Origin of the sequence: Achromobacter marplatensis (genome assembly GCF_002209535.1) — a bacterium.
GTDB lineage: Bacteria > Pseudomonadota > Gammaproteobacteria > Burkholderiales > Burkholderiaceae_B > Achromobacter > Achromobacter marplatensis.
In genome coordinates this window covers 1-111,596 of record NZ_NJIG01000018.1, presented here as the reverse complement: position 1 = coordinate 111,596, position 111,596 = coordinate 1, and the positions used below count along the sequence as shown (strand labels likewise).

Genomic DNA, 111,596 nt, shown 5'->3' with positions numbered 1-111,596 from the left:
ACTACCCCGGCTTTCACTGGAGCAGCGACGAACGCCTGATGCGCGTCCACAAGCGGCTGACGCGGCTCATCCTTCGAGCCTTGCGCCGCGCCACCACCGACAACAAGGAGCAGTAATGGAAGCCGAAACGTTCCTGAGCCCGGCGGAAGTGGCCGACATGACCGGCATCCGCCGCGGCACGAAGGACAAGCCCTACCCCGTCCTGCAGGTCGAATGGCTGCTGGACCACGGCTACCCGGCGCACGTCAACCGGGCGGGCCGGGCTATAGTCGCGCGCAGCGCGGTGGAGGGCCGCCCCGCTCGCGCCGCCGAGCCGGCAAACACCGAATGGACGCCTGACGCCTGGAGAGCATGACCATGGGGCGCAAGCCTAGCCGTAACCGCCTGCCGCCCGGCATGCGCGCGCGCCACCGCGGCGCCAAGACCTACTACTACTTCGACTTGGGCGGGAAGCCGCGCAAGGAAGAATCTCTCGGATCCGACTTTGTCGAGGCGATGCGCCGCTGGGCCCAGCTCACGCAGCAGTCCGTAGGGACGGCGGCGCAGGTCACGTTCCGCCAGGCCGCCAACCGGTACTTCGCCGACATCGTCCCGACCAAGGCACCACGCACGCAGGAAGGCAACCAGATCGAGCTGGACTTTCTGTGCGAAATCTTCGACAAGCCGCCCGTGCATATGGAGCAGATCAAGCCCGTGCACGTGACGCGCTACATTCGCTGGCGCATGGCGAAGTCAGCGGACTGGTTCCGCGAGAAGGGCCGCCCGGTACCGCCCGACGCCGGCCACGTGCGCGCCAACCGCGAAATCGCCTTGTTCAGCGCCATTTTCAACTACGCCCGAGAGATCGGCCTGACCGACGCGCCGAACCCGGCGCAGGGCGTGCGCAAGAACAAGGAACGCGGCCGCGACACCTACGTCGAGGACGACACCTATGGGCGCGTGCATGCGGCCGCTGACGAGCCGCTGCAGGACGCCATGGACCTCGCCTACCTGGCGGGCCAACGGCCGGCAGACACGCTGCGCTTTCTAGAAACGGACATGCGCGACGGGTTCCTACACGTCCGCCAGGGCAAGACGGCGCAAAAGCTGCGCATCGAAATCACCGGGGAACTGGCCCAGGTGATCGACCGGATCAAGGCCAGGAAGGCGCGCTACCGGGCTGAGAACAAGGTGGTCAGCATCTACTTGGTGGTGAACGAATCCGGTCTGCCGTTGACCGCTGGCGCCCTGCGCGACCGGTTCGACAAGGCCAGGGAGACGGCGGGCGTGCCCAAAGCCGCCTTCCAATTCCGGGACCTACGCGCCAAAGCGGGTACCGACAAGACCGAGTCGGCCGGGGATATTCGGCAGGCCCAAAAGCAGCTCGGGCATGGCTCGGTTACGACCACCGAGAAGTACGTCAGGCGACGCAAGGGCGACAAAGCCGCGCCCACTCGGTAATCGGAATTGCGGAAAAGCGTACCGATTGCGGAAAAGAAAGCGGGCCTTGGATTGCTCCAAGACCCGCATATCTATTGGTAGGCCCCCCGAGAGTCGAACTCGGCACCAACGGATTATGAGTCCGCTGCTCTAACCAGGCATGAGCTAGAGGCCCAGGAAACGATTACTGCCCTTCCAGGAAGCTCTTCAGCTTATCGGCCCGGCTGGGGTGACGCAGCTTGCGCAGCGCTTTAGCCTCTATTTGGCGAATGCGCTCACGCGTGACGTCGAATTGCTTGCCCACTTCTTCCAGGGTCTGGTCGGTGCTCATTTCGATGCCGAAACGCATACGCAGAACCTTGGCTTCACGCGGGGTGAGAGAGTCTAGCACTTCCTTGACCACATCACGCATGGAGCCGTGCAATGCCGCATCGGAAGGCGCCAAGGTGGACGTGTCTTCGATGAAATCGCCCAGGTGCGAGTCATCGTCGTCACCAATCGGCGTTTCCATGGAGATCGGTTCCTTCGCGATCTTCAGGATCTTGCGGATCTTGTCTTCCGGCATGTCCATCTTCTGCGCCAGGGTCGCGGGATCCGGCTCGGCGCCGGTTTCCTGCAGGATCTGACGGCTGATCCGGTTCATCTTGTTGATCGTTTCGATCATGTGAACCGGGATACGGATGGTGCGCGCTTGGTCGGCGATCGAACGCGTGATGGCCTGACGGATCCACCACGTGGCGTACGTCGAGAACTTGTAGCCGCGGCGGTATTCGAACTTGTCCACGGCCTTCATCAAGCCGATGTTGCCTTCCTGGATCAGATCCAGGAACTGCAGGCCACGGTTCGTGTACTTCTTGGCAATCGAGATCACCAGACGCAGGTTGGCCTCCGTCATTTCGCGCTTGGCCTTGCGGGCCTTGGCTTCGCCGGTGGCCATGCGCTTGTTGACGTCTTTCAGGTCCTTCAGCGGCAGCACGACGCGCGTTTGCAGGTCGATCAACTTTTGCTGCAGTTCCTGCACAGCGGGAATCTGGCGCTCCAGCGTCTCGGCGTACGGATGGCCGGCGGCGACTTCTTCCACCACCCACTGCAGGTTGGTTTCGTTGCCCGGGAAGACCTTGATGAAGTGCGTGCGCGGCATGCCGGCACGGTCCACACACGTGTGCAGGACGGCGCGCTCAAGCTGACGCACTTCTTCAACCTGGTTGCGCAGGGTGTCAGCCAGCTTTTCGACCATCTTGGCCGTGAAGCGGATGCCCATCAGTTCGTTCTGGATGGACTCCTGGGCACGCACGTAGACGTCCGACTTATAGCCGTCCTTCTCGTACGACAGGCGCATCTTGTCGAACTGCTTATTGACCTCGTCGAACTTGGCCAATGCCTTCACGCGCAGGTCTTCCAGCTGCTTGCTGGACATGCCGCCCGCGGGGCCGTCATCGCTTTCGTCTTCGTCAGCGGTGACGCCGGCGCCGGCGTATTCTTCGCCGTCTTCCGGATCAACCAGGCCGTCAACGACTTCGTCGATCTGCGCCTGGCCTTCGCGAACGCGCAGGATGTGGGCAAGGATCTCGTTGATCGTGGTCGGGCAGGCCGAAATGGCCATGACCATGTGCTTCAGGCCGTCTTCGATACGCTTGGCGATCTCGATTTCGCCTTCGCGGGTCAGCAGCTCGACCGAACCCATTTCGCGCATGTACATACGCACGGGGTCGGTGGTGCGGCCGAAATCGGAGTCCACCGTGGTCAGCGCGGCTTCGGCTTCGTCTTCGACGTCATCGTCGTTGGACGCAACCGGCGCGTTTTCGCTCATCAGCAGCGTTTCGGCGTCCGGGGCCTGGTCATAGACCGCGATACCCATGTCGCTGAACGTGCTGATGATGCCGTCGATGGCTTCGGCGTCGACCAGGTCGTCAGGCAGATGGTCGTTGATTTCACCGTACGTCAGGTAGCCGCGGTCCTTGCCCAGCTTGATCAGCTGCTTCAGGCGGTTGCGGCGCGCTTCGTATTCTTCCGGGGTCACGGGGCCGCGGGCGATCAGATCCTTGGGATCCGCCTTGCCGCGCTTGCCACCACGCTTGGGCGGCTTCAGATCGGGCAGGACTTCGCCTTCGCCGTCCATCGTGTCGTCGAAACCGTCGGAATCGTTGTTCGCATTCTTCGCGGGGCGGCCCGGGCGGCGACCGCTGGGCACTGCCGGACGTGCGCTGCCCCCCACCAAGTCGGCGAGCTTGTCTTCAGCCTTCTTAGCGCGAGCCTTCGTCACTTTTTCGGGCTTGTCAGCCGCAGCCGTCTTAGTTGCCTTCTTGGCAGCCGTTTTGGCAGCGGGCTTGGCGACCTTCACCGCCGTTTTGGCGGGCGCTTTTTCCGCCGCCATGCTTACGGCGCGCTTGGCCGCAGGGGCCTTGAATTCAGCCGCATCAATTGCAGAGGAGGATTTGCCGGTGGATTTGGTCATAGTCGCTTCCGTGGTCGTCGCAACCCGTTTGGGCATGTTGCACCGCATAGAGCCGCCCTGGACGGTGGCCCAGCGCGGCGCAAATACGGGTAAAACTGGTGAATCGGCAGAAGTCACGCGGCTGCGTTGTTCGCAGCGCCAGCTCTTGCGAGCCCGCTTGTCGCCATCGCGGTGCAATACCGTTGGGCGCTTGACGTGCATGACCTCATTCCGCGGCGGATTTCGGGCGTTGGGGGGGCTGTCTGCCTATAAATAGGCTTTGCTTGCTTATGGGGACGTTGCCCCTAGCAGCTTATGTAGACACAGCACCCAGACCACTAACGCTACGCGAAACGACTCGCCGCTGAACTGCCTGATTCACCGCTCAGCTATCAGCTATATTAATTAACTATGTAACAAATTTGACGCGCCAGCCTGATAATTTCTGCGGGTCAAATCACACTACTCATCTTCAAACTGCACTACTGGGTTAGATTCGGCCAGCGGCAATAGATTCCGCGATCCATCGTCTACCCACTGCCTACCCCACTTCCGCGCTAGGACTAGCAGCACATTCAGCAAGAATTAAGCTGCAATCAACTGAAAACGCATCAATGGGACATCTGCTTCGGCCTGACTATCTGTCCGCCACCATCTGTCCGCCGCGTAGCAGCCAAGATAAAAGGCCCTCGGCAAACGGACAACCTTTGATTTTAGCGCATTTAGCGTATCCCGGCACCTTTCAGCGTCGCCATGCGGCTTGAGAGCTCCAGATAGCGTTTGCGCGCGTCATCCGTGGACAAGCCTGCAGCCGCCAACTTGGCCATTTCCAGCTTGGCTGAGTCGAATTCGATACGCCGCAGAGCATCATCCCACTCGGTCTGGGGGTCAGGCAGGTCTTCCTGGGACAGGATATCCGCCCGCAAGCCCTTCAATACCGTGGCCAGGTCGGAATCAGGCTCGGCAGCTTCCAGCAATGCGCCCACATGGCGCGCGCCGCTGGATTGCGCCAGCATGATCAAGTCCCTTACCAATCCTAGATGGGGGCCATGGTCGATGACTTCAAGCTGCTGGTCTCCCATGGAGTCCACCAATTCAGGATGCGCGAGCAGCAACCCAAGCAAGCGCTTGGCCAACGACGGCATGGTCCGGCGGCCTTCGAAGCCTCCGACGTCGTTATCGCGACGCCCTTTCCAGTTGCCTTTGCCCGGTTTCCAGTCACCCTTGCTTTTCCAGTCGCCCTTGCCCTTCCATTCTTGCTTGCCGCCGGCGCGCTGACCACCACCGCCGCCGCCCGTGTATTCGCCACCGCCTTGCGACGGAAAATGACCGTAGTCGGCGTAATCCGGCTCTTCGGCGGGAATATCGTGAAAATCATGCCCGGCGAAGTCATAGCCCATATCGGGGTGACCGCCGTCATGATCCGGCCCGGCTGCCCCCGACGACTCGCCTGCCGCCGGCTTGGGTGCCGCGGCCGGCGCGAACGGCTTGGCTGGCTGTTGCGCCAGGATCTGCGCCATTTCTTCAGGGGTCAGCTGCACCAGCTTGGCCATTTCCCGCTCGATCTGCACGCGCAGCGCACACTCGGGAATCGACGCCAACAGCGGCTTGGCTTCATGCAGGCAACTGGCGCGCCCTTCGGCCTCGTTCATGTTATGCCGCGACGCCAGCTCGTCCAGTAGGAAGCGCGACAGCGCCACCGCATCGGCCAGACAGGCGCGGAACGCTTCGGCGCCCAACTCGCGCACATACGAGTCCGGATCATGCTCGGACGGCAGGAACAGGAATCGAATGGCGATATCGTCGCGCAGCACGGGCAGGCAAGCCTGCAACGCCCGCCAGGCGGCACGCCGGCCGGCGCCGTCGCCGTCGAAACTGAAGATCACCTTGTCGCTCGTGCGCAGCAGCTTCTTCACGTGGTCGGGCGTCGTGGCCGTACCCAGCGTGGCGACCGCGTTGGCGATGCCTTGCTGCGCCAGGCCGACGACGTCCATGTAGCCTTCGACCACAATCACCTGCCCTTCCTGGCGGATGGACTGGCGCGCCTCCCACAACCCGTAGAGCTCATGGCCCTTCGAGAACAGGGGCGTTTCGGGGGAATTCAGGTACTTGGGCTCGCCTTTGCCGATGATGCGTCCGCCGAAGCCAATGAGACTGCCCCGCACATTGCGGATCGGAAACATGACGCGCTCACGGAAACGGTCGTAGCGACGGCCGTCTTCGGATTCGATGACCAGCCCGGACTCCACTAGCGTGGGGTCGTCGTAATTGGGAAAAACTTGCGACAGGCCGTGGCGGTCAGTACCCGACCACCCCAAACCGAAATGTGCCGCGATTTCACCAGTCAGGCCGCGCTGCTTCAGATAGCGGATCGCCGCGGGCGACGCGCGCAACTGCTTCAGATAATGCGCCTGAGCGGCATCCAGCACCTGCGTATGACGGGATTCCTCGGCTTTGCGGCGCGCGGATTCCTGCTGCTGGCGTGGACTGCGATTTTCTTCGGGGACCGTCATTCCCGCCGAAGCCGCGAGCGTGCGCACGGCTTCGGGGAAACTGGTACCCGTATGTTCCATCAGGAAAGTGATGGCGCTGCCATGTGCTCCACAGCCGAAGCAGTGGTAGAACTGCTTGGTGGGGCTGACAGTGAACGACGGACTTTTTTCGTTATGAAAGGGGCACAGGCCAAGCAAGTTGGCCCCACCCTTTCGCAACTGCACGTATCGCCCGACTACGTCGACAACGTCGACTCGGGCGAGTAGATCCTGGATGAATGATTCTGGAATCAATAGATTCGGGAATCAAAAATCAATACAGGCGCGGGGGCAGTTGTTGGCTACGGATGCGCTTGTAGTGGCGCTTCACAGCGGCGGCGTGCTTGCGCTTGCGCTCTGCCGTGGGCTTCTCATAGAACTCGCGCGAACGCAGCTCGGTGAGCAAACCGGTCTTTTCGATGGTGCGCTTGAAGCGGCGCAGAGCGGCTTCAAACGGTTCGTTTTCCTTCAGTCGAACGATAGGCATAAAGTGATTGGCCTGCTTGTAGGGTAACAAAAGTTGATGACAAACCTGGCTTGCTTACCAGCAACGCTGCCTAGGATCCAGGTCCGCGAAAACATCCCCTCGCGCTATAGGCATGCACTGGTACACCAGGCACGCAACCACAACACAAAGGAAAGTACCGCGGAAACGAGGAACCTTGGAGCGCAACCCGGGACTAGGACACATGCGCTGCGCGCTGCAGATGCTGCACGCGGCCTTGCCTTCCATTTCCCGGATTTCCGCTGGCTGTTTCCGTTACCCAAAGACTACCCAAAGAGTAACAAGCCAAGTTCGGTTTAGCGATAACCAGCGATTCTAGCATGGTCACGACCATTTTGACTACTAGGAGGGACACTTGGCACCCAGAGAGCGCCAGGCACCCCTCCCCTAACCCCATCCGGGCTCAGCTCTTGGAACCCTTGCGGATCCAGGCTTCGAGCTGGTGCGGACGCAGGCTGTCGTAATCTTCGAACGGCTGGTGAATCCAGGGGTTCGTCGGCAGCTTCTCGACATAATAGTCGGGCGTTGCCTGGGAATGCCCCTTCCACCACAGCACGGCACTGCGCAGTTCGGTGATGTCCGCGAACTGGCTCTTCAGATGGTCATAGACCTTGCTGAAGGTTTTGCCGGTATCAACCATGTCGTCCACCAACAACACACGCCCGGACAACGTGCCGCGCGTAATGGTGATGAACTGGGCGATATCCATGTCGCCTTGCTTCGTGCCGGCGGCTTCGCGGTAGCTGCTCGTGGCCAGGATACCCAGCGGCACATCGAAAATACGGGACATTACGTCACCGACGCGCATACCGCCGCGCGCCAGACAAAGAATCTTGTCGAACTTCCATCCCGATTGATGCACCTGCAAGGTAAGGCGTTCGATCAAGCGGTTGTAATCGTCCCACGTCACCCACAGATGGCTGTCATCATTGGTCGGCGTGCTCATAGGCAAGCATCTCCTGCTTAAAGATACGAAAAGGCCGCCGCCGGTATGAGACCGGCGGCGGCCTTTGGAATATTAACCCGATGTCAGCCCTTCAGGGGGTGACGCAGGACAATGGTTTCATTGCGGTCAGGACCGGTCGACACGAGGTCGATCGGCACGCCGCAGACTTCGGCAACGCGCTCGAGGTAGCGACGGGCGGCTTCGGGCAGCTTGTCGTACTCGGTGATGCCGACGGTCGATTCCGACCAGCCCGGCAACTCTTCCAGCACCGGCTGCGCCTGAGCGACCGCGTGGGCGCCGTAAGGCAGAACGTCGCGGAATTCACCGTTGACACGGTAGCCGACGCCCAACTGGATAGTTTCCAGGCCGTCCAGCACATCCAGCTTGGTGATGCACAGACCGGAAATGCCGTTCAGACGGACCGAGCGCTTCAGCGCGGCGCCGTCGAACCAGCCGCAACGACGCGGACGGCCGGTGACCGAACCAAATTCCTTGCCGATGGTGGCCAGGCGGGTACCGATCTCGTCGACCAGTTCGGTCGGGAACGGGCCCGAACCGACGCGGGTCGTGTAAGCCTTGGTGATGCCCAGGACGTAATCCAACTGCTGCGGGCCCACACCGGCGCCAGCCGACGCCGCGCCAGCCACGCAATTGCTGCTGGTGACGAAGGGATAGGTGCCGTGGTCCACATCCAGCAACGCGCCTTGCGCGCCTTCGAACAGAATGCGCTTGCCTTCCTGCTGCATGGCATACAGGTTGCTGGACACATCCTTGACCATCGGCGCGATGGCGGGAGCCAGTGCCATGGCCTGATCACGCACTTCGTCGGCGGAAACCGCTTCGGCGCCCAGATACTTGGTCAGCACGAAGTTGTGGTAATCCAGCACTTCGGCGAGCTTCTCGTCGAACAGCGAAGGATTGAACAGGTCTTGCACGCGCAATGCGCGGCGGGCAACCTTGTCCTCGTATGCCGGGCCGATGCCACGACCGGTCGTGCCGATCTTGCCTTCGCCCTTGCGCGCTTCGCGCGCCTTGTCGATGGCCACGTGGTACGGCAGGATCAGCGGGCAGATTTCGGAAATCTGCAGGCGCGAGCGCACATCCAGGCCAGCAGCCTCCAGCTCTTCGATTTCCTTGAGCAGGGCTTCCGGGGACAGCACGACGCCGTTGCCGATAAAGCAGGTGACGCCGGGATGCATGATGCCGGACGGGATCAGGCGAAGAATCGTCTTCTTGCCATTGATCCACAGCGTATGGCCGGCATTGTGACCGCCCTGGAAGCGGACCACGCCTTGGACGGATTCCGCCAGCCAATCGACGATCTTGCCTTTGCCCTCGTCACCCCATTGGGTGCCGATTACGACTACGTTCTTGCTCATGTTACGAATCAATATCGAGTTTCTCGGGAAATCCGGAAATCTCCCCGCGGCCCTCTTGTTTCCAAGAGGGAGTTAGTCACAGCGTTCTGACCGTCCAGGCGCCATCTTGCAGCGCCAGCTCGCGATCGCAAACGAATTCGTCCTGATCCTGCTCGTGACCGGGCAATACCTGAACGACAATCTCCCCTGACCGGCGCAGACGGCGAACCGCCTCGGTCAGAGCGGGGGCCTGCCCCCAAGGCGCGCGAACTGCACGCGCCCGTTCCGCTGGCGGCAGACCTGCCGCCAGTTTGCGTAAATCCAGACTGAAACCGGTAGCCGGACGCGCGCGGCCGAATGCCCGGCTGACGTCGTCATAGCGGCCACCGCTGACCAGTGCGTCATGCCAGCCTTCCGCATACAGCGCGAACTTCACGCCGGAGTGGTAGCCATAGCCCCCCACATCGGCCAAGTCGACGCTGAATGCGACGTTCGGCATCGCATCCACCACCACCTGCAAGGCATCCAGCGCCACGGCGACACCCGGCAGCAGCGGCAGATCGCGACGCGCCGCCTTCAGTACTTCCGGGCCGCCGTACAGATTCGGCAGCAACTGCAACGCCTTCAGCGTTTCATCCCGCATGCCCGGCGCGCGCTGGGCCAATTCACCCAGGCCCGGCACGTCTTTCTCGCGCAGCAAGCGGATGATTTCCTGCGATACCGCCACGGCCGCCGGGTCCGATTCCAGGATGGCGCGAACCACGCCCGAATGGCACAAGTCCAGACGGGGGTTGCGCACCCCGGCGATCGCTACCGTTTCCAGCACGAGCTGGATGATTTCCAGATCGGCTTCAAAACCGGCATGGCCGTAGATCTCGGCACCGATCTGCAACAGCTCGCGGCTGGACAGCAGGTCCGCCGGACGGGCGTGCAACACGCTGCCGCAATAGCACAGGCGGGTCACGCCGGCGCGGTTCAACAAGTGCGCATCAATGCGCGTGACCTGAGGAGTCATGTCCGCCCGCACGCCCAGCGTGCGGCCGGTCAGCTGGTCGACCAGCTTGCACGTGCGCAGATCCAGATCGCTACCGGTGCCGGACAGCAATGAATCAATGTATTCGACCAGGGGCGGCGCGACCAGCTCGAAGCCGTAAGTACGGTACAAATCGAGAAGTTCGCGGCGCAGTTCCTCGATGCGCCGGGCCTCTGCCGGAAGTACGTCGGCAAGGCTCTCGGGCAGCAACCAGTTACCCATGAATGTTTACCTGATGAACGCCAAGTGATGCGTGGGCGTCGCCCAAACGAAAAAGCGGCTGAGGGGGCGTAAGCCCGCTCAGCCGCTGCGGAATGTTTTCTAGCTTACGCGGTATTGTACATGAGTCAGCGGGCAGCGCCAGCCGGGATTACGGGTGGACAGAGCTGTCCCCCAATTGCCGGCGCACCTGGAACCGCTGCACTTCGCACCAGTAAAAAGCCCCTTGGATTTCCAAGGGGCTTTTCGTTCCGCGATGCGCGCCGCCTTACTTGGCCGGCACGGTAACCGGCGCCAGAGCTGCGCCGGCCGGGTCCTTCATGAACTGGAAGAAGCTGGAACTGGGGTCGACCACCAGCACGTCGCCCGGCTTCGAGAACGAAGCGCGGTAGGCTTCCAGGCTCTTGTAGTACGTGTAGAACTGCGGGTTCTTGCCGTAGGCCTGCGCGTAGATCGATGCCGCGGCGGCATCGCCCTCACCCATGATGCCCTGGGCCTTGGCATACGCCTGAGCCACAATGACTTCACGTTGGCGGTCGGCCTCGGCGCGGATCTTCTCGCCTTCGGCGGCGCCGATGGAACGCAGCTCGTTGGCGACGCGCGTACGCTCCGCTTCCATGCGGCGGTACACCGATTCCGAAATTTCCGGCGCGAATTCGATACGGCGCAGACGCACGTCGACGATCTGCACGCCCAGGGGCTCGGCGCGCTTGGCCACGTTGGTCAGGATCTCGGCCATGATCTTGTCGCGTTCGGTCGAGACCACGTCGCGCACCGTGCGCACGTTGACCGATGCGTTCAGCGCGTCGCGGATGAGCGCTTGCAGGCGCTCTTGCGCCACGCGCTCGTTGCCGCCCGTCGAGACGTAGTATTGGCGGGGATCCGCAATACGCCACTTGACGTAGGAATCGATCAGCAGGTTCTTCTTTTCGGAAGTCTGGATGCGTTCGGCTTCGTTGGTTTCGATGGTCAGGATGCGCTTGTCGAGCGTGACGACGTTCTGGAACGGCGGCGGGGCCTTGAAATACAGGCCGGGTTCACTGATGGTCTTGCGCACTTCACCCAGCGAGAACACCAGGGCGTAGTCGCGCTCGCGCACGACGAAGACGCAGGAAGACAGGGCGGCCAGCACGATGAGCAGGCCGACCAGGATGGGCATAAAACGTTGCATGATCAGGACTCCTCCGGGTTAGCGCGACGTACGGTCGCGGGGCAGCGTGTTGCTATTGCTGCTGCCGGAAGACTGGGGCACCGGGACCGCGCCGCTACGCAACGGCGGCTGGACCGGCGGACTGATCAACGCAGGCGAACCCGGGTTGCCGACACTGGACTTGCTGCCATCCTGGGCGGCCAGATGCATGATCTTGTCCAAGGGCAGGTACAACATGTTGTTGTTGCTCTTGGTGTCGACCATGACCTTGCTGGCGCGAGTGAAGATGTCCTGCATGCTTTCCAGGTACATACGCTGGCGCATGACCTGCGGCGACTTTTCGTATTCACCCAGGATGCTGGTGAAGCGCGAGGTATTACCCTGGGCGTCGCCAACGACCTTGGCCTTGTAGCCTTCGGCCTGCTCGGTCATGCGCGAAGCCTGGCCACTGGCCAGCGGCACGACCTGGTTGGCGTAAGCCTGGCCTTCGTTGATCTGGCGCTCGCGGTCCTGACCAGCCTTGACGGCGTCGTCGAAGGCGGCTTGCACCTGCTCGGGCGGCTGCACGTTCTGGATGGCGACCGTGCTGACCTGGACGCCGCTTTGGTAGCGGTCCAGGATCTGCTGCATCAGCGCCTGCACTTGCGTGGCAACCATCGTACGACCTTCGTACAGCACGAAGTCCATCGACTGCTTGCCCACGACTTCGCGCATGGCCGTTTCAGAGGCCTGGCGGACGGATTCGTCCGGGTCGCGCGTCATGAAGAGGTAGTCCGGCGCACCATCGGCGCGCAGGCGATACTGGACGACGAACTGCATATCGACGATGTTCTCGTCCGTCGTGAGCATCAGCGATTCAGGCAGCACCTTGTTGCGCGAACCGCCGCGGAAACCGACTTCGAACGTGCGCAATTGCGACACGTTGACGATTTCCTGGCTTTGAATGGGATACGGCAGGCGCCACTGGAAACCGGCCTGCGACGTGCTCTTGTATTTGCCGAACTGGGTCACAACCGCGACTTGGCCTTCTTGCACGATGTAGAAGCCGCTAGCCGCCCAGATGCCCACGGCCACCAGGGCAATGACGCCCAGGCCGATGCGCGCACCACGCGGTGAAGGCGGCGTCATGCCGCCACGGTTGCCGGGGCGGTTGTTGCCACCGCCACCGCCCTTGCGACCGAACAGGGATCCGATGCGATTATTGAAATCGCGCCAGACCTCGTCCAGGTCGGGAGGGCCGTCTCCATTGCCTTGAGGCCGCTTCGGCGGCGGCTCGGAGCCATTGTTGTTCCCACGACCCCAACCGGGGTCATTCAGATTGAAGAGTTTGATAATTCGCGGCATTGTTTCCCACAATCTGTCCGGTCTCCGCAATTGCCCCGCGCAACGCATCCAGACCGGCGCGCTCGGTGGCGCTTACAAATACTCGCGCAATCGTACCATGTGCATCGCGCTCCACCCGGGGTTCCAATCCAGCCCGGTCAATCTTGTTGTATACCAGAATGGTCGGAACGGCGGAGGCGCCGATTTCAGCGAGGACCTTGTTGACTTCGAAAATCTGCTCGTCGCGCTGCGGACTGGCCGCGTCGACTACGTGCAGCAATAGATCCGCGTGCACCGTCTCTTCCAGCGTCGCGCGAAATGCGGCGATCAGGTCATGAGGCAGGTCGCGGATGAATCCGACCGTATCCGATATCACAACGTTCCCGGCGCCCTCGATCCAGATGCGCCGTGTGGTCGTGTCCAGGGTGGCGAACAGCTGGTCCGCCGCATAAGTGTCCGCGCGCGTCAGCGCATTGAACAATGTCGACTTGCCCGCGTTGGTGTAACCCACGAGTGACACGGAGAGCGCGCCGCCTCGGGCCCGCGCGCGGCGCTGGGTCACCCGCTGGCGTTCAACGCGATCCAGCCGCTCGCGCAGCGTCTTGACCTTGGCGCCGATCATGCGGCGATCCATTTCAAGCTGGGATTCGCCGGGGCCGCGCATCCCGATACCGCCGCGCTGACGTTCCAAGTGGCTCCACATGCGCGTCAGGCGAGTGGACAGATGCTGCAACTGCGCCAGCTCGACCTGCAGCTTGCCTTCGTGGCTCTTTGCGCGCAACGCGAAGATGTCCAGGATGAGGGCGACGCGGTCCACCACGCGCAAGTTGAAGACGCGTTCAAGGTTGCGTTGCTGGGCGGGCGACAAGGGCTGATCGAACAGAACGATGTCGGCGAGAAGCGCCTGCGACATCGCGACGCCCTCGTCCGCCTTGCCGGAGCCGATGAAGAATTTGGCGTCGGGCCGGTCGCGCCGGGCAGTCAAGGTGCCGACGACTTCCGCGCCCGCGCCCTTGGCCAGCATCGCAAATTCCTCGGCATGGGCCGTGAAATCCGGGTCACCCAGATCCACGCTGATAATCAGAGCGCGCATACATGCACCATATTGGAGCCAAAGCGAAAATGCCCGCCGACGTCATCCGTCTGGCGGGCAAAAAAAGGTACAGCTGGAGCGAGATTACTCAGCAGGGACTTCCACCTGGAAATTCACGGCGCGGGCGGGAACAACGGTGGAAATGGCATGCTTGTAGACCATTTGCGTAACCGTATTGCGCAACAGCACCACGTACTGGTCAAAAGATTCGATTTGCCCTTGAAGCTTGATACCGTTCACCAAGTAAATCGACACGGGCACATGATCCTTGCGCAGCGTGTTCAGGAACGGATCTTGCAGAGTTTGCCCTTTATTGCTCATTGGCCAGGCTCCATTTGTTTGTTATTGAGTGATGATGTGCTTTTTTGTACTGGTGGAGCACACCGAAATACGTACTCTACAGGGTTTTCCCGGCCCGTGCTACTTGGCCAGGAGGCAAAAGTGACACCAGAGTTTTCAAGCTGAAAAGCCCCTGACGATCACGCTTGCAGGACCTCCGCGAGCCCCTTCAGAAGCAGGTCTACCTGCTCGTCCGTGCCCACGGTAATGCGGAGAAACTGATCGATGCGCGCATGACGGAAATGGCGCACGATGATGCTGCGCTCGCGCAAGGCGGCGGCCAGACCCGAAGCGTCTTTGGAGGGGTGCCGCGCGAACACGAAATTCGCAGCCGACGGCAGCACTTCAAAACCCAGCGACTCCAGGCCCGCCGTCATCCGCGACCGGGTTTCGATCACGGCTTGGCGAGTCTTCTCAAAGTACTCTGTATCTTCCAATGCCGCCACTGCGCCGGCCGATGCCAGGCGATCAATGGGGTAGGAGTTGAAACTGTTCTTTACGCGATCGAGCCCGTCGATGAGCTCGGCGCTGCCCACGGCGAAGCCTACGCGCAGCCCGGCCAGCGAACGCGACTTGGACAAGGTCTGCACGACCAGCAAGTTGTCATAGCGCGCGACCAGGCCCACGGCCGATTCGCCGCCGAAATCCACATAGGCCTCGTCGACTACGACGACGGCGTCGGGGTTGCCCGCGACGATGCGCTCGACCTCGGCCAGGCTGAGTGCGCGGCCCGTGGGGGCATTGGGGTTCGGGAAAATGATGGCGCCGGCCTGCCCGCGGGCACCCGGCAGGTAGTCTTCCACGTCAATGCGGAAATCCGCCGTCAGCGGCACGGTTTCGTATTCGATACCGTACAGGCCGCAGTAGACCGGGTAGAAACTGTAGGTGATGTCCGGAAAGCGCAGCGGACGCTCGTGCTGGAGCAACGCCAGGAACACGTGCGCAAGCACCTCGTCGGAGCCGTTGCCCACGAACACCTGGCCCGGCAGCACGCCCACCGTCGACGCGATCGCCTGGCGAAGGCGGTCTGACGACGGGTCCGGGTACAGCTTGAGCGTGTCGTCGCAGGCTGCGCGAATGGCATCGAGCACCTTGGGCGACGGCCCGTAAGGATGCTCGTTGGTATTCAGCTTGATCAGGTTCTGAAGCTTGGGCTGCTCGCCCGGGACATACGGACTGAGCGTCCCGACCACGGGACTCCAGAAACGGCTCATGGATCAGCTTTCCTGCGCGTAGGGGTTGTGCGAAGACTTGAATTCGATGCGCAAAGGCGTACCGGCCAGATCGAACGCATTGCGGAAACGCGTTTCCAGATAGCGGCGATACGAATCCGGGATGGCGTCCAGCGCATTGCCGTGGATGACGACCAGCGGCGGGTTCTGACCGCCCTGGTGCGCATAGCGCATCTTGGGACGGAAGATGCCCTTGCGGGGCGGCTGCTGCTGCTCGATGGCGGCCTGCAGTTCACGCGTCAGCTTGGGTGTGGACAGCTTGGCGAACGCGGCGGCATGCGCGGAATTGATGGACTTCAAGAGCGGCTTGATGCCCTGCCCGCGCAACGCGGAAATGGTGTGCATGCGCGCGAACGACAGGAAACGCAGCTTGCGCTGGAATTCGCGTTCGATGCGTTCCTTTTCCTCGCCGTCCAGGCCATCCCACTTGTTGATGGCCACCACGACGGCGCGGCCGGTTTCCAGCACGAAGCCCGCGATGTGGGCATCCTGCTCGGAAATCTCGGTGTGCGCATCCAGCATCAGCAGCACGACGTTGCTGGCCTCGATGGCCTGCAGCGTCTTGATGACTGAGAATTTTTCAACGGCCTCGAACACCTTGCCGCGCTTGCGCAGGCCAGCCGTGTCGATCAGCGTGTAGCGGCGGCCGTCACGGTCGAAATCGATCTCGATGGCGTCGCGCGTGGTGCCCGGCAAGTCGAACGCGATCACGCGCTCTTCGCCCATCAAGGTATTGATGAGGGTCGATTTGCCGACGTTCGGACGGCCCACGATCGCCAGCTTGATGCGGTGATCGTGATCGCCTTCTTCGAAGACTTCTTCTTCGACAGGCGGCTCGGCCAGGTCTTTCAGCGCCAGTTCGATCAGGTCGACGATACCGTCGCCGTGCGCCGCCGAAATCGGATAGGGCTGGCCCAATCCAAGCTCGTGGAACTCGGAGATGGCCGGGCCCAGGCCCATGCCTTCCGCCTTGTTCACCGCCAACAGCACGCGCTGCTGGCCGGACTTGCGCAGCAACTGCGCGATTTCGTGGTCGTGCGCATTGATGCCGGCGCGGGCATCGACCAGGAACACCACCACGTCCGCCTCGGCGATGGCCTGCCGGGTCTGGCGCGCCATCTCCAGCAGGATGCCGTCTTTGGCGACCGGCTCGAAACCGCCGGTATCGATAGCGATGAACGGGATCTCGCCTACCCTGCCCTCACCGTAGTGGCGATCGCGGGTCAGGCCGGAAAAATCGGCCACCAACGCGGCGCGCGATCGCGTCAGGCGGTTGAAAAGGGTCGACTTCCCCACATTGGGGCGACCGACCAGGGCAACGACAGGCTTGAAAGACACGGTGTAAGGCTTTGTTCTATAGGTTTTAGTTGGCGCCGATCATGACGAGATTGCCATTGCCCGTCTGGACCAGCACACCTTGGGGGGTGGTTTGCGGCGGCGAAACGACGGCGCCACCACCCACGGACAGCCGCGCCATCAGGCTGCCATCACTACGCGACAGGAAGTGCAGATAGCCTTCCAGGTCGCCAACTGCAAGCGCACCACCCAGCATAGCCGGTGCAGTCACCTGGCGGTTCTTCAGCGCTGCCTGCTTCCAGACATTGCCGCCATTATCCAGCGCAAACGCGCTGACGACGCTGTTCTGGTCCGCCGCGTAAGCGAAGCGCTCGTCCAGCGAGACGCCGCTGACGCTGGAGAAGTCCTTGGCCCACAACGGACGGCCGCCTGCCGTGACGTCAAAGCAGACGATACGCCCTTGATAGGCGACCGCGCAAAGGAGATTACCCGCGATGCGCGGGGCGCCGACGACGTCGGTCAGGCGCTCGAGGTCGCTGGCGCCCTTGGGCGTCGCCACGGTGCCTTCCCATTGCACGTTGCCGCTGTCGGAGGCGATTGCCATCAGCTTGCCGCCGGGCAGGCCGGTGATGACGAGACCTTCGGCCAGCACCATCTGCGACACGCTGCGCAATGCCAGCGAGGGACCCGGGCGCTGCACGTTCCAGACGCGCTCGCCGCTGTTGGCGTCGAACGCCTGGATGCGGTAGTCGCCGCTGCGGACCACCACGATGCCATAACCCACCACCGGCGGAATCGTGACATCGCTGGTGGCGCGGACCTTCCACTTCACCTTGCCGCTGTCGTCGAAGGCAATCACATCGCCGTCGGGCGACGCAACCGCGGTGGTGGTGCCGTCGCTGCCGGCGCCGGCCGACAGTTTGCCGTCGGTCTTGGCCTTCCACAGGGGACGGCCGCTTTGAAGGTCGAACTTGCCCACCGAGCCATCCGGCGTGGCGGCGTAGACGGCGCTGCCCAGGACCGTGGGCGCGAAGCCCAGGCCGGAACCGCTGCCGATCGACGTCGACCAGACCTGGTGCACGGACATGCCGGCCTTGTACTCGGTCAGCGGTGCGGGATCGTAACGGCCGTCATCGTGCGAAAACAAGCCGCATCCGCCCAGCGCAAGCAAGCTTGCCAGGCAAACGGCGCCACGCCACGTACGACCAGGTGCAAATTTACGCATTACAGTCACGCTCCGCTCAAGGCATCCAATTTCAGTTGCACAACCTGGGTCATCGGATTCGCCGTGCCCAGGCCATCAATGGCGCTTTGCCATGCCGCACGCGCTTCATCGCGCTTGCCTTGCGCAGCGAGGATATCGCCACGGCGGTCTGCGAACAAGGCGGCAAAGGCGGCCGGCGGATTGTTCAGTTGTGCAAGCGCCGGGTCGTATTGCTTCTGATCCAGCAGCATGCCGGCCAGGCGCAGGCGCGCCACGGCTTGCATGGCCGGGTTCTTGCCTTGCGCGGCCAGCCATTCCAGCTGTTCACGGGCACCGGCCTCGTCCTTCTGAGCCTGCAGGGCCTGCGCCGCAACCAGCGCGCCGCGGGCGGCGTAGCCGGTGGCCGGGTATTGGTCGCGCAGCGTGGCGGCAGCGGTCTTGATGCGCACGGCGGAATCGGCGCCACCCAGGCGGGCCGCGTCTTCCAGCGCTTCGAAGTAGCCCATGGCCTGATTGGCACGGTGCGATTCGTAGGCCTTCCAGCCCCACCAACCGCCCCAGGACAGCGCAACGACGGCAAACAGCGTGACAACCAGCGTCCCGTAACGGGCCCACCACGCCTTGATTGCGTCCAGTTTTTCCTGTTCTTCGAGATCGTATGCCATGCCTTAACCCTTGTTGTTCAGTACCGCAGCCAGATCCTTCAGCGGGACCTGCTGCTGAGCCGCGTCGCCCTGGGCGTCCGCACGCAAATATTTGACGCTGGCGGTCTGCGACGCAACTTCATCGGCGCCAAGAATAACCGCAACCTTGGCGCCGCTGGCATCCGCGCGCTTGAATTGCGACTTGAAACCGGCCGAACCGGCATGCACGACGACTGACAGACCGGCGTCGCGCAGGTCTTCACCGACCCGGGCTGCCAGGCGCTGGGCTTCTTCGCCCTGATGCACGACGTACACTTCGCATTCCGCCGGCGCCTCCAGCTGCACGCTCTGCTCCCAGAGGTCCAGCAGACGTTCCATGCCGATTGCGAAGCCAACCGCGGGCGCGTGCTTGCCGCCCAGCAGTTCAACCAGGCCGTCGTAGCGGCCGCCGCCGCAGACCGTGCCCTGGGAGCCCAGGCGGTCGGTGACCCACTCGAAAACCGTCAGGTTGTAGTAGTCAAGACCGCGCACCAGGCGCGGGTTCAGGCTGTATTCGATGCCCGCGTCGGTCAGGCGCTGGCACACGCCATCGAAGTGTGCGCGGGACTCTTCGCCCAGGAAGTCGAACAGGCGCGGCGCGCTGTTGGCCATTTCCTGCATGGCGGGATTCTTGGTGTCCAACACGCGCAGTGGGTTGGTGTACAGGCGGCGTTGGCCGTCTTCGTCCAGGATGTCGCGGTGCTTTTCCAGGTGCTCGATCAAGGCGGCGCGGTGCGCGGCGCGCTCGGCGGGCTGACCCAGGGAGTTCAGCTCCAGGCGCACATCCTTCAGGCCCAGCAGCTTCCACAGACGGGCCAGCATGACGATCAGTTCGGCGTCCACGTCAGGGCCGGCAAAGCCCAGGGCCTCGACGTCGATCTGATGGAACTGGCGGTAGCGGCCGCGCTGCGGGCGCTCGTGGCGGAAGACGGGGCCGATCGAGTAGACGCGTTGCGGGCGGTCGTAGAGCATGTTGTGCTCGATCGAGGCGCGCACGATGCCGGCCGTCATCTCGGGACGCATCGTCAGCGATTCGCCGTTCAATGCGTCGGTGAACGTGTACATCTCTTTTTCGACGATGTCGGTGACTTCGCCGATGCCGCGCGTGAACAGGCGCGTATGCTCAAGCACGGGCGTACGCACGTTGCGATAGCCATAGCCGCGCAGCCAGCCGCGCACGATTTCCTCGAACTGTTCCCAGCGGGCGCTCGGCCCGGGCAACACGTCATTCATGCCGCGTATGGCGGCCACTTTCTGGAAAGCTTGAGTCATCTTGATCATGCCGCATCACGCGCCTGCCGGCGCGTCCGCGGCAACACCCTTTCTTTTAATGAGAGGCGAGCGCGCCGTAACGACGCGCCACGTAGTCTTCGACGATGGCCTGGAACTCTTCGGCGATATGGTCGCCTTTGAGCGTGACCGTGCGTTCCCCGTCCACGAATACCGGCGCCGCGGGCACTTCACCCGTCCCCGGCAGACTGATTCCGATATCGGCATGACGGCTTTCGCCCGGCCCATTGACCACACAGCCCATGACCGCGACGTTCATGCTTTCGACGCCCGGATACTGCGCCTTCCAGACCGGCATCTGACGGCGCAGATAGGACTGGATGCTATCAGCCAATTCCTGGAAGAACGTGCTGCTGGTGCGGCCGCAGCCGGGGCATGCCACGACCATCGGCGTGAATGCGCGCAGGCCCATCGTCTGCAGGATTTCCTGCGCCACGACGGCTTCGCGGCTGCGATCGCCGCCAGGTTCCGGCGTGAGCGAAATGCGGATGGTGTCGCCGATGCCCTGCTGCAGCAGCACGGCCAGCGCGGCGGTGGACGCCACGATGCCCTTGCTACCCATGCCGGCCTCGGTCAGCCCCAGGTGCAGGGGGTAGTCGCAACGGGCGGACAGGTCGCGGTAAACGGCGATCAGGTCCTGGACATGGCTGACCTTGCACGACAGGATGATGGCGTCGCGCCGCAGGCCGAGCTCTTCGGCGCGTTGCGCGTTGGTGATAGCAGACACGACCAGCGCATCGCGCATCACAGCCTGGGCCTCCCAGGGCTGCGCGCGGCGGCTGTTTTCGTCCATCTTGCGCGCCATCAGTTCGTGGTCCAGGCTGCCCCAGTTCACGCCGATGCGCACGGGCTTGTCGTAGCGGCAGGCCACTTCGATCATCTGCGCGAAATTGTCGTCGCGCCGCTTGCCGCCGCCCATGTTGCCGGGGTTGATCCGGTATTTGGACAGCGCCTGCGCGCACTCGGGAAACTGCGTCAGCAGCTTGTGGCCGTTGTAGTGAAAGTCACCCACCAGCGGCACATTCACGCCCATGCGGTCGAGCTGTTCGCGGATGGCGACCACTTCGCGGGCCGCCTCGGGCGTATTCACCGTGATCCGCACCAGTTCAGAGCCGGCCAGCGCCAGCTCTTTGACCTGGATCGCCGTGGCGATGGCGTCGGCGGTGTCGGTGTTGGTCATGGACTGCACCACGACCGGGGCGTCGCCGCCCACCATCACAACGCGATCGCCCCACTTCACTGCCACCGAACGCGTGGCGCGGCGCATCGCGGCCCCCACGGCGGGAGGCGGCGCATCCTGGCAAGGCAAAGAGGAATCTTGCATCGGTGGAACCGGGTTACTTGGTCGGCTTCTGCAGCCAGTCGAACGGCAGCCATTGCTGCGGCAACCAGCCTTGCCAGAAGGCATACGCCACGCCGGCGGCCAGCACCAGCACGATGGCGATGAGCCATCCCCAGGAGGTCGAAGACGAACGGTCGTCATCGGCGCTGGACTGGGGGATGGAATGCGCCGAATGCAGGGCGCCCGGGCTCAGCTTCACCGGACCGGTGACGCGGGCCTTGGGGTCCAGCGAATCGACGATGGCTTGCGAATCGGCGCCCAGCAGGCGCGCGTAGTTGCGGACCAGGCCGCGCAGGGAAACGCCCGTGGGCAGGTCCGCCCACGCTTCGTTTTCAAGGGCTTCGATCTGCTTCGTGGAAAACTTGATGCGGCTGGACACTTCGTCGAGCGACCAGCCTTTGGACTGGCGCAGCGTGCGCAATGCCGAGCCCACGTTGCCCGCAGCGCTTGCGGGCGTTTCAGAAACTGCAGAAGCGAAATCCTGCGTCATGCATGCACCTGTTTAATTGGTATGGTCTGGCGCTGTGCGGCATTGCGCTCGGTAATCCGAGTGCGATCCCGCACTTCTCCGGCCAGTTGACCACAAGCTGCATCGATGTCGTCGCCCCGGGTCTTGCGCACGGTCGTGATGATGCCTGCGTCCATCAGGCGCTGCGCGAACACCTTGACGCGCGCCGAGTTGGAACGTTTCAGGCCCGACTCGGGGAAGGGGTTGAACGGAATCAGATTGAGCTTGCAGCGCAGCTGGCGTGCAATTTGGATCAGTTCCTTGGCGTGCTGGTCGGTATCGTTGATGCCGTCCAGCATGCAATATTCAAACGTGATGAAGTCGCGCGGGGCAAACGCCAGATAGCGTTCGCAGGCCGCCAGCAACTCTTTCAGCGGGTACTTCTTGTTCAGCGGCACCAGCTCATCGCGCAGCGCATCGTTGGGCGCATGCAGCGAGACGGCGAGTGCCACCGGACAGTCCTGCGACAGGCGGTCCATCATGGGGACGACGCCCGAGGTGGATACCGTGACGCGGCGGCGCGACAAGCCATAGGCGTTGTCGTCCAGCATCAGGCGCAGCGCCGGCAGGACCTGGTCGTAGTTGAGCAGGGGTTCGCCCATGCCCATCATGACCACATTGCTGATGACGCGCGTATCTTCGGTGGCCTTGGCGCTTTCAAGGCGGGCGGTGCCGATGTCGGCTTCCAGCACGCGCTTGGCCCACCACAGCTGGCCGATGATTTCGCTGGTTTTCAGGTTGCGGTTGAAGCCCTGATGCCCGGTCGAGCAGAAGCGGCAGTTCACCACACAGCCGGCTTGGCTGGAAATGCAGAGGGTGCCGCGATCGTCTTCGGGGATGAAGACGGTTTCGATGGCATTGCCCTGGCCCACATCGAACAGCCACTTGCGCGTGCCGTCGGTCGAGCGTTGCTCGATATTGACGGGCAAGGCCTCGATGCGGCAATGCGATGCGAGCTGGCCGCGGAATTCGCGGGCCAGATCGGTCATGGCGTCGAACGAATCGGCGCCACGCTGGTGCATCCAGCGTTGCAGCTGACGGGCGCGAAAAGGCTTGCCGCCCCACTGCCCGACAAGTTCGGACAGGGCGGAGCCATCCAGCCCCAGCAAATTGATTCGTTCGACGGATTCCATGACCTGGGTAACGCTAAAAATCTAAAACAGTGCTTTCGCGAAAATCAACGGCTGTGGATGTTGATTTCGGGGAAGAAGAAAGCGATTTCGACAGCAGCCGTTTCCGGAGCGTCGGAGCCGTGGACGGCGTTGGCGTCGATGCTGTCGGCGAAGTCGGCGCGGATGGTGCCGGGAGCAGCCTTCTTCGGGTCCGTGGCGCCCATCAGGTCGCGGTTCTTCAGGATGGCGTCTTCACCTTCCAGCACTTGCACGAAGACGGGGCCCGAGATCATGAAATCGACCAGGTCCTTGAAGAAGGGGCGTTCCGAGTGCACAGCGTAGAAACGCTCGGCGTCGGCGCGCGACAGTTGAGCCAGGCGGGCGGCGATGACCTTCAGGCCGGCTTGCTCGAAGCGGCCGACGATCTGGCCGATGACGTTCTTGGCGACGGCGTCGGGCTTGATGATCGAGAGGGTGCGTTGGATGGACATAAGAACTCCGAAAGCTGATTTCTGACTGGTTTCTGATGAATTGCCTGGCGTGGCTCTGCACTTGTCGGTGTCACCCTTGAAGTGTCATCGCGCGTTGGCGCACAGGCGGTCCGGGTTGTTTGAACAGTTCTGTTGAACGCTCCGGGCCGTCCTGAACCACATGGCCAAGGCAGGGATTCGACACTGCCTACCGATCGGACGCGCCCTCAATTCTGCTTCGGATTTCTGAAACGTGCACTTTTCCGTGCGCATTTCCGAAGGAATCCTTAATGAATTCAGGGACTTCTAAAAGGTTTACAGTAACCCGGTATTCTAACACGCTGAGAAGACCGCATTACATCTTAAAATGAGCGGTTTGCTGCCCGTATCCCTACCCCGGGCGCCCTGTTTGCCGGAACCCTGTAATGACTCAAGCCGCTCCCCCGAACGCCGCGAATCCCGCGAGCGACACCCCGGAACTCTCCAAGAGCTTCGAACCTTCCGAACTGGAATCCCGCTGGTACGCCGAGTGGGACAAGCGCGGCTACTTCACGGCGGGCCAGCACGTAAAAACGGGGACGGAAAGTCAGCCCTATGTGATCCAGTTCCCGCCGCCCAACGTGACGGGCACGCTCCACATGGGCCACGCGTTCAACCAGACCATCATGGACGGGCTGGTGCGCTACCGCCGCATGGCGGGCGACGACACCGTATTCATCCCCGGCACCGACCACGCCGGCATCGCCACCCAGATCGTTGTTGAAAGACAGCTGGATGCCCAGAAGGTTTCCCGCCACGACCTCGGCCGCGAAAAATTCGTGGAAAAAGTCTGGGAATGGAAGGAAAAGTCGGGCAACGCCATCACCGAGCAGGTGCGCCGCCTGGGCGCCTCGGCCGACTGGCCCCGCGAATACTTCACCATGGACGACCGCATGTCACGCGGCGTGGTGGAAACCTTCGTGCGCCTGCATAAACAGGGACTGATCTACCGCGGCAAGCGCCTGGTCAACTGGGATCCCAAGCTGCTGACCGCCGTGTCCGACCTGGAAGTCCAGTCCGAAGAGACCGATGGCCACATGTGGCACATCCTCTACCCCTTCGTCGACGGGCCGCAGACCATCGTCGACAAGGACGGCCAGACCGTCACGCTGCGCGGCATGACTATCGCCACGACCCGACCGGAAACGATGCTGGCCGACGGCGCCCTGTGCGTGCACCCCGACGATCCGCGCTACCAGCACCTGATCGGCAAGGAAGTCGAACTGCCGCTGTGCGACCGCAACATCCCGATCATCGCGGACGATTTCGTCGACCCCGAATTCGGCACGGGTTGCGTCAAGATCACCGGCGCACACGATTTCAACGACTACGCCTGCGCGATGCGCCATGATCTGCCGCTGATCGTGATCTTCACGCTGGATGCGCACATCAACGAAAACGGCCCCAAGCAGTTCCAGGGCCTGGAGCGCTACGAAGCCCGCAAGGCGGTCGTCGCCCAACTGGATGCCGAAGGCTATCTGGTCAAGATCGAACCGCACAAGATGATGCAGCCCAAGGGCGACCGCACCGGCGTCGTGCTGGAGCCCATGCTGACGGACCAGTGGTTCGTGGCCATGAGCAAGCCGGCCCCGGAAGGCACGCTGAATCCGGGCAAGAGCATCACCGAAGTGGCGCTGGACGTAGTGGCCGACGGCCGCATTAAGTTCTACCCGGACAACTGGACCACCATCTACAACCAGTGGCTGAACAACATCCAGGACTGGTGCATCTCGCGTCAGCTGTGGTGGGGCCATCAGATCCCGGCCTGGTATTCGGAAGACGGCCAGGTCTTCGTGGCGCACGACGAAGCCGGCGCCATCGACCAGGCGCGCGCCGCCGGGGTCACGGGCGACCTCAAGCGCGACCCCGACGTGCTGGACACCTGGTTCTCGTCGGGCCTCGTGCCCTTCACGACGCTGGGCTGGCCGGAAAACACGCCGGACCTGCAACGCTACCTGCCCTCCAGCGTGCTGGTCACGGGCTTTGACATCATCTTCTTCTGGGTGGCCCGCATGGTCATGCTGACCACGCACCTGACCGGCCAGATCCCGTTCAAGCACGTCTACGTGCACGGTCTCATCCGCGATGCGGATGGCCAGAAGATGAGCAAGTCCAAGGGCAACACGCTGGACCCGGTCGACCTGATCGACGGCATCGACCTGGACGGCCTGGTCGCCAAGCGCACCTACGGCCTGATGAATCCCAAGCAGGCCGGCGCCATCGAAAAAGCGACGCGCCGCCAGTATCCGGACGGCATCCCCGCCTTTGGCACCGACGCGCTGCGTTTCACGATGGCCGCCTACGCCACGCTGGGCCGCAACATCAACTTCGATCTGAAGCGTTGCGAGGGCTACCGCAACTTCTGCAACAAGCTGTGGAACGCCACGCGCTTCGTGCTGATGAATACCGAAGGCCATGACCTGACGGGCACGGACGCAGGCGAAACCTCGTTCGTCGACCGCTGGATCGTGAGCCAGATGCAGACGCTGGAAGCCGAAGTTGCGCGCGGCTTTGCCGACTACCGCTTCGACAACATCGCCAATGCGCTGTACCGCTTTGTCTGGGACGAGTATTGCGACTGGTACCTGGAACTGGCCAAGGTGCAGATCCAGACCGGCACGCCCGCCCAGCAGCTGGGCACGCGCCGTACGCTGATCCGCGTGCTGGAATGCGTGCTGCGCCTGGCTCACCCGATCATTCCGTTCATCACGGAAGAACTCTGGCAGAAGGTGTCGGTGGTGGCCGGCAAGCGCAAGGAAGGCGTGGCCGACAGCGTCAGCGTGCAACCTTACCCGCAAGCCAACCCGGCCGCGGTGGATGCCGCCGCCGAGGCCGACGTGGCCGAGCTCAAGGCCCAGGTCGAAGCCGTGCGCGCCCTGCGCGGCGAAATGAACCTGTCGCCCGCCCAGAAGGTGCCGCTGTGCGCCCAGGGCGACGCGCCCACGCTCACGCGCAACGCGCCCTACCTGGCCGCGCTGGCCAAGCTGAGCCAGGTCGACGTGCTGGACGTCCTGCCGGACGCCGGCGCGCCGGTCCAGGTCGTGGGCGCCAGCCGTTTGATGCTGCACGTCGAGATCGACGTGGCAGCCGAGCGCATTCGCCTGGACAAGGAGATCGCGCGCCTGGAAGGCGAAATCGCCAAGGCCAACGGCAAGCTGTCGAACGCCAGCTTCGTCGAACGCGCCCCGGCGGCGGTCGTCGAACAGGAGAAGGCGCGCATGGCGCAGTTCGGCGAAACCCTGCAGAAGGTGCGTGAACAGCGCGCCAAGCTGGGCGACTGAACGGCCGCCCCAACCGGCCGAAATGAAAAACCCCGGACTGGTGCCGGGGTTTTTTCATTCACCACGATGCCAGCGCCGCATTACACCGGACAGCGCCCAAGCGCGATGGCCGTCCGGCGACGCGGGCAAAGTGCAACGCTTGCGCAACAGCAAGGAAGCAGCGCGCGTGTCGCAATTGCATAGCCTCACCGCGGCAATTCATCGTGGACGCAAGTGTGCCATCCAGATCGCCAGGAGGACGGCAACCATTGCGATGCCAGCGGCGACATGGCCTATGGTCTCCAAGCCCCACTGCGGAATCACCAGCCCGCCGATGATCGCGCCCAGGCCGGTGCCCGCATTGGCGGCCGACACGTTCAAGGTACCTGCCAGCGCCTGCGCATGAGAGGCCGACTTCATCACTCGCACCTGGCAGATGGGGAACAGCGCGGTATAGGCGATGCCCCACACCGCCAGCGCCAGCACCAGCCACGCCGGCGATCCGGCAAGCGACACGCTAGCCGCCATGCCCAGACCCAGCAACAGCGAGAACCCGGCGGTCGCGCCCAGGGGGCTGCGATCAATGAACCGGCCACCCAGCCAGTTGCCCACAAGGCCAATCGCACCGAAGCCCATGAGCCACCAGCCGACGTGAGCCGGCGCCACGCCCGCAATACGCTCGAGCATGTCGGCCAGGTAAGTGTAGGCGGTGAACATCGCGGTGAACACCACCACGGACAGCGCGACATTGGCGACGAAACGCCCATCCTGGAGGATGCGGGTCTGTTCGCCCAAGCGCAACCGCAGCGGTTGCGCCATGGTCGGCATGAAGGCCCACAGCGCCAGGGCCATCGCCAACGACAGCCCAGCGAGCATCCAGAATGTGCCGCGCCAGCCGAAGGCATCCGCCGCCAGGGTCCCCAGCGGAATGCCGAACAACAAGGCTGCGGAAATGCCAAAGTACACCTGCGATACCGCGCGGCCAGCGCTTTGCGGGCCGGCCAGTCGCCCGGCCGTCTCGCTGGCCGTGCCCCAGAACACCGGCAGCGCCAACGCAGGAATGAACCGGGCCACCGCCAGCACCCAGACATTGGGCGCAAGCGCTGCCAGCGCATTGGACGCGGCGAAGATCAGCAGGATGGCCACGAACAGCCGTTTGCGCTCGAAGTGCGACAGCAGCGCCGTCAGCACCGGGCCAAACAGCATCACCGTGAAGGCAAATAAGGTGACGAGCTGCCCGGCAGCGGAAATGGAAATCCCCAAATCGCGGGCCAGCGCCGGCAACAGCCCGACAATCAGGTACTCGGTCGTGACGATGACGAACGCCGCCACCGCCAGAATGGCGATAGACAGGCCGCTACGGGACGCTGGCGCGTCGCCAGGCACAGCAAGGCAAGACATGGGAAAACTCCGGCATATATAGGTTTGCCGCCAGTCTATTAGTGAACAAATTTCCTATCTCAGATATATTTTCCATCCATTTAAGATTCTATTTCCATAATAAGGAAGGTGACATGATTCCTTCGGAACGCCTCAAGGGTATCGACACCTTCGTGGCAACCGCCGATGAAGGCAGCTTCACGGCGGCGGCGGAACGGCTGCACGTGACGGGTTCCGCCGTCAGCAAGAGCGTCGCTCGACTGGAAGAACGGTTAGGCACGCGCCTGTTCGAACGCACCACGCGCCGGCTGGCCCTGACCGATGCAGGGACTGCGTTCTACCGCAGCTGCGTGCGCGTCCTGGCCGATTTGGAAGAGGCCGAAACCGTGTTGGCCGCGCAGCGCAGCGAGCCGGTGGGCCGCTTACGCGTGGACATGCCCGCCACCTTCGGCCGCCTGCGGGTCTGGCCGCTGATGCTGCAGTTGATGCGGCAGCATCAGCACCTGCGTCCGCACGTTTCCTTCACCGACCGCTTCACCGACCTGGTGGATGAAGGCATCGACGTGGCCGTGCGCATCGGCGGGCCGGATCAATGGCCTGCCGCCATCGGGCATCGTTACCTAGGCTGCGAGCGCCTGATTTTCTGCGCTTCGCCGGACTATCTGGCCCGCAACGGCACTCCGACGTCGGCCACTGAACTGTCCCGGCACGATGCCGTGCTGTACGGCAAGGCCGATGGCAGCTCAAGCCCCTGGCTGATCGCACATGATGCCCGAGCCGTCGAGCGGCGCACGATGGAAGGCCGTGTCATCGTCGGCAACGCCGAGGCACAGGTAGCCGCCGTCAAGGCCGGATACGGCATCGCGCAACTGGCGACCTGGCTAGTGAGCGAGGACATCGCACGCGGCAAACTGGTGCAGGTGCTGCCGACGTTGGAAACCGATGGGCTGCCGCTCCATCTGGTGTGGCTCGTGGGGCGGCAATTACTGCCCAAGGTGGATGCCGTGCTGGAGCTGCTGGCTACCGCATTGCGTGTTGATTAGCGCCGACACGCCACAACCGTCAGACGCCACCGTCGGTCATGCGGTACCAGGTCACGACCGCATTGACGTAGAGCCGCCGCAGACCGTACATCGGAAACGGCACGACCGGCGACAAAGGCAAGGGCAACGCGCTGGCGTCGCCCGTCGCCACGTACTGGGCCATGGCGCGGCCCATGCTGGTCTGCAGCCCCACCCCGCGACCCTGGCAGCCGATGTCCACCAGCAGGCCCGGTTGCGGTTCGTGCAGATGCGGGAGGTAGTCGCGGGTAACGGCGACGCGCCCGCACCAGCGATACTCGAACGGCGTACCCGCCACCTGCGGGAACAGCTTCAGCATCACCCGCTCCAGGTGCGCCCAGTCCGCCTGCCCCTTGGGTTCACGGAACGGGCCGCGCCCGCCCATCAGCAACCGGCCCTGATGGTCCAGCCGGAAATACAGCAACAGGTTGCGGGTATCGGAGCTGACGTGCCCTTCAGGAAGGATGCCCGCGCGCACCGTCTCCGGCAACGGCGCCGTGGCCACCTGGAAGGTATTGGCATCGATGATGGACGCCTTCAACCCTGGCAGCAGGTCCCCGCCATAGGCGTTGGTGCACATCACGACCCGGTCGGCGGTGACCGTCGCGCCACCGGCGGTCGTCGCCACCCATTTGCCGCCGTTGCGGGTCAGGCCGATGACGGGCGTATCTGTGTAAATCGTGGCGCCGGCATTCAGCGCGGCGCGCGCCAGCCCGCGCGCATAGCTCAGCGGCTGCACCGCGCCGGCACGGTTATCCACCCATCCGCCCAGATAGCGGTCCGTGCCCAGCAAGCGGCCCACCTGCGCGCGATCCAGAGGCTGCGCATCCACGCCATGGCGCGCCCATTGCGCCGCGCGGTCGTGCGCGACACGCAACGCGTCGGCATTGTGAGCACCCTGGATCCAGCCTTTGCGGACGTGCGGCACGTCCATGGCGTGGCGGTCGATCAGATTGAATACCGCGTCCGCGGTCGCGCCCGCAAACCGCAGCAGCCGTTCGCCACGTTCTTGGCCAAACATCGAGATCAAGGCATCCGGGTCGTACTTCAGCCCCGGAATCACCTGGCCGCCATTGCGGCCCGAGCCGCCGAAACCGATCTCGCGCGCTTCCAGCACCACGGCATTGACGCCGCGCTCGGCCAGATGCAGCGCCGTGCTCAGGCCGGCGTAACCGCCGCCGATGACCAGCACATCCGCCTGCAAGGAAGCGGCAAGCGGCTGGGTAGCCGGAGGCGCCGCGGCGGTCGCTGCCCATAACGACGGGGAAAGAGGAAACGGCACTTGCTGCATGATGGTTCCTTCCTACATGGGATGCAGCACACGGCGCAGGAAATCCTGCGTGCGGGGGTGCTGCGGATGATTCAGGAGCTCTCGGGCGGCGCCCTGCTCGACCATGACGCCGCCGTCGAAGAACATGACGCGGTCGGCGACCTCGCGCGCGAAGCTCATTTCATGGGTCACGACGACCATGGTCATGCCGGCCTCGGCAAGCTTGCGCATCACGCCCAGCACGTCGCCCACCAGCTCGGGATCCAGTGCGGACGTCGGCTCGTCGAACAGGATGGCCTTGGGCTGCATCGCCAGCGCGCGCGCGATGGCCACGCGTTGCTGCTGCCCACCCGACAACTGGTTCGGGTGCGCGTCCGCCTTGTCGGCCAGACCGACGCTGGCCAGCAGCTCGCGGCCGCGCTCCAGCACCTGCGCACGAGGCTCTTTCTTCACGAAGATCGGCCCTTCGATCACATTTTCGAGCGCGGTGCGATGCGGGAACAGGTTGAAGCGCTGGAACACCATCGCCACCTGCGTGCGGATGGACACGATGGACGGGGCGTCGGCGTCGACCAGCTCGCCATCGACCGTGATGCGCCCGGCGTTGTAGCGCTCGAGCCCGTTGATGCAGCGCAGGATGGTGGACTTGCCGGAACCGGACGGGCCGATGACGCACACGACTTCGCCCTTGGTGACTTCGGCGTCAATGCCCTTGAGCACCTCAAGCGGGCCGAAGCTCTTGCGGACCCCTTTGAGCTCGATCATTTCGTGGCGCTCCTTTTTTCCAGATGCCGGACCAGCAGGATCAGCGGCACGCACATCACCAGGTACATCAGCGCGACCAGCGAGAACACGGTGGCGTTCTTGAACGTCGAGACGGCGATCAGCTTGCCCTGCAGGGCTAGTTCGGCCACCGTGATGGTGGAGGCCTGAGACGAATCCTTCAGCATCATGATCATGATGTTGCCGTAGGGCGGCAGCACGATCTTCACGGCTTGCGGCAACACCACGCGCCGCATCGTCATGCTCCAGCTCATGCCCATCGCCATGGCGGCTTCGATCTGGCCTCGGTCGATGGCCTGGATGCCGGCGCGGAAGTTTTCGGCCTGATAGGCGGAATACGCCACGCCCAGGCCGATGATGGCCGCCTGCACGGCCGTCAGCGACACCCCCATGTCGGGCATCACGAAGTAGATATAGAACAGCAGCACGATGATCGGGATGCCGCGCAGCAAGTTGATGATCCCGCCGCTGAGCTTGGACAGGAACGAATTCCCGGAGACCCGCATCAGCGCCCACACCAGGCCCAGCACGGTCGACAACGCGAGCGAACCCAGCGTCACCAGGATCGTCAGCTTCGCCCCTTGCAGCAATATCGGCAGATACTCCGCCGAATCCTTGAAAAATTCCGTCATGACTCCACCCATCCCGACAAGGCAGCCCGCTGGCACGCGGGATGCGCTCGGCCTGCCAGCGCAGACGCGCGCCGGCCAGGCCGATGCAAAAACGCTTGGTTGCTTGAGATCAGGCAGGCATCAGCCGCCGGACAAGCCCCACTTCTTCAGGATGGCGTCGATCGCGCCGTCTGCCTTCAGCTTGACCAGCGCCTTGTTGATGCGGTCGAGCAAGGCCGAGTCTTCCTTGCGCGTCGCGAGACCCAGGCTGCCCATGATGGTCGGCTGGTAGGACGACGCCATCTTCAAGTTGGGGTAGTTGCCCTGCGTCAGGATGTAGGCCGCAATGGGGAAGTCCATGAAACCGCCCTGGATGCGGCCGGCGTTGGCGTCGCGCATCATGTCGGGCGGATTGTCGTAGAGCTTCACTTCCTTGAACATGCCGCTTTTCTGGATCGGCTCGACAAACGCGGTGCCGACCTGCACGCCGACCGTCATGCCCTTCATGTCGGCGAAGGACTTGTATTCCTTGTTATCGGTCTTCAGCACCATCAACCCCTCGCCATAGCGGTAGACGGGGTCCGAAAAGCTGACGACCTGCTGCCGCTGCGGCGTGATGAACATGGCCGCCGACACGATGTCGATGCGCTTGGAAGTCAGCGAGCCGATCAGCGCCGAGAACGCCATGGGCTCGATCTGCACTTCGAATCCCGCTTCTTTGCCGACGGCCTTCACGATGTCGACCATCACCCCTTCGATGCTGTTGGTTTTTGTATCGAGAAAGGTGAAGGGACTGCCGGTGGGTGTGGACCCCACTTTCAACACCGTCTGGGCGTGCGCGCCCGCGGCCATGGACAATGCTGCGAATACCGAGACAACCAGAGTCTTGAATTTCATGACATATCCTCATCGTGGCAAAGAAGGCCGGACAGCGCGCGGCGTGCCCGGTGGCGCGGCGATCCCCTGAGTCATCGCGCCGTGATGGAAGCAATGCGCTTAGGGCGCCTGTTGCGTGTCGTCCCCCGCAGGTTGAGTAATGTTGGAGATGGCCCAGATGACCTCGGTCGTCTGCGACCCGGGATTGCGCCAGCGACGCGGCGTGCTGCTGGCATAGCAAAAACTGTCGCCTTCATTGAGCAGCATGACTCGGTCGCCCACCCACAACTCCAGCGAGCCCTTGAGCACCACGCCGATCTGCTCGCCCTGCCCCGTCACGAATAGCTCCTGACCGGTCGAGCCGCCGGGCTCGATGGTGGCGCGGCACAGGTCCATGCTGCGGCACGCTGGCGGCGTGTACATCTCTTTGCTGATGCCCTTTTCGCTCAGATCGATATAGCGGTGCGTGCCCGCGCGGGCGACGCGGCCGCCGTCCTCGCTTTGCGTGTGCTCGGCGTTGCGCAGCAGCGAATTCACGGAAACGTTGAATTCGCGGGCCAGCAGGTGCAGAACCTTTACCGACGCGGAACTCAGGCCACGTTCGATCTGGCTCAACAAGCCCAGCGACATGCCGCAAGCGCGGGCCACTTCGGCCAGCGAACGCCCCTGTTGCTTGCGCAGCTGGCGCAGTTGCTGGCCCAGCCACAGGTCCACGGCGGATTCCGGCCTGCCCGCCAGCGCGCTTGCCGGTGGCGGCAAGGCAGCGCGGCGCTCAGGGCTGGAACGGCCAGTAGGGGATTGACTCATATGAAAATTTCATTTGCATGTAATTTTCAATACTAAGGAGCAGCCAGAACGCCCACAACCTAGGAACATCCCTAGCGGTTGCGGACCGGATCAGGCAGGGAAACCGCTGCTCAGGACGCCTCGGGCGTCTTGGGCGGCTGAGGGGGCTTGGCCGACGGTTTGCGCCGGCGTTTGGGCGCGTCGGCAGCGGGGTCGTACGTGCCGGCCAATTCGGCCAGGTAGCGTTCGTCTGCCTTGTTCAGCCAGCCCTTGGCGCGGGCAGATTCGATCAGCTCGGGACGCCGGGCGGCCGTCAGCGCAAGCGAGCGCTCGCGTCGCCAGCGGGCGATGTTGGCGTGGTGACCGCTTAGCAGCGGCGCGGGCACGGATTCGCCCTCATAGACTTCGGGTCGCGTGTAATGCGGGCTGTCCAGCAAGCCGGACAAGGTGTCGTTGAACGAATCCTGCAAGGCGGAATCGCCATCGTTCAACACGCCGGGCAAGAGGCGCACGGCGGCGTCGATTACCGCGAGGGCGGCGATCTCTCCGCCGGACAGCACGAAGTCGCCCAACGAGATCTCATGCGTGACGCAGCGTTCAATGAAACGCTGGTCCACGCCTTCGTAGCGGCCGCAAATCAGGATGATCCCGTCGCTTGCAGCCAATGTTTCGGCACTCGCTTGATCGTAGCGCTGACCAACAGGCGCCAGCAGCGCCACGGGCGCAGGGCCCAGGCCAAGCGCCGCGCGCGCTTGCTGGGCGGCATTGACAGCGGCTTCCAAAGGCGCCGCCATCATTACCATTCCGGGGCCGCCGCCATAAGGGCGGTCGTCCACGGTGCGATGGACGCCCTGCGTGAAATCACGGGGATTCCAGGCGTGCAAGGACCACCGGCCCTGGGCATGCGCCCGGCCGGTGACACCCAGATCGCGCACCACCCCGAACATTTCGGGAAAGAGCGTAATGACGTCAAATCGCATCAAAGATCCGCCGGCCAGTCGCTGTCTATGCGGCGAGCAGCCAAATCGACGGCGTGTATGTGCGCGCGTACGAACGGAACAAGCATTTCGGCGGGTCGGCCTTTGGCGTTCAGGATAGGCTCGGGCCCTTCGGCCCCCACCTTCTGGCACAAGACCTTCAAAACGGCGTGAGCGCCGTTATCAAGGACTTCGTCCACCACGCCAATCAGCGCGGGTTCACCGGCGGCGCTGGTATACAGCGAACATCCGATGAGGTCGACCCAGTAGTATTCGTCTTCCTTGGGCGCGGGAAAAGAACCGCGCGGCGCTTGCACGGAGTATCCGCGCAAGGCTTCCGCCTGATCGCGATCCGCAATGCCTGCCAGCTGGGCCACCACGGTGGCGCCCTGCGAACGGACTTGCAGAACCTTGATTGCGACAGGCGCAGACGCGACAGCGCCCCGCGCCAATTCAGGCACAGGGCGAGTCAACCACCATTGAGACGCTGAGAGCAGCACTTCGGCATTGGCCGAATGTGGCTGCACCTTAACCCAGCCTTTCACACCGTAGGCTGCACTGATGCGGCCCAGCTCGATCAAATCCGTAGGCGCCGCGTTAGAGGTTGCGGCATCAGACATGTATCGCGCTCTTCGTAATGATGAAACAGCTAAGAATGGTAGCTTTACAGCTGAACTAACGGCTTGGCTGTACGACGCAGGCAATTAAGCTGCGGCGGAAACCTTGGCCGAGTAGTCCTTGACCAGACGCTCGACAGCGGGCGACAGTTGCGCGCCAGTGCCGGTCCAGTACTGCACGCGATCCAGCGCAATGCGCAGGTTTTCCGTGCCTTCGCTAGCTACGGGGTTGTAGAAACCCACGCGCTCGATGAAGCGGCCGTCGCGACGGTTACGCGAATCGGTGGCCACCAGGTTGTAAAACGGACGCTTCTTGGACCCACCGCGGGCCAGGCGAATCACCACCATAGGTAATCCCTTGAATTAGTTGTGAAAAACGGGAAATTCTAGCACTTAAACAAGCCGGCTGGCAAATGCAGGTGCTGAATCAGTCGTGGCGGCGCAATTTGTATCCTAAAACACCACATCCGGGTATTCTACAAATACGGGCCGGAGCCCGCCGCAGGTGAAAGTGTAGCCCCCAGCCGCGCTTCGCGCCTGCATTTGTGCGGTTGAACCTGAGTGCGTGTGAAGAATAACCCGATTGGAGAGATCGGTTTTATGTCGACCTGCGCAAGACCTGGCGCTTTGCTCCCCCTGGCTACGCCGCTACGGCGCCGCCTTTCTGCTGCTTTCAAGCCCTCGTCCTGAGGGTGGACCATCCCCCCTTTTTCCTTCCCCGGTTTTCCCCGCGTTTTTTCCGTGTTTTTTCCCAACACTTCCTCTATTGGAGAGGTGCCACACCATGAAGAACCAGAAATCCGTCTTCGCCCCCGTCGCGCGCCTTGCTCTGACCGGCCTGCTGCTGGGCACGCTGGCAATGCCGCTTGCGGCCTCCGCCCGTGTCGTAGGCGCGGCATTGACCACCGCTTCGGGCAAGGTCACGGCCGTTGACCCCGCGACCCGCACCATCACGCTGCAAGGCGCCAACGGTAATACCGTGGACGTGCTGGCAGGCCCGGAAGTCCGTAACTTCCAACAGATCAAGCCGGGCGACACGCTGACGCTGGACTATTACGAGTCCGTCGCGGTCGATGTGCGCCCGGCCGGTTCGGGCGCCCCCGAAGTGGTGACCGAGACCGCCGCCAACCGCAGCGCCAAGGGCGCCAAGCCGGGCGGTGCAGTGGGCCGCCAGACGACGATCACCGCCGAGATCTGGCACATCAACAAAAGCGCCAACCTGGTCACGCTGAAAGGCCCTCAAGGCGGCATGCGCACGATCCAGGTGAAAGACCCCGCCCTGCAGGCACGCCTACAGCAGCTCAAGGAAGGCGATCTGGTGGACTTCACCATCACCCAGGCCGTCGCGGCAGCCATCCACAAGTAAGCACGCCCGCGTCGACGAAAAAAGGCCCGCACGAAGCGGGCCTTTCTATTGGTGCAGAGTGCGCCGCCATGCCGCGGCCCGTCTTGAGGATCAGCGCCGGCGCAGGTAATGCACGCCGCGGCCGTCATCCTCTTGCTGCAAGACCAGCGTGTTGCCGGTTTGCCGAGCAAAAGCCTGGAAGTCGCGGATGGCGTTGCGGTCCGTCGTAATGACGCGCAATACCTCGCCGCTGGCCATCTGCGCCAACGCCTTCTTGGCGCGCAAAATGGGCAACGGGCAAGTCAGGCCGCTGGCATCCACTTCCTGTTCGAAAGCAGGCGCTTGCGCGCCCGCATCGAGGCCGGTATCCGCGCCGCCCATCAGAGACGCTCGCCCACCCACTTCTGCACACCGGCGATCGCCGCAGGCAAGGCAGCGAGGTCGGTGCCACCGCCCATGGCCATGTCGGGGCGGCCGCCGCCCTTGCCGCCCACCTGGCTGGCCACAAAGCCCACCAGGTCGCCGGCCTTGATGCGATCGGTCAGGTCAGCCGTGACACCACCCACCACGCTGATCTTGCCATCGGCCGAGCCGGTGGCAAGCAGCACGACGGCCGGCTTCAGGCGGTCTTTCAGGTTGTCGACCATGCCGCGCAAGGCCTTCGGATCCACGTCGCCGATGCTGGCGGCCAGGACCTTGATGCCCTTGACGTCCACCGCAGCAGTGGTGGCGAGGTCGTTGCCCGCGCTGGCGGCCAGCTTGTTGCGCGATTGTTCCAGGTCTTTTTCCAGCGCCTTGACCTGATCCTGCACCTGCGCGATGCGGGCCGGCACATCGGCCGGCGTGCTGCGCAGCATGCCCGCGATCTGGGTCAGCAAGGCGTTCTGGTTCTGCACCCAAGCCAGCGCGTTGTCGCCGGTGATGGCCTCGATACGGCGCACACCCGCGGCCACGCCGCCTTCGGAAACGATCTTGAACAGGCCGATATCGCCCGTGCGGCTGACGTGCGTACCGCCGCAGAGTTCGCGCGAGAAGCCGATGTCCAACACCCGCACGGTATCGCCGTACTTTTCACCGAACAGCGCCATGGCGCCGCCCTTGACCGCATCGTCGTAGGCCATGACCTGGGCCACGGTGGGCTGGTTGGCCAGCACTTCGGCGTTGACGATGGCCTCGACGCGCGCGATCTGTTCGGCGGTCATCGGCGCGTCTTGCGCGAAGTCGAAACGGGTCTTGTCGGCGTCCACCAGCGAGCCGCGTTGCTGCACGTGCGCGCCCAGCACCTGGCGCAAGGCCTTGTGCATCAGGTGGGTGGCCGAGTGGTTGCGGACCGTGCGGGCGCGGCGGACCGCATCAACACGGGCCAGCAGGGTGTCGCCCACGGACAGCGAACCGGATTCCAGCACGCCATGGTGGCCGAAAACGCCTGCCTGGATCTTCAGGGTGTCGGCGACGGCGAAGCGCACGCCGTCCGCTTCCAGCAAGCCCGTGTCGCCGACCTGGCCGCCCGACTCCGCATAGAACGGGGTGGCGTCCAGCACGACCACGGCGCTTTGGCCGGCCTTCACTTCCTGCACCTGGGTGCCGTCCACGTACAAGGCGGTGACCTTGACGTTGTACAGCTCCAGCTTTTCATAGCCTTCGAAGCGCGTGTCGGCGCCTTCGTAGCTGAGGCCTTCGGCCATCTTGAACTTGCCGGCGGCGCGAGCCTGGTCGCGCTGGCGTTCCATGGCGACCTCGAAGCCGGCCATGTCGATCTCGACTTCGCGTTCGCGGCAGATGTCGGCGGTCAGGTCAACCGGGAAACCGTAGGTGTCGTACAGCGTGAACAGCGTGTTGCCGTCGAGCACGCCGCCCTTGGCCACATTGGCCAGGGCCGTGTCCAGGATGCGCATGCCGTGTTCCAGCGTTTCGCCGAAACGCTCTTCTTCCTGCTTGAGCACCTGGGCCACGCGGTCGGCCATGGCGGCCAGTTCCGGATAGGCCTCACCCATTTCGGCGACCAGATCCGGCACCAGACGGTGGAAGAACGGCTTGGTCTGGCCCAGCTTGTAGCCGTGACGCAACGCGCGGCGCACGATGCGGCGCAACACATAGCCGCGGCCTTCGTTGCTGGGGATCACGCCGTCCACGATCAGGAACGAGCAGGCGCGGATGTGGTCCGCGATGACCTTGAGCGAATTGTTTTCCAGATCTTTGATGCCAGTTTCGCGAGCGGCAGCGTGGATCAGTTTCTGGAAAAGATCGATTTCGTAGTTGGAATGCACGCCCTGCAGAACAGCGGCGATACGCTCCAGGCCCATGCCGGTATCGACACAGGGGCGCGGCAGGCGCGGCATGTTGCCGGCAGCGTCGCGCTCGAACTGCATGAACACCAGGTTCCAGATCTCGATGTAGCGGTCGCCGTCTTCCTCAGGCGATCCGGGGGGGCCGCCCCAGATTTCCGGGCCGTGGTCGAAGAAGATTTCCGAGCACGGGCCGCACGGGCCGGTATCGGCCATCTGCCAGAAGTTGTCGGAGGCGTAGCGCGCGCCCTTGTTGTCGCCGATGCGGATGATGCGCTCGGTCGGCACGCCGACTTCCTTGGCCCAGATGTCATAGGCCTCGTCGTCTTCCTGGTACACGGTGACCCAGAGCTTTTCGGCCGGCAGCTTGTAGACCTGCGTCAGCAGTTCCCAGGCGTACTGGATGGCATCACGCTTGAAGTAGTCGCCGAAGCTGAAGTTGCCCAGCATTTCGAAGAACGTATGGTGGCGGGCGGTGTAGCCCACGTTCTCCAGGTCGTTGTGCTTGCCGCCGGCGCGCACGCTGCGCTGCGACGACGTGGCGCGCGTGTACGACCGCGATTCCTTGCCGGTGAAGACGTCCTTGAACTGGACCATGCCTGAATTGGTGAAGAGCAGGGTCGGGTCGTTGCCGGGGACGAGCGACGACGAAGGAACAATGGTGTGCCCCTTCGACTGGAAGAATTGCAGGAACTGGCGGCGAATCTCAGAGGATTTCATCGTGGATGACGCAGGATTTAGGCGAATCTTTGATTATAGAGGGTTGGCGGAAAAGCGCGGAACGAAGGGGCGGCAAGGCTAACGGACGCAGACATAGCCGGTTGTCCAGCCCTCGGTTTCGGTCCATTTCCCGCCCGCCGACACGATAACGGGCTGGTAGGCCGCGGGACACGAACAATCTCCCGTGCGCGGATTCGCCGTCGATTGGCCGGAATAATGCCGGCATCCGAACCGGTTGTTGGTGCTGAATGCGCCGCCGAAGCCGCCGCTGGCGGGTTGCCAGACGCCGGATTGGCACGCCAGCAACTCGCCCGCGTTCGTGCTGGCCATGGTGCCGTTGACCAGGCCGCACGCATGCCCCGGAAGGCCGCGCGCCCCCACGCTGAGGTAGGCACCCGCGGCCACAGAGGCCGCAACGCTCAACGACCCGGCGAGCGTGGGATCGCGCGCATCGCCAATGCGAACAAAGGGTTCCAGGTCGGGGAAAGCCGGTGCGGGATCCGACCCTAGTTCGGACCCCGCCCCCGCCCAAAGCGCCAGCGTGCCGGGCGCATAGGTGGGCGCGCCCGGCATGAGCGGATTGCTGAAGCTGAATGCGGCGCCCCGGGCCTGCGCCGGCGTCTCGGGCCAGACGGCGCCGCCATAGCCGCCCGCGGCTTCGATGACGGATGCCAGACTGACCAGGTCTGGCGACCGTGTCCCCGGTTTCAACACCGGCGTGGCGCTATAGACCAGGGCATCGATCCGGCATCGCTCGCCCGGGCAGCCCCCTCCTCTTAGCACCCGGACCTGCGCGCCGAAGCCCAGGGCCGAGTTTTCGGGGAAGTCGGCCGGCAGGTGCGCCAGGGCGCGCAATTCCGCCACGGTGGGCGATAGCGGATCCGCGAACAGCGCTGCGCCCGTGTGGTCGAGCGGCACAGCCCCTTTGGCCAGCGCGTCAAAATGACGCGCAAGCATGCCTGCGGCCGCCTGCCGGACCTGCGCCATCCACACGCCCGCCGAGCGCGCCGCGGCATCCTCGATCCGTTGGACGAGCTGATTGGAACCCCAAAGGGCGAGCAGAGAGGTCAAGGCCAACGCGAGCGCCAGACCCGCCAATGAATAGCCACCCTGGCGCCGTCGACGAGCCACGGCGCAGTGGGGCAGGGAGACGCGCGTCATCTGGCGGTGAACATGAAAGTGTTGACCTCGCCCTGGCTGCATAGGGCCTGGGCTTGCGCGGCACGGTATGGCACGGCGGGCGTCGCAAGCGTGTCTTTCACGATTTTGGCGCCGGAACTGCCTCCGATCGAAATGGTTTCCGAGACCCGCTGCATGACGGAAGCCAGCGCCGGGCAGGCGGCATGGCTGACGTTGGTCAGCGTAAGCGTGAATGCGGAGCCTAGCCCTGCGCCGCCCAAGGCTGCGGCAGCGACCTCGACGACGCCGTTGCGGCCCGATCCGCTACCACCCAGGCCATGCGTGATGCGCGCAGAGGCCCCTGCGCCTTGCACGGCCAGCACGCTGGAGTCGCGCATGGCGTTGGCCAAAGCACCGGTATCCAGCCCGGTATAGGGTGTGACGCCTCCGCCCTGGGCATTGATTTTCATGCTGGCGACAAAGCGCTGAAGCTCTTCGCCGACCTTGGGCACCTTGTTCTCGATGACATAAGCCCCGATCGCTGGGATGCCGACGATCGCGATCAACAAGACGATCGCGGTCACGATGGACACCTCCATCAAGGAAAATCCCCGCTGGCGCGCAGCGCCGACATGGACTTGATTCACCTGTTGCATGATTACCTCCGTTAAGTGAAACAGGACACTGCTATTGGCTTGCATAGAAGTTGGTGAGAGCGCGGCGCAGTTCATCCATGGCGGCGTAGTGCCAGAGCGTGACGCCAAGCACGGTCGCCAACGAGGCGATCAGCAGCACCCATCGCAACGCGGCTGCCTGGCGGCGGACTCTGACCAGCAACTGCGATTCGACGCGATGCCGGACCCGCGCCAGTCCGGTCTCCAGCCCGAGTGCATCGATCATGTCGGCCAGGTACCACCACGTTTGCTCGTCCAGCAGCCCCGTGCTGAATATCTCGGGACCGCTGGCGCCGCCGTCCAGACGGCCCAGCATGGATTGGAGATGCGCATGCATCCACGGCCGCGCATCCCGCGCCTGGACTGCCAACGCGTGGCGCAAGCGGGTATCGGCCGCGCCGTGCTGTCGGACCAGCACCGACAGCAGGCAAAGAAAGCGGATTGCCTGGAAATCACGATAGAGCCGCCACAGCAGCCAGCGGTCGAGTCCCGCGCGGAAAGTGCCTGCGACGTTCGGAAGCGACCATAAGCTCAGCAAGACCATGCCCACGCCCAGCACCAGCCACAGCAGCAACCATTGCCGCAACCCCTGGGCCAAGGCAAACAGCCCGCGTGTCAGACGCCCGTAGTCCTCTGCAGGCACCATCTGAAAAACCTGCTGCAAACGCGGCACGCTGAAGTAAGGGATCGCGCACAACAGGGCAAGCGCCACAGCGGCGGCCGCCACGCCGGCCGCGCCCGCCGATACCACGGCAAACCAGGCATCTCCGCCCAGCCGGACTGCGCGGGCCAAGTCGCGCAGCGCCTCCGCCAGATCCCCCCCCTCTTCCTGGACACAGCTCAGCAGAAGACATTCTTCGGCAGGCAGCGTGCCGGACCACGCCATACCAAGGTCACCCCCCGCCTCCAGGTAGGCACCGGCCCAGTGGTGCGACAGACGCCCCCGCACGGTGCGCCGCCCGTAGCGGCGCGCATCGTCATCGAAAATGTCGCGCAAGCTCTTGCGCCCTTGTGTTCCTTCAACAAGGTCCGCCAGATACTCGTAATAGTCCGCGCGCTGGGTGCGGAAGCGCAGCGCATCCAGGGCAAGCAAATGGGTGTTCATGCCGGCCCCCCTCGCCCGGCGAGCGCCCCCACAGGCCTCACGCGCACAGTGTGCGGTGAGACGGCGAGATCGAAACGGCGCAGCAACACCCGAGGGTCGACTTCTCCGGCATTCACTTTGTGCAATGCGCAGTGCAGGGCCCGCAAGCCCTGCCCGTCCGCCTGGCGCCAACCGCCGGCCGCTTCCGGTCTTTCTCCCCACTGGGCAAGACCCAGGTTGTCGCGCTTGCGTACGCGCTCCAGGAAGCCGTCCACTCGCTCGGGTTCGATCAATTCGGCCGCGACGCTGCGCCCTGCCGTGCCGTTGAGCTCGGGCAATTGGGGCCGGCGGCAAGCGGCACACCCCGCTGTATTCCTGACCTTGAGCGCGTCGGCTTCCAGCTGGTACGCCCGCTGCAGCCAACCGGTCCAGGCCCGCCAATCCCGCAAGCCATCGGATGCTTGCGTATGCGCCAGCCACAAGCTGTCCACCGGTAATGCGCAGGCTGCGCACAAGCGGGGCAGCAGCGTTTGATAGACCAGCAGCTTCAGAATGCCTGGCGTGGCAAGAAAGTCACGTGACACGCCGATCGCATCCGAAGCAAGACGCTCCGGAATCAGGGCTGCCGCGCCCGCGTGCGTGGTGGCATACAAACTGACGCCCGAGCCGGCAAGATCCATGAAGGCGCGGCCGGTATCGACATCGCGGATTTCACCGATCAGCAGATCGTTCATGGCCGAGCGTTTGATGGTCTTGAGCTTGGCGTCGAACGCCGGCCAAGCGGATTCGGCCAACGCGCTTCCCAGCGTGTTCTGCAAGGCATTGGCAATGACATATTCGACCGGGTCTTCCAGCGTGATGACTTTACGGGTGACGGCGATGCCGCGCATCAGCGTCGCAATGGTGGTGGACTTGCCCGACCCCACGACGCCCGCCAGCACGATGGCCCCCCCTTCGCGTTCGCGCGCGCGCAGCAAGGTCTCGATCTGCGCAGGCAGGTAGCCGAGCGCATGCAGGTCGCCATCGGCGGCGGCGTCCAGGCGCAAGATGCGCAGGCAGACCGACGGCCCCGCATCGGTAGCCAGAGACGCCCAACGAAGCACAAGCGGGACAGTGTCCACATCAAGCGCGATGCGTCCCTGCTGCTCGAGAGCCGGATCGAACACGGCGCCATTGCCGCCGCGCACGTCCATCCATGCCACCGCTAACACCTCGAGCAGGGTCGTATTGGACAAGCCGGAGAACCGCTCGGTGGTGACGTATTCACCGTTGATGGTGTAGCGGATGTCGCAAGCCTCGCGACGGCGGTTCACGTTGATGTGCACGTCGCTCGCGCCTTGGACGACGCCCCACCGCACGATGTCCAAAAAGAGCGCCGCCAGCGCAGAGGTGCGCTCGACTTGCCGCCCCGCGCCCTGGGAGGCAAGCCCTGCCGCCGTCAATTGCCCGCGGGCGACCATCAGCAGCAAGGGCGCCGGCAGCGCGTATCGGGACGGTTGCGCCAACCGGTATCCTCCCGAACGCACCAGGCGCTCGACCTCGTCGATGGGATCGCCCTGCAGGTATTCCTTGACGGCGAAGATGGTCACATCGCCGCTTTCCAGCAGCACGGGGCATAACCGGCCGGCCAATGCGGCCAGATCGAATTCCCGGGCCAAGGCGCGGGCAAAGGCCGGTACCAGGCGGGAAATGTCGTCGGCGGTATGCAGCTCGCGGGGCAGCAGGGTTTGCGTCGCCGTTGCCAGGGCGTTCATGGCTCTACCCTTCCCGCCGTCAGGCAGGCGGTATGGTCTGCGGCGTCCCGGCGCAAGCGCACGCAGGCACCTTCGATGGAAAGCAGTTGATAAGCACCTGCCGAGACCTGCCCCGCAACGGGTGCGGCACGGCCCGCCTGGTAGCGCAGCAATGCACCATTGACGACAACGTCGGCGCTAAGCCGCCTGGCCAGCCCGAATATCGCGGCTACCCGGATATCATCCTGCCGCCGGACCATGGGCTCGCCGGCGACGACCGGTGCCGCACCAGCGGGGCAAATGCCCGGTATCCGGCAATCGGCTAACGCGGCGGCGGCATCGGCGCGCAACAGCGTGCGCACGGTTTCTACTTCTGGCCATTCTTGCGCGGCTTCGGATTGCGGCGGCAATGCCTGGGCCGCCGCAGCGGACACAGGGGAAAAACCCACGGCCAGGACCCAAGCGGCACCACGCGCGAAGGCCGCGCGGCCGGATGCAAAATCATTCCTGCTCATACAGTTCTCCGTGCAATTCGGCGACCAGCGTGCTGGCAACCAGGCTGGGCTGGCGTTGCGGCTGCACATCCAGCGTCAGGCGCGACCACCGCACTGCGGGAAGCGGCCCGGGTAACAACGCGAATGAACGCAATGGCCCGGCCATACGCAAGGCGCGGCGTCGGATGGCCGGCGGGACCGGCGCCGGGAACGCAGGCGATTCCGTCGTGAGCGACGGCGGTAGCGGCAATGCGACCGCCGGATCCAATGCGACGGATGCGAACGCCGGCTGCAAGCGCTGAAGCGCCGCGACCAGTTCGGTATCCATGCGCAACGCGCTGGGCAGCGCCAAACGCGCCAAAGACACGGCATCCGACGCCACCCGCCAGGACAGCGTGGCTTCGTCCAGCGGTTTGAAGGACACGTGCCAGCCGGGAGGCAACCGGGCGTGCAGCAACTGGTTCGTGGCGAACGGATGCGCCCGGGTGTAGCGCGCGGAACAGTTCCAGGCCCTTGGCCCGGCATCGCATTGCGCGTGGCGCAGCGCCCACCCCTGCACCTGGATGGGCAGCTTCCCTACGGCACCCAGCAAACGCAAGAGATCCGCAGGTGCATGCGTAGGCGTCGCTTCCAGCATTGCCAGATAGGGATCCACCGGTTCTGCCGTCGCGTGATCAAGCATTTCCGGATTGCGCGAGAAGATCCACGTCGACAAGCCATTCCAGAGCGGCGGCAGAGCCGCCGACAACGCCACGCATATCAGAAACAGACGTAAGGCAAGCGGCATCGCGGCCCACCGGGACGGCAGCGCCGCCAGCCGTGCGCCGGGCTGCACGGCCTGCTGCAATGCGGCCCACACCGCGTCGGCATCGTGCTCTGGCAAGGCGGGACGTTGCTCCCGCAAGCGCGCATGCGCATCCAAGGCATCGCGGTGCGAGGCAAACACCTTGTCCGCCTGTGACAGCACGCTGCCATCTTGCGCCGCGGCCAACCAATAGCGCCCTTCCGGAAGCGGGACCAGGCACATGCCGCCTTCGGGATACCGCAATGCGTAGAGTTGCGCGGCGGCCTGGATATGCGGTGTGTGTCGTCGCCGAGATGCCGTTGCCGGCGAACCCCGGCGCCATGACGAAAGCGTCCGGCCATACCCGGCTACCGTCGCGGGCGAACCGCCGACGACGAGGTGGGTCGCCCGCAGCCGCCGACCGCGGGCGCGCGCCAATCCGGCAACATCGGAGCCGATCAGCACCTGCCAGCTCAGGCCGAATGCCAGCTTGCGGTCAGCGCCTGCGCAATCAACCAGAATGAAATGGGGGGCTCGATTCATGGCGGGCCCTCAATAGCCTTCTTCGACCTGCGCCGTCACCAGCACCAGGGTGGTCTCGCGTTCCTGGCCGGCGCTATCCTGGCCGCCAGTGATCAGCGGCAGGCCCGGCGCCAGGCGTTGACGATCATGCTGGTCCTGGCTGCGGTCGAAACCGGACAGGATGACGGGCAGACCTGGCCGCAACTCGATCTGCTGAACGGTGCCGTTGCCATCGATCGTGATCTGCTGGACCTGGACCTGATTGCCGCGCTCTCCGAAGGTAATGGTCTTCAGCGGTTGCGCCACGGCGTTGTCATAGGCGACGGACAAGAGGATCTGCCCGTCTTCCTGGATGTCAGGCAACAGCGTCAGGAACGAGCCGACGGTTTCCTCCTTCTGCGTGATCGACACCGCGGGCAGCGAACCATTGGCACCGCCAGCCGTCGTGCCCGGGACGGCGGTGCTCTGCACCCGATCGATATAGGAAAACGTGGTCCGGATCGCATGCGTGACCGGCCGGCGGTTCAAGGTCAGGACGGGAACCTTGCGGTGGCGCACGATCGCGCCCATCGTGCTGAGCGCCGAGACGACCGCGCGCGATCCGTCGAACGGCCCCCGATCGACACCGGCCTCGAGCATGCCCGCGCCCAGCGGGGCAGCCCCGGGCAAGGCTAGGCGCGCCGATGCGCCCGCCGCGGCGTAGAGCGCATTCCAGTCCACGCCGCCCGACGCCGATTGTTTGAGGATGACGGTGATTTCCTCGAAGACGAGCCGCACGCGGCGCGTCATCGCCTTGTTCTCGCGCTCGAGAAAGTGCGCGACGCGTTCCAGGGCCTCGGGCGTGTCCGTGACTACCAATGACGACGCGCCGTCCACGGCATCCGCGACGAGGCCCGAGCGTGTCAGGAAGGGGACGATGCTGGCGCGCAGAACCGCTAACGCGTTGTGCTCCTTCGCCGACAAGGTGGTGTTGGAGGTGCTTTCAAAGCCCTCACCGTCTTCGCTACCCGAGCGGCCCAAGCGCACATCGACCGCACTGGCCAGCGACAGCGCCCGCACATCGAACACGCGGGTTTCGGTGCGGTAGAACTCCAGTGCGTCTCGCACATAGCGCCAGTGCACCGAGAACCGGGCAGCCAACGCATCCAAAAGATCGGCCAGCGGCAAGGGCCCTTCCCGGACTTCAAGCCGTAGGGGGGGCGGCGCCGCCAGCCCCGTATCCACGGCAAGGCGCGGCAGGAACTGCTCAAGCGGGAGCAAGGCGTCGGGCCGCACTCGCACCGGGATGCCGGTGGCGGCACCCAGGCGTTGAGCCAGGGAGGAAAGATCCGCCTCGTCGGCCAGCATCAGTGTCGTGGGCACGTTTTCCCGCAACGCAGGCGGCAAAGACACGGCGCGCGCCAGCGGTTGTGGCTTGCCCGCGATCCAGGGCGCAGCGACTTCCTGCGCGGCGATGCGCGCCTGGCGGTCCGTCAAGCGGTCCGCGAATGCCTGATGGCGGCCTGCCAGCACCGCATGCCGCTGGTTCGCGGCTCGGGTCAGATCCGCCGCCTGGTCCGATGCCGCACAACCGCCCAACACCCCGTTCAACACCCCGCCCAGCATCCCGCACGCCGCCACGCACATCACGCGTTTGATCGTCATGCTCCGCCCCCTTGCAGTGATGCCGTGCGAGAGCAGGACTGGGCGAGCGGCACCACGCGCAGCACCTGGTTGCCGTAGAAGCAAGGTTGCAAGGGCTTCTCGGCCAGTTCGGTTGCACCGAGCAATTCGCGGACGGCGGACTTGAAGTCGCCCGAGAAATCCGCCGACGCGGACAACGGAATATCGACGTCCACCGCCCAATGCTGCGGCTGGAACGTCCACCCCGAACCCTCCGCCCAACGCGCCAGCACGGCGCGAAGCGTGGCGTCCGGCGGGGCCGCCCGGAATTGCGGAACCGACACGGCAGGCGGCGAGGATGTCACAGGTTCCGGCGCTGCGACCGCCGCCGGGCCATTGACGGCCAGCGGCCCCTCAGCGGCCAAGGCGCCGACGCCTGGCATGGCCACCGGCTCGGATTGCGCGGGCGCTGCCGCCATGTTCGCCAGGTCGTCCTCACGCTCCGCCCTTGCCGCCAAGCGGCCCCCGCGAAAGCGCAGCACGGCCCATTCGCCGTTCACGACCACATAAGGATGGCGGCGCACATAGGGCAAGGCATGTTCGCCGTCGCCCCGCACGCCGAAAACGGCGGGCAAGGCCTGGCCCGGCGCAAACTGCAGCCAGACTTCCTGGCCGTTATCGAACACCTGCACGGGCGCAACCGCGGGATCGCCCGACAGGCGCCAGTCAAATCGGAAGCCACCCGCGGCAGGCTCAGCCGTATGCCACGACGTGCCAGGGCCGCCATTGGCTGGCCAGCTTGTGCAAGCGCCCAGGCCGGACAGGCTTGCCACCAGGAAGAAGATTCGAACCATGCCTCACCGCAAGCAAAGGGCGCACCCGAAGCGGTACGCATGAACGGCATGGTGGACGACGGGCTGGCGCCCCGCCAGACTGGCATATACGCATGGATGCATTGATCCACCTTGCGCCAACGCGATCTGCGGACGAAAAAAAACCCGGTCGTGGGACCGGGTTCTTGCGGACGAAACCGGCAGGCGTCAGCGCTGCCGGTTCAAGCCAGGAGGATCAACGTTGCGTGGCGATGCTGCGCGCTTGGGTCGCCGCGTTGTTCAGGGCCGACACGGGCGGCACCTTGCCTTCAAAGGCATCGTTCAGTTGCTGGTTCAGCACGGGCTCGATGCGGTTGTAGTTTGCCATCCGGAAGCCACGGCTGTTGCTGGCCGGACGCGAGCTCATCGAAGCGATCACGGCTTGCGCGCCCGGGATGCTCTTGTAGAACGACACGTCGGACGCGCGGAATGCGGCTTCCGTCAGGGGCAGGAACCCCGTGCGCTGGTGCCATTCCGCGGCGATCACCGGCTTGGAAAGCCAGGCCAGGAATTGCGCCGTGGCTTTTTCTTCGGCCTGCGGACGACCTTCAAGCGCCCACAGGGCAGAGCCGCTGACAAACGGCTGGCCGGCGGTCTTGGTAGCCTGATCGTAGTAAGGCACCGGCGCCACGCCGAACGACAGCGACTTGGTGGTCAGGAAGGTACCGAAGGCGCCCGAATTGGCCGTCAGCACCGCGCATTCGCCCTTGGCGAACAGCTTGTCAGCCGAAGCGTCGCCCGTGTGCGCCATGAACAGCAGCGAACGCTTCCAGCTGACCATCAGCGAAATGTGGCGCATGTAGAGCGTGTCGAACTGCATGGCAGGCGCAGCGCTCTTCTTGGTGACCGCGTCCAGCCCGTTGTTGTTGCTGGTGAATTGCTGGCCGTTGATCGGCGCCAGGTTCTCCAGGTGCACGGTGACCTGGTCGCTGGAGGCGTAGGGGCAATCGATATCCGCCACGTCACGCAGTTTCAACAGTTCGGCCTGCAGACCGTTCCAGGTGCGGGCCGGATTGTTGGGATCGAGGCCCGCCTTCTTGTAGGCGGCGGTGTTGTAGAACATCACCGGCACCTCGGCCATCCAGGGGAAGGCCAGCAGACGGCCCTTGCCGTCGCGCGTGAAGCTGCTGGTGGCCGGCACGAACCAGTTCAGGTCCTTGATCGGGTACTTGGCCAGCAGTTCGTACATCGGCAGGATGGCCTTGTGCTGGGCCACGACTTCCGGCGAGTGGTTATCGGTCAGCTGCACCAGATTGGGCGCATTCTTAGCCTTGACGGCCGTGGCGGCCTCTTGCTCAAGCGCGTCCTGCGAGTTGAACCCGCGCAGCTTGACGCTGACCTGGTCCTGCTCTTTGTTGTATTGCTTGGCCAGCTTTTCGAACTCGGCCTTATTCGCGTCAGACAGCGTGTGCCAGACTTGGATTTCCACGGGAGCGGCGTTCGCCACGCCTGCCATTGCCATGGCGGCGCCAAACACCCATGCACGCCGGCTGGCGAACATCGCGCGGGCAACGCCCGCCAATTGCAGATTCTTCATAGGTTCACAGACCAAGAAAAGGGAATTCCGGTTCTGGCCGCCGTCCGCTAAGCAGATCGGCCAATGCCCGGCCTGAGCCAACACCCATCGTCCAGCCAAGCGTACCGTGTCCCGTATTGATATACAAATTGGGGATACGGCTACGGCCGATGATGGGCACATTCGAGGGAGTGGACGGGCGCAAGCCCGACCAATAGCTGACGCGCCCGAAATCGAGTGCGTCGGGAAAGAGTTCTTGCGCCAGGCGGGTCAAGGCTTCGCAACGGCTGGTGTTCAGGCCCCGGGAGTATCCCGAGAGCTCTGCCGTGCCGGCCATGCGCAGCCGGTCGCCCAGGCGCGAGAACACGATTTTGTGGCTGCTGTCCGTCAGGCTCACCGTGGGCGTGGCTTCCGGTTTCAACACCGGGAAGGTCGCCGAATAGCCCTTGGCGGGATAGACGTTGCAGGGGATGCCGAGCGGGCGCAGCATGTTGGGGCTGAAACTGCCCATGGCGACGACGTAGGCGTCGGCCGAGACCGAACCGTAGCGGCCATCGGGCTCAATGACTTCGACGCCCTGCACGGTGCCGCCCTGGGTCAAAAGCCGGGTCGCCCGCGTGCTGTAGCGGAATTCGACGCCGGCGCGGGCGCAGCGTTCGGCCAGCGCGACCGTGAACAGGTGCACGTCGCCGCTTTCGTCTTCGGGGGTGTAGTCGCCCCCGACGATCGTTTGCCGATGCGGCGCCAGGGCGGGTTCGATGGCGATGACCTCGTCGGCCGAGACCACACGGCGCTCGACGCCGAAATCGCGCATCAGCCCGGCGGCGCGCTGGGAATTTTCGAATTCGTGCGGGTCGCGGTAGAAATTCAGGATGCCGCGTTCAAGGTGGTCGTATTCGATGCCCAGCTCGGCGCGCATGCCGCGCAGGGTGGCGCGGCTGTATTCCGCCATGCGGACCATGGCGCGGATATTCGGCGCCAGGCGGCTGGGCAGGCATTCGCGCAGGAACGCCAAGCCCCACATCCATTGCCGCCAATCCAGTTGCGGGCGGAACAGCAACGGCGCGTCGTCCTGGAACATCCATTTGAGCAGCTTGAGCGGAGCCTGCGGATTGGCCCAGGGTTCGGCATACGAGACCGAGATCTGCGCGCCGTTGGCCAGGCTGGTTTCCTGCGCGGGACCGGTGCAGCGATCAATGACCACGACGTCATGGCCGGCCTGGCTTAGCCACCAGGCGCTGGAGATTCCGATAATGCCGCTACCCAATACCGCTACTTTCATGCCCGCATTGCTCCTTGCGTGCCAAATCGGCTCACGGACCCGATGTCCGCCCCCTTGGCAAGCCGCTGCCAGGGCAGTTTACCCCGCCGATTTGCCTTCGCCTATGGATAAAAAAGGGGCGGAAGTCACGAGCCTTTTCCGCTTGTGAATTCCACCCCCTTGCTTCGTGCTGGTCCAGTTACGACGCGGCTTTCGCCAGGTCGGCTTCGGACGTGAAGGCGTCCGCGTAGAACTCTTCCGGCGGCAGGCCGTTCTGCGCGCTGAACTCGCGGCGGGCGGCGTCAACCATCAGCGGCGTGCCGCAGGCGTAGACCTGGTGGCCGGACATGTCGGCGATGTCCTGCATCACGGCCTCGTGGACGAAACCGGTGCGGCCCGTCCAACCGTCTTCCTGCAGCGCGTTGGACACGACCGGGACATAGGTGAACCCCGGCAGCAGGCTCGACCAGGATTGCGCCAGCGCGTCCATATACAGGTCGCGCGGACGGCGGCCGCCCCAGTACAGGGTGACCGGGCGGCTGATGTTCTTGTGGATCATGTGCTCCACGATGGCCTTCACCGGGGCGAACCCCGTACCGCTGGCCAGCAGCACGATCGGCTTGTCGCTGTCTTCGCGCAGGAAGAACGAGCCGAACGGGCCTTCCAGGCGCAGGATCTCGCGCTCTTTCATCTGCGTGTCGCCCGCGCCGAAGACGTGGTCGGTGAACAGCCCACCCGGCATGTGCCGGATGTGCAGTTCCAGCGGGCTGCCGGTGTGCGGGGCGCCGGCCATGGAATAGCTGCGGCGGCGGCCGTCCTTCAGGATGACTTCGATGTACTGCCCCGCGTAATAGCGGAACTGTTCCGAGGCCGGCAGCTGCAGCTTGATGACGGTGACGTCGGGCGCCACGCGCTCAAGCGTCTGCACGCGCGACGGCAGCTTGCGGATCTGGATGTCGCTGGCCAGGCGGACTTCGGTGGATTCGACCACCATGTCCGACCCGGGACGGGCCTGGCAGAACAGCGTATAGCCGTCGGCCAGTTCCTCGGGCGACAGGATCTGGGCAGGATATTGCCCGGCGTCGAACTCCCCGGACACCACTTTGCCCTTGCAGGTGGAGCACGCGCCGTTGCGACAGCTGTAAGGCAGCACGATGCCGGCAGCCAAGGCGCCGTCGAGCACGGTCTGGCCGGGCTCGACCGGGAATTGATGCTTGCTGGGTTGAATGGTGACCTGGAAGCTCATGATGAAACGGTTCTGAGTTGACGCAGCGTCTTCCGGCCTGACCGGAAGCGGCGCTGCGCCCGGCCCGGCGTCAGGCCGGGAACTTGCGGATTTCCTTGACGCGGTTTGCGTCGTCTACCAGCACCACTTGCGGCTTATGCGTGGCGGAATCGGCTTCGGACATCGGGCCGTAGGTGCAGATGATCAGCAGATCGCCGACCTGGGCCCGACGGGCCGCTGCGCCGTTCAGCGAGATGGCGCCGCTACCGCGGGCCGCCTTGATGATGTACGTGTCGAAACGTTCGCCGTTGGTGACGTTGTAGAGTTCGATGCGTTCGAACTCGCGCATGCCGGCAGCGTCCAGCAGGTCTTCGTCGATGCCACAAGACCCTTCGTAATGAAGGTCGGCTTCGGTGACCGTGACGCGGTGTAGCTTTGCCCGCAGCATGATGCGTTGCATGATAGAAATATCCTGGTTCGCGGCCCGGTCCGCGAAGCGTTGCTAAGTGATGCCCGGCATCCGGTATTGCCGTTGGAACCCGGTATTCTATAATTTTTGCCGCACCGGGACGTCCGCCATGCCATCGCGCAGGCGGCCGACTTCGCAGCATAGGCGGAAACAGCGCCCGCCCGCGCGCCTAGAAATCCAGTTCGATCTCGACCGCGTCGCCGACCTTCAGACGCGCGCCGGCCGGTGCATCCAGAATGGCGTTCTGGCCGAACACCACCCCAATTTCCAGATTCCGGTAGCCCGCTAGCGTGCGCCCGGGCTCTTCGTACTGCTGCGCTGTACGCTGATCGATATCGGGGATCGAACACCGCGTGCAGGGTTTGACGAACGCCATCTTGACCCCGGCGGCGGTGATCATGGCCGTATGGTCTTCCTCGAAGGGTTCCCATTCGCCCTCGACCACGATATTGGGCCGGAAACGGTCCATCGGCACGGGCGCCACGCCCTTGGCTTGCAAGCGGACGTTCAAATCATCAAGCGAGGCCTGGTTGGCGATCAGCAGGGGAAAGCCGTCGGCAAAGCCGAAGTGGTGTTCCCCGGCGAACGTCTCCGCCAGATCGGGATGCGCATCGACCCAGCGGAACACCCAGTCGGGCTTGGCGTTGCGCTGGGCAGCCGTGTCCACCTTGAGCAGGCGGCAAGGCGTCTTGAGGAAATCGGAAAACCACTGCCCGACTGCCGCGCTTTCGCGCTGGGCGGAAATGGTGTCGCTCCAGACCGCCACGGTTTCCGCCCCCGGCTCCAGGCCGGACCCATCCAACGGCACATCCAGGTCAGCCATGCCCGGCGCGGACAGGCGCAACGCGTCGGCCGTGAGCGCGGTGCGGATCAGCGCCATCGCGGGCCATTGCCGCTGGGTCATGAATTGGCCGTCGGCGCTGATCAACATCCAGCGCCGGTCTTGGGCCAAGCCGGCCCGGTCGATGGGGGATTCCGCCAGGTCGATGCCTGCGCAGGATTTGATCGGGTAGATATGCAAGCTGAGGATACGGGCGGACATGGCGGCGAAAAGTCAGCGAAGAATGCGCGAAAGGATAGCAGAGAGCGTCCCCTCTTCGCCCTGGGATCTGCCCCAGGCGCGGGCAGGAAAAATGCCCCCCATGCTGCGCCTCCGGCTTGCTGCCCCAGGGGGCGTTTTCATCTTGAGGCGGCTCGGCAATGAAAAAACCCGGGCGCACAGGCCCGGGTTCCGAATGCGCCGGCAGGCTGTACAGCCTAGCCGCCGACCAGCTTCAAGGTATCCAGCGGCGTCACCGCCTTGAACCCCTTGCGCGTCGCGATATGTTCAGGACGCGGCGTCAGTCCGTACTTGGGTGGATTCAAGGTGTTTTCCATGCTGTTGTAGACCATGAACACGTTGGCGCGCGGCCACGGCGAGATGTTGCTGTTCGAGCCGTGCATCGTGTTGCAGTCGAAGAACACCACCGAACCGGCCTTGGCCGTCATGGAGCGGATGCCGCCCTGCTCCACCAGCAATTGCAGGCTGACCGGGTCCGGCACGCCATACTCCTGCTTCTTCAGCGATTGCTTGTAATGCTCGTTCGGGGTTTCGCCAACGCACGAAATGAACTGCCGATGCGAACCGGGCACCAGCATCAGCGGGCCGTTGCACTCGTTGTTGTCGGTCAACAGCACCGAGCAGCTGAGCGCGCGCATCGAGGGCATGCCGTCTTCGACGTGCCAGGTCTCGAAATCGGAGTGCCAGTAGAACTCCTTGCCCTTGAAGCCCGGCTTCATGTTGGCGCGCGATTGGTGGATGTAGACCTCGGACCCGAGGATCTGGCGCGCCACATTGACCAGCCGAGGGTCGCGCACCAGGCGCGACAGCACGGGGTTCAGCACATGCACCATGAAGATGGAACGCACGGCATTGCTGCCGGGCTCGGTGATGGACTCTTCGCGCCGGATGATCGACGGGTCGCGCGTCATGCGCTCGACCTCGGACGACAAGGCGCGGATCTCGGCTTCCGAGAACAGGTTTTCAAGCAAGAGGAAACCGTCGCGCTCGTACTGGCCGACTTGCTCGCCGGACAGGGCGTTGGCGTACTGGCCGTCTTCATAGACCACCGGATCCTGACGGGCGATGATGGCGGAACTTCGATCCGTACGGGAGGCGTACGGATCCTGTGCAGGTGAGATCATGCGAACCTCCTTGTCTTGTTCAGGCCGCTTTGGCTTGGGCTTCAGGCAGGGCGTAGACGCCCTCTTTGTCATGCACTTCCTGACCCGTCAGCGGCGGGTTGAAGACGCAGATGACGCGCAACGGCTCTTTGCCGCCGCACAGCCAGTGCTCGTCGTTGTCGTTCAGGGCGTAGACCACGCCGGGGCCCAGGTCGTACTTCTTGCCGTCGGCGATGGTCTCGATGGAGCCGTCGCCTTCAATGCACCACACCGCTTCAAGATGGTTCTTGTAGTGGATGTGCGTACGGCCGCCCGGGAAGATGGTGGTCTCGTGGAAGGAAAAGCCCATTCCGTCCTTCTTCAGCAGCACGCGGCGGCTGACCCAGGTGTCGGTGCGGACTTCGTCGGCGGTGCCGATCACATCTTTGACGTTGCGTACGATCATTGGCGTTTTCCTCCAAATTTCAGAATGCGGGCAGACTGCCCCTCTTCGGCCAGCGCTTCAGCCACGCTGGCCTCGATCACGTCCAGGCCCTTGCTGAGCAGCTCTTCCTCGATCGTCAACGCAGGCAGCAGCTTCAGCACTTCGTCGTGCGCGCCCGAGGTCTCGATGACGACGCCCTTCTTGAAAGCGTTCTGCGCGATGCGGTTGGCCAAGGCGGGCGTCGCGTTGCACACCAGCCCCTGGATCAGGCCGCGGCCGCGCACCGACAAGCCGGCATTGGGATAGCTGTGGACGAGGTTTTCCAGCCAATCGCGAACCTGGCGCTCTTTGCGCTGGATCTCGGCGGTGAACGCCGTGTTGGCCCAATAGGTTTCCAGCGCCTGCGTCGCCGTGACGAAGGCCAGGTTGTTGCCGCGGAACGTGCCGCTGTGAGCACCCGGCTTCCAGATGTCCAGCTCGGGCTTCATCAGCACCAGCGACATCGGCAGCCCGAAACCGGACAGCGACTTCGACAGCGTGATGATGTCCGGACGGATGCCGGCGGCCTCGAAGCTGAAGAACGTACCGGTGCGGCCGCAGCCGACCTGGATGTCGTCCACGATCAGCAGCATGTCGTGGCGCTTGCACAGCTTTTCCAGCTCTTTCAGCCAGCGCAGCGTCGCCACGTTGACGCCGCCCTCGCCTTGCACCGTTTCCACGATGACGGCGGCGGGCTTGTCCATGCCGCTGCTGGGATCTTCCAGCATGCGTTCCAGATACGCCATGGTGTCCACGTCCGGACCGAAGTAGCCGTCATAGGGCATGAATGTCGTGTTGCCCAGCGCGTAGCCCGAGGCATCGCGGAACTTCATGTTGGCCGTCACGGCCAGCGAACCGCCGCTCACGCCATGGAAACCATGAGTGAACGAAATCACATTGGGGCGGCCCTTGACCTGGCGCGCGATCTTCAGCGCGGCTTCCACGGCATTGGTGCCGGTGGGGCCGGTGAACTGCAGCGTGTATTGCCAGTTGCGCGGCTTGAGCAGCACGCGATCCACCGTCTCCAGGAAACGCTTCTTCGCGCTGGTGGCCATGTCCAGTCCGTGGACGACGCCGTCCGACTGTACATATTCCAGCAGCTTTTCCTTGAGAACAGGATTGTTGTGGCCGTAGTTCAGCGTGCCTGCGCCGCTGAAGAAATCGATGTATTCGGTGCCGTCCTCATCAATCAGCGTCGAGCCTCGGGCCTGGCTGAATATCACGGGAAACGACCGAATGTAGCCCCGCACCTCCGACTCCATCCGGTCAAAGATTTTCAAGTCCATATGATTAATCCTCCCTTTCATCTCATAAGTTGACAGACGGCCAGCTCCCCTCCGGATGCGTGGTCGCATTCGGATCGGCAAAGCCATCCCGGTATTTCGATAAGTCCGCTGGGGTTGCGCCGCCCTACGGGGCAGGCAATGCGAACGGGCCTATCCTCAACAGCATCTCGTCGTCATGGTCCGCGCCCCCGAACAATTGCCGGTCGAAGAACGGCTGTTCGGACACGTGGGCGCCCAGCTCGCCGGCCAGGCCGGTAAAGCTGCGGCGCGATGCCTGGTTGTCAGGCCCCACCGTGGTTTCAAGATGACGAACATGCGCGAGCCCCTTGCGCTGCAAGAGTTCGCGAAGCATGGCGCGGGCCAACCGGTGGCCGCGTGCGCGGGCGTGCACCGCGACCTGCCAGACGAACAACACGTCGGGCCGGGTCGGGATCACATAAGCGGAGATAAAACCGTCGATACGTCCGCCGGCACTTTCGGCGATGACGCAGGTGTCGCTGAAATGCTCACACAGGAGCAAGTAGGCGTAGAGGGAATTCAGGTCGAGCGGCGGGCACTCGGAAATGAGGCGGTGAATGGCGGCGCCGTCTTTGCGGTCGGGCAGACGCATCGTATGGGTCTGCGCGCGAACCGCCGGCGCCACGGCACTTGAGAGAGTTGTTGTATCCAGTTCGATTGTCTTCATGCAACGATTCCCGATTCTGGGGGTGCCCCGCCCGTGGGCACTTCAAGGATGGGCGACGACACGTCACCGTGCGCTTCCGCGGCGACTGCCTGGCCTTCTTGCTCCATCAGCGCCACGATGCGTTCCAGCGACAGTGTGATCGTGGCTTGCTCAAGTTCAGGCAAGGCGTTCAGCGCGTCGGCCAGGTGCTTCTGCAACGGCGACGGCGCGCCTTGCGCCAGTTCACGGCCGGTGTCGGTGGCCGTGACAAAGACGATGCGGCGGTCTTCACGGCCGCGCTCGCGGCGGATGAACCCTTTGTCTTCCAGGCGGTCCAGGATGCCGACCACCGTGCTGGGGCTGACGTGCATCTCGCGGCTGATGGCGGTGGCCGTCATGGGACCGTTGGCCATCACCGTGCGCAAGCACATCAGTTGGGGCGCGGTGATGTGGCTGACCGCGGACAACTGGCGCGAATGCAATGCGATCGAGCGCGTGATGCGGCGCAGGGCACGCAAAATGCGCAGGTCGTACTGCTGTGTCGGATCGGATTGCGCGGCGTTGTTCATGGAAATTAAAAGGTTCGATCAAAATTGATTTCTACACAAATGATATGCGCACGATTTATTCGAGTCAAACAAAAACCCCCTGCATGATGTAAATAAATAAACACGGAATTGCAGAAGATGACCGCAGGATTGCTGGACTTGGCGGCGGCCCCGCAAGGGGGGGGGGCGCGCACCGGATGGACTAGTGGAAATCCTTATATAAAACATATGTTTTTTCTTTGGATCAGGATTTATCATTTGTTTTTTTGCCGATGCCCACGATGCCCCTGCCCACCGAAGTCATCCTGAACCTGCAGGAAAAGCTGGAATCCCTGCCGCCCGAGCTGCAACGCGCAGCGCACTGGGTGGTGGCGCATCCTGCTGAAGTCGGCCTGTGGTCCATGCGCCGGCAAGCCCAGGCGCTTGGCGTGGCGCCCGCCACCATGCTGCGGCTGGCGCGTGCAATCGGATATTCCAGTTACGAGGATTTCCGTCAGCCGTTCCAACAGGCCCTTGCGGGGCCGCACAACCCCGGACTGCGTGAGCGTGCAGCCGCCTTGCAGGCTGCCGCGGGCACCGCCGGGGCGCCCGGCCACGACGTGCTGACGCAATACCAGATCCAGGCGATGAGCTCGGTATGCGCCTTGAACCCGTCGAGCGCATTCGATGCCGCGGTGCAGACCTTGCTGAACGCCCGCCAGGTCGGATTCCTGGGCACCCGTTCGGCGTTCGGCATCGCGTTCCAGATGCGCTATGCGTATCAGCTGGTGCGCCGCAACAGCGTGCTGATCGACGGCCTGGGCGGCGCCCCCGCCGAACAGGCCGACAACCTGGACGCCGGCGACGCGCTGATCGTGATTTCTCAGGCGCCCTACCCCACGGCCACCGTGCAACTGGCCCGCCAAGCCGCACAGCGCGGCGTCGCACTGATCGCCTTGACCGACGACCCACTGTCGCCGCTAGCCGTGGAAGCCCGCCATACGCTGCGTTTCGCGCCGCCCGATCGCGATGGCGTCCAGGCGCGCCCGGCGCGCCAAGGGCCCGGCTCGTTCTTCCATACCACTGCAGGCCTGCTGGGCCTGGCCGAGCACCTGATCGCGCGCCTGACCGCCCGCGGCGGCGCCGACGTGCTGAACCGCCTGACGGAAGTCGAAGCGCGCCTGCGCACCGACAACGTCTACTGGACCGCCCCTACAGCGCGGCGGCCCGGCTGAGCGCTCCCGTCCAACCATCGCCATTTCCCACCGCCCACTCACGCATCCCGGAATCCCCATGAGCCAAACCCACGTCCTGCATCGTTCCCTACGCCAGACGCCGCCTGTCGCCGTACGCGGCCAGGGCGTGTGGATCCACGACAGCGCGGGCCGCGCCTATCTCGACGGGTCGGGCGGCGCGGCCGTGTCGTGCCTGGGGCACAACCACCCCGACATCCAGGCCGCCATGCACGCCCAGATCGACGCGCTGGCTTACGCCCACACCAGCTTCTTCACGACCGAAGTGGCCGAGCAATTGGCCGACCGCCTGGTCGCCGACGCGCCCGCCGGCATCTCGCATGCCTACTTCGTCTCGGGCGGCTCCGAAGCCGTCGAGGCCGCGTTAAAAATGGCGCGCCAATATTTCGTGGAAACCGGCCAGCCCGAACGCCGCCACATCGTGGCGCGCCGCCAGAGCTATCACGGCAATACGCTGGGCGCGTTGGCCGTGGGCGGCAACGCCTGGCGCCGCGCCCAATTCGCGCCACTGCTGATCGAGGTCGAACACGTCTCGCCTTGCTACGCCTATCGCGACCAGCGCCCGGACGAAAGCGGCGAACAGTACGGCGAGCGGCTGGCCCTGGAACTGGATCAGACCTTTGAAAAGCTGGGTGCCGGCACCGTGATGGCTTTCGTGGCCGAGCCGGTGGTGGGCGCCACCTCCGGCGCCGTGACGGCCGTGCCCGGCTATTTCCGCCGGATCCGTGAAGTCTGCGACCGCCATGGCGTACTGCTGATCGCCGACGAAGTGATGTGCGGCATGGGCCGCACCGGCACGCTCTACGCGGTGGAGCAGGAAGGCATCGTGCCGGACCTGATCACCATCGCCAAGGGCTTGGGCGGCGGCTATCAGCCCATCGGCGCGGTGATGGCGCAACAGCGCATCGTGGACTCCATGCAGCAAGGCAGCGGCTTTTTCCAGCACGGCCACACCTACCTGGGCCACGCCATCGCCTGCGCCGCCTCGCTTGCCGTGCAGGACGTGATCCGCCGCGACAACCTGCTGGCGCGGGTGCGCGAACAGGGCGCAGGCTTGCGACAGCGGCTGGAACAGGCGCTGGGCGCGCATCCGCACGTGGGCGACATCCGCGGCCGGGGCCTCTTCATGGGCATCGAACTGGTGCAAGACCGCGAGACCAAGCAGACCTTCGACCCTGCGTTGACGCTGCATGCGCGGATCAAACGCGAAGCCATGGCCCGCGGCCTGATGGTCTACCCGATGGGCGGCACGATCGACGGCCGCCAGGGCGACCACGTGCTGCTTGCTCCGCCCTTCATCATTTCCAACGACGAACTGGACCAATTGACCGAACGCCTGGCTGGCGCCATCGACGCCGCCATTGCACAGGCCCGCGCCTAGCGCCGGCCTGCATGCGCGCAGCGAGGGGATCCGCCGCGCGCCGCCCGCCACCCACGGGCACGTGATGATTCGTACAGGACGCCTCGCAGGCTCGCGGGGTGGACCAACCGCCGGCAAAGACCGGCAAATCACGGGGAAAAACCCCATAAGGAGTTTGCATGACCACGTCCGTCAAACATCCCTTGGGCCATCGCAACGCCTGGACGCTCGCCGCGGCCGGCGTGGCCACGGCATTGCTGTCCATGGCGCCGGCACCCGCCGCCGCCCAACAGAAGTTCGTCAGCATCGGCACGGGCGGCGTCACCGGCGTCTACTATGCCGCCGGCGGCGCCATCTGCCGCCTGGTCAATAAAGACCGAGCCACGCACGGCATCCGCTGCTCGGTCGAATCCACCGGCGGCTCGGTATTCAACGCCAACACCATCAAGGCCGGCGAACTTGACCTGGGCGTGGTGCAGTCCGACGTCGGCTTCAACGCCTACAACGGCGAGGGCCAGTTCAAGCAGGCCGGACCCTATCCGAAATTGCGGTCGGTGTTTTCGATCCACCCCGAGCCCTTCACCGTCGTTGCGCGCAAAGACGCGAACATCAAGAGCTTCGAGGACCTGAAGGGCAAGCGCTTCAACGTCGGCAATCCGGGCTCGGGCACGCGCTCGTCGATGGAGGAACTGCTGGCAACAATGGGCTGGACGCTGAAGGACTTTTCGCTGGCATCGGAACTGCGCCCCGACGAACACGGTTCCGCCGTGTGCGACGGCAAGATCGATGGCTTTTTCTACGGCGTCGGCCATCCTTCGGCCAACATCCAGGACCCCACCACGAGCTGCGGCGCCAAGCTCGTTTCGCTGACCGGGCCCGCGGTGGACAAGCTGGTGGAAAAGTACCCCTACTACGCCCACGCCACGATTCCCGCCGGGCTGTATCCGAACAACCCCGGTGAAACCAAGACGTACGGGGTCACCGCCACTTTCGTCACGTCGGCCGATGTGCCCGACGCCACGGTCTACACCGTGGTCAAGGCGGTGTTCGACAATTTCGACGACTTCAAAAAGCTCCACCCTGCGTTTGCGAATCTGAAGCCGGCGGACATGGTGAAGAACGGCTTATCGGCGCCGCTGCATCCGGGCGCTGAGAAGTACTTCAAGGAAAAGGGCCTGCTCTAAGGTCTGGCCAGCGCGCGCTCGCCGCGCGCCAGCATTCAACGCGCGCCGCTTAGCCGGCGCGCGCCATGACTCGTAGGGGAATTTCATGACTAAAGCGCCGCACACGCCGGCCCCGGACCTGGAACAGCTTGTCGCCGACGCCGACCGCGGCGGCCGCAACGTGGGCGGCGTTGCCGGCGCCACGCTGGCGGCCGGCGCGCTGATCTGGTCCGTCTTCCAACTCTGGTATGCGTCGCCGCTGCCGTTCTCGTTCAACTGGGGCATCTTCAACGACACGGAAGCGCGCGCGCTGCATCTGGGCATCGCGATGTTCCTGGGGTATCTGGCGTATCCGGCCAGCAAACGCGCCGCGCGCGACCGCATGCCCTGGTACGACTGGATCCTGGCGTTGGCCGCCGGGTTTTGCGGCAGCTACCTGTACGTCTTCTATAACGAATTGGCCGGCCGCCCCGGACAGCCCACGCCGATGGATGTGGCAACGGCCGTCATTGGCCTGGCGCTGCTGCTGGAAGTCACGCGCCGCGCGCTCGGCCTGCCCATGACCGTGCTCGGCCTGGTGTTCGTGGCCTATGCGCTGGCGGGCCCGTGGCTGCCTGACGTGCTGGCCCACCGCGGTGCGTCGCTTGAGCGCCTGATGTCGCACATGTGGCTGACGACTGAAGGCGTGTATGGCGTGGCGTTGGGCGTCTCGGTGTCCTACATCTTCATCTTCGTGCTGCTGGGCTCGATGCTAGGACAAGTGCGGTGCGGGCAACTACATGATGCAGGTCTCGTTCGCGCTGCTGGGCCATCTGCGCGGCGGGCCGGCCAAGGTGGCCGTGGTGTCCTCGGCAGTCAACGGGCTGGTGTCCGCCTCCTCGGTGGCCAACGTGGTCACCGGCGGGATCTTCACGATCCCCCTCATGAAGAAGGCCGGCTATGGCGGTGTGCGGGCCGGCGCGATCGAGACCGCATCCTCGGTCAACGGGCAGATCATGCCCCCGGTCATGGGGGCCGCAGCCTTCCTGATGATCGAGTACGTCGGCATCCCCTACACCGACATCATCCGCCACGCGATCCTCCCGGCGGCGATCTCCTACATCGCGCTGTTCTATATCGTCCACCTTGAAGCCCTGAAGCTGGGCATCCAGCCGATGATGGCCACGGGCCCCGTACGCACGCCGCTGCAGAAACTGGCGGGCTGGGGCATGGGGATCAGCGGCACGCTGCTGGTGATGGGCGCGGCCTATTGGATCGGCACCGGCGTGCAGGCCGTGGCGGGCGCCGCGGCCATCTGGGTGCTGCTGGCAATCCTGGCGGCGCTCTACCTGTGGCTATTGCGCGTTGCCGCCGCGCATCCCGACCTGCCGCAGGACATCGACATCAATCATCCCGTGCGCCCGCAACCCTGGCCCACGGTGCGCGCCGGACTGTATTTCCTGATCCCCATCGGCATCCTGGTGTGGTGCCTGAGCGTGGAGGAACTGTCCGCAGGCCTGTCGGCGTTCTGGGCGGCGATGGCCATGCTGTTCCAGATGGTGACGCAGCGCCCGCTGATGGCCTGGTTCCGCAAGCAGGACGCGGCGCCGGCCTGGCGCCAGGGCTGGCGCGACGCCATCGGCGGCCTGCAGGAAGGCGCGCGCAACATGATTGGTATCGCGATCGCCTGCGGCACCGCCGGCCTGATCGTCGGCGCCATCACGCTGACCGGGCTGGGCCTGCGCATGACCGCATTCGTCGAACTGGTGTCGATGGGCAACGTGCTGCTGATGCTGATCTTCACCGCGCTCGTGTGCCTGATCCTGGGACTGGGCATGCCGACGACCGCGAACTACATCCTGATGGCGACGCTGATGGCGCCGGTCGTGGTGGAGCTGGGGGCGCAGAACGGCCTGGTCATCCCCCTGATCGCCGTGCACATGTTCGTGTTCTATTACGGCATCATGGCCGACATCACGCCGCCGGTCGGGTTGGCCACGTTCGCCGCGGCGGCGATATCGGGCGAAGACCCGATCAAGACCGGCATCCAGGGCGTCACCTACGCGGCGCGCACGGCCATCCTGCCGTTTATGTTCGTGTTCAATCCGGCGCTGCTGCTGATCGACGTCAATTACGGATGGGAGCTGGCGCTGGTCGTGGCCGGCGCCACCCTGGCGTCGTTGACGTTTGCCGCGGCCACCATGCGCTGGTTCCGCACGCGCTGCACGTGGGCTGAAGTCGGCGTGCTGCTGCTGGCGACGTTCATGCTGTTCCGCCCGGACTGGTTCATGGACCATTTTGCTCCGCAATACGAAAGCCGTCCCGCCTCCGACATGCTGACGATCGCCGCCGCCATGCCGGACAACGGCCGGCTGACCGTGGTGCTGCGGGGGATCAACCTGGAAGGCGACGAGCTGACCAAGACCGTCGCCGTGGCGCTGCCCGCGCTGGAGCCAGGCGCCGATGCGTCGGGCGCCGCTGCGTCGAGCGTCGACGCACCTGATGTCGCATCGCCTGCCGTTGGACGCCAGCGCCTGGCCGATGCCGGGCTGACGCTGATGAGCCTGGGCGACCAGACCCAGATCGGCGGCGTGCGTTTCGGCAGCCGCGCCCAACGCTCGGGCTGGGAGCAAGGCTGGGACGTGCTGGAAGTCAAAGCGCCCAACCCGCAGCGCTGGTCAGACCACTGGGTCTACCTGCCCGCCCTGCTGTTGCTGGCAGGCATGTGGATGCGGCAGGGGCGCCGGGACGGCGGCTCCCCGGTTGGCCGGTTGCGGCCGGGAACGGCCTGATCAGCCTGCACGCGCGCGCCGCCAGGGCGGCACGGCCCCGATGGTGAGCGCGCGCAGGAACCACTCCACCGGGCCATAGGCGTGGTGGCGCATCCACCACGCGGACAAGGGCAATTGCGCGGCGAAGATGGCTACGGCGATGCCGGTTGCCGCCAAGGGCGACACCGACGCGAACAGGCGCAGGCCCCAGCCCGTGAACAGGAAGGCGCAAACGACGGACTGCATCAGATAGTTCGTCAGCGCCATCCGGCCGGCAGGCGCCAGCCATGCGCCCACGGCCCCGAAAACCCTTGTCCGCAGGGCCAGCAAGAAGGCGGCGGCGTAGGACATGCTTAGCAACGGTGCGGTCAGCAGGTCCGCCGCCAGTCCTGGAAGCTCCCAGGCTGCGCCAGCGAACGGCAGCGACGACGTCGCATACAGCGCTGACCCGGCCAGACCCGGCAACACCCCCAATGCGCACAACAGCCCCAGCGCGCGCGGCTGCTGCCAGGGATCCGCAAGCGCATTGCGACGCCCCAACGCATAGCCGACCAGGAACATCGCAAAAGCGAACGGCCCCTGCACGAACAGCACCATGAACCAGACGCTCTCGGTCAGTTCCTTGATGTGCTGCGCGATGGTCGTGCTGATGGTGCCGCGGTAGGCTTCGATGGAGGCCAGCGCCTCGGCCTTGTACAGCGCCTGGTAGCCGGCGGGCACCGGGTCCAGGAAACTCAAGAAGCCCAGAATCGCCCAGACCGACGCGGCCAGTACGATCAACCACAATGCGGCGCGCAACGCGCGTTTTGGGTCCATCCTGCCGCACAGCAGCAGCCCCAGGCCCAACAGCGCGTAGGTCAGCAGGATGTCGCCCTGATAGAAGAGCACGGCATGCGCCAGGCCCAGCAGCGCCAGCCCCGCCAGCCGCCGCAGGAAGCGCGGCGCGAACGCCGCCTGGCTGCGTTCGGCCGCCGACATCTGCAAGGTGAAGCTATAGCCGAACAGGAACGAGAACAGCAGATAGAACTTGGTTTCGAACAGCCACGCGATCAGCCAGCGCACCGCCAGATCCACCGGGCGGGAATAGGCCGGATCGGCCATTCCTGCGCCGTAGAACGGCGACGAGAAAACGCCGATGTTCACGATCAAAATGCCAAAGAGCGCAAAGCCGCGCAGTGCGTCCACGTGGGCCAGGCGGCCGGGGTCCTGACGGGCGTCGCTCATGCTCGGCCCCTTCCCGCTTGCGGGCGGCGCGGGGCGCGGTTGCCCGCCAAGGCGGCTGGCGGCAGGCTGCGTTCCACGGCCTCGCCCAACAGGTCGGCCGCGGCGCGGGCGCCGAAGGCGGGATCCACCACCGACCGACTGAAGACGCCGTCCAACAGCAGCAACAACACGTCTGCCATGGCCGCCAGCGGCTGCGGGGCAGCCTGCCCCATCCAGACCGCCTCCAGCAGGGTCAGCAGGCCTGTCTTGCGCTCGGCCTCGTTTGCCATCACCAATGCGTGCACGCGCGGATTGCGCACTGCCTCGGCCAGCACCTCCATGCCCAGGCGCACAAACACCGGATCCTGATACAGCGCCAGTTGACCGTCGACCCATTCACGCAGCGCTTGGCGCGCATCGGGCGCCGCGCTGGCCGCCTGCATGCGGGACCGGATGTCGTCGGTGTCGGAGGCGACGAGCGCCTCGATGATGTCGGCCTTGCTGGCGTAGTAATGGAACAGATTGCCGGGGCTCATCGCCGCCCGCTCGCAGATCTGCGCAGTGGAGGTCGCGTGGAAACCGTGCTCCGCAAAACAATGCGCCGCGGCGTCAAGGATATGGCGGCGGCGTTCCTGCTGCTTGATGGGATCTGTTTTGCGCATGAATAATTAATAGACTGACTGATCTATCTATTAAATAGCGGCACCCTGGATCCGGTCAAGAAAAAAAGGCGAGCCCTGCGGCCCGCCCTTCCTTGTCGCCAGGCAGGGAGCGGATTCGCTCCCTGCCGGCCCGCCATCACCCCAGAACGGGCGACAGCACCGGCTGCTTGGGACGCACGTCCAGCTGTCGGCCCTTGCGCGCACGCTTGCCCACATAGGGCGCCAGCGCGTCGCCGACCAGGATGTCTTCGGTCAGCTTATTGCGGTAGATGCCCGTGGCGCGCAGGCCGCGGGCGCCGATCGGCACCGTCTGGTCCAGCTTGTCTGAGGCGTCCAGGCCCATCAGGATGGTGCCGCGGCCGCCGCCGGACAGGGACTTGCACTCGTCCAGACCGAAGACCAGGAACTTGCCCTTGGCAGACAGCAGGGCCAATTGCGTGGCGCCGTCGAACAACGGCACCGGGCGCAGCATCTCGTCGCCCTCTTCCAGGGTGATGAACTGCTTGCCGGCGCGCTGGCGGCTGACCATGTCGGACAACTTGGCGGCAAAGCCGTAGCCGCCGCGGGTGGCCAACAGCCAACGCGTGTCCGGCGCCGCGGCAATGGTATGCACGATGCGCGTGCCGGACTCCAGGTCGATCATGGTGGTGACCGGCTGGCCGTCGCCACGCGCCGAAGGCAGCCCCCCGACCGGCACGGAATACACCCGGCCGTTGTCGCCCATTGCAATCAGCGTGTCGGTGGTGCGGCACTCAAAGGCGCCGTAGAGGTCGTCGCCCTGCTTGAAGCCGAATTGCGAGGCGTCGTGGCCATGGCCCTGACGGGCGCGCAGCCAGCCCTTTTGCGACACGATGACCGTGACCGGCTCGTCCAGCACCTTGGTTTCCAGCACAGCGCGTTCGGCCGTCTCGATCAGGGTGCGGCGGTCGTCGCCATACTGCTTGGAGTCAGCCTCGATTTCCTTGATCAAAAGGCGCTTGAGCGTGTTCGGGTTGTCCAGCAGCTCTTGCAACGAGATCTGATCCTTACGCTTGTCAGCCAGTTCCTGCTCGATCTTGAAGCCTTCCAGACGGGCCAATTGGCGCAAGCGCATTTCCAGAATGTCTTCGGCCTGGCGTTCGGACAGCTTGAAGCGTTCCATCAGCGCGGCGCGCGGCTCGTCCGATTCGCGGATGGTCTGGATGACTTCGTCCACGTTCAGGTAGACCAGCATGCGGCCTTCCAGCACGTGGATGCGGTCGGTGACCTTGTCCAGGCGGAAGCGCGTGCGGCGCACCACGGTGTTGGTGCGGAACGCCACCCACTCGACCAGGATGTCGCGCAGGCCCTTCTGGCGCGGCCGGCCGTCGGTGCCGATGCACACCAGGTTGATCGACGAGCTGCTTTCCATGCTGGTCTGCGCCAGCAGTGTATTGACGAATTCGTCGCGGTCCACGCGCGAGGTCTTCGGTTCGAAGACGAGGCGCACCGCGGCGTCCTTGCCGGATTCGTCGCGCACGGCGTCCAGCAGGTTCAGCATGACCGCCTTGGCCTGCGTCTGCTCGGGCGTCAGGCTCTTCTTGCCGGACTTGACCTTCGGGTTGGTGATTTCCTCGATCTCTTCCAGGACCTTCTGGCCCGACGTGCCCGGGGGCAGCTCGGTGATCACCAGTTGCCACTGGCCGCGCGCCATTTCCTCGAACTGCCAGCGGGCCCGTACCTTCAGCGAACCGCGGCCGGCGCGGTAGATCTGCGCGATATCGGCGGCGGGCGTGATGATCTGGCCACCGCCGGCGAAGTCCGGGCCGGGGATCATGGCGTGCAGTTCTTCGTCCGGCAATTGCGGATGCTTGATCAGCGCCACGCAGGCCTGGGCCACTTCACGCAGGTTGTGCGACGGGATTTCAGTGGCCATGCCGACCGCGATGCCCGAGGCGCCATTCAGCAGCATCACGGGCAAGCGCGCCGGCAGCATCTGCGGCTCTTGCTGGCTGCCGTCGTAGTTGGGCACGAAGTCCACCGTGCCCTCGTCCAGCTCGTCCAGCAGCAGCTTGGCGATGGGCGTCAGGCGCGCTTCGGTGTATCGCATCGCCGCGGCGTTGTCGCCGTCGCGCGAACCGAAGTTGCCCTGGCCGTCGATCAGCGGATAGCGCAGCGAAAAATCCTGCGCCATGCGCACCATGGCGTCGTAGGCGGCCTGGTCGCCGTGCGGGTGGTATTTACCCAGCACGTCGCCCACGACGCGCGCGGACTTCACGGGCTTGGCGCCTGCGGCCAGCCCCATCGCCTGCATGGCGAACAAGATGCGGCGTTGCACGGGTTTCTGCCCGTCGCCGACGTCGGGCAAGGCGCGGCCCCGCACGACGGAAACCGCGTAGTCCAGATAGGCCTGTTCGGCATAGCGCGCCAGCGTGATGGCCGCGTTGGCGTCGCCATCGCCGTCAGGCGGAGTGGGGTCGAACAAGCCGGGTTGATTGCTGTCGGTCATGATGGTTTCAGGTAGACAAATTCATCGAAACGGCGTCAATGCGCCTCAAGCGGACGGCGCCAGCTGCGTATCGTCGACGTGCGCGCGCAATTGGGCGCGCACCGCCTCCAACGTAGCGGCGTCCTGGCCGCGCTTGGGAATGATCACGCCTTGCAAGGTGCCCAGGATGACGTACAGGTGCTGCGGGGTCTCTTCCACCCGGCGGATGTCGGACCACTCCATGCGCCCCGAGGCGGTTGCGGTCGTGTCCGAGATGCCCTCGGGCCCGAAGTCCAGCTGATGCCGGCCCAGGAACAGGTCGTCAGGCTGCTTTTTCAGCATGCGCCGCGTGTTCATCCTGACCAGCGGCGGCAAGGCGAACTCGTAGGCCAGCGCCAGCAGCGCCAGGATGCCCAGTCCCACGGCCAGGCCCTGGAAATACACGGGCAGTATCCGTCCCCAGTCCGGCCCCTTGCCGTCCCAGGTCTGCCACATCAGATAGGCCAGCAAGGCCACGATCATCAGGACGGCGAAGCGCAGGTGGGAACGGTAGCGGCGGCGGCGCAGTTCAGGGCGCTTGTATACGTACGCCGCGAACTCCGCGTAGTCGTCGGCCGTCATGTCGACGGTCATCCGGGCTTGGCCGGGCGTGGCGGACGTCATCAGATATCCAGCTCCGCCAGGTTGCCCTTTTCTTCGATCCAGGCGCGGCGTTGCGAGGACTCGCCCTTGCCCATCAGCATGTCGAACATGCGGGTGGTGTCTTCCGGCGTCTGATCGCCGTAGCCCACGGGCAGCAAGCGGCGCGTGTCCGGATTCATCGTGGTTTCCCACAACTGTTCCGGGTTCATTTCACCCAGGCCCTTGAAGCGGCTGACCGCCCAGGCGCCTTCGCGCACGCCTTCCTTGCGCAGCTTGTCCTGCGCGGCCTCAAGCTCGCCTTCGTCCAGGCAATAGATCTTGCGGGCCGGGCGCTTGCCCTGCGCCGGCACGTCCAGGCGGAACAGCGGCGGCTTGGCCACATAGACGTTCCCGGCTTCGACCAGCTTGGGAAAGTGCTTGTAGAACAGGGTCAGCAGCAGCACCTGGATGTGCGAGCCGTCGACGTCAGCGTCCGACAGGATGCAGATGCGGCCGTAGCGCAGGCCCGACAGGTCCGGCGTATCGCCGGGGCCGTGCGGATCCACGCCGATCGCAACGGAGATGTCATGGATTTCATTGTTGGCGAACAGCCGGTCGCGATCCACTTCCCAGGAATTGAGCACCTTGCCGCGCAGCGGCAGGATGGCCTGGAATTCCTTGTCGCGGCCCATCTTGGCGGAACCGCCTGCGGAGTCGCCCTCGACCAGGAAGACTTCGGTACGGGTCGCGTCGCTGGATTCACAGTCGGTCAGCTTGCCGGGCAGCACCGCCACGCCCGAACTCTTGCGCTTTTCGACCTTCTGGGCGGAACGCTGGCGCGCCTGCGCCTGGCGGATCGCCAATTCGGCCAGCTTCTTGCCGTATTCCACATTGCTGTGCAGCCACAGGTCCAGCGCGCTCTTGGAGAAGCCGCCCACCAGGCGCACCGCGTCGCGGCTGTTCAGGCGTTCCTTGATCTGGCCCTGGAATTGCGGATCCAGCACCTTGGCCGACAGCACAAAGCTGGCGCGCGCGAACACGTCTTCAGGCAGCAGCTTCACGCCCTTGGGCAGCAGGCTGTGCAATTCGGCGAAGCCTTTGACCGCGCCGAACAGGCCTTCGCGCAAGCCGGATTCGTGGGTGCCGCCGGCAGGCGTCGGAATCAGGTTGACGTAGGACTCGCGCACGGCGTTGCTGTCTTCGGTCCAGGCCACCACCCACTGCGCGCCCTCGCCTTCGGCGAAGTTCTCGTGGTCGGCGCCGGCATACTGCTGGCCTTCGAAGAACGGCACCATCAGCTCGGCGCCGGTCAGCGCTTCAGCCAGGTAGCCGCGCAGGCCGTCCTGGTATTGCCAGGTCTTGGTGTCGCCGGATTTCTCGTTGATCAGCGTGACCTTAACGCCCGGCAACAGCACGGCCTTGCTGCGCAAAAGGTGCGTCAGTTCACCCAACGGGATGTTGGGACTGTCGAAGTATTTCGCATCCGGCCAGACGCGCACGCGGGTGCCGGACTTCTTGCGGCCGCCCTCGGCGTACGGCGCCAGGGGTTCGGCGACATCGCCGCCCTTGAACACCAGCCGGTTGACCGCGCCGTCGCGCCACACCACCACTTCCAGCCGGGTGGCCAGCGCGTTGGTGACGGACACGCCCACGCCGTGCAGGCCGCCGGAAAAGGCGTAGGCGCCGCCGCCTGCCTTGTCGAACTTGCCGCCCGCATGCAGGCGGGTGAAGACCAGCTCTACAACGGGAGCGCCTTCTTCGGGATGCAGACCGACGGGGATGCCCCGCCCGTCGTCCTCGACGGACACGCTGCCATCAATGTGCAGCGTGACCTGGATCTGTTTGCCGTAGCCGGCCAAGGCCTCGTCTGCGGCGTTATCAATGACCTCTTGCACAACGTGCAGCGGGTTTTCGGTGCGGGTGTACATGCCCGGGCGCTGGCGCACGGGCTCCAGCCCCTTCAGGACGCGAATGGACGCCTCGGTGTAACGTGGAGTGGCCAAGTTATCCCCAACATCTGTGGAAAAAAACCGACATTTTACGGATAAGCCTAGATTCTGCGCGGCTCCCAGTAGGATGCGCACGACCTGACCAGCCTCGAATTCGGTAGGATGATGACAGTCACAGCCCGCGCGTCAGGGTTCAATCACCCGGATCACGACGACTGCGCCGCAACATCCTACACAAAACCAGCAAACCCTGTTGTTATTAACAGTGGTATGCCTGTTGTTATTGACAGTGGTATGCTTTAATCCATTCCACATACAAGAACAACGGCAAGGCGCGTCCCTTTTTTCGCGCCTTTTGCTGCCGAACCGAGAATCACCATCATGAGCGACCAAATCAAGAACGTCAGTGACGCAAGCTTCGATGCCGATGTGTTGAAATCCGGCCAGCCGGTGCTGGTGGACTACTGGGCTGCCTGGTGTGGCCCCTGCAAGATGATTGCCCCGATCCTGGAAGAAGTCGCCACCGAGTACGCAGGTCGCCTGACGATCGCGAAGCTGAACGTGGACGAAAACCAGGGTACCGCCACCAAATACGGCATCCGCGGCATTCCGACCCTTATGCTCTTTAAAGACGGCCAAGCCGCCGCCACCAAAGTTGGCGCGCTGTCGAAGTCGCAACTCACCGCATTCCTGGACGGCGCGTTGTAAACTGCGTGCTGTGAACGAAGGCGCCGCCCTGGAGGCGGCGCTCATTCAATACCGCGCGAGCCCGTCCGTGGCGCGCCGCCAGAGCCCTCCTTTACTTTTCCCCCACCAATCACCGCGATGCACCTCAACGAACTGAAGGCGCTGCATGTCTCGCAGCTGCTGGAAATGGCCGCTGGCCTGGAAATCGAGAACGCCAACCGCCTGCGCAAGCAGGAATTGATGTTCGCCATCATGAAACGGCGCGCCAAGCAAGGCGAGCAGATCTTTGGCGACGGCGTCCTTGAAGTCCTGCCCGACGGCTTCGGTTTCCTGCGCTCGCCCGAGACCTCGTATCTGGCCAGCACGGACGACATCTACATTTCGCCGTCGCAGATCCGCCGTTTCAACCTGCACACCGGCGACTCGATCGAAGGTGAAGTCCGCACGCCAAAAGACGGCGAGCGCTACTTCGCGCTGGTCAAGGTGGACAAGGTCAACGGCGTGGCGCCCGAAGCGATCAAGCATCGCATCATGTTCGAAAACCTGACGCCGCTGCATCCGAACCGGACGATGCGCCTGGAACGCGACATCAAGAGCGAAGAGAACCTGACGGGCCGTATCCTCGACGTCTTCGCCCCGATCGGCATGGGCCAGCGCGGCCTGATCGTCGCCAGCCCCAAGTCGGGCAAGACGGTGATGATGCAGCACATTGCGCATGCCATCACCACCAACTATCCCGACGCGGTCATGATCGTCCTGCTGGTCGACGAGCGCCCGGAAGAAGTGACGGAAATGCAACGCACGGTGCGCGGCGAAGTGGTGGCGTCGACGTTCGACGAACCCGCTACCCGTCACGTGCAAGTGGCCGAAATGGTCATCGAAAAGGCCAAGCGCCTGGTCGAAATGAAGAAGGACGTCGTGATCCTGCTGGACTCGATCACCCGTCTGGCCCGCGCCTACAACACCGTGGTGCCGGCCTCCGGCAAGGTGCTGACCGGCGGTGTGGACGCCAACGCCCTGCAACGCCCCAAGCGCTTCTTCGGCGCAGCCCGTAACCTGGAAGAAGGCGGTTCGCTGACCATCCTGGGTACCGCGCTGATCGAAACCGGCAGCCGCATGGACGAAGTCATCTACGAAGAATTCAAGGGTACGGGCAACTCCGAAGTCCACCTTGAGCGTCGTCTGGCTGAAAAGCGCGTCTACCCGTCGATCAACCTGAACAAGTCGGGCACCCGCCGCGAAGAACTGCTGATCGCCCCGGACCTGCTGCAAAAGGTCTGGGTGCTGCGCAAGTTCATCCACGACATGGACGAAGTGCAATCCATGGAATTCATCCTGGACAAGATGCGCGCCACCAAGACCAACGCCGAATTCTTCGACATGATGAAGAAGAAGTAAGACAGGTCTTGCCCGCCATGAAAAAACCGCCATCCGGCGGTTTTTTTATTGGCCAATGGCTGGCTCAGTGCTCGATGTATTGGGGCATGCGGCCGCGGGGCGCCGCGTCGGCCGGCCGCGGCGTCTGCTTGTCGGGCTCCTAGCCCGACCCGTCGATCGGTTCGATCCGGGGATCGTCCCAATTACCCGTCACCGAATATTCCATGGTCATCGCCCGCGCCAACGGTTGCTTGAGCAGCCATTGCGTGACGAACGCGCCCAGGCCGATCAACGGGTTCACGGCCAGCGCCGTCACCATGGCCGCGCCGCTGGCGTCCAGGTTCGGAATCACCACTGCCTTCAGGTCCCAGCGCTCGCGGATGATATTGACCCCGCCCGCCAGGACGATCGTGGCCACGGGGCCGGTGATCTTGTAGCCTTCGGTGGACATTTGCCCGTCCGCCATCTTCACGCGCCCCCTGATGGTGTCGAACGGAAAGCCGTCGCGCAGCAGGTTGGTCGGGTTCACGTCCAGCCGGGCCAGCCGCTGCAGCGATTGGAGCGACAGCAACTCCAGCAGCCGCGCCGTGCGGGAGTTCACATGCATGAAACGGCCCTTGTCCAGGCTGACATCGACTTCGCCCGCCACGTCGGCGATGTTGTGGGTCCAGGGCAGATTACGCCACGTAGCCTTGCCGACCGCCGAGCCTTCGCCGCCGGACACCATGTTCTCGAAGCCGATCCGATTCAAGAACTTACCCAGATCGACGAACTTGGCCGTGGCGTCCACCGTCAGTCCCCGATCCGGCCCCTCCAGCCGCCAGTTGCCCGTGGCGTTCAGATTGGCCGCGTCGTTGGTGATCGACAATTTATCCAGGCGCCACTGGTGGCCGCGTTCCAGATTGGTGCCCACCACTTGAAGCTCGCCCACGTTCTTGCCATACAGGAAGAACTCCTTGGCTTGCAGGTCGATCGCCGGGATATCCGACAAGTCGTTGCCGGACGCCAGAGCCTTGTCGGCCTCGTTGGTGTCGTCGGCGCCGCCAAACGACAGGTGCTTCAAGCGGGCGGTGATCTGGCCGGCGATCGCACCAGAGGCTTCCCGCCACTCCAGCGACCCCGTCGCCTGCCGCGACTGGATATCCACCCGCCACTGCGCCGGCCCCGGCCGGGTCGCGTATAGCGTCAGGTCGTTCAGCGTGTAGCCGCTGGCGCGCAGCAGGCCGGTCGCCAGGCTGACGCGCTCGGGTTCCGGGAACACCGGCTTGGCCGCTGTTTTCTTGGCCCCGCTCTTGCCGGCGGGCGCGTCAAAGCCATCCAGCACGGTTTCCCACCCGTCCATGTCCAGTTCCGGCAGGCTGGCGTTCAGGCTCATTCCGCGCTCGGGCAAGCTGGCCGGCCGGCCGATGCCCAGCGCTCCACGCGCAAAGTAAGACGGTGCTGCATCGCCCGGATCGCGTTCGAACAGCGCGTTGACGTTTTCGCCCAGGCTTGCGGTCAACCAGCGCCGGCCCTTGGTGCCGCGGTCCTGCGCCGCGCCCCATTGCAGCTTCAGCAACTGGGACGACGAGGCGGGCTTGCCCGCTGGCGCCGGCATATCGATCGCCATGCCGGCCAGGTCGGACTCCATCGATATCTCGACCGAACCGCCCTTCTGGTATCCCACGCGGCCCTTGTAGGCGGCCTTGCCGCTGAAACGCGCCATGGACGGCGTATTGCTCAGTTGCGACAAGCCCGAGCCGGCCAGGGTGCCGTCGAAATGCAGGGCATCCGACCCTTGCGCCAGCGTCCCGGAAATCTTGACCGGCCCGCCCAGGAACTGCGCCCGGATATCCTTGGCCTGGACGCCCTTCTCCGAAAACTCCAGATCGCCGTGCATCTGGCTCAGCAAGGGCATTTCGGGCATGAAGGTGAAGGTGTTTTCCGAGAACACGATACGTCCCTGAACCTGGGTGTCGTCCGTGTTGAGCAGCGGCACTTTCAGCTTCAGCGGCAGGCGCCAGTCACCCGTGCCACGAGCCTCGTCCAAAGCGCCGTCCAGCAGTTCGCCCAAGGGGGAATTTGCGGCCACCGCCAAATAGGCCGGAACGGGGCCCGAGGTCTCGCCGTCAAGCAGCAGCTCGGCGTTATGGTCCATATCGGGAATCGTCGCCGTCACGGCACCCAGGTTGACCGTCTGGCCCGCCCCAGTGCGCATCAGGGCGCCGCCCGGGCTGTCCAGCGTCAGGCTTACCTTGTCGATGCGGAAGCTGCCCGACAGGTTCTCCAGCATGGGCCAGCCCTTGCGGTGCGGCCGGGCCGGCGCATAGTCGACCTTAGCGCCGGCATAGGCGCCGGCGATCACGAATTCACCCACGACGCCCGGCGAATTGAACGGAAAGTCGTCCAGGTCCCCTTTCAGCGTGATGGCGGCCGAACGCATTTCGCCCGCCGGCAAGCCGGTAGCCAGCCACTCGCGGGCGTCCGCATTGACCTCCAGGGGCAGGTAGCGGTGTATGGACGGCATCGAACCGCGCACCATCGTGCCGCGCATGTCGGCGCTGCCCGCCGCCGTCTTGCCCTCGCGCCGCCATTGACCCTGCAAGCGCACGTCCAGGTCATCGTTGACCACATGCAATTGCGCCACGTCCACGAACCAGTTCTGGGCGTCCGGCCCCTTGATCTGGGCATCCAGCGCCAGCTCGCGCGCCGCCAGCGTGGGTTCTTCGAATACGCCCGGCAGCGTCACCCGCAGCTGCTGCACCGCGCCCTTGATCGACGCGTCCGCCGCGCCCGGGCTGCGTGCGAGCGGCACGTCTTCGATCTGCATGAAGTCGCCGGGCAGGCCCTGTATGCGGAATTGGCCCGAAGCGCCGCTTACCGCGGGGCCGTCCTTGCCCGCCGACCAGTTCACGCCCCTGACGGCGATGTCCGAGGTCAATTCGGTGAATTTGCCCCGGTCCAGTTGCAGCCAGGCCCGGCCCGCGATCCGGCCAGCAACCTGGGGCGGCTTTACCCATGGCGCCCAGGCCAGCGGCTCCACGTCATCGGCTTCGGCGTAAAGCTGACCGCTCCAGTTTGCGGGATTGGCGGCGTTCGCGGCGAACAGGCTGCGGTTGAATTCCCCACGCAGCTCCACCTTGCGGGCCAAGGCCTCGCCGGCGGAGGCCTGCAGCACAAAGCGGTGCGACAAGCTACCGTTGCGCATCAGGAAATCCACGCCGTTCAAGGTCAGCGCCGGCGCTTGACGCAAATCGTCCTGCCAGACGACGGTCGCGTCACGTATCAGCAGTTCACGCTGGGCAACGAGCCAGCGCAGGGCCGGATGATTCAGGTCGGACTCATGGTCGCTGGCGTTCAGGTCGATGTCCTGCCCGGCCACCCACAGATGATTGGCGGTGTCGCGCCGCAGGGTGAGTTCGGGCTTTTCCACCCGCAAGCGCACCAGCGTGGGCGACAACGCCAGGATGCTGCGCCACGCCAGCACGGCCGAGACGGAAGGCAGGGTCAGGACCGGTGCCGCTTCGTCGTCGTAAACCTGTACGGCAGCAAGATCGAGTTTGGGATTCAGCCCCTGCCAGTTGGCCTGGATGCCGCCGATGGTGACGCGCGCGCCCAGCGCCTGGCTGGCGTACGCCTCTATCTGCGGACGCCACTGATCCACGCGCGGCAAAACCCAGTAACGTACGCCCAGGAGACCGATGGCCACCACGCCATAAATAGTCAGCGCGACCCAAAACAGGCAGCAGAGCACGCGACGCGCGTGCGGCGTGGGGACGGTGTTTGAAACAGACACGGATCGTGTGTGGTGGGCAGGAGAAGATGTCTTGCGGTATCGTCCCCACTTATACCTGAAACGCGCCCATTCGTCTCCCGCCCTTACGCCATGTCATCGTCTCCTATGCTTGCCCCCGCCCTTGCCTGGTCCGGTCACCTGCGCCGCCGCCTGGATGCCCATCCCGATCTGGCCGCCTGGCTGACGGACGCCGTTCAAGAACCAGTTACTCCGGCCCGCCTGGCGCAATGGCAGGCTGAATTGGCCGGGCCTGACGCCACCCCTACGCTGCCCGTGGACACCTGCCGCATGGTGCTGCGCAAGCTGCGCGAGCGCGTGTTCAGCACGTTGATCGTGCGCGACCTGGCGGGCCAGGCAGACCTGGAGGAAGTGGTCGGCGCGATGACCACGCTGGCCGATATCGCGGTGGCCGCAGCCTACCGCAGCGTGGCGGCGGAGCTGGCGGCCGTGCACGGTGTGCCGCGCGATCCGGCTACCGGCAAGCCGCAGGAAATGCTGATCGTCGGCATGGGCAAACTGGGCGGCTGCGAACTGAACGTGTCGTCCGACATCGATCTCATCATGCTGTACGGCGAAGAAGGCGAAACGGACGGCCCGCGCCGCATCAGCCATCACGAGTTCTACGGCCGCCTGACGCGGCGCATGATGCCGGTCATTTCCGAAGTGGACGCCAACGGCCAGGTATTCCGCACCGACTTGCGCCTACGCCCCGACGGCGACTCCGGCCCGCTGGCCTGGAGCCTGGACGCGCTTGAGCACTATCTGATTGGCCAGGGCCGCGAGTGGGAACGCTATGCCTGGCTGAAGGCCCGCCTGATGCCCGCCCAGGCCTTCGAAGGCAGCGACAGCGCGCCGCAGGCCCGGCAGCTGGAAAGCCTGCGCGTGCCGTTCGTCTATCGCAAATATTTCGATTTCGACGCGCTGGCCGCGCTGCGCGCGCTGCGCGAGCGCATCCGCCAGGACTGGCAACGGCGCGCCATGGCACGCAACGGCATCGACAGCGCCAACAACATCAAGTTGGGCGACGGCGGCATCCGCGAGATCGAGTTCGTCGTGCAATTGGCCCAGTTGATCCGAGGCGGCCGGATGCCCGTGCTGCAAAAGCGCGGCCTGCTTGAAGCGCTGCACGCCGAACAACTGGCGGGCCTGATACCGGAAGACGACGCGCGGCGGCTGGAGGAAGCCTACCGCTACCTGCGCCGCACCGAACACGCCTTGCAGTACCGCGAAGACGAGCAGACCCATCTGCTGCCCGGCGATCCGGCCCAGCGCGCCGCGCTGGCCGCCGCCCTGGGCATGAGCCCGGAAGCATTCGAAAGCACGCTTGCGGCGCACCGCAAGTTCGTCTCGCAGACCTTCCGCAATGTGTTCCGCATGGTGGGCATGGGCGACGCTGAAGACACCAGCACGCCGGCCGACGACGCTCCCGAAACGCCCGACAACGAATGCGAGCTTGCCGAACAGATCCGGCAGGCCTTCGGCGACGAAGCGCAAGACCTGCTGCGCAGAACCGAAACCCTGCTTGGCAGCCACCGCGTGCGCAGCCTGCCCGACAGCAGCCGCCGCCGCATGGAAGCCTTGCTGCCGGCCGCCCTGCGCGCCGCGCGCCAGACACCGGCGCCGTTGGACGCGGCCGTCCGCCTGTTCGACCTGATCGAAAAGATCGCCCAGCGCAGCGCCTACCTGGCGCTCCTGGCCGAATACCCGGACACGCTGGCGCGCGTGGCGCGCATGGTCGCGGCCAGCCCCTGGGCCGCGCAGTACCTGACCCAGCATCCTTTGCTGCTGGACAGCCTGATCGATTGGCGCACGCTGTTCGAACCCTTGGACTTCGCACAGATCGCCCGGCAACTGACCGCCGACCTGGACGCCTGCAAGCTGCCCGACGGCGATCCCGACATCGAGCGCCAGATGAACCTGATGCGCGACGTGCAGCGCCAGGCCAGCTTCCAATTGCTGGCGCAGGATCTGGAAGGCGAGCTCACCGTCGAAAAACTTGCGGACCAGTTATCGGCGCTAGCCGACCTGCTGCTGGCCGAAACCATCCGCCGCGCCTGGCCGCTCGTGAACAAGGTGCCGGGCGCCCTGCCCCATTTCGCCGTCATCGCCTATGGCAAGCTGGGCGGCAAGGAACTGGGCTATGCCTCGGACCTGGATCTGGTTTTCCTGTTTGACGATCCGCGCGAGGACGCGGCCGAAGTCTACGCGAAACTGGGCCGGCGCATGACGTCCTGGCTGTCGACCATGACCTCGTCCGGCCGGCTCTACGAGGTGGACCTGCGCCTGCGGCCGGACGGCGATGCCGGGCTGCTGGCGGTTTCGATGGAAGCCTTCGAGCAATACCAGAACAAGCATGCCTGGGCCTGGGAGCATCAGGCGTTGACCCGCGCGCGCCATGCGGCGGGCGATGCCGACGTGGGCGCCCGGTTCGAGAAGATCCGCGAAGCCATCCTGGTGCAGCCCCGCGACCAGGCGGCGCTGCGCGCTGAAGTGCTGGCCATGCGTGAAAAGATCAATGCCGGCCACCCGAACACCAGCCAGAAGTTCGACTTAAAGCATGACCGGGGCGGCATGGTCGATGTGGAATTCGTCACGCAATACCTGGTGCTGTGCTACGCGGGGACGCACCCCGTGCTGGTGCGCAACCTGGGCAACATCACCCTGCTGCGCCTGGCCAGCGAAGCCAGCCTGATCGCGCCTGAACTGGCCACGCGCGCCGCCGACGCCTACCGCACCCTGCGCCGCGTGCAGCATCAGCTGCGCATGCAGGGGGTGGAGAAAGCGCGCGTGGGGCCGGAACAGCTGGTGGAGGAACGCGCTGCGGTGCGCGAGCTCTGGGACGCGGTGCTGGGCTAAGCCCGGCAACTCGCGGTAAAATAAGGGGTTTTCCGCCTTTTTTGCCTGCAAGCCATGTCCGAACTCGTCCGCCCCAAGCTTGACCTCCCCGCTGGCCGCAGCAAGGTGCTGATGCACTCCTGCTGCGCGCCCTGTTCCGGCGAAGTCATGGAAGCCATGACGGCCTCCGGCATCGACTACGCGATCTACTTCTACAACCCGAACATCCATCCGGTCAAAGAGTACGAGATCCGCAAGCAGGAGAACATCCGCTTCGCCGAACAGCACGGCATCGAATTCATCGATGCCGACTACGACATGGACAACTGGTTCGACCGCGTGAAGGGAATGGAAAACGCCCCCGAACGCGGCGAACGCTGCACTGCCTGCTTCGACATGCGCTTTGAGCGCACCGCGCTGTACGCACACGAGCACGGGTTCGACACCATCACCAGCTCGCTCGGCATTTCGCGCTGGAAGGACATGAACCAGATCAACGGCTGCGGCGAACGCGCCGCCGCCCGCTACGACGACCTGGTCTACTGGACCTACAACTGGCGCAAGGGCGGCGGTTCCGCCCGCATGATCGAAATCAGCAAGCGCGAGAACTTCTATCAGCAGGAATACTGCGGCTGCGTCTATTCCCTGCGCGACACCAACCGCCACCGCCGTTCGCAAGGCCGCGACCGCATCCATATCGGCGTGAAGTTCTACGGCAAGGAAGACCTGATCAACGAAGAGCTGCTCTGAGCCCGGCGCAGCACTGATCCGGCCGGGTGAACCCTAGCGCGCCTGCCGGCGGTATTCCGAGGGCGACGCGCCATACCGCTTGCGGAACGCGTGGCTGAACCGCGCTGCATCCGAAAACCCGAACCGGTAGGCGATATCGCCGATCTGCCTTACGGACTGCGTCGCGTCGCACAGCGCCTCCCGGCTGCGTTCCAGCCGGGCGCTGAGGATGAAATCGGCAGGCGTGGTGGCTGCCAGCGCGAACAGGTTGTACAGATAGCGCCGCGACATCCGAAACGCCGCGGCCGCAGATGCCGGCGACAAGGCCGGATCGTGCAGGTTTTCAAGAATGTGCTGCTGGACGCGGCGCAACTGCGCCTGCTTCAGGCCCGCCTGGTCTTGCTCGGCCTGCCCCCCAGCCCGCTCGCTGATATCCAGCCCCATCATCTGCAATACCGCATTGGCCGCATCGCGCGCCGCGCTTTCGGACAAGTGGGCGTGTTCGCCCAACGCCACGCGCAACAGGTCCATCGCCATGCGCCCACAGCCATGCTGGCCGCTGAAATTGCGGGCCACGGCGTTCTGCATATACGGTTGCCAGGCCTCGGTCTGCTTGCCCGGCACCTGCATCACCAAAAAATGCGCGCCGTCATCCACATCGACCTCGTACGGCCGGGTGGTGTCGTAGATGCTCCACTCCCCCGGCATCAGCAAGGCGGTGCGATTCGATTGGCGGATTTCGCTGCGGCCCGCCAATTGCAGCGTGACCTTGTAGCCGGCTTCCTCGGCACGGGCCGCAAGCAATTTGCTGCGACGTACGCGTTGCGCGCTGCTGTGCAATTCGCTGACCTGCATCCAGCCCAGGCAGCCCACCGCCACGCTGTTGCGAAAACGCGTGGGGAATACAGCGGATACTTCCAGTGGCACGAACGTGCTGCTGATACTTTCCTGCCAGCTGGCGCAATCCAGGAAGTGCCTGGGCGCGCTGTGCAAAAGGGATGATGACATGGCGACTCCGGCGTCTCGAAACGGCGTGCCTTTTGTGCCGTAGACAACCCGCCCGGCGGCACAGCTACAGCGTTGAATGGAAATGCTGCCTCTTTCTAGCACTGCGCGTCGGGAGGGAGTATCGGTGACAACCCCTAACTGCCTGCCGGCCTACGGTTTCCTGTCGCTGCCATACGAGTATTCGGACAACGTGAATCCCATCGACGTGAGCTTTTCAGCCAGTTCGTGGCGCACCGGCACCACGTCGTCGTAGCGATTCGGCCGCGCTGCCGCAACCTCCGCTTCGGTATAGGGTTTGAAATCCGCCGGCAACTGGGCCCTGCTGAATTCGCCCAGCACCCAGTTCAGCACCGCCGCAAGCTCGGCGTTGCTCAGTTGCGAATGCGCAGCGCCCGGCACGCGGATCAAGTATTCGCGGCCCGCCGGCAGATGCGTGAACGCGCCGACCGATTGGCGGAAGTCCGGTATGCCATGCGGGCTGCTGCCCCGGCCATCCACGCGGTGGCAGCCTGCGCACTGCAGCACATAGTCGGCGCGCACGGCTTGCCGCAGGCGCTCAGCATCGGCGGCGTCCCGGGCGGCAATGCCGCCTTCCTGCGCCGCCGCGCCCTGCATCGCGCACAGCAGGATGGCAAGGGCAATTCCCCCGCGCCATCCTGCCCACGGCTGCCCCCAAGGCCTCATGGCTTGGGCGCTGCCTTGGGTTGTGGCTTGGCCAGCCCCACGATCACCGAGGTCGTGCAGTGGAAGATCGACGACTCGTTGGACATGCACCAGTTCACGTCGTTATGCAGGAACATCTGGTAGCCCGGACGTTCGCGTTCGGCCGACGCGCACATGCACTTGCCGCAAGCCGTCTTGCCGCAGCAGTCGTTGTAGCTGATGAGATAGTCCTTGCCATCCAGCGGATTGTGGCACGTTCCCACCCATGACACGGCCGACGGCGACGTGCCGGGCGGGCATGACGTCATGCTGCCGCCGCAGCACGAGCACAGGAAGCCGTCCACCGCGCAGTAGCGCCAGTAATCGCAGGCCGTGTCGTCCATCTGCGGCTTCTTGCTCGCCGCAGGGGCGGAACGCGCCACCGGCAGCACCGGCATCAGGAACGCGGTTCCCACCAGCAGCTTGCCGATACGGTTCAGCACGCTGCGGCGCGACGTGGTGTGCGCGACGGAGCGCGTAGCGCGCTCGCCAAGTTTATCCAGCCAGTGCATTGCCGCTCTCCTTGCGGGAAATCCGGGTCTCGTCCATGCCCGCGGCCAGGAAATCCTGTACCGACGCCACGCCCAGTTCCTTGGCCGTGAACAGGCTTTCCAGCTGTTCACGGGAATTGATCAGGCCCTTGGCGCGCAAGACGCCCGACTCGTCCATCAGCACCGCGTACGGCAATTTGCTGATCTGGAACTTCATGCCCAGTTCGGTCGACAGCAGATAGGGGAACCGTTCCAGCCCGGCCTGCTTGTAGAACGCCAGGTGCTCGGGCATTTCGCCGTCGCTGGCCAGCACGATGCGCAGCCAGGCGCTTTCGGTACTGGCCACCGATTTGAGGATAGGCAGCAGCTTCTTGCACACGGGGCAGGTGGGCGACAGGAAGAACAGCAGTTGGCTGTGCTGCCCGCGTTCGCCGATGGTGATGCGGCGCCCCAGCAGGTCGGGCAGCGCAAAGCGCGGCGCGGCCTCGCCCACGGCGGGCCCCTTGTCCATCGTCAGCGCCCCCATCGGCGCCACGCGTTCGTACAGCACGCCGATCTGACGCGACAAGGCCAGGATGACCAGCACCAGGCACAGCACCACGCCCCACAACAGGAAATTGGAAATGATCAAGGCATCCATATGAAACTCCTTCAAAGATTCCGCAGCTTGAGATGCGAGGCCAAGAGGTGATTGGCAGTGAAATACAGGCCCACGGCGGTCATCGCCAGGCCGAAAACCGCAGCGGCGTCCGCCCATTGCAGATGGCGCGATTGCCCAGCCGCCGCGATCAGCACCGGTGCCGTCCATAGCGCCAGCACCGCATTGCGCAGCACCAGCCACCACGACAGCCCGCCGCCCTGCGCGCCGTCGCGTCCCCGGGAGGCGGGGCCGCCGCAGCCGCAATCGATGTCGCGGTGCCCGCGCGCCAGGTTGTAGGCCAGCCCCAGCGTCGCCACCAGCAACACCAGCAAGGCCAGCGCCGCGCCCCAAGCCTGGAGCGAGGGCATCAGCAACATGGCGCCCGCCGCGGCTTCCGCCAGCGCATACCCACGCGCGAACGCGCCGCTCAGGCTGGAAGGCAGGATCTCGTAGGCGGCGACGGCGCGGGAGAACCCCGCCAGGTCTTTCAGCTTTTCAAGCGCCCCGAGCAGCAGCACGCACGCCAACGCGGCGCTGGCGCCATAGAGCAGGACCGGATCGTTCATTTCGGGCCTCCTGTGGGTTGCGGTTCGACTTGCAACGCGGTCTCGCCCGCCGCCTGGATCGTGGTCTTGAACACGGGGGCCACGGGCGCCGCGTCATAGATGTTGACGTTGCCCCCATCGATGGTGAACAGGCGCGGCTTGTCATCTTGCGAGACCGACATCGACAAGGCGTTCTTGCCGGGCACGCGCGCCAGGCGCTTATGCGTGGCCAGGTCGTACACCCAGATCTCGGCAGCGGGCGTCTTGTGCGTGCCTTCCGCGCCATTCGGATGCATGCCCACGTACAGCCGCTTGGACGCCCGATTGATGGCCAGCAGGTTGTAGCCACCGGGCCGCCAGCCGCGGTCCTTGCCCGACGCGTCCAGCAGCGACCACGGGGCGCCGAAGCTGACTTCCTTGCCGCTGAAGTCGGCACTGTAGACGTTGCCGTTGTAGGACACGAAGTAGAAGGTATCGCCCACGTTCTCGGTATGCGTGAAGATGGGGTCCTTCTCAAGCTCGAACATCGGTTTGCTGCGCTGCTGGCCGGCGGGCTTGCCGGCGGCATCCAGGTCGATGGTCAACAGGCCGCCGTCGCCGCAGATGGTGGCAAAGCTTCGCGGACGCGAGGGCAGCGGGATGATGCTCCAGCATCCTGCCGCCGCCGTGACCTCGTCGGCGAACTGGCGGGTCTTCAAGTCCACCACCGTGACCGATGTCGCAGGCGTGGCGTTCTGCACGAACAAGAGTTCGCCGTCGGTGCTCTGGCGCAGGTAGTTGCGGTAGTTCAGCGCCTGCGCGCGCTTCTGCGGAATCGGCACTTCGTACTTGGGGGTCAGCGTCTCGGCGTCCCAGGCCTCGATCACGTCGGTGCGCTTGCCCCGGTTGAGCCGTTCGTAATAGGTCGTCATGACATAAATGTCGCGGCCGTCTGCCGACACCGTCATGTGGCCGTTGAATGACGTGGGCACCAGCCCCAGGAATTTCCCGGAATCGCCGTCGTAGATGTTGACCCGGCTGTCGACCAGGTGGTTGAAGGCCGCATCCATCACGTACAGCCGGTGCGGCGTGGCCGGGGGCAAGCGGGTGCCGCCCTTGAGTTCTTCCACGGGCAGGTCCGCCCAGGCCAGGCCCGTGGCGCTTGCCAGGGCGGCGCACAGCGCCCACCGTCCGGCCCGCGATGCGCGTGATGTGGCTCGAAGCGCAATCATCGATATTCTCCTCTCATGATCCGGTTTCCTAGAACGCGTAGACGTAGCGCAACTGCACGCCCCGCATCCGCGGCCCGTTCTCGACCTTCAGGTCGTGGATGTACTGCATCTGAATCTGGTTGGCGTCGTTGATCTGATGCGTCAGTTCGACGGCCAGCTGGTGATTGCGCGCCCGGGTCGCGACGGTTTCGCCCGAGGACGTCTCACGCCCGCCGGTTTCATAGCGATATCGGATGCCCGTGTAGGTGTCGGGCGTCAGGTTGGTGGACGCCAGCGCAAAAAAGCGGAACGACGGGTCTTTCTTCAGCGTCTGCCCGTACCAGTCGGTGTTGCGTCCGTAGATTTCCACTTCGGCGATGGCCTCCAGGAACGTGGATTCGCCCACGCCCTTGACGAACGAGAAGTCCTGGATGGTGGACCACCGGTTCTTGCCCGGCGACACGTCCGGACGCGAGCGGTCGTAGCGGCCCACCGGCGCCACGATGAAGGGCTCCCAGGCGAACCAGGTCTTGGTCTGCTCATTGTTGTACAGCCAGATCGCCGAGCCCAGCGTCACGTCGCCAATGCCGGTCTGGTGGTCGCCCGGCGCGCCGGGCAAGTCCAGCGACGTCCGGTACATGGGCACGATGAATTCCAGCTGCACGGTCTTGCCGTAGAAATCGCGGTAGTGCATCTGGCGATAGATCAACGCGTTCACGTCCAGGGACGCACCGTCCACCCGCTTGCCTTCCGAGTACAGCCCCGACGAGCGCAGGCCCGCCAGGTACCCCGCCACGATGTTGGTGCCCACAGGCGCCGGTATCCAGTCGCGTGCGCTGGGGTCACCCGCCCAAGCCGGCTGCGTCGCGCCCGCCCATGCCAGCACCAGCGCGACGCCCGCCCGGGCGCGGCCATGTATCTTGCTTGCCATGCACTTCCCCTTGGTCTTGCGAACGCGCCGCCGCCGGTATCTCCCGGCTTGGCCAACGCGCCGCTACGTTCTAGTACGCGATGCAGACGGACTTCTTCTCCAGGTACATCTCGATCACGGCACGGCCGTGTTCGCGGCCGATGCCGGATTGCTTGAATCCGCCAAACGGCATGTTGGGATCCAGCATGTTGTGGGTGTTGACCCACACCGTGCCCGCGTCGATGCGCGGGATCAGGCGCTGCACGCGCGACAGGTCATTGCTCCAGAGGCTGGCGCCCAGGCCGAAGGCGCTGTCGTTGGCCAGCCGCACGGCGTCATCCAGCGTGTCGAACGGCTGCGCCACGACGACGGGACCGAAGATCTCTTCCTGTGCGATGCGGGCGTCTTGCCGCACGTCGGTAAAGACGGTGGGCTGCACGAAATAGCCCGCCCCGTCACCGGCGGCGCCGCCCGCCAGCACGCGACCTCCTTCGGCCCGGCCGATACCGATGTAATCCATGACGCGCTGTTGATGCCGGGCCGAGATCAGCGGCCCGATCTGCGTGGCCGCGTCAAAACCGGAGCCCAGCGTCAGGCTGGCTGCCACATCTGCCAACCCCTGCACGACTTTGGCGTACAGGCCCTGCTGCACATACAGGCGCGACCCGGCCGTGCAGACTTGACCCTGGTTGAAGAAGATGGCCGCGGCGGCGCCCTGGACGGCGCGGTCGACGTCGCAATCGTCCAGCACGATCACGGGCGACTTGCCGCCCAATTCCAGCGACACACGCTTCATGTCGTCCATCGCGGCCCGCCCGATCAGCTTGCCGACCTCGGTAGAGCCGGTGAACGCGATCTTGTCGATGCCGGGATGCGCCACCAGCGCGGCGCCGGCGGTTTCGCCGCGCCCCGTGATCACGTTGACCACGCCGGGCGGAAAGCCGGCTTCCAGCGCCAGTTCGGCCAGGCGCAAGGCGGTCAGGGGCGTTTCCTCGGCGGGTTTGAGCACGACGGTGCAGCCGACGGCCAACGCCGGCGCGATTTTCCACACCGCCATCAGCAGCGGGAAGTTCCACGGGATGATCGCGCCCACCACGCCGACGGGCTGCGCCAGGGTGTAGGCGCTGTATTGGACGCCGGACGGAAAGGGGATCGACAAGGACAGGGTGTCGCCCGTGATCTTGGTGGCCCAACCGGCCATGTAGCGCAGCCACTGGGCGCCCGCGCCCACTTCCAGCCCTTGGGCGATACCCAGGAGCTTGCCGTTGTTCAACGTTTCCAGCCGGGCCAGTTCGGTGCCGTGCTGCTCCAGCAGGTCTGCCAGCTTCAGCAGCAGACGTTCACGGCCTGCGGGCAGCATGTCGTGCCAGGGCCCGGAGGCAAAGGCGCGGCGCGCGGCCTGGACCGCCAGGTCCACCTGCGCGGGGCCGGCATCCGGCTGATGCGCGATGACCTGGCCCGTGGCCGGGTCGTAGACGGGAATCGGCTTGCCCTGCCCTTCATGCACCGGCTTGCCGTCGATCAGCATGAATTCCCTGATCGCGCCCAATTCCGGGCGGTCGCCCCCTGCCGGGCCGGCGGTCGAATCGCTTGGGAAAGACATCTGAAGCTCCAACGAAAAGTGTGGGAGCCAGAATAGCAACGGCATTTCCGGCTGGCTTGTCGGGCCGTGCATGGGGATTTGTCATTCTGCGCACGCGGACCTTGCATGAAAAAGGCCAGGCCAACCGCGCTTTGGCGGTCGACCTGGCCCATTGCAGGCTCGCCAGGGAGCCCGCGCGGCGGATATCGCCGATCAGTCCAGCATCAGCACCGTGGCGCCCGTGGTCTTGCGCGAGGCCAGCGCGGTTTGCGCTTCGCCCACTTGCTCCAGGCTGTAGCGCTGGTCGATACGGACCTTGATCTTCTTCTTCAGCACCAGGTCGAACACCTCTTCGGATGCGGCTTGCAGCTTTTCCAGCGTGTTCACATGCACGCCCAGCGACGGACGCGTGACGTACAGGCTGCCCTTCTGGTTCAGCACGGCCAGGTTGACGCCGGCGACGGGGCCGGAGGCATTGCCGAAGCTGACCATCAGCCCGCGCGGCTCGATGCAGTCCAGCGAGGTTTCCCAGGTGTCCTTGCCCACGCCGTCATACACCACCGGCACCTTCTTGCCGCCGGTCAGTTCCAGCACGCGTTCCGCGACGTTCTCGCGCGAGTAGTCGATGGTTTCCCAGGCGCCGTTGGCGCGGGCCAGTTCCGCCTTTTCCGGGCTGGAGACCGTGCCGATCAGCTTCACGCCCAGGGCCTTGGCCCATTGGCAAGCGATCAGGCCCACGCCGCCGGCGGCCGCGTGGAACAGAATGGTTTCGCCGCCTTGCAGGCGATAGGTCTGGCGGAACAGGTACTGCACCGTCAGGCCCTTGAGCATCAGCGCGGCGGCTTCGTCGAAACCGATGCCCTTGGGCACCTTGACGACCTGGTTGGCCGGCACGTTGCGCGCTTTGGCGTAGGCACCGATGGGGCTTTGGCCGTAGGCGACGCGGTCACCCTTCTTCAGATGCTTGACGTCTGCGCCCACGGCGGTGACCACGCCGGCGGCTTCAAAGCCCAAGCCGTGCGGCAGCGGATGCGGATACAAGCCCGTGCGGAAATAGATATCGATGAAATTCAGGCCGGCGGCGTGCTGTTCGATCGTGACTTCATTGGCGGCGGGCGGCAGGACTTCCACCTCGACCAGCTTCAGGACTTCGGGACCACCGTGCTGCTCGATACGAATTGCCTTGACGAGATTGCTGGCCATGCTGGCCTCCTTTCATGGGAAATAAATGGGGTGTAACCGGGAAAACCAGACTTCAGCGCGGCGGGCGAGCCTCGCGCGGCGTGGCGGACGCCTGCTTGCCGGCGCCAACGCCCATCAGGGCGAGTACACCGGCCAGCACCAACGCGGTCCCTGCCATCTGCCATACGGTGATGGGCTCATTCAGGAACCACGACGCCAGGAACAGCACCGACACCGGCCCCACCATGCCCAGCAGCGACGCCGTGGGCGCGCCAATCAGCGACACCGCCCACATCAGCATGAAGACCGGCACCACCGTGTTCAGCGTGGCATGGATCACGGAATATCCGTAGACCCCGGCCGGTTGAATCAGCATCGACGGCGGATGAATCACGAAAAACTGGATGATGCAGGCCACGCACGACACCAGCATGGCATAGGCCACCAGGCGCGTCGGGCCGACCCGCTTGATCAGTTCGCCAGAACAAATCAGGTAGACAGAATAGCTTGCCGCCGAGCCAAAAACGAACAAAGACCCTAACAGCACCTCGCCACCGCCGCCAAAGGACAGGTCGTGGGCGAACACCAGCACCACGCCCGCATAGGACAGCACCATGGCGAGCCACTGCCGGCGCTCGACCGGCCGCTTGAACCAGAACGCCGACAGCAGCACCACGAGCGAGGGCGACAGGAAGAGGATCAGGCGCTCGAGGCTGGCGGTGATATAGCGCAGGCCCAGGAAATCCAGGAAGCTGGACAGGTAGTAGCCCAGCAGACCCAGCACGATGACCTGCACACGCTCCTTGGCCGTCATGACCACGATTTCGCCGCGGGCGGCGCGGCGCGACTGATGCCAGGCCACGGCCGCGAAGAACGGCATGGCGAACAGCATGCGGAAGGCGATGAGGGTGACCGCGTCGATGCCGTAGCGGTAGGTGAATTTGACGACGATCGCCTTGGCCGAAAACAGCACCGCGCCAAGCGTCGCCATGAGGATTCCGGCCGCGCGGCCGGACAGGTAGGAAGGCGGCAAAAACTTGGCAAGACGATTCATGCGATGATTTTAGATTCAGTGCAAAGCGATTTGCACGCCCATCTATGCTTTTTGGCATCAAATTCCCCTACGCATGACCCGACAACGCGCTCTGACCCAAATCCATATTGCCGCCGTGCTATTCGGCCTGACCGGCGTCTTCGGGGAGTTGATCCAGGCCAGCGCCGCCGTCATCACGCTGGGGCGGGCGATCTTCGCGGTGATTTCGCTGGGCGTGTTTGCCCGCATGCGTCGCAAGCCCCTGCTGGGCGTCCTGACGCCTGCGCAGCTGTTCGTGCTGGTGATCGCCGGCGCGCTGCTGGCCACGCACTGGGTCACCTTCTTCATTTCGGTCAAGGTCGGCGGCATCGCCATCGCCACGCTGGGCTTCGCCAGCTTTCCTGCCTTCATCACGCTGTTCGAAGGCCTGATCTTCCGGGAGCGCATCCGGGCGGCCGAGTGGATGCTGCTGGGGCTGGTTACCGCCGGCCTGGTCCTGGTCACGCCGTCTTTCGACTTCGCCGACCAGGGCACGATCGGCCTGGCGTGGGGGCTGCTGTCCGGCCTGACCTTCGCCCTGCTGGCCCTGAGCAACCGCCGGTCGGCCTCCGGCATGGACCCGATGCAGGTGGCCTGCTGGCAGAACGTGGTGGTGGCGCTGGTCATGGTGCCGTTCGCCGTGGGCCAGTTGCCCGCCTTGCCCGCCGTGGATTGGTTCTGGCTGGCCTTGCTGGGCATTTTCTGCACGGGGCTGTCGCACTATCTGTTCGTCTCCAGCCTGACCCGCCTGAATGCGCGGACCGCCGGCCTGGTGATCGCCCTGGAACCCGTCTACGCCATCGCCTTCGCGTGGGCGCTCTTCAGCCAGGAGCCCACGCCGCGCATGATCGCGGGCGCCGCCCTGATCGTGGCGGCCATCGTCTGGTCGGGCCTACGCAAGAGCGCGGCCACGGAAGCCGGTCCGGCCCCAAAAACACAGCCTTGACAATAACTGACTAGGCAGTAAAATTCGGCGCATGAATGCCGAAACTCCCCCGCCGTCGTCAGATACTCCTACCCACTACCGCAACGACAACCGCTGCATGGTGGAAGACAACGCCGGCTACCTGATCAAGCTTGCCTATCATTCCCTGACCCGGATGCTGGACCAGGAAATGGCCCCGCTGGGCCTGACCGCCATGCAATGGCGACCGCTCGCCATGGTGTTCCTGGGCCGTGCCGATACCCCCGCCGAACTGGCGCGGTTAAACGACATGGACACCGGCGCCATGACCCGCGCGCTAGACCGCCTGGAAGCCAAAGGCCTGCTGCGCCGCACGCGCAGCCAGACTGACCGCCGCGTCGTCAAGATCGAACTCACGGAATTGGGCGAGGCCAAGGCCCGCGAAATCCCCCAGAATATCGCCCGTTCGCTGAACCATCACCTGCGGGGTTTTTCGGCGGACGAAGTCACTCAGTTGATGCATTTCATGCGCCGCATGATCGCCAACGGCTCCGCCTCCAGCGCCGCGCCTGAACGCTGACGGCGCTCTCCCCCTGCGCGCCCCACCCCATTCACCTGGGGTTTTATTTGGCATAATATTTGCCTAGGCAAATACAGATTAATCAATTACTTTCAGCAAACAGTCAGGATGAAACGCCTTCTTTCTACCGTATTGGTGCTGGCCCTGAGCGGTTGCGCACTGATGGAACCCGGGCCCGAGCCCGTTGCGGCGCTGGATGCAGCCAAGCTGGGACTGACCGGCGGCCAAGATACGGCCTGGCCCAACACGCAATGGTGGCAGCGCTACGGCGACACCCAACTCAATGCCCTCATGGACGAAGCGCTGGCCAACAGCCCGTCGATGAGCGCCGCGCAAGCCCGCCTGGCCAAAGCCAATGCCGCCGTCAGCACGGCCCGCGCTCCACTGATGCCCCGCGTGGATGCCGATTACTCGCTGACCCGCGAACACCTCTCGTCGGACTACATCTACCCGGCCCCGCTGGGCGGCTCCGTCGTCAGCGACAACCGGCTGGCGCTGGACTTCAGCTATGAGCTGGACTTCTGGGGCAAGAACCGGTCGCGCCTGAAGTCGGCCGTATCCGACCGCGAAGCGGCCGTCGCCGACGCGCAAGCCGCCCGCAATATGCTGGCCAGCGCCACGGTCCGCGCCTATCTGAACCTGCAGAATGCCTTTGCGCAGCGCGACGTGCTCAAGCGCGTGATCGCGCAACGCGCCGACGTGCTGTCCCTGACGCAGGGCCGCTACACCGCCGGCCTGGACACCCAGGTGGAAGTGAAGCAGGCGGAATCGTCGCTGGCCGCCGGCCGCGTGGAATTGACCCAGACCGAAACCACGCTGGCACAGCTGCGCAACCAGGTCGCCGCGCTGACCGGCGCGGGCCCGCAACGCGGCCAATCGCTCGTGGCTGTCGACTTGACCGCCCCCGCAGGGGTCGTGCCGGCCCAAATCCCGCTGGATCTGCTGGGCCACCGCCCCGACGTCGTCGCGTCCCGCTGGCGCGCCGAGGCCGCCCGCAGCGCCATCGATACCGCAAAGGCCGAGTTCTACCCCAACGTCAACCTGACCGCCTTCGCCGGCTTCCAGGCCTTGGGAACTGGCAACCTGCTGGGCGCCGCTGCGCGCACCGCCGGCTTCGGTCCGGCCATCACGCTGCCCATCTTCCACGGCGGCGAATTGAACGCCAACCTGGCGGGCCGCCGCGCCGACGCCGATCTGGCCGTCTCGGACTACAACCAGTCCGTGCTGGACGCCGTGCACCAAGTGGCCGATGCGCTGGACGGTTTGCGCCTGCTGGATCAGGAACGGGCGCAACAACGCCAGGCCCGCGAAGCGATCGAAGCCGCCTATGACCTGGCGGTGAACCGCTACAAGGCCGGCCTGGGCAACTACATCACCGTGCTCATCGCGCAAACCGGCGTGCTGACGCAAGCCCGCATGGACACCGACCTGCGCATCCGCGCGTATCAGCTGGATGCCAATCTGGCCAACGCGCTGGGCGGCGGCTATGCCCCAGGGACCGAGCCAGGCGCCGCGCCTGCCGCCCAGGCACCGTCCGCCCCCGCCACGAACCCCATTCATTGAACGATCCCCGGATTCAGACGTCATGAACGCTGCCACCCCCAACACCAACCCCGCCCGTAAACGCCTGCTGTTGCTGGCCACCGGCGTCTTCATTCTTATCGCCGTCGCCTACGGTATCTGGTGGGCCCTGTTCGGCGCCCACTTCGAAAGCACCGACGACGCCTACGTGCACGGCAACCTGGTGCAGATCACGCCGCAAGTGCCCGGCACGGTCATCGCCATCGAAGCCGATGACACCGAGACCGTCGTTGCCGGCCAGCCGCTGTTGCGCCTGGACCCTGCCGACACCGACGTGGCCCTGCAACAGGCTCAGGCCAAACTGGCGCAGATGGTTCGCCAGGTCCGCATCTACTACGTGCAAAATGATGCGCTGGCCGCCGACGTCGATCTGCGCAACGCCGACATCATGCGCGCCCAGGCCGAACTGACCCGCGCGCAAAGCGACGTCACTCGCCGCCAGCAACTGGCCAAGTCCGGCGGCGTCAGCGGTGAAGAAATCCTGCACGCCGAGGCCGCCCTGAAGTCCGCCCAGTCCGGCCTGGCGCAAGCCCGCGCCTCGCTGGCCGCATCGCGCGCCAAGCTGGCCACCAACCAGGCCTTGACGCAGGGCACGACGGTTGCCAACCATCCCGACGTGCTTCAGGCCGCGGCCGGTCTGCGCAATGCCTGGCTGGCGCAGTCCCGCACGGTGCTGCCGGCGCCTGTCAGCGGCGTCATCGCCCGCCGCAGCGCGCAAGTCGGCCAGCGCGTCGCCCCCGGCAATGCGCTGATGACGGTGGTTCCGCTGGATCAGGTCTGGGTGGAAGCCAACTTCAAGGAAGGCCAGCTGCGCAAGATGCGCATCGGCCAGCCGGTCAAGATGGTGGCCGACCTGTACGGCAGCGCGGTGACGTACCACGGCAAGATCTCGGGCCTGGATGCCGGTACCGGCAGCGCCTTCGCCCTGCTGCCCGCGCAGAACGCCACCGGCAACTGGATCAAGGTGGTGCAGCGCGTGCCCGTGCGCATCACGCTGGACCCCGAAGACCTGAAGACGCATCCGCTGCGCGTCGGCCTGTCCATGGACGTAGAAGTCGATGTGGGCAAGCAGGAAGGCGAGCCGCTGACGCAAGCCTCCCGCAAGGAACCGGCCTGGTCGACCCGCGCCTTCGAACCCGCGCACGATGAAGTCGACACCATGATCACCAAAATCATCCAGGACAACCTGGCATCATGAGCACGACCGCCCAGCCCGCGGGCGCTGGCGCGCCCGACGTGCCGCCGGTCCTGCCGGCAGGCACCTACCCCCCGCTGGAAGGCGCGACCCGCATCATCGGGTCGATCGCCCTGTCCACCGCGGTCTTCATGAACGTGCTGGACACCTCGATCGCGAACGTGTCCATCCCCACCATCTCGGGCGACCTGGGCGTGAGTTCCAGCCAGGGCACCTGGGTCATCACGTCGTTCGCCGTCGCCAACGCCATCACCGTGCCCTTGACCGGCTGGCTGACGCAGCGCTTCGGCCAGGTACGGCTGTTCCTGATTTCAACGCTGCTGTTCGTGCTGGCGTCTTGGCTGTGCGGCTTTTCGCCGTCGCTTGAGGCCCTGATCGCCTTCCGCGTCCTGCAAGGCGCGGTGGCCGGCCCGATGATTCCGCTGTCGCAGACGCTGATGCTGGCCAGCTTCCCCAAGTCCAAGGCGGGCATGGCGCTGGCGGTGTGGTCCATGACTACGCTGGTCGCGCCCGTTGCCGGGCCACTGTTGGGCGGCTGGATCTCGGACAACTACACGTGGCCCTGGATCTTCTACATCAACGTGCCAGTCGGCCTGCTCGCGGCCTGGATCAGCTGGCGCATCTATGGCAACCGCGAATCCCTGACGCGCAAGCTGCCCATCGACAAGCTGGGCCTGGTGCTGCTGGTCGTCTGGGTCGGCGCCTTGCAGATCATGCTGGACAAAGGCAAGGAACTGGACTGGTTTGCCAGCCCGACCATCATCGCGCTGGCTGCGACCGCCTTCGTGGCCTTCGTCTTCTTCCTGATCTGGGAACTGACCGACGCCCACCCCGTCGTGGACCTGCGCCTGTTCAAGATCCGCAACTTCACGGTCGGCGCCCTGACGCTGGCGGTGGCGTACGGCGTCTTCTTTGGCAACGTCGTGCTGCTGCCCCTGTGGCTGCAAAGCAATATGGGGTACACCGCGACCTACGCCGGCTTGGTGACGGCGCCGGTGGGCCTGCTGGCCATCCTGCTGACGCCGCTGGTGGGCAAGATGTTGGCAACGCGGGATCCGCGCCAGATCGTGACGGTGGCCTTCCTGATCTTCGCACTGGTCTGCTTCATGCGTTCGGGCTTCAATACCCAGACCGACGTGCGCACCCTGATGATTCCGACCATCATCCAGGGCGCGGCGATGGCGGCATTCTTCGTGCCGCTGACCTCGATCACGCTGTCCAGCATTGAACCGTGGCGCATCCCCGCGGCCTCGGGGCTGTCGAACTTCCTGCGCCTGACGGCCGGCGCGTTCGGCACCTCGATCGCCACCACGCTGTGGGAAAACCGCGCCACCATGCACCACTCGCAGCTGACCGAAATCGCCAAGCCCGGCCAGCAGGCGTTCGACCAGACGCTGAATTCCTTGCAGAACGGGTTGGGCATGTCGCACCAGCAGGCCCTGACCATGGTGGACGGATTGATCAATGCGCAGGCGTTCACCATGTCCGCCGTGGACGTGTTCTACGCCTCCGCGATCATCTTCCTGATGCTGACGGGGTTGGTCTGGTTCGCGCGCCCCCGCTCCACCAAGGCCGGCGGCGGCGGCGCGGCCGAAGCGGCGGCCGGCGCGCACTGACCGCGCATGGCCGAAAAAAAGGGCGCCTTCTCAGGCGCCCTTTTGCATGGCCGGTTCTTCTTTCAGCAGAACCTGCCAGTCCTTGCGTTCGATGATGTCGGCCGACAAGGCGCTGACCGGCGACAGGTTGAATACCGACACTCCCCGGGCCCGCCACTGGGCGGCCGCAAACCGGAACGAGGGCTCAATCAGATTCGCGAACTTGCGCGCCAGGCGGCTGGACTGGGGCTGCGCGCCCTCGTCATAGAAACGCAGGCCGTGCTGAACGGTCAGGTCCAGGCCGTGCACATACACCTGGCGGGCGCCGCCAGACACCAGTACCTGCAGCGCGGCGTAGGCCACCGTGTCGGCGTCGAATACGCCGAGCGACGCATCGAAGCTGTAACCCATGCCTTGCTTCGCATCCAGTAATTGCACGTCAGGCGTTGCCGCAGCGATCCGCTTGAGCATCGCGGGCGCAGCGCTGCGCTGATAGGCCCGCTCGGAAATCAATTCGATGATGCAGATCCGGCAGCGGATCTCGTCCTGCGGAATGCCTTGCATGATGTAGCGCAGGACTTCGGGGAACACGTACAGCGTCAGGTCGCGCCCGACGATTTCGCGCACCAGCTCGATGCGATCCCGCACGAAGTTCTGGTCGATGATGCAGTAATACTTGAACGGCAGGTCGAACTTGCGCGCAAGCGCAATCGCGCCATTCACCCCCATCGCGACACGGATGTCCAACTGGTCGTAGGGAATCTGAGCAACCGACGGGCCGCTCAGGATCAAATGCACCGTCTCATCGGCGGGGTCGTAGCCATGCGCCAGCGGCGTGATGGGAAGCGACCGGCCAAAGGCGCGGAAACCGCAAATCACCCCCGACCGGTCCCGCCAGATGCGCACGAACGGCCACAGATGCTGGTTATGCCGTTGCGTGCGCGAACGCAGCAGGCGAAACAGCTTGCGCACAAAGCGGTCGGCCCGCCCGCCCCCCACAGGTGGGGTGGCGGGCAGGGGAATGATCGAGTTTTCCATCAACTAGCCTGGCTGGCCGTACCTGAACAAGCCTAACCGGCGGAAATCAGCGACGCGATCGCGTCGCCGACTTCGACAGTCGAAGCATTGCCCTTCATGTCCCGGGTGCGCGGACCGTCAGCCAAGACCGATTCGATCGCTTTCACCACCGCGGCCGACGCCTCGGGGTACCCCAGGAAATCAAGCATCAAGGCGCCACTCCAGATCTGCCCGATCGGGTTGGCGATGCCCTTGCCGTAGATGTCGGGCGCCGAACCGTGCACCGGCTCGAACAGCGACGGGAATTTGCGCTCCGGATTCAGGTTCGCCGACGGGGCGATGCCAATTGTTCCCGTGCACGCCGGCCCCAGGTCGGAAAGGATGTCGCCGAACAGGTTGGAAGCCACCACCACATCGAACCAATCAGGATGTTGCACGAAATGCGCACACAGGATGTCTATGTGATATTTGTCCCACCGCACGTCCGGATAGTTCCCGGCCATGTCGGCCACGCGCTCGTCCCACCACGGCATCGAAATCGAAATGCCGTTGGACTTGGTAGCGGCGGTCAGGTGCTTGCCACGCTTCTGGGCCAGTTCGAAGGCGAATTTCAGCACGCGGTCGGCGCCGATGCGCGTGAACACGCTTTCCTGGATGACGACTTCGCGTTCGGTCCCCTCGAAGAGGCGGCCGCCGCTGTTGGAGTATTCGCCTTCGGTGTTCTCGCGAACGATGAAGAAATCGATGTCGCCAGGCTTGCGGTCCGCCAACGGGGACGGCACGCCTGGCATCAGGCGAACTGGGCGCAAATTGATGTATTGATCAAATTCGCGACGGAATTTGAACAGCGAACCCCACAGCGCTTCGTGATCCGGCACCGTGGCGGGCCAACCGATGGAACCGAAGAATATCGCTTCGTGCTGGCCGATCTGCGCCTTCCAGTCGTCCGGCATCATCTTGCCGTGCGTGGCGTAATAGTCGCAGCTCCAGTCGAAATGATCCCACTGGAAATCAATGCCGAAGCGCGCCGCAACGGCATCCAGCACTTTCAAGCCTTCAGGCACGACCTCTTTGCCAATCCCGTCTCCTGGAATTACCGCAATCTTGTGTTTCTTAGCCACCACGTTTCCTTAGTTTTCCTTTGATAGACCGCCCAGAATCATAGGCATAAACGGGCGCGCCGCAACACCCCCCGTTACAAAACGGTGGTGTCGCCATTTTCGACTAACGGCGAGGCGGTTTCAGCGCCGGCTCTTCGATCCCAGCAAGGATCCCAATATGCCCCGCGTCAGCTCCCGGGCAATCGATCGGACCGTGCTTTTGGCCATGGTCTGGACAACGCCGTCGCGCTTGCCGCCCCGCGGACCGGTCGACCCGAACAGCACGTCGTTCAGGCTGTCCATCAGGCCGCCCCCCGACGCCTCGGCCGGTGGCTCGGCACCCGCAGCCGGCTTGGCCGGCGCGCCCTTGGTCTGCACCTGATCGGCCGGCGCCGCCGCGCGGCCGGCCAGGACTTCGTAGGCGGATTCGCGGTCGATGGCCTTTTCGTATTTGGCCGCCAGCGGGCTGCCCTGGCGCAGCGCCTGGCGCTCGGCATCCGTCGCCGGACCGATCCGGCTGGCCGGTGGCACGATGAAGGCGCGCTCGGTGGGCATAGGCCGGCCTTTTGCGTCGAGTAACGACACCAGGGCCTCGCCCACGCCCAGTTCGGTAATGGCCGCTTCGATATCCAGCCCCGGATTGGGGCGCATCGTCTGCGCCGCCGTCTTGACGGCTTTCTGGTCGCGCGGCGTGAACGCCCGCAAGGCATGCTGAACGCGGTTGCCCAACTGGCCAAGGACGGTATCGGGGATGTCCAACGGGTTTTGTGTCACGAAATAAACGCCCACGCCCTTGGACCGAACCAGGCGCACGACCTGCTCGATCTTGTTCAGCAGCGCCGGCGGCGCATCGTTGAACAGCAGGTGCGCCTCGTCGAAGAAGAACACCAGCTTGGGCTGGTCCATGTCGCCCACTTCCGGCAGCTTTTCGTACAGGTCAGCCAGCAGCCACAGCAGGAAAATGGCGTACAGGCGCGGCGCCTGCATCAGTTTGTCGGCCGCCAGCACGTTGACCATGCCGTGGCCCTGGGCGTTCGTGCGCATCAGATCGGCCACGTCCAGCATCGGTTCGCCGAAGAATTTCTCGGCGCCCTGGGACTCCAGCGCCAACAGCCCGCGCTGGATGGCTCCGACGCTGGCCGACGACACGTTGCCGTAGCGGGTCTTGAGCTCGGCCGAGCGGTCGGCCACGTTCTGGAGCATGGCCCGCAGGTCTTTCAAGTCCAGCAGCAACTGCCCTTCGTCATCTGCGACCTTGAACACCAGGGTCAGCACCCCTTCCTGCGTGTCGTTCAGTTCCAGGATGCGCGACAGCAGCAGCGGCCCCATATCGGTAATGGTGGCCCGCACAGGCAGCCCTTGCTCGCCAAAGACGTCCCACAGCGTCACCGGGCTCGCGCCCCAGGCCGGTTCGGCCAGGCCCAGGCTCTTCAAGCGTTCGGACAGCTTCGGGCTGGCCGCGCCCGCCTGGGAAATACCGGTCAGGTCGCCCTTGACGTCGGCCATGAAGACCGGCGTGCCGATGCGGGAAAAGGATTCGGCCAGCACCTGCAGGGTGACGGTCTTGCCGGTGCCGGTGGCGCCGGTGATGCATCCATGCCGGTTGGCCAGGGCGGGCAGCAGCGCCAACTCGGCCTGTGCATTTTTGGCAATGACGATGGGGTTGGGCATGTGCAGCGCTCCGGACCAGGGAATCAGAGGGGATGCCCAAGTGTAGAGCCTGCCGCCCGGCTTGTGCGCGTGGCAATAAGGACACAGGCGCCTGCCCGCCGGGCGCGCGGGCCGCCGGCACGGTAAAATGCCATTTTTGCAGACAATTTCTCCTGGGAAGCCATGGCCGGACACAGCAAATGGGCCAATATTCAGCACCGTAAAGGGCGTCAAGACGCCAAGCGCGGCAAGCTGTGGACCAAGATCATTCGTGAAATCACCGTGGCGGCGCGCGCCGGCGGCCCCGACCCGGACAGCAACCCGCGCTTGCGCATGGCCTGGGACAAGGCGACCGACGCCAACATGCCCAAGGACAACATCCAGCGCGCCATCCAGCGTGGCGCCGGCGGTGCCGACGGCGACGCCTACGAGGAAGTCCGCTACGAAGGCTACGGCATCGGCGGCGCGGCCGTCATCGTCGATTGCATGACCGACAACCGCACCCGTACCGTGGCGGAAGTCCGCCACGCCTTCGCCAAGAACGGCGGCAACCTGGGCCAGGAAGGCTCGGTGGCCTTCATGTTCAAGCACTGCGGCCAATTCGTGTTTGCCCCCGGCACGCCGGAAGACAAGGTCATGGAAGCCGCGCTGGAAGCTGGCGCCGAAGACGTCCTGACCGACGAGGAAGGCGTGATCGAAGTCGTTTGCGCGCCGGCCGACTACGCCGCCGTACGCAAGGCGTTTGACGACGCGGGCCTGAAGGCCGAAGTCGACGGCATCGTCATGAAGGCCCTGAACGAAACCGAACTGGCTGGCGAAGACGCCATCAAGATGCAGAAACTGCTCGACGCCCTGGAAGGCCTGGACGACGTGCAGGAAGTCTATACGACCGTCATTTTCGACGAAGCGCAGTAAATCCCACCCTGTTGACGCACGGGCGGCCCTTGCCGCCCGCGCGCCAGTGGCAACCTTCAGACTCACGCAACATGAAACTCCTGGTAATTGGCTCGGGCGGCCGCGAACATGCCCTCGCCTGGCGGCTGGCCCGCTCCCCGCGCGTACACAAGGTGTACGTCGCTCCGGGCAACGGCGGCACGCAACGGGCCGAGCAGATGGAAAACATCGCGCTCACCAATGCCGAGGAATTGGCTGATTTCGTCCAGCGCGAAGGGATCGCCCTGACGGTCGTCGGCCCCGAAGCGCCGCTGGCCGCGGGTGTCGTGGACGTGTTCCGCGCCCGTGGCCTGAAGATCTTCGGCCCCACCAAGGCCGCTGCGCAGCTGGAAAGCTCGAAGGACTACGCCAAGGCCTTCATGGTCCGGCACAACATCCCGACCGCCCGCTACGAGACCTTCACCGATCCGGCCCTGGCCCACGCCTATATCGACAAGGAAGGCGCCCCGATCGTGATCAAGGCCGACGGCCTGGCCGCCGGCAAGGGTGTCGTTGTCGCCACCACGCTGGAAGAAGCCCACGCCGCCGTCGACGCCATGCTGGGCGACGGCTCCATGGGCGCCGCCGGCGCGCGCGTCGTCATCGAAGAATGCCTGGTGGGCGAAGAGGCCAGCTTCATCGTCATGTGCGACGGCCGCAACGTGCTGGCGCTGGCCACCAGCCAGGACCACAAACGCCTGCAGGATGGCGACCAAGGCCCCAACACGGGCGGCATGGGCGCGTATTCGCCCGCCCCCGTGGTCACGCCGGAACTCCACCACCGCATCATGCGCGAAATCATCCTGCCGACGGTGCAAGGCATGACGCGCGACGGCATTCCCTACACGGGCTTCCTGTACGCCGGCCTGATGATCGCCCCCGGCGATGATCCCGACCGCGCCATCAAGACCCTGGAGTTCAACTGCCGCATGGGCGACCCGGAAACGCAGCCCATCATGATGCGCGTCAAGAGCGACCTGCTGGATGCCCTTGAGCACGCCGTGGAAGGCACGCTGAACCAGGCCGACATCGTCTGGGACCGCCGCACGGCGCTTGGCGTGGTGCTGGCTTCGCACAACTACCCCAACACCCCGCGTACCGGCGACGTCATCCGCGGCCTGCCCGCCGACGCCGAAGACTGCATGGTCTTCCACGCCGCCACGGAACTCGACGGCGACGAAACCAAGACCACCGGCGGCCGCGTACTGTGCGTCACGGCCCTGGGCGACTCGGTCAAGATGGCGCGCGACCGCGTGTACGAAGCCATCGACGGCATCCATTTCGATGGCCGCCAATACCGCAGCGACATCGGCTGGCGCGCGCTCAAGCCGTCGCAGCAAAAACCCAAGTCCCACGCCTGAAGGGAAAGCGATAGATGAACGCCTTGCCCGTCGCCTCGGTCCGCGACTACCTCACCGGCTTACAGGCCCGCATCGTCGACGCCCTGGAAGCAGCGGAAGGCGGCGCCTTCCGCGCCGATGAATGGGTCCGGCCTGAAGGCGGCGGCGGCCTGTCGCGCCTGCTTGAAGGCGGCAAGCTGTTCGAACGGGCGGGCGTGCTGTTCAGCCACGTCAAGGGCACGAAGCTGCCCCGGTCGGCCAGCGCCCACCGCCCCGAGCTTGCCGGGCGCAGTTGGGAGGCCATGGGCGTGTCGATGGTGCTGCACCCGCGCAACCCGTATGTGCCCACCACGCACATGAACGTGCGGATGTTCATGGCCGCGGCCCGTCCCGGCCACACGGAATCCGACGTGTTCTGGTTCGGCGGCGGCATCGACCTGACGCCTTACTACCCTTTCGAAGAAGACGCCCGGCACTTCCACACGGTCTGCCGGGATGCGCTGGCGGCGCATGGGGCCGAGTACTACCCGCGCTACAAACGCTGGTGCGACGAATATTTCTTCCTCAAGCACCGCAACGAAACCCGCGGCATCGGCGGCATTTTCTTCGACGACCTGAATGCGCCGGGGTTTGACGCCTCGTTCGCCCTGACGCGCTCGGTCGGCGACGCCTTCCTGCCCAGCTATCTGCCCATCGTCGAACGACGGCGCGAACTGCCCTATTCCGAGCGCGAGCGCGACTTCCAGGCGTATCGCCGTGGCCGCTATGTCGAATTCAACCTGGTCTTCGACCGCGGCACGCTGTTCGGGCTGCAATCGGGCGGCCGCACGGAATCGATCCTGCTGTCCATGCCCCCGCTTGCGCAGTGGCGTTACGACTGGCAGCCGGAAGCGGGTACCCCCGAAGCCGAGCTCGCCGCCTACCTGACGCCGCGGGACTGGGTTTGAAACGCATCGGTCTCCTGGGCGGCAGCTTCGACCCCGTCCACGTCGCGCATCTCGCCTTGGCGAAAAACGCCCTGCAAACCCTGGGCCTGGCGGCAGTCGAACTGATCCCCGCCGCCAACCCCTGGCAGCGCGCGGCCCTGCACGCCACCGGCCAACAGCGTTGCGCCATGCTGGACCTGGCGATCGCCGGCCATGACGGCCTGGTCGTCAATCCCATTGAAATCGAACGCGGCGGCGCGACTTACACCATCGACACCCTGCGCGCCCTGCCGCAGGACGCGCGCTATGTCTGGCTGCTGGGCGCCGACCAGTTGGCCAATTTCTGCACCTGGCGCAACTGGCGCGACATCGCCAGCCTGGTTGACCTGGCGGTGGCCACCCGCCCCGGCACCCCGTTGACGCCCCCGGCCGAACTGGCCGCCTGGCTGGGCGAACAGGGACACAGCCTGGAAGAACTGCCTTTTGCCCCCATGGCAGTGTCCGCCTCCGAGATCCGCCGGCGCCTGGCTGCCGGCGAATCCACCGATGGCCTGCTGCCCCCCGCTGTCGCCGCTTATATTGCGGCGCACAAGCTTTACCGATAAACCCACACCCGCCGGGCGCCCAAAGCGCCACGGAGCCGGCATCCGCCGTCCGTCCGCGGGTTATATTTGCAGCTATGGATATAACGAAACTCCAACGCGCCGTCATCGATGCCCTCGAAGACGTCAAGGCGCAAGACATCAAGGTCTACAACACCACGCATCTGACGAGCCTGTTCGATCGCGTCGTGATTGCAAGCGCCACCTCAAACCGCCAGACCCGGGCCCTCGCCTCCAGCGTGGCTGACAGCGGCCGTGCGCTGGACTTGTCCGGCATCACCATCGAAGGCGAAGACACCGGTGAATGGGTCGTCGTCGACTTGGGCGACGTCGTCGTGCACATCATGCAGCCTGCCATCCGCCAGTACTACAACCTGGAAGAGATCTGGGGCGGCAAGCCGGTGCGCGTGAAGCTCCTGCCCGAATCCACTCGTGCGGCGCCGATCCCCACCGACAGCGGCTACGACGACGCCGAAAGCTGAGTTCCTGCCGTGAAACTGATCGTTGCGGCCGTGGGCACGCGGATGCCGGACTGGGTAGAAACCGCCTGGGCCGACTACGCGAAACGCCTGCCGGCCGACTGCGCACTTGAACTGCGCGAGATCAAGCCCGAACCCCGTACCACCGGCAAAACGCCGGCCCAGATGATGGCGGCGGAAGCCAAACGTATCGAAGCCGCGCTGCCTGCCGGCGCGTTGCGGCTGGCGCTGGACGAACGCGGCCGCGACTTGACCACGATGGCCTTGTCGCAAAAGCTGGAGCAGTGGCGGGCAGGCGGACAGGATGTCGCCTTCCTCGTCGGTGGGCCGGATGGGCTCGACCCCGACCTGAAAGCCTCGTGCAGCGGTCAACTGCGCCTATCATCCCTGACGCTGCCGCACCCCATGGTGCGCGTGGTGCTGGCCGAGCAGCTCTACCGGGCCTGGGCCATCATGACCAACCATCCTTACCACCGCGCCTGACCGCTGGCCGGGCCGGCGCCCATCCTGTTCCCGCATGCCTCAGACAGCCGACTCCGAATCCCCCGCCCGCCTCTACCTTGCCTCGGCTAGCCCGCGGCGGCGCGAATTGCTGACGCAGATCGGCCTGGCCCATGAAGTCCTGCGGGTACCGGCGCCTCCGGGTGAAGACGAACCCCAGCATCCGGGAGAAAGCGCGGCCGACTACGTCCGACGCACCGCGCGCGACAAAGCCTTGCGCGGGCGCGACTGGATGAACAGTCAAGCCCTGCCCCACCTGCCGCTGCTGGCTGCCGACACCACCGTTATCCTGGATGGCGCCGTGCTGGGCAAACCGGCCGACCGTGACGACGCCCTACGCATCCTGCGTGCCCTGTCCGGGGCGGCCCATGAAGTGCATACCGCCGTGGCCGTCTGGACGGGCGATCAACTGCTGGAAGCCGTCTCGATCACGCAGGTTCGCATGCGCGAGCTGGGCGACGACGAAATCGGCCGCTACTGCGACAGCGGAGAACCCTTTGGCAAGGCCGGTGCCTATGGCATCCAGGGTCTGGCGGGCACCTTCATCTCGCATATCTCCGGCAGCTACACGGGCGTGATGGGCCTGCCGCTGTTTGAAACGGCCAATCTATTGCGGGCAGCGGGTATCCAGACACCCTGAGCCCCGCCGCACGATCAAAAAAAAATCCCCCGCGGTCTTGCGACCCGGGGGATTTTTCATTGCAGGGCAGTTTCCGCGGTTTACGCCGTATGGCTCAAGGGCGTCTGGACGTCGCTGGCCGGAACGGCGTCGGGCAGCGCCGGCGCCTGGCCGTCAAGCGCTGCATGCAATTGTTCCTGATCCAGCTCGCCTTCCCAGCGTGCCACGACCACGGCGGCGGTCGCATTGCCGACCAGGTTCGTCAGCGCGCGGCATTCCGACATGAAGCGGTCCACGCCAAGGATCAGCGTCATCCCGGCGATCGGCACGGACGGCACGACGGACAGCGTCGCGGCCAAGGTGATGAAACCCGCGCCCGTCACGCCAGCGGCGCCCTTCGAGCTCAGCATCGCCACCGCCAGCAGCAGGATCTGATCCCCGAGCGACAACGGAATATCGCAGGCCTGCGCAATGAACAGCGCCGCCATCGTCATGTAGATGTTGGTGCCGTCCAGGTTGAACGAGTACCCCGTGGGCACCACCAGGCCGACCACCGACTTCGAACACCCGGCGCGCTCCATCTTCTGCATCAAGGTGGGCAGCGCGGCCTCGGACGAACTCGTGCCCAGCACCAGCAGCAGCTCTTCACGGATGTAGCGCACCAGCTTCAGGATCGAGAAGCCGTTGTAACGAGCCACCAGACCCAACACCACCACCACGAACAGCACCGACGTGGCATAGAACGTGCCCACCAGCATCGCCAGGTTCACGACCGACTTGATGCCGTACTTGCCGATAGTGAACGCCATCGCCCCAAAGGCGCCGATCGGGGCCGCCTTCATCAGGATGGCGACCAGCTTGAAGATCGGCTGGGCCAAAGCCGTCATGAAGTTCAGGATGGGCTTGCCGCGCTCGCCGACCATCGCCAGCGCAATGCCGAACAACACCGCCACGAACAGGACCTGAAGGATGTCCCCGCCCACGAACGGGCTGAAGATCGTCGTCGGGATGATGTTCATCAGGAAACCGGTGATCGTCGAATCGTGCGCCTTGGCCACGTAGGTCGCCACCGCCTTTTCATCCAGCGTCTTGGGGTCGATGTGCATCCCGGCACCCGGCTGGACCAGATGGCTGACCAACATGCCCACGATCAGGGCCAGCGTCGAGAAGATCAGGAAATACAGCATAGCCTTGCCCGCCACGCGGCCGACTTTCTTCAGGTCGCTCATGGCGGCAATGCCGGATGCCACGGTCAGGAAGATCACCGGGGCGATGATCATCTTCACCAGCTTGATGAAGGCGTCGCCCAGCGGCTGCATCTGCTGGCCGAGTTCAGGCTTGAACGCGCCCAGCAAAATGCCCACCACGATGGCGAACACCACCTGGACATAGAGGATTTGATAGAACTTGAGCTTGCGCGCAGGCGCGCCGTGATCCACGTCGATCATTGGGTTTGTCCCCACCAATGCCCCTTGCCCCGGGCGGCTGAGCGCGGCGGGCGACGGAGCGTTATCTGTTTTTTGGCTCTGCGTTATCGCCGCAAGCCCATTTCACCGGGCATTCCCTGCCAGGCTTGCATCGATATATGCAAGAGCCGTGCCAGGGTTAGGAACGGCCTGCGTTGACTGCCAAACCCTTGATATTTCGGCATTTCCCTGCAATTCGATCGCATTTGGGCTACGCATTTCGGCGGAAAATCACACAAAAACCGGATAGAATGTGCGGAAAACCGCACACACCATGACGACTCGCCCTTCCTCCTCACCGCCCGCCCGCCAAGGCTGGGATCAAGCCGCCGCGCCGCTGCAACAGCGACGTTCGCCCGGCGACGGGTCGTGGCTGGGGCGAACGGTCATGGTGCTCATCGCCGTCGCCGTTGTTTTCGGCGTGCTGCATGTCGCCACGCAATGGGCGCGCGATGGCGCAGTCAAGGCCGCCGCCGTGCAAGCACGCGCCGCCGGTCAGATCAATGCCGCCCTGCTCCGCAACAACCTGGACAAATTCAGGGCGCTGCCTTTCGTGCTGACGCGCGACGTCGACGTGCGGGCGGCGCTCCAGGGGGCATCTGCCGCACAGATCGAATCGCTGGACGAAAAACTCGATACGCTCAGCCGTGGCGTCGGCGCGTCCGCCATCTACCTGCTGGACAAAAAAGGCCTTGCGATTGCCGCCAGCAACTGGCGCGAACCGGCGACTTTCGTCGGCGTGGACTACCAGTTCCGGCCTTACTTCCAAGGCTCCGTCAGCCGCGGCTTCGCAGAACACTTCGCGTTGGGCACGGTCAGCCATGAAGCCGGCCTGTACCTGTCTCGGCGCATCGACGACACCAACGGCGCGTTATTGGGCGTCATCGTGCTGAAGGTGGATTTCCGCGACCTGGAGTCCGACTGGCGCCAGTCCAGTGCGCCAATCTTCGTCACCGACGAACACGGCGTGGTGCTACTGGGCAGCATCCCCGGCTGGCGCTTCGATGTCCTGACCCCGCTTGCGCCCGATATGGCGCAGAGCTTGCGCACCAGCCTGCAGTTTGGCGACGCGCAGTTCCGGCCGCTGCCGCTGTCGCCGCCGCTCACACCGGTCAGCACAGGCCAGCTGGTGCGCACCGATGACGCCTTGCCGCCCTTGCCCAAGGGCGCGCCTTTGCTGCACACGACGCTACCCATCGTCGAATCGCCGGGCTGGACGTTGCACCTCCTGACCCCCGTGCAGACGGCCATGAACCAGGCAAGCGCCAACGCGCAATTGGGTGCCCTGCTCGCCCTGAGCCTGCTGGCCGCCGCCCTGGGTATCGTGCTGGTCCGACGGAACCGCCAACGCGAACGCGCGGAACAGCAGGCCGCCATCCAGGCGCAGCTGGCGTCACTGGTGGACGAACGCACCGCCCAGTTGCTGGCGGTCAATGAGCAACTGACGGACGAGATGGACGAGCGCCAGCGCACAGAGGCCCGGCTGCACACCATGCAGGATGAACTCGTGCAAGCCAGCAAGCTTGCCCTGCTGGGCCAGGTCGCCGCCGGCGTCGCGCACGAGATCAATCAACCGGTCGCTGCCATCCGCGCCTACGCGGACAACGCATCCGAATTCCTTCGCCGCGCAGATGCCGGCTCTGTTCAGGAGAACCTGGGCACCATCGCCTCGTTGACCGAACGCATCGGCCACATCACCGGTGAACTGCGCGCGTTTTCCCGCAAGGCCGGCGCCTCGGTGGGGCCCACCAGCCTGAAGGAAGCGCTGGACGGAGCCCTGCTGCTGGTCGGCCCCCGAGCCCGCCGCCAAGGCGTCACGCTGCAGCGCCCGCTTGATGGCCAAGACTGCCTTGTCCGTGCCAACCGCGTACGGTTGGAACAGGTGCTGGTCAACCTGCTTCAAAACGCGCTCGAAGCGCTGGAAGGCCGGCCGGACGGACGCGTCGTCGTCGCGCTTGAAGACCTGGGCGCAACGGTGCAGGTCCACGTCAGCGACAACGGCCCCGGCCTGTCGCCGGCCGCCCGGGCACGCCTGTTTACGCCATTTCAAACCAGCAAACCGGAAGGCCTGGGCCTGGGATTGGTCATTTGCCGCGACATCGTCAATGAATTCGGCGGCGAATTGCGCGCGGCGCACCCCACCGACCCGGGCTTTCCCACTCCACACGGTCCTCAACAGGGGGCCATGTTCACCCTGACGCTGCGCAAGGCAGCCCCCGGAACATCCGTTCCGGCCCTCACGCCATGACTCGCGCCCCTGCTCCGCTTTCCTCCCCTTCCGCCTCCACGGAGGAATCGCTACGCCAGCCCACCCCGCCTCACGTCGTCTTCATCGACGACGATGAGGAATTGCGACGGGCAAATGTCCAGACGCTGAAACTGCACGGCATGACAGTCGATGCCCACGGCTCGGCTCGCGCAGCGCTACCTCATCTGCACCGTGAATTTGACGGAGTCGTCGTGACGGACATCCGCATGCCCGATATCGATGGCCTGCAACTGTTCCACCGCCTGCGCGATATCGATCCCGAGCTCCCCGTCATTCTCATTACCGGCCATGGCGATATCGCCACTGCCGTTCAATGCATGCGCGACGGCGCGTACGACTTCCTGGCCAAGCCCTATCCTCCCGACCGACTGCTTACCGCGATCACCCACGCCGCCGAGAAGCGGCGTCTGATCCTGGAGAACCGGCGTCTGCGAGAAGCCGCATTTGCAGTGGAAGCCGACGAAGTGCCTTTCATCGGCACTACGCCCGCCATGCAACGCATCAAGCAGACGCTGCGCCATATCGCGGACGCCGATGTCGACGTGCTCGTTGAAGGCGAAACCGGCACCGGCAAGGAAGTCGTGGCCACCGCGCTCCATCGGCTCAGCCGCCGTCGGCATCACGCCCTGGTCGCGATCAATTGCGGCGCTTTGCCCGAAAGCGTCATCGAAAGCGAATTATTCGGACACGAACCCGGCGCCTTCACCGGCGCCCAGAAAAAACGTATCGGCCGCATCGAACACGCCAGCGGCGGCACCCTGTTCCTGGACGAAATCGAAAGCATGCCCTTGGCCGTGCAGGTCAAGCTGCTGCGCGTTCTCGAATCGCGTCAGATCACCCCACTGGGCAGCAATGACGTCCGCAACCTGGATCTGCGCGTCGTCGCCGCCACCAAGGAAGATCTGGGCAGCCCTGCCATCCGCGCCAAATTCCGTGAAGACCTGTTTTATCGGTTGAATGTCGTCACGATCCGCATTCCGCCCCTGCGCGAACGCCGCGACGACATCCCGCTGCTCTTCGCACACTACCTCGGCCATGCATCGCGCCGCTTTCACCGCGACATCCCGGAGATGCCCGCGTCGATCAAGCAATATGTCATGACGCACGATTGGCCAGGCAATGTGCGGGAACTCGCACACTTCGCTGAACGCGTGGTCCTGGGCGTGTTGAACAGCCCCTCGCAGGAAACACCGCCTGTGCACGACGCGACGCAAAGCCTGCCGGAACGGATGGAGCACTTCGAAGCGCAGCTCATACGCGACGCGCTGTCCGCACATCAAGGCGACATCAAAGCCACGCTGGAGTCGCTCGGCATCCCCCGCAAGACCTTCTACGACAAGCTTCAACGCCACGGCATCGATCGCCAACAATACTTGCGTGGCCCGGATTGACCCAGCCAGTTGACGCTTCGCCAGACCATTGACCGGAGGATCCAAGCCCGGCAGGCAAGGCTTCGTGATCCCGCCTCCCCTCACTCCGACAGGCAGAGCTTCGTGATTCCCCTTCCCCTCGCTTTTCCCGCCAACGGGCTTCTCACGCCGAGGCTACGCCTGGTACCGGCGGCGGTATCCCATGCAGCCAGCGTTCGCGCGTATCTGCTGGACAACCATGACTATTTGCAGCCCTGGGAACCGCTGCGCCATGCCGGCTTCTTTGAACACTATGCCGTCGCCGAACGGCTGCAAGGGATGGCTCAGCGGAACGCCAACGGCGAGTCGCTTCACTTGCTGTTGTTCATCCCGGATACCGACGAGCTCATTGGCGTCTGCAACTTCAGCAATATCGTCCGGGGTGCATTCCAAGCGTGCCATTTGGGCTATTCGATTGCGGAACAATGGCAAGGTCAGGGTTTGATGCGGGAAGGGTTGACGGCTGCCATCGCCCACGTCTTCCAGAACATGAAGCTGCATCGGATCATGGCCAATTACCGCCCCGAATATGCGCGCAGCGCGCGCCTGCTGTCCAGCCTGGGCTTCCAGCGCGAAGGAGAGGCACGGTCATATCTGCAAATCAACGGTGCCTGGCACGATCATATATTGACCGCACTGATAAACCCCGCGGATCTCTAATCGCGCACACCTTCTTGAATCCTCCGCTCCAACGCAAAACCCCCTCGCGGCGCCAGCCGCGAGGGGGTTTCTTTATGGCTAAGCCGTTTTGCTAAGCCGTATTGCCAATCCGTTTTCCCAAAGACAAAACCCCACAGGATTACCTGTGGGGTTTTGCGGAATAAAAGCCTGACGATGACCTACTTTCACAGACGTCCGTCCACTATCATCGGCGCGAAGGCGTTTCACTGTCCTGTTCGGGATGGGAAGGAGTGGTACCACCTTGCTATGGTCGTCAGGCGTAACTGGTTGAGCGGCTGCGGTTTAGGCAACTGCTCCAATCTTGGAAGAAACACAACGTGTGGTGATCAGAGACTAGCTCGATGATCACGCACAGGGGGATGTAATTGGTGTTGGCTGGCTGCTGACGGTGCAGCCAGATTTTGTATTGAACGACACTTGGAACGCTATATCACCAGGTCAATAACCATCAGTGTTATAGGATCAAGCCTCACGAGCAATTAGTATCGGTTAGCTTAACGCATTACTGCGCTTCCACACCCGACCTATCAACGTCCTGGTCTTGAACGACTCTTTAGGGGGATCAAGTCCCCGGGATACCTAATCTTCAGACGAGTTTCCCGCTTAGATGCCTTCAGCGGTTATCTCTTCCGTACTTAGCTACCCGGCAATGCCATTGGCAT

95 protein-coding genes, 1 tRNA gene, 2 rRNA genes and 1 pseudogene are annotated in these 111,596 nt (G+C 64.5%); 28 read left to right on the top strand and 71 right to left on the bottom strand.

The genetic code is table 11. The features are described from left to right. Positions 1–115: 115 nt before the first annotated feature. Together CEY09_RS27060 and CEY09_RS27055 are read left to right on the top strand one after the other, a co-directional pair. Positions 116–355 carry a DUF4224 domain-containing protein gene (locus CEY09_RS27060; protein ID WP_088590967.1) on the top strand — a complete coding sequence of 80 codons (240 nt, stop codon included), beginning with the start codon at positions 116–118 and terminating at the stop codon, positions 353–355. 2 nt (positions 356–357) lie between these two features. Continuing rightward, complete coding sequence (locus CEY09_RS27055) at positions 358–1,440, top strand: tyrosine-type recombinase/integrase (RefSeq protein ID WP_088590966.1); 1,083 nt, start codon at positions 358–360, stop codon at positions 1,438–1,440. Positions 1,441–1,515: 75 nt separating this feature from the next. On the opposite strand, the gene CEY09_RS27050 is transcribed toward CEY09_RS27055, so the two are convergent. From CEY09_RS27050 to ndk, 20 genes are all read right to left on the bottom strand, one after another. After that, positions 1,516–1,594: transfer RNA gene (locus CEY09_RS27050), tRNA-Ile, on the bottom strand. Positions 1,595–1,603: 9 nt separating this feature from the next. Beyond that, positions 1,604–3,874 (bottom strand): RNA polymerase sigma factor RpoD, encoded by a 2,271-nt coding sequence (rpoD, locus tag CEY09_RS27045; protein WP_088590965.1) that lies wholly within the window; start codon positions 3,872–3,874, stop codon positions 1,604–1,606. Positions 3,875–4,575: 701 nt separating this feature from the next. Beyond that, positions 4,576–6,639: a DNA primase gene (dnaG, locus tag CEY09_RS27040; protein ID WP_088590964.1), complete on the bottom strand. Its 2,064-nt coding sequence runs from the start codon at positions 6,637–6,639 to the stop codon at positions 4,576–4,578. A 19-nt stretch (positions 6,640–6,658) separates the two neighbouring features. Next, entirely contained in the window at positions 6,659–6,871 is a 213-nt protein-coding gene (gene rpsU / locus CEY09_RS27035) for a 30S ribosomal protein S21 (protein ID WP_006218592.1), read from the bottom strand. 421 nt (positions 6,872–7,292) lie between these two features. After that, positions 7,293–7,835, bottom strand: coding sequence for a phosphoribosyltransferase (locus tag CEY09_RS27030; RefSeq protein ID WP_006223983.1), 543 nt, complete (start codon positions 7,833–7,835; stop codon positions 7,293–7,295). Positions 7,836–7,918: 83 nt separating this feature from the next. Then, a complete protein-coding gene (locus CEY09_RS27025; RefSeq protein WP_006223984.1) occupies positions 7,919–9,214 on the bottom strand; it encodes an adenylosuccinate synthase in 1,296 nt (431 codons plus the stop codon). A gap of 76 nt (positions 9,215–9,290) precedes the next feature. Beyond that, the gene (locus tag CEY09_RS27020; RefSeq protein WP_088590963.1) at positions 9,291–10,448 is read right to left on the bottom strand and encodes an ATP phosphoribosyltransferase regulatory subunit; all 1,158 of its coding nucleotides are present in this window, start codon (positions 10,446–10,448) and stop codon (positions 9,291–9,293) included. 265 nt (positions 10,449–10,713) lie between these two features. Next, a complete protein-coding gene (hflC, locus tag CEY09_RS27015; protein ID WP_006223986.1) occupies positions 10,714–11,616 on the bottom strand; it encodes a protease modulator HflC in 903 nt (300 codons plus the stop codon). An 18-nt stretch (positions 11,617–11,634) separates the two neighbouring features. Then, positions 11,635–12,939 carry an FtsH protease activity modulator HflK gene (hflK, locus tag CEY09_RS27010; protein ID WP_006223987.1) on the bottom strand — a complete coding sequence of 435 codons (1,305 nt, stop codon included), beginning with the start codon at positions 12,937–12,939 and terminating at the stop codon, positions 11,635–11,637. After that, positions 12,905–14,011, bottom strand: a complete 1,107-nt coding sequence (hflX, locus tag CEY09_RS27005; protein ID WP_088590962.1) for a GTPase HflX — start codon at positions 14,009–14,011, stop codon at positions 12,905–12,907. Before hflX ends, hflK begins: the two co-directional genes overlap by 35 nt. A gap of 84 nt (positions 14,012–14,095) precedes the next feature. Beyond that, on the bottom strand, positions 14,096–14,332 hold the full coding sequence (hfq, locus tag CEY09_RS27000) for an RNA chaperone Hfq (RefSeq protein WP_006218585.1): 237 nt from the start codon (positions 14,330–14,332) through the stop codon (positions 14,096–14,098). Between the two features lie 158 nt (positions 14,333–14,490). After that, on the bottom strand, positions 14,491–15,564 hold the full coding sequence (gene hisC, locus CEY09_RS26995; protein ID WP_088590961.1) for a histidinol-phosphate transaminase: 1,074 nt from the start codon (positions 15,562–15,564) through the stop codon (positions 14,491–14,493). 3 nt (positions 15,565–15,567) lie between these two features. Beyond that, the gene (der, locus tag CEY09_RS26990; protein WP_006223990.1) at positions 15,568–16,920 is read right to left on the bottom strand and encodes a ribosome biogenesis GTPase Der; all 1,353 of its coding nucleotides are present in this window, start codon (positions 16,918–16,920) and stop codon (positions 15,568–15,570) included. A 25-nt stretch (positions 16,921–16,945) separates the two neighbouring features. Next, complete coding sequence (gene bamB, locus CEY09_RS26985) at positions 16,946–18,103, bottom strand: outer membrane protein assembly factor BamB (RefSeq protein ID WP_035212870.1); 1,158 nt, start codon at positions 18,101–18,103, stop codon at positions 16,946–16,948. Positions 18,104–18,108: 5 nt separating this feature from the next. Beyond that, positions 18,109–18,747 (bottom strand): YfgM family protein, encoded by a 639-nt coding sequence (locus CEY09_RS26980; protein ID WP_006223992.1) that lies wholly within the window; start codon positions 18,745–18,747, stop codon positions 18,109–18,111. A 3-nt stretch (positions 18,748–18,750) separates the two neighbouring features. Next, a complete protein-coding gene (gene hisS, locus CEY09_RS26975; RefSeq protein ID WP_088590971.1) occupies positions 18,751–20,037 on the bottom strand; it encodes a histidine--tRNA ligase in 1,287 nt (428 codons plus the stop codon). Between the two features lie 55 nt (positions 20,038–20,092). After that, positions 20,093–21,379, bottom strand: a complete 1,287-nt coding sequence (gene ispG, locus CEY09_RS26970) for a flavodoxin-dependent (E)-4-hydroxy-3-methylbut-2-enyl-diphosphate synthase (RefSeq protein ID WP_006223994.1) — start codon at positions 21,377–21,379, stop codon at positions 20,093–20,095. A gap of 13 nt (positions 21,380–21,392) precedes the next feature. Beyond that, entirely contained in the window at positions 21,393–21,887 is a 495-nt protein-coding gene (locus tag CEY09_RS26965) for a helix-turn-helix domain-containing protein (protein ID WP_088590960.1), read from the bottom strand. Then, entirely contained in the window at positions 21,884–23,038 is a 1,155-nt protein-coding gene (gene rlmN, locus CEY09_RS26960; RefSeq protein WP_006223996.1) for a dual-specificity RNA methyltransferase RlmN, read from the bottom strand. Before rlmN ends, CEY09_RS26965 begins: the two co-directional genes overlap by 4 nt. A 44-nt stretch (positions 23,039–23,082) precedes the next feature. Beyond that, positions 23,083–23,508, bottom strand: coding sequence for a nucleoside-diphosphate kinase (gene ndk, locus CEY09_RS26955; RefSeq protein WP_006223997.1), 426 nt, complete (start codon positions 23,506–23,508; stop codon positions 23,083–23,085). A gap of 404 nt (positions 23,509–23,912) precedes the next feature. Between ndk and CEY09_RS26950 the strand changes: the two genes are divergently transcribed. Beyond that, complete coding sequence (locus tag CEY09_RS26950; protein WP_088590959.1) at positions 23,913–26,807, top strand: valine--tRNA ligase; 2,895 nt, start codon at positions 23,913–23,915, stop codon at positions 26,805–26,807. Positions 26,808–27,005: 198 nt separating this feature from the next. Here the strand turns inward: CEY09_RS26950 and CEY09_RS26945 are convergent, their stop codons facing one another. Then, entirely contained in the window at positions 27,006–28,187 is a 1,182-nt protein-coding gene (locus tag CEY09_RS26945) for an MFS transporter (RefSeq protein ID WP_088590958.1), read from the bottom strand. Positions 28,188–28,300: 113 nt separating this feature from the next. Here CEY09_RS26945 and CEY09_RS26940 point away from each other — a divergent pair, with 113 nt between their 5' ends. Further along, positions 28,301–29,209, top strand: a complete 909-nt coding sequence (locus CEY09_RS26940) for a LysR family transcriptional regulator (RefSeq protein ID WP_088590957.1) — start codon at positions 28,301–28,303, stop codon at positions 29,207–29,209. Between the two features lie 19 nt (positions 29,210–29,228). Here CEY09_RS26940 and CEY09_RS26935 read toward each other — a convergent pair whose 3' ends face one another. The 8 genes from CEY09_RS26935 to rpsP form a co-directional block, all read right to left on the bottom strand. Continuing rightward, positions 29,229–30,518 carry an NAD(P)/FAD-dependent oxidoreductase gene (locus tag CEY09_RS26935; RefSeq protein WP_088590956.1) on the bottom strand — a complete coding sequence of 430 codons (1,290 nt, stop codon included), beginning with the start codon at positions 30,516–30,518 and terminating at the stop codon, positions 29,229–29,231. A 12-nt stretch (positions 30,519–30,530) separates the two neighbouring features. Then, the gene (locus CEY09_RS26930; protein ID WP_006224000.1) at positions 30,531–31,262 is read right to left on the bottom strand and encodes an amino acid ABC transporter ATP-binding protein; all 732 of its coding nucleotides are present in this window, start codon (positions 31,260–31,262) and stop codon (positions 30,531–30,533) included. Next, positions 31,259–31,912 carry an amino acid ABC transporter permease gene (locus CEY09_RS26925; protein ID WP_006224002.1) on the bottom strand — a complete coding sequence of 218 codons (654 nt, stop codon included), beginning with the start codon at positions 31,910–31,912 and terminating at the stop codon, positions 31,259–31,261. The genes CEY09_RS26930 and CEY09_RS26925 overlap by 4 nt, the downstream gene beginning before the upstream one ends. A 120-nt stretch (positions 31,913–32,032) precedes the next feature. After that, positions 32,033–32,788 carry an ABC transporter substrate-binding protein gene (locus CEY09_RS26920; RefSeq protein WP_006224003.1) on the bottom strand — a complete coding sequence of 252 codons (756 nt, stop codon included), beginning with the start codon at positions 32,786–32,788 and terminating at the stop codon, positions 32,033–32,035. Between the two features lie 99 nt (positions 32,789–32,887). After that, the gene (locus CEY09_RS26915; RefSeq protein ID WP_088590955.1) at positions 32,888–33,574 is read right to left on the bottom strand and encodes a helix-turn-helix domain-containing protein; all 687 of its coding nucleotides are present in this window, start codon (positions 33,572–33,574) and stop codon (positions 32,888–32,890) included. A gap of 110 nt (positions 33,575–33,684) precedes the next feature. Further along, positions 33,685–34,533: a tRNA (guanosine(37)-N1)-methyltransferase TrmD gene (trmD, locus tag CEY09_RS26910; protein WP_088590954.1), complete on the bottom strand. Its 849-nt coding sequence runs from the start codon at positions 34,531–34,533 to the stop codon at positions 33,685–33,687. Further along, a complete protein-coding gene (gene rimM, locus CEY09_RS26905; RefSeq protein ID WP_006224006.1) occupies positions 34,533–35,150 on the bottom strand; it encodes a ribosome maturation factor RimM in 618 nt (205 codons plus the stop codon). The genes trmD and rimM overlap by 1 nt, the downstream gene beginning before the upstream one ends. Before the next feature lie 84 nt (positions 35,151–35,234). After that, positions 35,235–35,495 carry a 30S ribosomal protein S16 gene (gene rpsP, locus CEY09_RS26900; protein ID WP_006224007.1) on the bottom strand — a complete coding sequence of 87 codons (261 nt, stop codon included), beginning with the start codon at positions 35,493–35,495 and terminating at the stop codon, positions 35,235–35,237. Between the two features lie 436 nt (positions 35,496–35,931). Between rpsP and CEY09_RS26895 the strand changes: the two genes are divergently transcribed. Then, entirely contained in the window at positions 35,932–36,513 is a 582-nt protein-coding gene (locus CEY09_RS26895; protein WP_088590953.1) for a hypothetical protein, read from the top strand. 90 nt (positions 36,514–36,603) lie between these two features. On the opposite strand, the gene CEY09_RS26890 is transcribed toward CEY09_RS26895, so the two are convergent. The 20 genes from CEY09_RS26890 to CEY09_RS26795 form a co-directional block, all read right to left on the bottom strand. Continuing rightward, positions 36,604–36,873: a sulfurtransferase TusA family protein gene (locus CEY09_RS26890; protein WP_006224009.1), complete on the bottom strand. Its 270-nt coding sequence runs from the start codon at positions 36,871–36,873 to the stop codon at positions 36,604–36,606. Continuing rightward, positions 36,873–39,497 carry an alanine--tRNA ligase gene (gene alaS, locus CEY09_RS26885; RefSeq protein ID WP_088590952.1) on the bottom strand — a complete coding sequence of 875 codons (2,625 nt, stop codon included), beginning with the start codon at positions 39,495–39,497 and terminating at the stop codon, positions 36,873–36,875. The genes CEY09_RS26890 and alaS overlap by 1 nt, the downstream gene beginning before the upstream one ends. Positions 39,498–39,575: 78 nt before the next feature. After that, complete coding sequence (locus CEY09_RS26880) at positions 39,576–40,568, bottom strand: prepilin (protein WP_234818416.1); 993 nt, start codon at positions 40,566–40,568, stop codon at positions 39,576–39,578. An 86-nt stretch (positions 40,569–40,654) separates the two neighbouring features. Then, positions 40,655–41,272: a type 4 pilus major pilin gene (locus CEY09_RS26875; RefSeq protein WP_088590950.1), complete on the bottom strand. Its 618-nt coding sequence runs from the start codon at positions 41,270–41,272 to the stop codon at positions 40,655–40,657. A 31-nt stretch (positions 41,273–41,303) separates the two neighbouring features. After that, positions 41,304–42,395, bottom strand: coding sequence for a general secretion pathway protein (locus tag CEY09_RS26870; RefSeq protein WP_088590949.1), 1,092 nt, complete (start codon positions 42,393–42,395; stop codon positions 41,304–41,306). After that, complete coding sequence (locus tag CEY09_RS26865) at positions 42,392–44,128, bottom strand: ATPase, T2SS/T4P/T4SS family (protein ID WP_088590948.1); 1,737 nt, start codon at positions 44,126–44,128, stop codon at positions 42,392–42,394. The genes CEY09_RS26870 and CEY09_RS26865 overlap by 4 nt, the downstream gene beginning before the upstream one ends. Beyond that, a complete protein-coding gene (locus CEY09_RS32055) occupies positions 44,125–44,622 on the bottom strand; it encodes a hypothetical protein (protein WP_143219582.1) in 498 nt (165 codons plus the stop codon). The genes CEY09_RS26865 and CEY09_RS32055 overlap by 4 nt, the downstream gene beginning before the upstream one ends. Then, a complete protein-coding gene (locus CEY09_RS26855; protein ID WP_234818415.1) occupies positions 44,609–45,928 on the bottom strand; it encodes a type IV pilus inner membrane component PilO in 1,320 nt (439 codons plus the stop codon). Before CEY09_RS26855 ends, CEY09_RS32055 begins: the two co-directional genes overlap by 14 nt. A 9-nt stretch (positions 45,929–45,937) precedes the next feature. Further along, positions 45,938–47,512 (bottom strand): hypothetical protein, encoded by a 1,575-nt coding sequence (locus tag CEY09_RS26850; protein WP_377785584.1) that lies wholly within the window; start codon positions 47,510–47,512, stop codon positions 45,938–45,940. Between the two features lie 35 nt (positions 47,513–47,547). Beyond that, positions 47,548–48,363, bottom strand: a complete 816-nt coding sequence (locus CEY09_RS26845; RefSeq protein WP_088590944.1) for a TrbG/VirB9 family P-type conjugative transfer protein — start codon at positions 48,361–48,363, stop codon at positions 47,548–47,550. A gap of 214 nt (positions 48,364–48,577) precedes the next feature. Further along, the gene (locus CEY09_RS26840) at positions 48,578–49,918 is read right to left on the bottom strand and encodes an extracellular solute-binding protein (RefSeq protein ID WP_088590943.1); all 1,341 of its coding nucleotides are present in this window, start codon (positions 49,916–49,918) and stop codon (positions 48,578–48,580) included. A 4-nt stretch (positions 49,919–49,922) separates the two neighbouring features. Further along, on the bottom strand, positions 49,923–51,179 hold the full coding sequence (locus CEY09_RS26835) for a D-amino acid dehydrogenase (RefSeq protein WP_088590942.1): 1,257 nt from the start codon (positions 51,177–51,179) through the stop codon (positions 49,923–49,925). Between the two features lie 178 nt (positions 51,180–51,357). Next, the gene (locus CEY09_RS26830) at positions 51,358–52,404 is read right to left on the bottom strand and encodes a CDP-6-deoxy-delta-3,4-glucoseen reductase (RefSeq protein WP_006224021.1); all 1,047 of its coding nucleotides are present in this window, start codon (positions 52,402–52,404) and stop codon (positions 51,358–51,360) included. Positions 52,405–52,474: 70 nt separating this feature from the next. Next, positions 52,475–52,843 carry an aspartate 1-decarboxylase gene (gene panD, locus CEY09_RS26825; protein WP_006224022.1) on the bottom strand — a complete coding sequence of 123 codons (369 nt, stop codon included), beginning with the start codon at positions 52,841–52,843 and terminating at the stop codon, positions 52,475–52,477. Positions 52,844–53,021: 178 nt separating this feature from the next. Then, on the bottom strand, positions 53,022–53,894 hold the full coding sequence (locus CEY09_RS26820) for an MOSC domain-containing protein (RefSeq protein WP_088590941.1): 873 nt from the start codon (positions 53,892–53,894) through the stop codon (positions 53,022–53,024). Positions 53,895–54,109: 215 nt separating this feature from the next. Then, positions 54,110–55,036 (bottom strand): ectoine hydroxylase, encoded by a 927-nt coding sequence (gene thpD / locus CEY09_RS26815; RefSeq protein WP_006227525.1) that lies wholly within the window; start codon positions 55,034–55,036, stop codon positions 54,110–54,112. Between the two features lie 19 nt (positions 55,037–55,055). Next, on the bottom strand, positions 55,056–55,460 hold the full coding sequence (locus CEY09_RS26810; protein ID WP_006227526.1) for an ectoine synthase: 405 nt from the start codon (positions 55,458–55,460) through the stop codon (positions 55,056–55,058). Next, complete coding sequence (ectB, locus tag CEY09_RS26805; RefSeq protein WP_088590940.1) at positions 55,457–56,764, bottom strand: diaminobutyrate--2-oxoglutarate transaminase; 1,308 nt, start codon at positions 56,762–56,764, stop codon at positions 55,457–55,459. Before ectB ends, CEY09_RS26810 begins: the two co-directional genes overlap by 4 nt. A 124-nt stretch (positions 56,765–56,888) precedes the next feature. Beyond that, positions 56,889–57,449 carry a diaminobutyrate acetyltransferase gene (gene ectA / locus CEY09_RS26800; RefSeq protein WP_006227528.1) on the bottom strand — a complete coding sequence of 187 codons (561 nt, stop codon included), beginning with the start codon at positions 57,447–57,449 and terminating at the stop codon, positions 56,889–56,891. Continuing rightward, positions 57,446–57,997, bottom strand: coding sequence for a MarR family winged helix-turn-helix transcriptional regulator (locus CEY09_RS26795; RefSeq protein ID WP_006227529.1), 552 nt, complete (start codon positions 57,995–57,997; stop codon positions 57,446–57,448). Before CEY09_RS26795 ends, ectA begins: the two co-directional genes overlap by 4 nt. Before the next feature lie 260 nt (positions 57,998–58,257). Here CEY09_RS26795 and CEY09_RS26790 point away from each other — a divergent pair, with 260 nt between their 5' ends. The 4 genes and pseudogenes from CEY09_RS26790 (at position 58,258) to CEY09_RS26775 (ending at position 64,502) form a co-directional block, all read left to right on the top strand. Beyond that, positions 58,258–59,190: a MurR/RpiR family transcriptional regulator gene (locus CEY09_RS26790; RefSeq protein WP_088590970.1), complete on the top strand. Its 933-nt coding sequence runs from the start codon at positions 58,258–58,260 to the stop codon at positions 59,188–59,190. Between the two features lie 58 nt (positions 59,191–59,248). Beyond that, positions 59,249–60,589, top strand: coding sequence for an aspartate aminotransferase family protein (locus CEY09_RS26785; protein WP_088590939.1), 1,341 nt, complete (start codon positions 59,249–59,251; stop codon positions 60,587–60,589). Positions 60,590–60,747: 158 nt separating this feature from the next. Further along, on the top strand, positions 60,748–61,752 hold the full coding sequence (locus CEY09_RS26780) for a TAXI family TRAP transporter solute-binding subunit (RefSeq protein ID WP_088590938.1): 1,005 nt from the start codon (positions 60,748–60,750) through the stop codon (positions 61,750–61,752). An 85-nt stretch (positions 61,753–61,837) separates the two neighbouring features. Continuing rightward, positions 61,838–64,502 (top strand): annotated as a pseudogene (locus tag CEY09_RS26775) (TRAP transporter permease). Here CEY09_RS26775 and CEY09_RS26770 read toward each other — a convergent pair. From CEY09_RS26770 to parE, 5 genes are all read right to left on the bottom strand, one after another. Then, positions 64,503–65,705 carry a DUF418 domain-containing protein gene (locus CEY09_RS26770; protein WP_088590937.1) on the bottom strand — a complete coding sequence of 401 codons (1,203 nt, stop codon included), beginning with the start codon at positions 65,703–65,705 and terminating at the stop codon, positions 64,503–64,505. Next, positions 65,702–66,346: a TetR/AcrR family transcriptional regulator gene (locus tag CEY09_RS26765; RefSeq protein ID WP_088590936.1), complete on the bottom strand. Its 645-nt coding sequence runs from the start codon at positions 66,344–66,346 to the stop codon at positions 65,702–65,704. Before CEY09_RS26765 ends, CEY09_RS26770 begins: the two co-directional genes overlap by 4 nt. A 136-nt stretch (positions 66,347–66,482) precedes the next feature. Further along, on the bottom strand, positions 66,483–68,813 hold the full coding sequence (parC, locus tag CEY09_RS26760) for a DNA topoisomerase IV subunit A (protein ID WP_088590935.1): 2,331 nt from the start codon (positions 68,811–68,813) through the stop codon (positions 66,483–66,485). A gap of 45 nt (positions 68,814–68,858) precedes the next feature. Further along, the gene (locus CEY09_RS26755; protein WP_088590934.1) at positions 68,859–69,455 is read right to left on the bottom strand and encodes a YcxB family protein; all 597 of its coding nucleotides are present in this window, start codon (positions 69,453–69,455) and stop codon (positions 68,859–68,861) included. Beyond that, positions 69,455–71,416: a DNA topoisomerase IV subunit B gene (parE, locus tag CEY09_RS26750; RefSeq protein WP_088590933.1), complete on the bottom strand. Its 1,962-nt coding sequence runs from the start codon at positions 71,414–71,416 to the stop codon at positions 69,455–69,457. Before parE ends, CEY09_RS26755 begins: the two co-directional genes overlap by 1 nt. A gap of 327 nt (positions 71,417–71,743) precedes the next feature. Here parE and trxA point away from each other — a divergent pair, with 327 nt between their 5' ends. Both trxA and rho read left to right on the top strand, forming a co-directional pair. Next, positions 71,744–72,070 (top strand): thioredoxin TrxA, encoded by a 327-nt coding sequence (trxA, locus tag CEY09_RS26745; protein WP_006218534.1) that lies wholly within the window; start codon positions 71,744–71,746, stop codon positions 72,068–72,070. A gap of 117 nt (positions 72,071–72,187) precedes the next feature. After that, complete coding sequence (gene rho / locus CEY09_RS26740) at positions 72,188–73,447, top strand: transcription termination factor Rho (protein WP_006218533.1); 1,260 nt, start codon at positions 72,188–72,190, stop codon at positions 73,445–73,447. A gap of 139 nt (positions 73,448–73,586) precedes the next feature. Here the strand turns inward: rho and CEY09_RS26735 are convergent, their stop codons facing one another. Next, complete coding sequence (locus CEY09_RS26735) at positions 73,587–77,201, bottom strand: YhdP family protein (protein WP_234818414.1); 3,615 nt, start codon at positions 77,199–77,201, stop codon at positions 73,587–73,589. A 90-nt stretch (positions 77,202–77,291) separates the two neighbouring features. On the opposite strand from CEY09_RS26735, the gene glnE reads away from it, so the two are divergent. Both glnE and CEY09_RS26725 read left to right on the top strand, forming a co-directional pair. Further along, the gene (gene glnE / locus CEY09_RS26730; RefSeq protein WP_088590932.1) at positions 77,292–80,057 is read left to right on the top strand and encodes a bifunctional [glutamate--ammonia ligase]-adenylyl-L-tyrosine phosphorylase/[glutamate--ammonia-ligase] adenylyltransferase; all 2,766 of its coding nucleotides are present in this window, start codon (positions 77,292–77,294) and stop codon (positions 80,055–80,057) included. 54 nt (positions 80,058–80,111) lie between these two features. Continuing rightward, the gene (locus CEY09_RS26725) at positions 80,112–80,786 is read left to right on the top strand and encodes an epoxyqueuosine reductase QueH (protein ID WP_006227543.1); all 675 of its coding nucleotides are present in this window, start codon (positions 80,112–80,114) and stop codon (positions 80,784–80,786) included. 33 nt (positions 80,787–80,819) lie between these two features. On the opposite strand, the gene CEY09_RS26720 is transcribed toward CEY09_RS26725, so the two are convergent. The 10 genes from CEY09_RS26720 to CEY09_RS26675 all read right to left on the bottom strand — a co-directional run bounded on the left by CEY09_RS26720 (position 80,820) and on the right by CEY09_RS26675 (position 90,069). Next, on the bottom strand, positions 80,820–81,773 hold the full coding sequence (locus tag CEY09_RS26720) for an AraC-like ligand-binding domain-containing protein (protein ID WP_088590931.1): 954 nt from the start codon (positions 81,771–81,773) through the stop codon (positions 80,820–80,822). A 150-nt stretch (positions 81,774–81,923) separates the two neighbouring features. Further along, positions 81,924–82,457, bottom strand: a complete 534-nt coding sequence (locus CEY09_RS26715; protein WP_377785580.1) for a cytochrome C — start codon at positions 82,455–82,457, stop codon at positions 81,924–81,926. Continuing rightward, positions 82,454–82,987: a methylamine dehydrogenase light chain gene (locus CEY09_RS26710; RefSeq protein ID WP_088590929.1), complete on the bottom strand. Its 534-nt coding sequence runs from the start codon at positions 82,985–82,987 to the stop codon at positions 82,454–82,456. The genes CEY09_RS26715 and CEY09_RS26710 overlap by 4 nt, the downstream gene beginning before the upstream one ends. Further along, positions 82,971–83,606 carry a methylamine dehydrogenase accessory protein MauD gene (mauD, locus tag CEY09_RS26705; RefSeq protein ID WP_088590928.1) on the bottom strand — a complete coding sequence of 212 codons (636 nt, stop codon included), beginning with the start codon at positions 83,604–83,606 and terminating at the stop codon, positions 82,971–82,973. Before mauD ends, CEY09_RS26710 begins: the two co-directional genes overlap by 17 nt. A gap of 11 nt (positions 83,607–83,617) precedes the next feature. Beyond that, the gene (locus CEY09_RS26700) at positions 83,618–84,172 is read right to left on the bottom strand and encodes a MauE/DoxX family redox-associated membrane protein (protein ID WP_006227548.1); all 555 of its coding nucleotides are present in this window, start codon (positions 84,170–84,172) and stop codon (positions 83,618–83,620) included. After that, positions 84,169–85,362 carry an amine dehydrogenase large subunit gene (locus CEY09_RS26695; RefSeq protein ID WP_006227549.1) on the bottom strand — a complete coding sequence of 398 codons (1,194 nt, stop codon included), beginning with the start codon at positions 85,360–85,362 and terminating at the stop codon, positions 84,169–84,171. The genes CEY09_RS26700 and CEY09_RS26695 overlap by 4 nt, the downstream gene beginning before the upstream one ends. 28 nt (positions 85,363–85,390) lie before the next feature. Further along, entirely contained in the window at positions 85,391–86,272 is an 882-nt protein-coding gene (locus tag CEY09_RS26690) for a transporter (RefSeq protein ID WP_088590927.1), read from the bottom strand. A 70-nt stretch (positions 86,273–86,342) separates the two neighbouring features. Next, on the bottom strand, positions 86,343–87,854 hold the full coding sequence (styD, locus tag CEY09_RS26685; protein ID WP_088590926.1) for a phenylacetaldehyde dehydrogenase StyD: 1,512 nt from the start codon (positions 87,852–87,854) through the stop codon (positions 86,343–86,345). Positions 87,855–88,046: 192 nt separating this feature from the next. Continuing rightward, on the bottom strand, positions 88,047–89,036 hold the full coding sequence (locus CEY09_RS26680) for a quinone oxidoreductase family protein (RefSeq protein ID WP_006227552.1): 990 nt from the start codon (positions 89,034–89,036) through the stop codon (positions 88,047–88,049). A gap of 52 nt (positions 89,037–89,088) precedes the next feature. Beyond that, entirely contained in the window at positions 89,089–90,069 is a 981-nt protein-coding gene (locus CEY09_RS26675) for a DMT family transporter (RefSeq protein WP_088590925.1), read from the bottom strand. Positions 90,070–90,142: 73 nt separating this feature from the next. Between CEY09_RS26675 and CEY09_RS26670 the strand changes: the two genes are divergently transcribed. The 5 genes from CEY09_RS26670 (at position 90,143) to CEY09_RS26650 (ending at position 95,963) form a co-directional block, all read left to right on the top strand. Then, the gene (locus CEY09_RS26670) at positions 90,143–91,033 is read left to right on the top strand and encodes a DMT family transporter (RefSeq protein ID WP_088590924.1); all 891 of its coding nucleotides are present in this window, start codon (positions 90,143–90,145) and stop codon (positions 91,031–91,033) included. Positions 91,034–91,064: 31 nt separating this feature from the next. Continuing rightward, positions 91,065–91,571, top strand: coding sequence for a MarR family winged helix-turn-helix transcriptional regulator (locus tag CEY09_RS26665; RefSeq protein ID WP_088590923.1), 507 nt, complete (start codon positions 91,065–91,067; stop codon positions 91,569–91,571). A 108-nt stretch (positions 91,572–91,679) separates the two neighbouring features. Next, positions 91,680–93,134 carry an efflux transporter outer membrane subunit gene (locus CEY09_RS26660; RefSeq protein ID WP_088590922.1) on the top strand — a complete coding sequence of 485 codons (1,455 nt, stop codon included), beginning with the start codon at positions 91,680–91,682 and terminating at the stop codon, positions 93,132–93,134. 22 nt (positions 93,135–93,156) lie between these two features. Beyond that, positions 93,157–94,350, top strand: coding sequence for an HlyD/EmrA/EmrK family protein (locus CEY09_RS26655; RefSeq protein ID WP_088590921.1), 1,194 nt, complete (start codon positions 93,157–93,159; stop codon positions 94,348–94,350). Continuing rightward, positions 94,347–95,963 (top strand): DHA2 family efflux MFS transporter permease subunit, encoded by a 1,617-nt coding sequence (locus CEY09_RS26650; RefSeq protein ID WP_234818413.1) that lies wholly within the window; start codon positions 94,347–94,349, stop codon positions 95,961–95,963. The genes CEY09_RS26655 and CEY09_RS26650 overlap by 4 nt, the downstream gene beginning before the upstream one ends. A 30-nt stretch (positions 95,964–95,993) precedes the next feature. On the opposite strand, the gene CEY09_RS26645 is transcribed toward CEY09_RS26650, so the two are convergent. The 3 genes from CEY09_RS26645 to CEY09_RS26635 all read right to left on the bottom strand — a co-directional run bounded on the left by CEY09_RS26645 (position 95,994) and on the right by CEY09_RS26635 (position 99,730). After that, positions 95,994–96,980 (bottom strand): hypothetical protein, encoded by a 987-nt coding sequence (locus CEY09_RS26645; protein ID WP_088590920.1) that lies wholly within the window; start codon positions 96,978–96,980, stop codon positions 95,994–95,996. Positions 96,981–97,012: 32 nt separating this feature from the next. Further along, positions 97,013–98,080: a tartrate dehydrogenase gene (locus tag CEY09_RS26640; RefSeq protein ID WP_006227562.1), complete on the bottom strand. Its 1,068-nt coding sequence runs from the start codon at positions 98,078–98,080 to the stop codon at positions 97,013–97,015. 120 nt (positions 98,081–98,200) lie between these two features. Next, positions 98,201–99,730, bottom strand: coding sequence for a helicase HerA-like C-terminal domain-containing protein (locus tag CEY09_RS26635; protein WP_167390169.1), 1,530 nt, complete (start codon positions 99,728–99,730; stop codon positions 98,201–98,203). A 162-nt stretch (positions 99,731–99,892) separates the two neighbouring features. Here CEY09_RS26635 and CEY09_RS26630 point away from each other — a divergent pair, with 162 nt between their 5' ends. The 7 genes from CEY09_RS26630 to CEY09_RS26600 all read left to right on the top strand — a co-directional run bounded on the left by CEY09_RS26630 (position 99,893) and on the right by CEY09_RS26600 (position 105,130). Beyond that, positions 99,893–100,624 carry a YebC/PmpR family DNA-binding transcriptional regulator gene (locus tag CEY09_RS26630; protein ID WP_006227564.1) on the top strand — a complete coding sequence of 244 codons (732 nt, stop codon included), beginning with the start codon at positions 99,893–99,895 and terminating at the stop codon, positions 100,622–100,624. Between the two features lie 71 nt (positions 100,625–100,695). Continuing rightward, on the top strand, positions 100,696–102,003 hold the full coding sequence (gene purD, locus CEY09_RS26625; protein WP_006227565.1) for a phosphoribosylamine--glycine ligase: 1,308 nt from the start codon (positions 100,696–100,698) through the stop codon (positions 102,001–102,003). Between the two features lie 14 nt (positions 102,004–102,017). Beyond that, positions 102,018–102,929, top strand: coding sequence for an oxygen-dependent coproporphyrinogen oxidase (gene hemF, locus CEY09_RS26620; protein ID WP_088590919.1), 912 nt, complete (start codon positions 102,018–102,020; stop codon positions 102,927–102,929). Then, the gene (gene nadD / locus CEY09_RS26615) at positions 102,926–103,513 is read left to right on the top strand and encodes a nicotinate (nicotinamide) nucleotide adenylyltransferase (RefSeq protein ID WP_088590918.1); all 588 of its coding nucleotides are present in this window, start codon (positions 102,926–102,928) and stop codon (positions 103,511–103,513) included. Before hemF ends, nadD begins: the two co-directional genes overlap by 4 nt. Before the next feature lie 74 nt (positions 103,514–103,587). After that, positions 103,588–103,992 (top strand): ribosome silencing factor, encoded by a 405-nt coding sequence (rsfS, locus tag CEY09_RS26610; RefSeq protein WP_006227568.1) that lies wholly within the window; start codon positions 103,588–103,590, stop codon positions 103,990–103,992. Positions 103,993–104,001: 9 nt separating this feature from the next. Then, positions 104,002–104,472 carry a 23S rRNA (pseudouridine(1915)-N(3))-methyltransferase RlmH gene (rlmH, locus tag CEY09_RS26605; protein WP_006227569.1) on the top strand — a complete coding sequence of 157 codons (471 nt, stop codon included), beginning with the start codon at positions 104,002–104,004 and terminating at the stop codon, positions 104,470–104,472. Positions 104,473–104,506: 34 nt separating this feature from the next. Then, positions 104,507–105,130: a Maf family protein gene (locus CEY09_RS26600; RefSeq protein ID WP_088590917.1), complete on the top strand. Its 624-nt coding sequence runs from the start codon at positions 104,507–104,509 to the stop codon at positions 105,128–105,130. An 80-nt stretch (positions 105,131–105,210) separates the two neighbouring features. On the opposite strand, the gene CEY09_RS26595 is transcribed toward CEY09_RS26600, so the two are convergent. Beyond that, positions 105,211–106,557, bottom strand: coding sequence for a dicarboxylate/amino acid:cation symporter (locus CEY09_RS26595; RefSeq protein WP_088590916.1), 1,347 nt, complete (start codon positions 106,555–106,557; stop codon positions 105,211–105,213). A gap of 406 nt (positions 106,558–106,963) precedes the next feature. Between CEY09_RS26595 and CEY09_RS26590 the strand changes: the two genes are divergently transcribed. The 3 genes from CEY09_RS26590 to CEY09_RS26580 all read left to right on the top strand — a co-directional run bounded on the left by CEY09_RS26590 (position 106,964) and on the right by CEY09_RS26580 (position 110,913). After that, the gene (locus tag CEY09_RS26590) at positions 106,964–108,823 is read left to right on the top strand and encodes a sensor histidine kinase (protein ID WP_088590915.1); all 1,860 of its coding nucleotides are present in this window, start codon (positions 106,964–106,966) and stop codon (positions 108,821–108,823) included. Continuing rightward, positions 108,820–110,235, top strand: coding sequence for a sigma-54-dependent transcriptional regulator (locus tag CEY09_RS26585; protein WP_088590914.1), 1,416 nt, complete (start codon positions 108,820–108,822; stop codon positions 110,233–110,235). Before CEY09_RS26590 ends, CEY09_RS26585 begins: the two co-directional genes overlap by 4 nt. A gap of 102 nt (positions 110,236–110,337) precedes the next feature. After that, positions 110,338–110,913 (top strand): GNAT family N-acetyltransferase, encoded by a 576-nt coding sequence (locus tag CEY09_RS26580; protein WP_088590913.1) that lies wholly within the window; start codon positions 110,338–110,340, stop codon positions 110,911–110,913. Positions 110,914–111,079: 166 nt separating this feature from the next. Here the strand turns inward: CEY09_RS26580 and rrf are convergent. Beyond that, positions 111,080–111,192: ribosomal RNA gene (gene rrf, locus CEY09_RS26575) — 5S ribosomal RNA — on the bottom strand. A gap of 200 nt (positions 111,193–111,392) precedes the next feature. Then, positions 111,393–111,596 (bottom strand): 23S ribosomal RNA (locus CEY09_RS26570); the annotation flags it as partial.

Bases quoted from the DNA above. Each gene is read 5' to 3' on its own strand.
- CEY09_RS26755 (WP_088590934.1), bottom strand. From the start codon at position 69,455: ATGACGTCCGCCACGCCCGGCCAAGCCCGGATGACCGTCGACATGACG.
- CEY09_RS26645 (WP_088590920.1), bottom strand. From the start codon at position 96,980: ATGGAAAACTCGATCATTCCCCTGCCCGCCACCCCACCTGTGGGGGGC.
- CEY09_RS26855 (WP_234818415.1), bottom strand. From the start codon at position 45,928: ATGAATCGAGCCCCCCATTTCATTCTGGTTGATTGCGCAGGCGCTGAC.
- CEY09_RS26915 (WP_088590955.1), bottom strand. From the start codon at position 33,574: ATGAGTCAATCCCCTACTGGCCGTTCCAGCCCTGAGCGCCGCGCTGCC.
- CEY09_RS26590 (WP_088590915.1), top strand. From the start codon at position 106,964: ATGGTGCTCATCGCCGTCGCCGTTGTTTTCGGCGTGCTGCATGTCGCC.
- rho (WP_006218533.1), top strand. From the start codon at position 72,188: ATGCACCTCAACGAACTGAAGGCGCTGCATGTCTCGCAGCTGCTGGAA.
- CEY09_RS26600 (WP_088590917.1), top strand. From the start codon at position 104,507: ATGCCTCAGACAGCCGACTCCGAATCCCCCGCCCGCCTCTACCTTGCC.
- CEY09_RS26830 (WP_006224021.1), bottom strand. From the start codon at position 52,404: ATGAGCTTCCAGGTCACCATTCAACCCAGCAAGCATCAATTCCCGGTC.
- thpD (WP_006227525.1), bottom strand. From the start codon at position 55,036: ATGATCTCACCTGCACAGGATCCGTACGCCTCCCGTACGGATCGAAGT.
- glnE (WP_088590932.1), top strand. From the start codon at position 77,292: ATGTCATCGTCTCCTATGCTTGCCCCCGCCCTTGCCTGGTCCGGTCAC.
- CEY09_RS32055 (WP_143219582.1), bottom strand. From the start codon at position 44,622: ATGAGCAGGAATGATTTTGCATCCGGCCGCGCGGCCTTCGCGCGTGGT.
- CEY09_RS26925 (WP_006224002.1), bottom strand. From the start codon at position 31,912: ATGACGGAATTTTTCAAGGATTCGGCGGAGTATCTGCCGATATTGCTG.
- CEY09_RS26630 (WP_006227564.1), top strand. From the start codon at position 99,893: ATGGCCGGACACAGCAAATGGGCCAATATTCAGCACCGTAAAGGGCGT.
- bamB (WP_035212870.1), bottom strand. From the start codon at position 18,103: ATGCGTAAATTTGCACCTGGTCGTACGTGGCGTGGCGCCGTTTGCCTG.
- CEY09_RS26665 (WP_088590923.1), top strand. From the start codon at position 91,065: ATGAATGCCGAAACTCCCCCGCCGTCGTCAGATACTCCTACCCACTAC.
- CEY09_RS26675 (WP_088590925.1), bottom strand. From the start codon at position 90,069: ATGAATCGTCTTGCCAAGTTTTTGCCGCCTTCCTACCTGTCCGGCCGC.
- CEY09_RS26895 (WP_088590953.1), top strand. From the start codon at position 35,932: ATGAAGAACCAGAAATCCGTCTTCGCCCCCGTCGCGCGCCTTGCTCTG.
- CEY09_RS27055 (WP_088590966.1), top strand. From the start codon at position 358: ATGGGGCGCAAGCCTAGCCGTAACCGCCTGCCGCCCGGCATGCGCGCG.
- CEY09_RS26835 (WP_088590942.1), bottom strand. From the start codon at position 51,179: ATGAAAGTAGCGGTATTGGGTAGCGGCATTATCGGAATCTCCAGCGCC.
- CEY09_RS26950 (WP_088590959.1), top strand. From the start codon at position 23,913: ATGACTCAAGCCGCTCCCCCGAACGCCGCGAATCCCGCGAGCGACACC.
- rlmN (WP_006223996.1), bottom strand. From the start codon at position 23,038: ATGGAATCCGTCGAACGAATCAATTTGCTGGGGCTGGATGGCTCCGCC.
- CEY09_RS26785 (WP_088590939.1), top strand. From the start codon at position 59,249: ATGAGCCAAACCCACGTCCTGCATCGTTCCCTACGCCAGACGCCGCCT.
- CEY09_RS26935 (WP_088590956.1), bottom strand. From the start codon at position 30,518: ATGCAGCAAGTGCCGTTTCCTCTTTCCCCGTCGTTATGGGCAGCGACC.
- CEY09_RS26940 (WP_088590957.1), top strand. From the start codon at position 28,301: ATGATTCCTTCGGAACGCCTCAAGGGTATCGACACCTTCGTGGCAACC.
- hfq (WP_006218585.1), bottom strand. From the start codon at position 14,332: ATGAGCAATAAAGGGCAAACTCTGCAAGATCCGTTCCTGAACACGCTG.
- CEY09_RS26780 (WP_088590938.1), top strand. From the start codon at position 60,748: ATGACCACGTCCGTCAAACATCCCTTGGGCCATCGCAACGCCTGGACG.
- CEY09_RS26840 (WP_088590943.1), bottom strand. From the start codon at position 49,918: ATGAAGAATCTGCAATTGGCGGGCGTTGCCCGCGCGATGTTCGCCAGC.
- CEY09_RS26720 (WP_088590931.1), bottom strand. From the start codon at position 81,773: ATGTCATCATCCCTTTTGCACAGCGCGCCCAGGCACTTCCTGGATTGC.
- mauD (WP_088590928.1), bottom strand. From the start codon at position 83,606: ATGGATGCCTTGATCATTTCCAATTTCCTGTTGTGGGGCGTGGTGCTG.
- CEY09_RS26945 (WP_088590958.1), bottom strand. From the start codon at position 28,187: ATGTCTTGCCTTGCTGTGCCTGGCGACGCGCCAGCGTCCCGTAGCGGC.
- CEY09_RS26920 (WP_006224003.1), bottom strand. From the start codon at position 32,788: ATGAAATTCAAGACTCTGGTTGTCTCGGTATTCGCAGCATTGTCCATG.
- CEY09_RS26930 (WP_006224000.1), bottom strand. From the start codon at position 31,262: ATGATCGAGCTCAAAGGGGTCCGCAAGAGCTTCGGCCCGCTTGAGGTG.
- ectB (WP_088590940.1), bottom strand. From the start codon at position 56,764: ATGGACTTGAAAATCTTTGACCGGATGGAGTCGGAGGTGCGGGGCTAC.
- rpsU (WP_006218592.1), bottom strand. From the start codon at position 6,871: ATGCCTATCGTTCGACTGAAGGAAAACGAACCGTTTGAAGCCGCTCTG.
- CEY09_RS26875 (WP_088590950.1), bottom strand. From the start codon at position 41,272: ATGCAACAGGTGAATCAAGTCCATGTCGGCGCTGCGCGCCAGCGGGGA.
- CEY09_RS26725 (WP_006227543.1), top strand. From the start codon at position 80,112: ATGTCCGAACTCGTCCGCCCCAAGCTTGACCTCCCCGCTGGCCGCAGC.
- CEY09_RS27030 (WP_006223983.1), bottom strand. From the start codon at position 7,835: ATGAGCACGCCGACCAATGATGACAGCCATCTGTGGGTGACGTGGGAC.
- purD (WP_006227565.1), top strand. From the start codon at position 100,696: ATGAAACTCCTGGTAATTGGCTCGGGCGGCCGCGAACATGCCCTCGCC.
- hemF (WP_088590919.1), top strand. From the start codon at position 102,018: ATGAACGCCTTGCCCGTCGCCTCGGTCCGCGACTACCTCACCGGCTTA.
- CEY09_RS26650 (WP_234818413.1), top strand. From the start codon at position 94,347: ATGAGCACGACCGCCCAGCCCGCGGGCGCTGGCGCGCCCGACGTGCCG.
- CEY09_RS26595 (WP_088590916.1), bottom strand. From the start codon at position 106,557: ATGATCGACGTGGATCACGGCGCGCCTGCGCGCAAGCTCAAGTTCTAT.
- CEY09_RS26850 (WP_377785584.1), bottom strand. From the start codon at position 47,512: ATGCTGGGCGGGGTGTTGAACGGGGTGTTGGGCGGTTGTGCGGCATCG.
- rpoD (WP_088590965.1), bottom strand. From the start codon at position 3,874: ATGACCAAATCCACCGGCAAATCCTCCTCTGCAATTGATGCGGCTGAA.
- CEY09_RS26765 (WP_088590936.1), bottom strand. From the start codon at position 66,346: ATGCGCAAAACAGATCCCATCAAGCAGCAGGAACGCCGCCGCCATATC.
- CEY09_RS26865 (WP_088590948.1), bottom strand. From the start codon at position 44,128: ATGAACGCCCTGGCAACGGCGACGCAAACCCTGCTGCCCCGCGAGCTG.
- ispG (WP_006223994.1), bottom strand. From the start codon at position 21,379: ATGCAAGATTCCTCTTTGCCTTGCCAGGATGCGCCGCCTCCCGCCGTG.
- CEY09_RS26795 (WP_006227529.1), bottom strand. From the start codon at position 57,997: ATGAACAACGCCGCGCAATCCGATCCGACACAGCAGTACGACCTGCGC.
- CEY09_RS26845 (WP_088590944.1), bottom strand. From the start codon at position 48,363: ATGGTTCGAATCTTCTTCCTGGTGGCAAGCCTGTCCGGCCTGGGCGCT.
- rsfS (WP_006227568.1), top strand. From the start codon at position 103,588: ATGGATATAACGAAACTCCAACGCGCCGTCATCGATGCCCTCGAAGAC.
- CEY09_RS26660 (WP_088590922.1), top strand. From the start codon at position 91,680: ATGAAACGCCTTCTTTCTACCGTATTGGTGCTGGCCCTGAGCGGTTGC.
- CEY09_RS26585 (WP_088590914.1), top strand. From the start codon at position 108,820: ATGACTCGCGCCCCTGCTCCGCTTTCCTCCCCTTCCGCCTCCACGGAG.
- CEY09_RS26810 (WP_006227526.1), bottom strand. From the start codon at position 55,460: ATGATCGTACGCAACGTCAAAGATGTGATCGGCACCGCCGACGAAGTC.
- CEY09_RS26820 (WP_088590941.1), bottom strand. From the start codon at position 53,894: ATGTCCGCCCGTATCCTCAGCTTGCATATCTACCCGATCAAATCCTGC.
- CEY09_RS26700 (WP_006227548.1), bottom strand. From the start codon at position 84,172: ATGAACGATCCGGTCCTGCTCTATGGCGCCAGCGCCGCGTTGGCGTGC.
- ectA (WP_006227528.1), bottom strand. From the start codon at position 57,449: ATGAAGACAATCGAACTGGATACAACAACTCTCTCAAGTGCCGTGGCG.
- rpsP (WP_006224007.1), bottom strand. From the start codon at position 35,495: ATGGTGGTGATTCGCCTGGCCCGCGGTGGGTCCAAGAAGCGTCCGTTT.
- parC (WP_088590935.1), bottom strand. From the start codon at position 68,813: ATGACCGACAGCAATCAACCCGGCTTGTTCGACCCCACTCCGCCTGAC.
- CEY09_RS27025 (WP_006223984.1), bottom strand. From the start codon at position 9,214: ATGAGCAAGAACGTAGTCGTAATCGGCACCCAATGGGGTGACGAGGGC.
- CEY09_RS26670 (WP_088590924.1), top strand. From the start codon at position 90,143: ATGACCCGACAACGCGCTCTGACCCAAATCCATATTGCCGCCGTGCTA.
- hflK (WP_006223987.1), bottom strand. From the start codon at position 12,939: ATGCCGCGAATTATCAAACTCTTCAATCTGAATGACCCCGGTTGGGGT.
- CEY09_RS27060 (WP_088590967.1), top strand. From the start codon at position 116: ATGGAAGCCGAAACGTTCCTGAGCCCGGCGGAAGTGGCCGACATGACC.
- CEY09_RS26635 (WP_167390169.1), bottom strand. From the start codon at position 99,730: ATGCCCAACCCCATCGTCATTGCCAAAAATGCACAGGCCGAGTTGGCG.
- trxA (WP_006218534.1), top strand. From the start codon at position 71,744: ATGAGCGACCAAATCAAGAACGTCAGTGACGCAAGCTTCGATGCCGAT.
- trmD (WP_088590954.1), bottom strand. From the start codon at position 34,533: ATGCGATTTGACGTCATTACGCTCTTTCCCGAAATGTTCGGGGTGGTG.
- hisS (WP_088590971.1), bottom strand. From the start codon at position 20,037: ATGACTCAAGCTTTCCAGAAAGTGGCCGCCATACGCGGCATGAATGAC.
- rimM (WP_006224006.1), bottom strand. From the start codon at position 35,150: ATGTCTGATGCCGCAACCTCTAACGCGGCGCCTACGGATTTGATCGAG.
- hflC (WP_006223986.1), bottom strand. From the start codon at position 11,616: ATGCAACGTTTTATGCCCATCCTGGTCGGCCTGCTCATCGTGCTGGCC.
- CEY09_RS26890 (WP_006224009.1), bottom strand. From the start codon at position 36,873: ATGGGCGGCGCGGATACCGGCCTCGATGCGGGCGCGCAAGCGCCTGCT.
- CEY09_RS26655 (WP_088590921.1), top strand. From the start codon at position 93,157: ATGAACGCTGCCACCCCCAACACCAACCCCGCCCGTAAACGCCTGCTG.
- CEY09_RS26680 (WP_006227552.1), bottom strand. From the start codon at position 89,036: ATGGCCAGCAATCTCGTCAAGGCAATTCGTATCGAGCAGCACGGTGGT.
- CEY09_RS26770 (WP_088590937.1), bottom strand. From the start codon at position 65,705: ATGAGCGACGCCCGTCAGGACCCCGGCCGCCTGGCCCACGTGGACGCA.
- CEY09_RS26710 (WP_088590929.1), bottom strand. From the start codon at position 82,987: ATGCACTGGCTGGATAAACTTGGCGAGCGCGCTACGCGCTCCGTCGCG.
- alaS (WP_088590952.1), bottom strand. From the start codon at position 39,497: ATGAAATCCTCTGAGATTCGCCGCCAGTTCCTGCAATTCTTCCAGTCG.
- CEY09_RS26715 (WP_377785580.1), bottom strand. From the start codon at position 82,457: ATGAGGCCTTGGGGGCAGCCGTGGGCAGGATGGCGCGGGGGAATTGCC.
- hflX (WP_088590962.1), bottom strand. From the start codon at position 14,011: ATGCGCGCTCTGATTATCAGCGTGGATCTGGGTGACCCGGATTTCACG.
- CEY09_RS27020 (WP_088590963.1), bottom strand. From the start codon at position 10,448: ATGGGTAACTGGTTGCTGCCCGAGAGCCTTGCCGACGTACTTCCGGCA.
- panD (WP_006224022.1), bottom strand. From the start codon at position 52,843: ATGCAACGCATCATGCTGCGGGCAAAGCTACACCGCGTCACGGTCACC.
- CEY09_RS26690 (WP_088590927.1), bottom strand. From the start codon at position 86,272: ATGGCAAGCAAGATACATGGCCGCGCCCGGGCGGGCGTCGCGCTGGTG.
- CEY09_RS26870 (WP_088590949.1), bottom strand. From the start codon at position 42,395: ATGAACACCCATTTGCTTGCCCTGGATGCGCTGCGCTTCCGCACCCAG.
- ndk (WP_006223997.1), bottom strand. From the start codon at position 23,508: ATGTCCATCCAACGCACCCTCTCGATCATCAAGCCCGACGCCGTCGCC.
- CEY09_RS26790 (WP_088590970.1), top strand. From the start codon at position 58,258: ATGCCCCTGCCCACCGAAGTCATCCTGAACCTGCAGGAAAAGCTGGAA.
- styD (WP_088590926.1), bottom strand. From the start codon at position 87,854: ATGTCTTTCCCAAGCGATTCGACCGCCGGCCCGGCAGGGGGCGACCGC.
- CEY09_RS26965 (WP_088590960.1), bottom strand. From the start codon at position 21,887: ATGACGCAGGATTTCGCTTCTGCAGTTTCTGAAACGCCCGCAAGCGCT.
- CEY09_RS26695 (WP_006227549.1), bottom strand. From the start codon at position 85,362: ATGATTGCGCTTCGAGCCACATCACGCGCATCGCGGGCCGGACGGTGG.
- CEY09_RS26980 (WP_006223992.1), bottom strand. From the start codon at position 18,747: ATGGCATACGATCTCGAAGAACAGGAAAAACTGGACGCAATCAAGGCG.
- hisC (WP_088590961.1), bottom strand. From the start codon at position 15,564: ATGAGCCGTTTCTGGAGTCCCGTGGTCGGGACGCTCAGTCCGTATGTC.